We start from the raw sequence: 115,343 nt of genomic DNA on the forward strand, positions 1-115,343 counted from the left end.
GCACGGCAGGCACTGCGCGGCGTGGCTGCTCAGCTCCTGGATCTCCTCCTCCCGCAGCACGCCGGTGGCGGGCGTGAAGTCGCGGACGTACGTGCAGCCGTCGGCGGGCTCGGCCCCGTCCACCGGCCGCACCGGCACCCGCTGCCGCCGGGTGAACGCGGCCAGCATCTCGTCGATCAGGTCCGCCGCCTCGGCGTGCCCGGCCGCGTACGCCTCCGCGTACGCCTGCGCGGCCTCGGTGACCAGGTGGAACTCCTCGCGCTGGGCGCTGTAGGAGTCGCCGGGGGCGCGCTCGGCGCACCGGCCGGCGAGCAGGTCGAGCGCCCGGCCCAGCCGCAGCGCCGCGTCGGCGTGGTCGTTGCGCGCGGCGACCCGGTACCACCGGGCGGCCTCCTCCAGCCCGCCCTCCCGGTCGAGCCGCTCGGCCAGCTCGTACGCCGCCCGCTCCAGCTCCAGGGAGTCGAGGAACGCCGCGTACCGCGCCCTGGCCAGGTCGTCGCGGTGGCGCCTGCGGTAGGCCTCCTCCAGCTCCCGCAGGCCGACGGCGAACTCGGCCTCGGGCATCGCCGCGATCGCGGACGCCGCGTCGGCCAGCAGCCGGTCAAGATGCTCCTGCTCTCTCACGTCATCCCCTCCGCGTGCGGCGCCGCGGCGGGCCCGGCCGCCGGGCGCAGCAGTTCCGCGAGCCTCCGCCGGGCCCGGTGGACGTGGGTCTTGGCCGCCCCCTCGCTGATACCGAGGATCTGCGCCACCTCCGCCAGCGGAAACTCCAGCAGGCAGTGCAGGGCGACCGCCTCCCGCTGCCGCCGGGGCAGCGCCCGCACCGCGTTCATCAGGTCGACCCGTTCCTCGGCGCCCTCGCCCCCGTCCACGGCGACCGGCGCGGCACCGCGCGTCACCATGTCGTCGAGCGAGGTGCACTGCTCCCGCGCCCGCGCCTGCCACCGCCGCAACATGATCGTCGCGACCCGGAACAGCCAGGCGCCGGGCTTGTCGTAGGTCATCAGCTCGCCCCAGCGGGCGCGCGCGGCCAGCATGCTCTCCTGCGCCACGTCCTCCACCCACCGCGAGTCGGACGTCTGGGCCCGCAGATACCCGGTCAGCCTCGGCATCCAGTACCGGTAGAACTCCGCGTACGACCCCAGGGTCTCGCGCCCCGCTTGGTCGGGAGGCTCCTTCCCCTCCCGCGTCACCGCGCCGCCCCGACGACGACGCTTCCCTTCGGCTCCCTCCAGACGGCCACCCGGCCGCCCGTCCAGACGTACCGCGGACACCCGCCGAGGGGGACGGCGGGCGATGTCAGAAATCCATGCACGGGCTCTCCTCGGCTCCGGGGGGTGGCTTGAGACCGTGGACGGCCATTTCCACCTCATCAGTGTTACGCATATGACTGCCACCGGAGCCAGCAAAAGTTGACATCACCCCCAAATCATCCCCGCCACCTGCCACGTTCCTCAAAACGTGACCGAAATTCGCCGCCACCATCCCCTACAAACCCGACACTCCCCCAACAACCAGTCAGACCCCACAACCACTGACCACCAACCGCCAGTTCCCACCAATACCCCCCGAATCAAATTCACTTTCTGACCACCCGGTCAATAAGAAAAATGATCACTAGGCCGCCCCCAAATGACCAAGCACCCCTGACCGCTATCCCGTTCCCCCGCCCCCCGAAAACAATAATCAGAACCGACCCACCACCCCGTCACCCCATGCCCACCGCCCCCCAACACGGCTCCCCCCAACGTCCGGCCCTCCCCCCGCCAACAGCCCCTGGCAGCCGCCCACCTCCGCGTCCCAGCGACGACCTGCCTCGCCTCCACCACCAGACGCAAGCCCAACCACCCCCCTTGACCGGCAGCAGAGCCAAGCCCACCGGCGGCCACTCGGCCAAGCACCCACCCCAACCCGGATGTCGGCCATCTCGCCGCCAAGCGGCCGCCCCGCAAACACACAGGCACTGTTAAGCCACACCAGAGCCCGCCCCACATGGAGACCCCGGCGGTCTGCCCCCCCAACTCAGGCACCCAGCACGCAAGAACCCCAGCGCACCGCGACAAGCCATGCCAGCAGCGGCCGCGTACCGCCAGTGCCCGTGACCGACAGAGCGCACAACCCCCACAGACTCCAGACCAGGTTGATGACGGCGAGCACGGCAACCGCCCTCGCCCCAACTCCAGGGGGCTCCCCCGGCGCAACCACCATTCGAAAACCGACGTACCGTCCAACTCCATCAGCACGCAGGAGTCGATCACAGGAGTGACGGCGATCGACGACTTGATCACGCCGCCACCGTGCCGCTTAATGTACGGATGAAGTCGAGCGAGGAGCTGGCCATCGGCGAGCTGGCCGAACGCTTCGGTCTCCCGACGCACGTACTGCGGTACTGGGAGAGCAGGGGCCTGCTGGCACCCGCGCGGCGTGCGGGCGGTCAGCGCACCTACGAGCGGGCGGACCTGGAGCGCGTGGCGCTGATCCTGATGGGCAAGGAGGCCGGTTTCACGCTGGAAGAGCTTCGTACGCTGCTGTCCTCCCCCAGCCCGATGGACCATCGTGACCTGCTGCGCCGCCATGTCGAAGAGCTCGAACGGCGCATCTCCCGGGCACGTGCGGCCAAAGAGCTGGTCGAGCATGCGCTCGCCTGCCCGCACAGCTTCGCCGAATGCGAGCACGCTCGCCGGCGGATCGCGGCCCGTATCCCCCCTGCGCCCGGACAGAGTTCGGACACCGGTGCGACAGACAGCGTGTGTAGCGCCACGATCATCACCCACTGACGGTCGACCTGCAGAGCCGCGCTAGAGGACGCACGGCCCCCTATGCAACGACCTCCACGCCGAGCGATCCGCCAGCAGCGATCACCGCGTCCCCTGCCCCGGGTGTGATCGTCCCACCGCAGATGAGCCACACCTGCGCAGCCTCAGGCCCCTATGTGGCGGTGTTCGTCGATGCCTGGCGTACCGCCCCGCGCGCGGCGCCGGCGGTGGAACGGCTGGACGAGGTCGCCACCCGGCGGCTCCTCGACAGCGGTGGTCTCGGCCTCACCGCCGATCGGCCGGCCGACCCGGCGGGCCTGAGCGCCGCCCTGGAACCGATTCTGGGCGCCGTGCCGGCACTCGATCCCCGTGTGGAACACGTCCTCCGGAGCCTCACGCACGCCGGCGACTTCGACGACCTGGCAGCCGACCAGCCGATGCGCCCTTGCGCGCGGTGTGCTGCTGTGAGGCGCTGTTGCGTCCCCGCGCCATGCAGTCCGAGGTGATGGGGCGGCAGGGCCGGGCAGGCGTACTGAGGTCGAGTCCGCTGCGTGACCGTGATCACCCGCGCGGCCGGCGGCGCCCCCGCCAACGTTCATCCAGACCTGCGGCGCCCAGTCCTGTGCGCCGGCGGCGGGTCAGGATTCTGCGTGGCGCGGTGGCAACGGTGATCACGTGTCGCAGATATGGCCGCGCGCGACAACTAAGCCACCTGGTCGTTGATACCGGCCATACCGCGCCATGCCTGCTCCACCATCGAGCCGAGCCACATGAAACCTGCTCGCGCCGCGCCGCGCCGGACCGCGCCGCGTCGTGGCGCCGAGGGGGCCCGCGCCACCTTGGGTTACGTCGGGCCGGGGCGCGTCGGCAGCATCGGGGGTTCGGGCAGGTCGCGCCTTGTCGTGTCGAGTCAGGCCGCGAGGGGCCGCATCGGGCGTCGGGTCGGCCGCGCCGCACGGGCCGCTTGGGTTTGAGTGGTGTTGCATCGGCCCGCGCGCGTCGCTCGGATCACGTCGCGTCAGGCCGAGCCGTGCTGTGGCGGCTCGTCTTGCGCCTGGCCCTGTCGGGGGTGGTCACGCCGTGGCGAGGCGGATCGCCCAGGGCCGCGTCGGTTCGCTCCTGTCAGGCCGCGCCTAGGAACTCACCCGCTGCCGCAACGTCCCGCAGGCGGCCGCCGCCACCGTCCGCCGCACCCGGCCCGGTTGGGCTGTCTGGGCGCGCCGTGCGGGGCCGTGTCGGTCGGTTTCTCGGCGCTTCAGGCGACACCGTGGCGTGCCGCATCGGGGCGTGCCGCATCGGGGCGTGCCGCATCGGGGCGTGGCTCGACGCGGCCTGTGGCGTCGGGGCGGGGGGGCTTTTCTGGTGGGGGTTGGAGTTGCCGTTTGGGGTTTTGGGGGTGGGGGGATCAGCGGGTTGTGGTTCTGCTGGTGGGGATGGGGGCTGGAAGCCTGCTGACGCTGCAACGAACGGTGTGCGGAACCCCCTAGGCTTGACGATATGGCCGAGTACATCTACACGATGCAGCGTGTGCGTAAGGCACATGGCGACAAGGTCGTCCTGGACGACGTCACCCTGCACTTCCTGCCCGGCGCCAAGATCGGCGTGCTGGGGCCGAACGGGACCGGCAAGTCCACGCTGCTGCGGATGATGGCCGGTCTGGAACAGCCGTCCAACGGCGAGGCGCGGCTGATGCCCGGGTACACGGTCGGGATGCTGCAGCAGGAGCCGCCGCTGAACGAGGCGAAGACCGTCCTCGGCAACGTCGAGGAGGGCGTGGCCGAGACCAAGGCGATGCTCGACCGGTTCAACGAGATCGCCGAGAAGATGGCGACGGACTACTCCGACGAGCTGATGGAGGAGATGGGCAAGCTGCAGGAGCAGCTCGACCATCGCAACGCCTGGGACCTGGACAGCCAGCTCGAGCAGGCCATGGACGCGCTGCGCTGCCCGCCGCCGGACGCCGACGTGACCAAGCTGTCGGGTGGTGAGCGCCGCCGCGTCGCGCTGTGCAAGCTGCTGCTGGAGGCCCCCGACCTCCTGCTGCTGGACGAGCCCACCAACCACCTCGACGCCGAGAGCGTGCAGTGGCTGGAGGGGTACCTGGAGAAGTACGAGGGGACGGTCATGGCCGTCACCCACGACCGGTACTTCCTCGACAACGTGGCCACCTGGATCCTCGAGCTCGACCGCGGCCGCTGCTACCCCTACGAGGGCAACTACTCGACCTACCTGGAGAAGAAGGCCGAGCGCCTCAAGGTCGAGGGCAACAAGGACGCCAAGCGCAAGAAGCGCCTGCAGGAAGAACTGGAGTGGGTCCGCTCCAACCCCAAGGCGCGCCAGGCCAAGAGCAAGGCCCGTCTGCAGCGGTACGAGGAGATGGCCGCCGAGGCGTCCAAGACCCGCAAGCTGGACTTCGAGGAGATCCAGATTCCGCCGGGCCCGCGCCTGGGCAACACCGTGATCGTCGCGGACGGCCTGACCAAGGGGTTCGGCGACCGGCTGCTCATGGAGAACCTGTCGTTCAACCTGCCGCCCAACGGCATCGTCGGTGTGATCGGCCCGAACGGCGTCGGCAAGACCACGCTGTTCCGGATGATCGTCGGCGAGGAGCAGCCCGACTCCGGCGCCCTGCGGGTCGGCGAGACGGTCGAGGTGTCGTACGTGGACCAGAGCCGCGGCGGCATCGACCCGAACAAGACCGTCTGGCAGGTGGTCTCCGACGGCCTCGACCACATCAAGGTCGGCCAGGTGGAGATGCCCTCGCGGGCGTACGTGGCGGCGTTCGGCTTCAAGGGCCCGGACCAGCAGAAGCCCGCGGGCGTGCTGTCGGGCGGTGAGCGCAACCGGCTGAACCTGGCGCTCACCCTCAAGATCGGCGGCAACGTGCTGCTGCTGGACGAGCCGACCAACGACCTGGACACCGAGACGCTCAGCTCGCTGGAGAACGCGCTGCTGGAGTTCCCCGGCTGCGCCGTGATCACCTCGCACGACCGGTGGTTCCTGGACCGGATCGCGACCCACATCCTGGCCTGGGAAGAGGGTTCGAGCTGGTTCTGGTTCGAGGGCAACTTCGCCGACTACGAGAAGAACAAGATCGAGCGCCTGGGCGCCGAGGCGGCCCGCCCGCACCGCGTCACCCACCGCAAGCTCACCCGCGACTGATCGGCCGGATGTGCCCCGTCCGCCAGGCGGCGGACGGGGCACATTTGTGCCGCCCCCCGTCATCGCCCCAAGCCGTACTGCACGAGGGTTACGGCCATGACGACATGCGGCCGTGTGTGACGCCGGGGGCATGGCGGAGACCTGCGCCGACACGCGTCTGCCCCGGGGGCGGCGCCTGTGGGGTTTCTGGGGCTATCGACAGAGGCGTGTCCGCCCGCCGGGGTCAGGCTTCGGGAGCCTTGGGGCCGTCCACGGCTGGGAGGCACACGCGGTCGCGGCCGGACTGCTTGGCGCGGTACAGGGCGAGGTCCGCCGCCGCCAGGAGTTCGATCAGGTCCTCGCCGTGCATGCGGAACAGCGACACCCCTACCGAGATCGTCACGCCGACCGTGCCCTCCTCGGCGGGGACGGCCAGCCGGCGCACCCGTCCGCGCAGGCGTTCGGCGACCCGGCACGCCTCCACGGTGTCGGCGCCCGGCAACAGCACGACGAACTCCTCGCCGCCGAACCTGCCGACCACGTCGTAGTCGCGCAGCTGGTTGCACAGCGTGCTGGCGACGCCGATCAGTACCTGGTCGCCGACCAGATGACCATGGGTGTCGTTCACCCGCTTGAAGTAGTCGATGTCGATCAGCAGCAGCGCCAGCGGCTCGTGGGTGCGCTGGGCCCGGGACAGTTCGGTGTCGGCCTCACGCTGCCACGCCGCCGCGTTCAGCAGGCCCGTCTTGGCGTCGGTGCGGGCCGCGGCCTGCAACTGCTGGTGCATCAGGCTGCGCTGCAGGAGGACGACGGGCGGCAGGGCCAGCAACAGCAGCGACAGCGACAGGGCGCTGTTGATCGCCACGATCACGCCGACGCACAGTTCCACCACGTCCAGCAGCAGGTTCTCGCGGTTCCACAGCACCTCCCGCCAGCGGCTCTCGGGGTTGGCCGTGTACGCCGCGATCGCCACCAGCGCGATGTTGATCACTGTGAACAGCGCGGCGCACCCGATCGCCAGGGGGATGCCGGGATACCCGTCGATCACCCATGCGGCGCCGTGGACCAGCGGTTCGGGCACGACGAGATGGAACAGCACCGACGCGCACGCCCCCGCCAGCGCGAGCGCGGAGGTCACCATGACCCTGCGGTAGAGCAGGGTCCGCCGGACGCGGAAGTGCAACAGCAACTGCAACGGGATCGGGATCAGCAGCACGTACACCGGCGGCAGCAGCAGCGCGACCGGCAGCCACCACGCCGACAGCAGGTCCCGCCCCACCCCGGCGGGCATGCCGAGGCGGCGGGACGCCTCGATGCAGACCGCGCCGCAGACCAGCAGCGCCGTGAAGGTGACCAGATCGTAGAGGCGGAGGGGGGTGCTCAGCACTCCCGCCACGGCCAGCGCCAGGTGAAGGGTGACGACCCCCGACACGTAGACCGCCAGCAGGGACGGACGCCCCGACAGCGCTGCTCGTCGCGGCGTGGGCGCCAGTTCCCCACCACGATCCTCGGCGGACGACTGCACTGCCGTCATCCTTCCCCCCAATGCATCACGTTGTGTAACACGATAATTGCAACGTGTGCGGTGCGGGTTGGAAACCGGTACCTTCGGTTACGCGGAAGCGGCGAGACGATACGGCACCCGCGGTCGGAGCAGCGAACTCGCCCTCCCCGGCATCCTCAGGAGGGGGAAGGAATCATGCGCGGCGTTTCCTGGATCTGAGCCCGCCGCCCACACCGGCGGCATGGCACTGCCCGGCGCCCACGAGGCAGATCGACACCCCGCCGGCCCCGCGATCTGGCCCAAGACCCGCACCACTCCCCTGTCCCCGGCCCTCGGCGGTACCTTCCGCCGCTGGCGTTTCCCGAGCCGTCACGCCACCCCAAGAACGGCGTCGATGAAGGCGCCACAGAAACCCGGAACTCGTTACGGCCCAAGAATCTCGACCGCGCCTTCGCGGGTACATATTTGCCACTGCTCCCGAAGCCGCCACCTAGATCACACAATGGACCGTCATCGCCGGGCTACGGCAGGTGGAGAGCGGAATTCCTTCAAGCCCCGCCTTGACGCACGTCAAGGGGATCGAGCGGGCAGGGGCCCGGCTGTACCAGGAACGACAGGCTCCGCGGCCCCTTGCTGGGAGGCCGCGCCCGCGTCTCGGTCACTGCGGCGGGCGGAATCGCTGCGCTGCTGTGCGCCAACGCCGGGAGGTGTCCTGCTGCGGAGGGTGGGCGGGTCAGGTGGTGGTGGCGGTGGGGAGGACTGCTACGGCCTCCACCTCCACCAGTTGGTTGTCGTAGCCGAGGACGGCGACGCCCAGGAGGGTGCTGGGGGCGTCGTGGGAGCCCATGTAGTCGCGGTAGACGTTCCAGGCGGCGACCAGGTCGGCCTGGTTCGAGGAGGCCACGTAGACGGTGGTCTTGACGATGTCGGTCAGGGACGCCCCGGCGCCCTCCAGGGCGGTGATGAGGTTGCGCATGACCTGGTGGGTCCGGCCACGTCGCCCACCGCGACGGTCTCGCCGTCGGCGTCGAGCGGGCAGGCGCCCGCCACCCAGAGGGCGCGTACCGGGGCGTCGACGGCGGCGGCGTAGGCGTAGTCGACGGCGGCCAGGTCGTTGTTGCGGATCAGCCGGACGGCCGGGGGCATGGGGCTCCGATCATGGGGTCTGGCGGTGTCTGGATCAACGGTGGCCCAGCATGATCGTTCCATGGAGTGCCCGCCGGGCGCGGGAAGCAGCCCGTCGAAGCCCGTCCTATCGGCCGTCCCGGACTTCCCGCGGCGGCTTCCGCCATGCATGTCCGGGATATGCCGACGGCCCCGGCGCGGACGTGACCGGGACCATCGGAAAGCCGTCGGGAATCCGTCCCGACGGGTCAGGCGGCTTCGGCGGTGGGCTCGTCGGCGCCGCCCAGGGCCCACTGGTCGGCGACCTCCTGGGCCTCGCGGCGGTCGTCGTCGGTGAGGGCGCCGCCGCGGTGGACGGGGCGGAACTCGGCGGTGCCTCGGTTGAGGTCATGGCCGAGCGTGCTGGCCTCGATCTCGGCGGAGAAACGCCACTGGCCGTCCCGCTCGTACTGGCGTATGCGCAGGCGGCCGGTGACCACGATGGGCTGGCCGCGTCGCAGGTCCGAGCCGTTGACGTTGTCGGCGAGGTGCCGCCAGCAGTTGACCGTCAGGAACATGGTGTCAAGATCCTGCCACTGGCTGGTCTCGCGGTCGTAGCGGCGCGGCGTGCAGGCGACCCGTAACGACAGGAACGGGGTGCCGTTGGCGGTGACGGTGTAGTACGGGTCGGCGGCGACCCAGCCGATCACGGTGATGTGCGCCTCGTTCAACGTGGCCTCCTCTCGGGCTGTCACTCCAGCGTCGCGGAGCGCAGCCGGCGGGAGAAGGGCGTCGAGCGATTGTGGATAACTCAGCTCTGGACCGCGTCGACGTGGGCGCGGAACTCGGTGCACAGCTCCAGTTCGGCGGCCACCGGGGCCAGGACCTTGGACTCGGCGACCTTGGTGATGCGTTCGCGCATGTGCTCTTCCATGCGCTCGCCGTGCCGGGCGGACGACAGCGCCACCAGGTTCCGGCAGGCCGACGAGGTGAGCGCCCCCATGCCGAGGGTGCACACCACCAGGACGGCCACGTACGGGATCAGCCCCGCCTCGCCGACGAGCGGGTTGGACGACTCGCCCCCGGCCGCGCCGTACACCACCAGCAGGACGACCCAGGCCACGCCGAGCACGCTCACCAGCACCAGGAAGTACTGCCAGGTCTTGACCAGCCACCACCAGCGCGGCACCTGGTTGAAGGTGGGCAGCGCCTCGCGGACCGCGACGCCGAGCGCCTCGGGCAGCTCGCCGGCCTGGGAGCGGGCGGCGGCGCGCACGGAGCGGGCGAAGGGGTCGGGCAGGTCGGCGGTGACGCCGTCGGTGACGCCCTGCAGGGCGGTGTCGACGTCGCCCTGCTGGGCGCCGATCGGGCCGGTGAAGGCGCCGCGCAGTTCCTCGCGCAGCTCGGTGAGGCGCATGCGGCGCAGCGGGTCGCTGCGCAGCCGCGTCACCAGGGCCTGGACCGGCCAGCCCACGAAGTCGGCGGCGCGCAGCTCGTAGGCGCTCTCCATGGCCTCGGCGACGGCGGGCGCCCCGGCGGCGTCGGTGAGGGCCTGGACGAGCTCGTCGCGGCGGGCCGTGTCGACGCCGGACGGGATGTCGGCGGGCGGACGGTGGGCGGCGAACCGCTCGGCGAGCCGGTCGATGTCGGCGGCGAGGCGCTCGGTGCGGGCGCGGCGGGCGGCGACGGTGTCGACCAGGACGTCCCGGAAATCGCGCACGCCCTCCTCGCGCACCGCGGAGGTGGTGATGATGCGCGGGTCGGCCAGGCCCTCGGCCTCCAGCAGGCGGCGCAGGTCGGCCACGCAGTCGTCGACCTCGCCGGGCTGCAGCCGGTCGACCTGGTTGAGCACGATCAGGGTGACGCCCGCGTGCCGGGCGAACGGGACGATGTAGTCGCGGTGCAGGGCGGCGTCGGCGTACTTCTGCGGGTCGACGACCCACACCAGCAGGTCGGCGATGGTGACGAACCGGTCGACCTCGGCGCGGTGCACGGCCTGGATGGAGTCGTGGTCGGGCAGGTCGAGCAGCACCAGGCCCTGCAGGGAGCTGTCGGCGCGTTCCAGGTCGAGGGCGCTGGCGCGGGCGTAGCGGTGCCGCTTGTCGACGTCGAGCCAGTCGAGCAGCGGGCCGGCGCCGTCCAGGCCCCACACGCAGGCGTGCGCGCGCGACGTCATGGGGCGGCGCATGCCGGTGGGCGACAGCTCCAGCCCGCAGATGGCGTTGAACAGCGACGACTTGCCGCTGCCGGTGCCGCCGGCGAGGGTGACGACGGTGTGCTCGCCGGACAGCCGCAGCCGCTGGCCGGCGCGGTCGAGCAGGACCCGCGCCTCGTCCAGCAGCGGCTGGTCGAGCCGGCCGGTACCGAGACGCACGAGCGCGTCGAGGTGGTCGAGCCGTTCGGTCAGCGCGGGGGCCGCGGCCTGCTCCGGTTCGGCGGCGGAACCGGAGGCGGGCGGCGTCGCGCCGGAGCCCGGCGACGGGTTCACGGGGATCGCCGAGGTGGTCATCGGGCAACCTCAAGGTCGTAGGTGGCCTGGTAGAGCTGGACGGGGACGGTCTCGTCGGGGATGCCGGCCGCGTCGAGCGCCTGCCCGAAGCGGATGGCCTCCTCGTCGAACAGCATCCCGATGCGGCTGCGCAGGTCGGCGCGGGCCTTGGCGCCCATGCCGCGCAGCGACTCGGCCCCGAACAGCGCCTTGAGCAGCCGCTGCGGCACGGCGCTGGTGCCGCCCTCGACGGCGACGTCGGACGTGCCGTAGCCGAGCAGCCCGATCGTCAGCACCAGCGACAGGGCCTCGGTGTCGAACGAGACGAGCTTGGCGACCGAGCGTTTGGTGACGCCCTCGGTGCGGACCAGCTCGTGCACGTGGTCCTGCCAGGCGCTGACGGCGCGGGTGATGCGGCGCGACAGCTCGGGCGAGGCGTGCCCCATGTCGGCGGCGGGGCCGGCCAGCACGTGGCCGCCCGCGGGGTGTTCGCGCCAGCGGGCGATGACCTGCTCGGCGGCGTGCTCGGCCGACGACTGGATCAGCGACTCCAGCCCGGCGCGCAGGGCGCTCTTGAGGGCGCGCACGCGGGTGGGGTTGCCCTTGCGCCGCCGGTTGGAGCGCCGCGCGCCGCGGCCGCGCACGTGCAGGGAGCGCAGCAGGTCGCCGGTGCCCGCGAAGTCCTGCCAGCGGGCCAGCACCTCGCCGCGCAGCAGCGAGCCGTTGCGGGTGGCCTCGTCCAGTTCGGCGAGGGCGGTGGAGTACGCCGTCTCGACCAGCCGCGCCAGCTCGGCGCGCTGCTCGACCTGCGTCTCGACGTGCTTGGCCAGCTCGGGGACGCGGGTGCGGAAGCTGTCGAGGACGCCGGCGAGGGTGTCCTCGATGACGATGTGGCGGCCCTCGGCGTCCTCGGCCACGCCGACCAGCCATTCGCGCAGGTCCTCGATGGTCTCCTCGGGCAGCCGGGACTCCTCGACGCGGGTCTCGGGGATGGTGAAGCGGCGCGCGTCGCCGACGCCCTGCTCGGCGAGCATCTCGGCGAAGTGGTCGACGACCTCGGCGCCGGCGCCCTGCGGCACCCGCGACAGCACGACGCCGACGGTGGCGCCGTTGTCGCGGGCGCGCTGCAGCATCTGCCACACCATGGCGTCGGCGTAGCGGGCGGCGGTGGTGACGCACAGCCACACGTCGGCGGCCGCCATCAGCTTGGTGGCGAACTCGTAGTGGTCCTCGAAGACCGAGTCGAAGTCGGGGCTGTCGAGCAGGGCCAGGCCGGGCGGCAGCGCGTCGCTGGAGATGATGACGAGCTGGTCGCCGGCGATGGCGTCGGGCGCGGGTCCGGGGACGCGGCCCATGCCGGGCAGCAGCGGCCCCTCCAGGAACCACTGGGCGTGGTCGGGGTGGCATACCAGGATGGGGCTGCTGGTGGTGGGGCGCAGCACTCCGGTGGCGCTGACGCGGGACCCGACGAGCGTGTTGACGAGGGTGGACTTGCCCGCGCCGGTGGAGCCGCCGAGGACGACCAGCATGGGGGTGCCGGCGGCCTGGATGCGGGGCAGCACGTAGTCGTCGAGCTGGTTGCGGATGTCGAGCCGGGCCTCGCGGGCCTCCTCGACGCCGGGCACGTCCAGGACCAGTTCGAAGGCGCCGAGCTGGTCGCGCAGGGCGCGCAGGGCGCGTGTCAGCTCGCCCTGGCGCACCGCCCCGCGGCGCCGGGCGGGGGACGACGCCCCGCGGCCGGACAGCGCCTTGGTCTGGGAGAGGTCCACGGCGCCGGGCGGGAGGGGCTGCTCCTGCTCGGCGGAGGCGTCCTGGGGCTGCGGCGTGTCGCCGGTGGCGGGGGCGTCCTCCTTGTCACCGGACGTCGCGTCGCCCGGCTCCTTCGCGCCCGGTTCGGTGTCCGCGGGGGCGGCGGGCTCGGCCGAGGATGCGGTCTCCTCGGCGGCGACGTCCTCCCCGGAGCGCCGGCCGGGGACTCCCACCGCGCCGCTCACGTGGCACCCCGGCGGGGCGCCACGGCCCAGAGGCGGCCGACCGAATCTCCCGTCAAGTACCTGGTCACGGATCCCGCCCCATGTCCGTTCGAATCATGTCGATCTCTCGTGCCACGTTCACCACGTCGCCCACGACCACGATCGCCGGCGGCCGGATCCCGGCCGCGGCCATCTCGCCGGCCACCGTGCCCAGCGTGGCCGTCAGCGCCTTCTGCCCCGGAAGGGTGCCTTCCTGGATCACGGCGACGGGCGTGCCGGACGACCGACCATAGCGTATGAGGGTCTCGGCGATGAGCGTCATCCGCTCCACCGCCATGAGCAGCACCAGGGTGCCCGTCGCGCGGCCCAGCGCGGACCAGTCGACGGTGGACGCCGGGTCGTCCGGGGCCACGTGCGCCGACACCACGTGGAACTCCTGGGTGACGCCGCGGTGGGTGACCGGGATGCCCGCGGCCGACGGCACCGCCACGGCGCTGGTGATGCCGGGCACGACCGTGACCGGGATGCCGTGCCGGGCGCAGTGCAGCACCTCCTCGAAGCCGCGGCCGAACACGAACGGGTCGCCGCCCTTGAGCCGCACCACGAAGCGGCCCTGCCGGGCGTGCTCGACCAGGTAGTCGTTGATGCGCTCCTGGGTGACGGTCCGCCCGTAGGGGATCTTGGCGGCGTCGATCACCTCGGTGTCGGCGGGCAGCTCGTCCAGCAGCTCGCGGGGGGCCAGCCGGTCGGTGACCACCACGTCGGCCTGGGCGAGCAGCTGCCGCCCCCGCACGGTGATCAGGCCGGGGTCGCCGGGGCCGCCGCCGACCAGCGCCACCCCGACCGGCTTGCGGCGGTGGTGCCGCGCTTCGAGGGTGGCGTCGCGCAGCCCGTCGACGATCGCGTCGCGCACGCCCGCCGCGTGCCTCGGGTCGCCGCCCGCCAGCACGCCCACGGTGGTGTCGCCGACCTGCCCGGACGCCGGGGTCCAGGCGGCGGACGACTCGGCGTCGTCGGCGCGCACGCACCAGACGCGGGCCCGCTCGGCCTCGGCGGCGACGGCCGCGTTGACCTTGGCGTCGTCGGTGAGGGCCTGCACCAGCCAGGCGCCGGCGCAGTCGCCGTCGCGGTAGGGCCGCCGGTGCCAGACGATCCGGCCGGCGCCGTCCCCGCCCCTGGCGTCGATCAGGTCTTCGAGGGACGGCGTGACCTCGGGGGCGACCAGCTCCACCGCGGCGCCCGCGGCCAGCAGCGCGGGGACGCGGCGCTGCGCCACCCGGCCCCCGCCGACGACGAGGACCTTCCGTCCGCTCAGTCGCAGTCCTAGCAGGTAGGGGGGCACGTCGCTCTCTCGATCGGGGCTTGGCAGGCGTTCCGGGACGCCGGTGACGGACACGGGTGTTTGTGGACCAAAGGTACTCGGGTTGAGGTGCTCATGGAGAGTGCTCCCACCCAGTCACTCCTCGTCGCCGTCGTCACCGTGCGGGGACCTCGCCGCGCGCGGTGCGGCGTCCTTGCCGCTCACCCCCGCCGCGTCGAAGGTGGCGACCCGGTGCAGCACCCGGACCGCGCCCTGCACCAGCGGCAGGGCCAGCAGGGCGCCGGTGCCCTCACCCAGCCGCAGCTCCAGGTCCACCAGCGGACGAAGCCCCAGGTGAGCAACGGTAGCCGAATGTCCCGGCTCGGCAGAACGATGCCCCGCCACACACGCCGAGAGAGCGTCGGGACACATCGCCCCGGCGACCAGCGCGGCGGCCCCGGCGATCACCCCGTCCAGCACGACCGGGACGCGCAGGGCGGCCGCGCCCAGCAGGAACCCGGCCAGGGCGGCGTGCTCCAGGCCGCCGACGGCCGCCAGCGCCGCGAGGGGGTCGCGCGCGGCCGCGCCGTCGCCGGAGTCCAGGCCGTGGCGGGCGAGGGCGGCGCGCACGACGTCGATCTTGCGGGCGTGGGTGGCGTCGTCGATGCCGGTGCCGCGGCCGGTGACCCGTTCGGGCGGCAGGCCGGTGAACGCGGCGACCAGGGCGGCCGACGCCGTGGTGTTGGCGATGCCCATGTCGCCGGTCAGCAGGCAGCGCGCCCCCGCCGAGACCAGGTCGCGGGCGACCTCGATGCCGGTCTCGACGGCGCGGCGGGCCTGCTCGGCGGTCATCGCGGGACCGGTGGTCATGTCGGCGGTGCCGTGGGCGACCTTGCGGGGCAGCAGTCCGGGGGCGGGGTCCAGGTCGCGGGCCACGCCGACGTCGACCACGCTGACCTCGGCGCCGACCTGGGCGGCGAACGTGTTGACGACCGCGCCGCCGGCCAGGAAGTTGGCCACCATCTGCGCGGTGACCTCCTGGGGCCAGGGGGTGACGCCCTGGGCGTGGACGCCGTGGTCGGCGGCGAAGATCGCCACGGCGGCGGGTTCGGGGACCGGCGGGGGGCACGTCCCGGCCAGCCCGGCCAGCCGCACCGACACCTCTTCGAGCACGCCGAGGGACCCCGGCGGCTTGGTGAGCCGGGCCTGGTGGTCGCGGGCGTCGCGCATCGCGGCCTGGTCCAGGGGCCGGATGGCGGCGATGGTCTGCTCGATCAGGTCCATGGTGTCCTCTCCTGGCAGGGCGCGCCGCCCGTACCGCTCGTCGTGCACGGCCCAGGCGAGGGGGCGGCGACGGGCCCAGCCGGTCAGCGCGAGCTGGGGCGCGGGCGGGAACTCGGCCACGTGGCCGACGCACAGGTAGGCGACGACGTCCACGTGACCGGGGAGGCCGAGTTCGTCGGCCAGTTCTCGTTCGTCGAAGAAGCTGACCCAGCCGACGCCGAGCCCTTCCGCGCGCGCGGCCAGCCACAGGTTCTGTACGGCGCAGGCGACCGAGTAGTGGGCGGTGCGGGGCTGGGCGTGGCGGCCGAGCGGGTTGCGGCCGCCCCGGGTGGGATCGCACGTCACGGCGATGTTCACCGGCGCCTCGCGGATCGCCTCGACCTTGAGCCGGTCGAACGCGGCGGCGCGCGGGGCGGTCAGGGACTCGGCGTAGGCGGCGCGTTGCCGGTCGGCCAGGGCGCCGATGCGCGCGCGCCGCCGCGCGTCGCGGATGACGAGGAAGTCCCAGGGCTGGGTGAGCCCGACAGACGGGGCGCGGTGCGCGGCCTCCAGCACCCTGGTGAGGACGGCGTCGTCCACGGGGTCGGGCAGGAAACCGCCGCGCATGTCGCGCCGTTCGGCGATCGCCCGGTAGACGGCCTCTCGCACCGGCTCCGGGTAGGGGACGGCGGGCTCAGATGCCGAGTTCACCGAGCGTCTCCAGGAGGGCGTCGTTGGTGGCGCGGTCGCGGACGGCGACGCGCAGCCAGTCGGGGCCGAGCCCGGGGAAGGTGTCGCCGCGTCGTACGGCGTATCCGCGTTCGCGGAGCAGGGCACGGACGCCCAGGGCGTCGGGCACGTTCAGGCACAGGAACGACGCGCGCGCCCGGGGCACCACGTACAGTCCGCGTGCGCTCAGCTCCCCGGCCAGGCGGTCGCGTTCGACGGCCAGGTGCGCGGCCCACTGCTCCGCCTCGGCCAACGCGGACGGTTCGCAGCACGCCTGCATCGCGACCAGGGCCGGGGTGGACACCGCCCACAGGGGTTGCGCCTCGGCCAGCCGTTCGATGAGCGCGGGTTCGGCGAGCACGTATCCGGCGCGCAGGCCAGCGAGCCCCCACGTTTTGGTGAGGCTGCGGATGACGACGACCCCCAGAGGAAGTGTTCCGGCCAGGGTTTCGGGTTCGCCGGGCACGCAGTCCATGAACGCCTCGTCCACCACCACGGTGCGGCCGGGGCGGGCCAGGGCGGCGATGGTCTCGGCGGGGTGCAGCACGGAGGTCGGGTTGGTGGGGTTGCCGACGACGACGAGATCCGCGTCGCGGGGCACGGCGGCGGGGTCGAGCGTGAAGTCCTTGCCGAGGATCACGCGTTCCACGGCGTGCCCGGCGGCGCGCAGGGCGGCCTCGGGCTCGGTGAACTGGGGGTGGACGATCGCGGCGCGCCGTGGCCGCAGCACCCGGGCCAGCAGCACGAACGCCTCGGCGGCGCCGGAGGTGAGCAGGACCTCTTCCACGGCACGGCCGTGCCTGCGGGCCACCGCGCGCCGGGCCGGGCGGGGGTCGGGGTAGGCGGCGAGGTCGGCCACGGACGCGCGCAGCCGTTCGGCCAGCCATTCCGGAGGGGTCCCGGGGCGGACGTTCACCGCGAAGTCGACGAGCCCGGATCCGACCTCGGCGTCCCCGTGGTGGCGCAGGTCGACGTCGTCAGTGCGCACGGAGTCGGTGCGCATGGAGCCGGTGCGCGTCGAGTCAGTGCGCATGGACGTGCCCGTGTCCGTGCCCGTGGGCGGAGGGGTCGTCGGGGTGGTGGTGCGGGGTCTGGGGGGCGCCGACGCGGTCCTCGAAACCGGGCAGGGCGACGCGGTAGACGCAGGTGTCGCAGTTCATGCGCAGGTCTCCGGCGAGGGCCTCCTCGTAGCGTTCGGCCACCACGTCCGCCAGCCCGTCGCAGTCGCCGATGACGTCGGCGACGCGCACGTCCACATCCGTGTGCGCGGCCCCATAGGCGTGGGCCTCGTCGGCCACGCGGTCGGGAAGCACGCCCGGGAACAGGAAGTAGGGCAGCACGACGACGCGGCGTGCGCCCAGCCTCCGGCATCGCTCCAGCCCCTCGGTGACGCTGGGGCGTGCCAGGGAGATGAACGCCGGTTCCACGCACAGCAGCCCGTGACCCTGGTCGGGGCCGGAGGCGCCGCGTCCCTCCCAGAACAACCGGGCGACCTTGTGCACCTCGGCGTTGGCGTCGGGGTCGGTCGATCCTCGGCCGACCAGCAGCACCGCCGTGTCGGGCGTACGGTCCGCGTCGGGCAGCACCGCGTCCAGGCGTTCCTGCAGAAGGGCGAGCAGGGTCGGGTGCGGCCCCAGGGGGCGGCCGTAGCGGTACGACAGGCCGGGGTGACGCACCAGCTCGCGTGCCATGGCGCCTGGGATGTCGCCCTTACCGTGCCCGGCCGCCACCAGCACCAGCGGCACGGCGGCCAGGGAACGGTGGCCGTTGCCGTAGAGGTCGGCGACCGCCTCCGTCAGCGGCGGCGGTGACAGTTCGATGAACCCGCCCGCCACGTCCACCGTCATCCGGCGGCGCAGCCGTTCGACGAACCTGCCGAACTCCGCGACGCCCGCCTCGTCCCGCGTACCGTGCCCGACCACCAGCATGGGCGGTTTCACTGCGTTCCCCGATCTGCTCCGGCGCGCCCCGGGCGCGCGCTGCGATCCTGTTCCTGCGCTGTCATGAGATTTCCTGCGTTGTCACGGGGTGTCCTCCTCGTAGTAGAGGAGCGCGTTGGTGGCCGCCGCCGCGACCGCGGAGCCGCCCTTCTCCGAGACGTTGCTGAGCTGGGGCAGGCCGCTGGCGCGCAGCGCCTCCTTGGACTCGGCGGCGCCGACGAAACCGACCGGCAGCCCGACGACCAGCGCGGGCGCGACCTTGCGTTCGATGATCTCGAACAGGGCGGTGGGGGCGCACCCGACGACCCACACCGCGCCCGGGCCGACCTCGGCGTAGGCGAGGCGGACGGCGGCGGCCGAGCGGGTGATGCCGGCCGCGCGCGCCATCCGGGCGGCGGCCGGGTCGCCGATGTGGCACAGCGTCTCGCGTTCGGTGATGCCGGCGGCGACCATGCCCACGTCGGTGACGATCGGGGCGCCCGAGCGCAGCGCCGCCAGGCCGCGCTCCAGGTGCTCCTCCGTGGTGACCAGGTCGACCGCGTACTCCAGATCGGCGCTGGCGTGGATGACCCGCTCGGCCACGGCGCGCCACAGCGGCGGCATCGGCGACAGGTCGACGCGGGACCGCAGGATCTCGTAGGACCGCACCTCGATGGGGTGGGGCTGGCGCGCGCTCATGGGGACTCCTCGATGGCGTCGGCGGGGCAGACCTCGATGCACTCGCCACAGCCGGTGCACAGCGCGTCCAGCACCAGCAGCGGTTGCCCGTGCGGACGGATCGCGCGTTCGGGACAGGTGAGCAGGCACGCACCGCACCCCTGGCACCGGTCCGTGACGATCACGCCAAGCCTGTCACGGCGTGCGTCTTGGTGGCGTGCGCCTTCTAGGCCCATCGGTAGCCCCGGGGGGTGACGAACCGGCCCGCCATGTCCTGGCTCCGGCTGGAGCCGACCAGGACGACGGTGAACATGTCGGCCTGCGCGGGGTCCACGTCCGCGAGCGTGGTGAGGGTGACCGACTCGTCCGGCCGGGAGGCGTTGCGCACCAGCCCCACCGGGGTCTGCGGCGGGCGGTGTTCGGCCAGGATGCCCAGGGCCTTGGCCAGCTGCCAGTCGCGGGCGCGGCTGCGCGGGTTGTAGAAGCAGACGGTGAAGTCGCCCTCGGCGGCGGCGCGGACGCGGCGTTCGATGACCTCCCAGGGCGTGTGCAGGTCCGACAGCGACACGTAGGCGTGGTCGTGTCCCAGCGGCGCGCCGAGCAGGGCGGACGCGGCCACGGCGGCGGTGATGCCGGGGACGCCGTCGACGTCCACGGCGTGCGCGGCCCCTTCCGCGGCGAGCATCTCCAGCGCCGGGCTGGCCATCGCGTACACGCCGGCGTCGCCGGAGCCGATGAGCGCGACGGCGCGTCCGGCCGCGGCCTCCCGCACGGCGGTGCGCGCGCGTTCCTCCTCCTGGCCGAGCCCGCTGCCGAGCACGCGCGTGCCGGGACGCAGCAGGTCGCGGACCTGGTCGACGTACTGGTCCAGGCCCACCACGACCGACGAGCGCCGCAGCGTCCGGGCGGCGCGGGGGGTGAGCAGGTCGCGGGCGCCCGGACCCAGCCCGACGACGCTCAGCCGCCCGCGCGGCCGCAGCCGCGCGACGGCGGCGGTGGCGTTCGCCGACTTGGTCTTCTCGGTGACCAGTTCGGCGCCGCGGCCGAACGAGCGGGCCGCGTGCAGGGCCGCCGCCTCGGCGACGCTCGGCGTGCCGACCTCGGCCGCCACGACCGGCGAGGGGTTGGGCACCTCGACGCGGGCCAGCACCTCGGCCGGGTAGGTGACGACCTGCCAGCCGCGCCGCCGCGCCGCCTCCAGGATCCCCTCCTCGTCGGCCTTGAGGTCCACGGTCGCCACGCAGCGCACGGACTCCGGGGCCAGGCCCGCCGCGGCCAGCGCCCGGTCGATCAGCTCGCCGACCTCGGCGGCGCCGACGCCCCGCGCCGACCCGACCCCGACGACCAGCGACGGCGGCCGGTACACGAGCCGGTTGCCGAACCAGCCCTCGTGGCACATGCACGAGATCTCGGCGCCGTCGGTGACCAGGATCCCGGCGGACGGCTCCACGTCGTCGAACTCCGGGTGGACGTTGGGCGGCAGCGGAGGCAGCGGCCAGTCGCCGGCGCCTTCCAGCAGCACCGGCTCACCGGACAGGACGGCCGCGCCGACGTGCGCGAGCATGTCGGGGTTGTGCACGGTGAAACCGAGGTCGGCGCCGTAGGAGTCCAGGGGGGTGACGTTGGCCTGGTCGCTGGCGGTGGTGACGACGGGGGTGCAGCCGAGCACGCCGGTCAGCCGGTGGGCGAGCTCGTTGGCGCCGTGGTGGCCGCCGAGCACCGCGACGGCGAACTGCATGCTCTCGTCCACGCACACCACGGCCGGGTCGGTGGCCTTGCGTTCCAGCAGCGGCGCCAGCACGCGCACGGTCGCGCCCACGGCCAGGAAGCTGACGATGGCGTCGCACGTCCGCCACGCCTGGCGCAGCCCGTCGGTGGCCTTGACGTCGGTGAACAGGCGCACCTGGCCGGGCCAGGCGGCGGCGAGCGCGTCGGCGGCGGTGCGGCCGCCCGCGGTGGCCGCGACTATGCCGATCGTCACTGTGCGCTCCTCGTGTCGCTGTCGTCAGGCAGTTCGGCGATGGTCTGGGGGCGGCGCCCCGTTCGGTCGTCCCGGGCAGGGGGCACGGGGGACGGCTCACGGTCGCCCCACACCACGAACACCGGGTTGGTCGCGGCCAGGCGGTGCACGTCCCCGGGCAGGGGGGAGAACCGGTTGGCCTGGAGCTGGACGGCCTGGGCGGAGAGGCCCTCCGCGGTGAGCGCGTCCAGGGTCGGCCGTACGCGCTCCACGGCCGCCAGCGCGACGACGACGCTGCGCAACGCCCGTGACGCGCACGCGCGCACCACCTCCGGCCCGCCGCCCCCGACGAACACCGCGTCAGGGTCGGGGAGATGCTCCAGCACGTGCGGGGCCTCGCCCCTGGACACCGCGACCTTCACTCCGTGCGCGCGCACGTTGGCGCGGATGCGTTCGCACGACGCCGCGTCGCGTTCGACGGCCACCACGGCCGCCCCGAAACGGGCGCATTCGATCGCCACGGAACCGCTGCCGGCGCCCACGTCCCACACCATGTCGCCCACGCGCGGCCCTAGCCTGGCCAGTGCGAACGCCCGCACCTCCGCCTTGGTCACCATCGAGTCGCGGTGGTCGAACGCCTCCTCTGGGAGCGCCCAGGTCGCCGGGCCCGGGGGCGTCCCGGCGATCCATCCCTTGGCGCCGACCGAACGGAACGGGTCCAGCACCAGCACCACGTTGGGGTCGCGCCAGGGGCGCGTGGTGGCCTCGGCCGGACGCACGTGCACCACGCGTTCGTCGGGCTCGCCCAGGTTCTCGCACACCACGAACGTCCGGGGCGTCTGCGGGAACAGCTCGCGCGCCAGTTCCGCGGGCCCGAAGCCCGGCGCGGTCAACACGGCGACCTTGGGATGGGCACGGCACGCGTTCACGGCACGGCGCGACTCACGGCCGTGCGCGGACACCACCAGCGCGTCGTCCCAGGGCAGCCCGGCCCGCGCGAACGCCCGCGCCACCGACGACAACGCCGGAAGCACACGGGGCCGATGCCCCCGCTCCCGCAGCGCGCGCACGATGCCGAAGAACCCCGGGTCGCCGCTGGCCACCACCACGACGTTCGTCTCCGCCCCGGCGGCGTCGATCTCGTCCAGGGCGGCGGTGACGTCGCCCAGGACGACGCGGCGGGCCGCGTCGGGCACGGGCACGGCCGCCAGGTGCCGGGCGCCGCCCACGACGAGCGCGGCCTCCTCCAGGAGGGCACGGGCCTCGGCGGGCAGCGGCGACCCGTCGTACCCGATCACCGTGATCATGGCGTTCACCGCGGCCGCCGCGCCATCCGCCCGAACATGCCGACCATGCGCTCGCCGGTGAAGTCGACCAGCACCACCTGGGCGGCGATCGGGCTGTTGCCGTCGCCCGCGGCCTCGGCGGCGAAGCGCTCCAGCACCCCGGCGACGCGGCGGCACAGCTCCCGCCCGCACGGCCCCAGCAGCCCGGCCGCCTCCCACAGCTCGTAGGCGTGCCGCGCGGTGTTGGCGGCGGCGACCCGCTCGGCCAGCTCCGGCGGGCCGCCCATCGCGGTGGTGATCTCGCCGAGCAGCCCGGTGTCGACGCGCGAGCGCGTGTAGTGCGTCATCAGCACCCCGGAGGCGAGCTTGGTGAGCTTGCCCGCCATGCCGACGAACACCACCTGCGTCAGCCCGTGCTCGACCGCGCGCCGCAGCGCCGCCCCGGTGAAGTCGCCCACCTCCACGAAGCACACCTCCGGCAGGCGCGGCAGCAGCTTCATCGCGCCCTTCTCGGTGCGGCCGCCCGTGCACAGCACCAGCGTCGTCTCGCCCTGCGCCGCCATGACCGACACCGCCTGCTCGACGCTGGCCCGCCACGACGCGGTGGAGAACGGCCGGACGATCCCGGTCGTGCCCAGGATGGAGATGCCGCCGAGGATGCCCAGGCGCTTGTTGGTGGTCTTGCGCGCCATCCGCTCCCCGTCGGGGACCGAGATCACCACGCGGACGCCCCGCCCGGTGGCGGGGTCGGCGACCGCCCGCGGGTCGGGCGGGCCGTCCAGCGGCGCGTCGGCCAGCGCCTCCGCCACCGCCTGCGTGATCATCTTGCGCGGGACGGGATTGATCGCCGGACCGCCGAGCTCCAGGCCCAGGCCCGGCTTGGTGACCACGCCGACGCCCTCGCCGCCGTCCAGGTCGAGGCCCGGTTCGTCCCGCCACGACACGTCCGCGGTGATGTGCGCGCCGTGCGTGACGTCGGGGTCGTCGCCCGCGTCCTTGACCACCACCGCCCGCGCCCGGTCGCGCCCGGTGTCCACGCCGGTCTCCTCCACCCGGAACGTGACCCGGTTGCCGGACGGCAACGCGACCTCCACGTACCCGGGCAGTTCCTCGCCGCGCAGCAGCAGCGTCGCCGCCTTGGCCGCCGCCGACGCGCACGTGCCGGTCGTCCACCCCGTCCGCAACGCCTTCTGCCGCACCTTCATCGTGCGCGGCAGGTCCGGTTCCCTCAGCTCCCTGCTGTCGTCGCTCATGGCCGCCCTCCGCGAGTCATGGGCGTCGAGCCTCCCTGAGCCGGCGGCGGGCCGCGGGCTCGGCGCGCCGGAAACCGTGGAAATGACCGGGGTGATACAGGTGCGAGCGGGTGCCCTCGGCGGCCAGGGCGGGGCCGACCAGCACCAGCGTGTGCTTCCACAGTCTGTGCGCCTTGATGGTGGCGGCCAGCTCGCCCAGCGCGCAGCGGACGATCAGCTCGTCCGGCCAGGTGCACTGGTAGGCCACCACGCAGGGGGTGTCCTCGGGGTAGCCGCCCTCCAGCAGCTCGTCCTGCAGTTGCCCGGACCGGGCCGCCGACAGGAACAGCGCCATGGTCGCGCCGTGCCGGGCGAACTCGCGGACCTCCTCCCCCGGCGGCATCGGCGTCTTCCCGCCGCCCAGCCGGGTCAGGATCACCGACTGCGCCACCTCGGGGATGGTCAGCTCGCGCCGCACGGCCGCCGCGACCGCGCTGAAGCTGGAGACGCCCGGGACCACCTCGGTCTCCAGGCCCAGCTCGCGGCAGCGGTCGAGCTGCTCCTGCAGCGCGCCCCACAGCGCCGGGTCACCGGAGTGGATGCGGGCGACGGTGAGCCCCTCGGCGGCGGCGCGCTCGTAGTACGGCAGGACGCCCTCCATCGGCAGCGTCGCCGAGTCGACGATCTCCGCGTCCGGGCGGGCGTGCTCCAGCACGTCCGGATGCACCAGGCTGGCCGCCCAGATCACCACGTCGGCGGCGGCGATGGCGCGGGCCGCGCGGAACGTCAGCAGGTCGGCGGCGCCCGGCCCGGCGCCCACGAACAGCACCCGGCCGGTCACCCGTGGGCCCCTCATACGATCTTTCCTCCTCGGGTGGTGCGGCGGCCGGGCACGATCAGCGTGGACAGGTACGGGACGGGCCCGCCGACGTCGCGGGCGGGCCGCACGTCCTCGCCGGGCAGGCCGAGCCGCGCGCCGTAGACCGCGTCGTCCAGCCGTCCCGCGTCCTTGAGCGTGCCGATCACCTCGTCGGCGACCGAGCCGAACTTGTAGGCCACGACCGTGTCGCAGGCGTCCAGGGCGGCGCGGAACGCGGCCACGCCGCCGGTCAGCGGCACCAGACCCACCGACTCGGCGCCCTCGGCGAGCACGGTGCCCGAACGCGCCGCCAGGTCCTGCATGGCGGTGATGCCGGGGACGGTCTCCACGACCGTGTCCGGGCGCCGCTCGCGGACCGTCTGGGCGAGGTAGGTGAAGGTGGAGTAGACGTTGGGGTCGCCGATGGTGGCGAACGCGACCGTCCGCGCGCCGTCGGCGAAGGCGCGCAGGACGCGGTCGGCCGCCCCGTCCCAGGCCGCCGCCCGCCGCCCGGTGACGCCGCCACGGTCGTTCAACGCGAACACGACCCGTTCGGCCTTGCCGGTGTAGGTGCGGACGACCGATTCGGCGCGGCCCTCCTCGTCCAGTGCCATCACCGGAACCAGCACCACGTCGGCCTCGCCCAGGATCCGCACCGCCTTGGCGGTGACCAGCTCCGGGTCGCCCGGCCCGACGCCCAGCCCGACCAGACGCGGCGGGTCCTCACGCGGCGCGTCGTCCAGGTCGGGGCGGAGGAGGCCGAAGACGACCTGGTCGTGCGGCCGGCCGTCGGGTCCGCGTCCGGCGCCGCGCGCGACGCCCTCGCGCCGGAAGCCCGCCTTCTCGGCCACCCGCTGGCAGGCGTGGTCGGTGCCGGGGGCGCGCAGTTCGACCCGGTGCAGGCCGCACGCGCGCAGCGCCCACTGCGAGACCAGGGTCAACGCCTCGGTGGCGAAGCCGCGTCCGCGCCAGGACGGGCGTATGGCAAGGCCGACCTCGCAGGTCTGCCGCGACGGGTCCACGCGCGACAGGCCGATCGTCCCGGCGGGCGTCCCGCTGTCGCGGTCGGTCACGGCGAAGTGCGCGCCGGTGCCGTCCCGCTGAGGCAGGTGCCCCTCGGCCGGCGCGGCGTCGTCGTCCGCCGCCAAGGGGCGCAGCACCACCAGCTCCCCTTCGAGCGGGACGGGCTCGCTGAAGGCGCTCACGTGCCGCCTCCCACGGGTCGGGGCATCGGCCGGGTCATCGGCGGCGTCATCGGCAGGAGTCCACCATTCTCTGTGCGAAGTGCGGCATACCGGCCCAGTGCAGGTGAAGATAGGACGCGACGCACGCGCCCTGCACGAACCCCTCCGGCCCGGACGGCGACCACTGCCACGCCGCCGTGGAGCCGTGGCCGGGGTCGGTGACGGTGCGGTGGAACTCGTGCCCGCGCACCCGTTCGCCCGTGCGCGCCACCACCGAATCCGACACCGCGACCGCCGACCGGTAGCCCAGCGTCAGCCGCGGGGCCATCGTCGCGGTCACGTCGCCCAGCACCCCGCACATCGGCGCGCCGTCCAGCTCGCGCGCCAGATACAGCAGGCCCGCGCACTCGGCGTAGACGGGGCCGGTGAACGACGCCAGCTCGCGACGCAGCGGCTCGTTGGCCGACAGCTCCGCCGCGTACATCTCGGGGAACCCGCCGCCGATCACCACGCCCCGCGTGCCGGACGGCAGGTGCTCGTCGCGCAGCGGGTCGAACCGGACGACCTCGGCGCCCGCCGCCTCCAGCAGCTCCTCGTTCTCGGCGTAGCCGAACGTGAACGCCGGGCCGCCGGCGACCGCGATCCTTGGCCGCCGCCCCTGGACCTGCTCCGCGGCAGGGGGCTCCCAGGGGGCGGCGGGCAGAGGCGGGGCGGAACGTGCCACTGCCAGGACGGCGTCAAGGTCGCAGGATTCGGCGACCAGCTCCCCCATGCGCCGCACCGTGGCGACCGCGTCGGCGTCGCGTTCCGCCGCCGGGATGAGCCCCAGGTGCCGGGACGGGGTGGCGATGTCGTCGTGACGCCGTAGCGCGCCCAGCACGGGCAGGCCGACTTCGGCCAGGGCGTCGCGGCACATCCGCTCGTGCGCGTCCGACCCGATCCGGTTCAGGACGACCCCGCCGAACCGCACGTTCCCGAACGTACGGAAGCCGTGCACGGTGGCCGCCACGGAACGGCCCGACGCCGCCGCCGCGTCCACCACCAGGACGACGGGCGCGTCCAGCAGCGCGGCGACGTGGGCGGTGGACGCGAAGTCTCCCCCGGAGTCGTCCACGCCGGCGCCGGTGAACCCGTCGTACAGGCCCATGACGCCCTCGATGACCGCCACGTCCGCCCCTGCCGCGCCGTGCAGCAGCAGCGGCGCGACGAGCTCCTCGGACGTCAGCCAGGGGTCGAGGTTACGGCCGGGACGTCCGGTCGCCAACGCGTGGTACCCCGGGTCGATGTAGTCCGGCCCCACCTTGTGGGGGGACACCGCGAGGCCCCGTGCCGCGAACGCCGCCATCAGCCCCGTGGCAACGGTCGTCTTGCCGCTCCCAGAGGCGGGTGCCGCGACGACCAGACGAGGAACGCTCATGCCAGGCCCCCTGCGGGCACGCTCACCATTCGATGCCCTTCTGGCCCTTCTGGCCGCGGTCCATCGGGTGCTTGATCTTGCCCATCTCGGTGACCAGGTCGGCGAACTCCACCAGCCGCGGATCGGCGTCCCGCCCGGTGATCACCACGTGCTGCTGCCCCGGCCGCTCCCGGAGCGCGGTGATGACGTCGTCCACGTCCACCCATCCCCACTTCATCGGGTAGGTGAACTCGTCCAGCACGTACAGCCGGTAGGTCTCGGCGGCCAGGTCACGCTTGATCTGCTCCCAGCCCTCGCGCGCGTCGGCCTCGTGGTCGGCCTCGGTGCCGGGGCGGCGGATCCACGACCAGCCCTCGCCCATCTTGTGCCACGTGACCGGGCCGCCCTCGCCGCTGTCGCCGAGCACGCGCAGCGCCCGCTCCTCGCCGATGCGCCACTTGGCGGACTTGACGAACTGGAACACCCCGATCGGCCAGCCCTGGTTCCAGGCCCGCAGCGCCAGCCCGAACGCGGCGGTCGACTTGCCCTTGCCGGGCCCGGTGTGCACGATCACCAGCGGCCGGTTGCGGCGCTGCCGCGTCGTCAGCCCGTCGTCGGGCACCTGCTCCGGCTTCCCCTGCGGCATGCCTAGGCTCCCCTTCTCCAGGCGCTGCGGTCGGGCGCCGTCCTGGCGCCCCGGACGACTCCGGCGAGGGACCCGGCGGCCAGGTGCTCCAGCCGGACGACCTCCGCGCCCAGCCGCCCGCCCAGCTCGGCCGCCAGCCCCAGGCGCACCGGCCCCGACTCGCAGTCGACCACGACGGAGGCCACGTCGCCGAGCCGGGCCGCGGCGGCGGACGGGGCGGGGCCGTGGGTGGCGCGGCCGTCGGTCACCACGACCAGCAGCGGACGCCGGGACGGATCGCGCAGCCGCTCGACGCGCAGCACCTCGGCGGCGCGCAGCAGCCCGGCGGTCAGCGGAGTGCGGCCGCCGGTGGGCAGCCGCTCCAGGCGGCGCGCCCCCGCCTCGACCGACGAGGTGGGCGGCAGCACCAGCGTGGCGTCCCGTCCCCGGAAGGTGATCAGGCCCACCTTGTCGCGGCGCTGGTAGGCGTCCAGCAGCAGGCTGAGCACCGCGCCCTTCACCGCGCGCATCCGCTGCCGCGCGGCCATCGACCCGCTGGCGTCGACGACGAACAGCACGAGGTTGCCCTCGCGTCCGTCCCGCACCGCCTCGCGCAGATCCTCGGCCGCGACGACCAGGCCGGGTCCGGTACGGCCGCGGGCGCGCTGGTACGGGGCGGCGGCGCGCAGCGTGGCGGTCAGATGCAGGCCGCGCGAGCCGGGACGGGCGCCGGAGACGCGGCCGTGCGGGGTGCGGGCCTTGGAGCGGCGGCCGGGCGCGCCGGTGCCGGTGCCGGGGACGGTGAACAGGCGCGGCCTGTAGGCGGCGTCGGCGGGCGCGGGCTCGTCCTCGCGCCGCGGACCGGCGCCGCCCGAACCGCCCGCACCCGAACCGCCGTCGGCGCCGCCCGCCTCCGGGGTCTCCGGCGACGGGGCGTCGGGGGACGTGTCGGGCAGCCCGCCACCGCCGGGGCCTCCGGGCGGGGTCGGGCCGTCGCCGTCGGGGGGCTCGGGGGGCCGGTCGTCGTGCTCGTCGAGCACCTCGTCCAGCTTGCGCGTGTCGAGGCCGGGGGCGTCGAACGGGTCACGGCGGCGCCGGTGCGGCAGGGCCAGGCGCGCCGCCGTGCGCACGTCCTCGGTGCTCACCGCGGTACGGCCGTGCCAGGCGGCCAGCGCGATCGCGGCCCGCGCGGTCACCAGGTCGGCGCGCAGCCCGTCCACCTCGAACGCGGCGCACACGGCCGTGATCTGGCGCAGTGCCGCGTCGGTCAACTCCACCCCGGGCAGCCGGTCGCGGGCGGCGGCGATCCGGGCGGCCAGCGCGGCCTCCTCGTCGGCCCACGCGGCGGCGAAGGCGGCCGGGGACTCCTCGAAGCGCAGCCGGCGCCGCACCACCTCGGCGCGCTCGTCCGGGTCGCGGGTGGCGGCGACCTCGACGGTGAGCCCGAAGCGGTCCAGCAGCTGCGGGCGCAGCTCGCCCTCCTCCGGGTTCATGGTGCCGACCAGCAGGAACCGCGCCGCGTGCCGCACCGACACGCCCTCGCGCTCGACGTACGACTCGCCCATCGCGGCGGCGTCCAGCAACAGGTCGACCAGGTGGTCGTGCAGCAGGTTCACCTCGTCGACGTACAGCACCCCGCGGTGCGCGGCGGCGAGCAGGCCCGGCTCGAACGCCTTCACGCCCTCGGTGAGCGCCCGTTCGATGTCGAGCGAGCCGGTGAGCCGGTCCTCGGACGCGCCGACGGGCAGCTCCACCAGGCGGGCGGGCCGTCGCCGCGCGTCGTGCCCGGTGTGCGGGCCGTCGGGGCAGGCGGGGTCGGGGGCGTCGGGGTCGCAGGAGAACCGGCAGCCGTCCACCACCCGCACCGGCGGCAGCAGCCCGGCGAGCGCCCGCACGATCGTCGACTTGGCGGTGCCCTTCTCGCCGCGCACCAGCACCCCGCCCACACCCGGCGACACCGCGTTGACCAGCAGCGCGAGCTTGAGATCGGCCATCCCGACGACGGCGGAGAACGGATAGCGGGGAGTGTGGGGGGTCGTCCCCCCATCGGCGGCCGGGCGGCTCATCGGCCCATCAGACGGGGCATGCCTCATCATCCTTCCCCTCGGGTGTCCACGCCCGTGGCGGTCAGCTGCGACGGCCGGAGTCTCCTGGCTCCCGGATCGACGTTCCGGCACCGGTCCCGGTCAGGGACGGCACCGCTCCCCCGGCCTTCCAGCGTCGCCGCCGTGGCCTTGCGCGGGGGGAGAACTCCCCGGTCACAGTTGCGGGCACAGCCCCGGATTCACACCGGGTTCCTCCGCGTCCGTCGACTGCACAGCATGACATACCACCCGGAACCACCCAAGCGGCGACCACGTGAAATGCCCTACGTCCGGTCGCGGGACGGCCGGGGCGTCAGGGGGCTGGGGCGTCAGGCGACGCGGGTGGGCACGACGAACCACACCGCCTTGCCCGGCACGGGCGTCCCCAGACGCGACAGCGTGTGCAGCAGCCCCCAGCGGCCCCGCGACATCTCGGCGACGATGCTCAGGCCCCGGCCGCAGTCACCGGACGTCCACGAATAGCCGGGCAGCCGGGCGTCGACGAAGGCGTCGAACACCGCGCAGCGGACCTCCGCGGGGGGCCGCGCGTCGTCATCGACCGCCAGCCACAATTCATGCGGGCCGTAATCGGCGGCGTGCTGGTAGGCGTTGGTGGCCAGCTCGCTCACCATCAGCTTGGCGTCGGCGATCGGGTCACGGGGCACCCCCAGGTCGGCGAGCGCGTCGGCCAGGAGCGTCCTGGCATGGCGGGCGCACGCCGGGCCGCGCGGCAGGGACCAGGCCCAGCCCGCGCGGATGCCGGGCTCCTCGGTCGGCACCGCACGCGGCGGCGAGGTGTCATGGATGAGTTCTGACGAGCTGTGCACGGGCCCTCCCCGCGATCGAAAGGTCTCGGCCGACTACGCGGTCATCAATCGTCCCGTTACTGTGGGTCCCCCTGTGGTTACACTTCAATGAAGCCTCGCGTGAGAATCTCATTTGCGCAACACCGTTGGCGAGATTGCCCTTACCGGCTTCGGCAATCGCGTTGAGAGGTGCCGACCGAAACGACAGACTCTGCCCTCATGACATATCGGCCGACCGTACGAGGTCGTCGCCTGGCCCGGGAACTGCGCCGGCTGCGCGAGGAACTGGGCCTGACGTTGCAGGACGTGGCGGACCGGCTCGACTGGTCCCGGGCCACGGTGTCGCGGGTGGAGACGGGGCAGACCCGGCCGAAGGTCGGCGACGTCGCCCGGATGCTGGAGTTGTACGGGGTGCCCAGCCCCGACCGGGACGCCCTGATGACGCTGGCGCGCGAGGCGGGCCAGCGCGGCTGGTGGACCGCTTACGCCGACGTTTTCGCCGGAAGTTACGTCGCGCTGGAGGACGAGGCGTCCGACATCCGCACCTGGGACCCGCAGCTGGTGCACGGGCTGCTGCAGACCGAGGAGTACGCCCGCGCGGTGATCACCGCCGGGCGGATGCTGCCCGGGTCCACGGAGATCGAACGCCGCATCGTCGCGCGCAAGGTACGGCAAAAGTTGCTCGAACGGCCGAACGCGCCGCTGCTGCACGTGGTGCTGGACGAGGCGGTGCTGCACCGGCCGATCGGCGGGGCTCCGGTGATGAACGCCCAGCTCAGGGCACTGGCCGTGATGGCGGAACGACCCCGCGTGACGGTGCAGGTGCTGCCGTACGGCGCGGGCGAGCACGCGGGGCTCGACGGGCGGTTCACGATCCTTTCCTTTCCGGACCCGGCAGACCCCGATATCGCCTACGTCGAAGGCACCATGGGTGACGTTTACGTCGAAAGCGCAGAGGAAACAGGCGTACACAGGCGTCGCTTCGATCGCATCGTCGAGGCGGCGTTGTCCCCCGAGGATTCCGCGCACCTCATCGTCGAGGCAGCAGGGAGCAGCCCGTGAACAACCTGCAACGCGATCTCGCCCGCGCCCAGTGGCGCACGTCCTCATACAGCGGTAGCGGAGACCAGTGCGTCGAAGTGGCGGCGCTGCCGGACGGTCTGTGTGCGGTCCGCGACTCCAAGGACCCGTCCGGCCCAGCGCTGATCCTGTCCGCGGAGGGCTGGCGGGCCCTGCTCGGCACCGCACGCACCGCATAGTCCGCCCGGCGCGTCCGCCCGCCCTCCCTGCCCGGGTTCGCTGACGCGCCGCCGACCGGGGCCGTGGCCGCGAGGCCGCGGCCCCGATCCGTCTCCGCAGCCGCCTTCCCCACCAACTAGAACCTGTTCTAGTATCGCGGTGCGCAACGACCCCGGAGGGTGCCACAGTGACCGCGGACCTCAAGCTCGGCATCAACGTCGGCTACTGGCAGCGCGACCCCGACGACCAGACCGAGACGGTGCTGGCCGCCGAACGGCTCGGCTACCACGCGGTGTTCACCGCCGAGGCGTACGGCTCGGACGCCTTCACCCCGCTGACCTGGTACGCCGCCCGCACCAAGCGGATCCGACTGGGCACCGCCGTGGCGCAACTGTCGGCGCGCACCCCCGTCGCGACCGCCATGCAGGCCCTCACCCTCGACGCCCTGTCGGGCGGGCGGCTGATCCTGGGCGTGGGCGCCTCCGGGCCGCAGGTCGTGGAGGGCTGGTACGGGGTCCCGTTCCCCAAGCCGCTCGCGCGCACCCGCGAGTACATCGACATCATGCGCCAGGTCTGGCGCCGCGAGGCCCCCGTGACCAGCGCGGGCCCCCACTACCCGCTGCCCTACCCGGGGGGCACCGGGCTGGGCAAGCCGCTGAAGTCGATCGTGCACCCGGTGCGTCCCGAGATCCCCATCTACCTCGGCGCCGAAGGCCCGAAGAACATCGCGCTCGCCGCCGAGCTCACCCAGGGCTGGCTGCCGCTGTTCGTCGACCCGTCCAAGATCGAGCCGCTGTTCGGCGCGTCGCTGGCGGGCCGCCCGCCGGGCTTCGAGATCGCCGCCACCGTCACCACGATCGTCACCGACGACCTGGCCGCCGCGCTCGAGTTCGCCAAGATCCCGCTGGCGTTCTACATCGGCGGCATGGGCGCCCGCGACCGCAACTTCCACCTCGACCTGATCGGCCGGCTCGGCTACGCCGACCAGGCCGCCCGCGTCCAGGAGCTGTTCCTGGACGGCCGCCGCGACGAGGCGATCAAGGCCGTCCCCGACGAGCTGGCCGACGCGATCTCCCTGCTCGGCCCCATCGGCCGCGTCAAGGAACGCCTCCAGCTGTGGCGCGACAGCCCCGTCACCACCCTCCTGATCGCCGGCGTCCGCGACGAACCCACCCTCCGCACCCTCCGCGACCTCGTCCACTAGGGCGTGCTGTCGTCGAGGTCATAGGTGGGGGCGGAATGCGCGGGTCCGCCGGGGTGCTGCAGCGGGTGAGTGACGCAGCCCCACCGGGAAGGGTTCCACCATGTCCGCGCAGGCCGAGGCCGACGCAGCCCGATTGCTGGTCCGCACCCTGGAGGCCGAGGGCGTCGAGTACGTCTTCGGGATCCCGGGTGAGGAGAACATCCACTTCATCGACGCCCTTAAGGATTCCCCGATCCGCTACGTGCTGGTGCGGCACGAGCAGGGCGCGGCGTTCATGGCCGAGATCTACGGGCGGCTGACCGGACGCGCGGGCGTCGCCTCGGCCACCCTCGGCCCCGGCGCCATCAACCTGCAGCTCGGCGTGGCCGACGCGACCACCAACAGCACGCCCCTGGTGGCGATCTCCGCGCAGGTCGGCCTGGACCGCATCTACAAGGAGTCGCACCAGATCGTCGACCTGGTGTCGCTGTTCCGTCCCATCACCAAGTGGGCCGAGCTGGCGCCGACCGCGCAGGCCCTGCCGGAGATGGTGCGCAAGGCGTTCAAGACCGCGCAGACCGAACGGCCCGGCGCCGTCTACCTGGCGATCCCCGAGGACGTGGAGGCCGCCAAGGTGCCCGCCGACCTGGGTCCGCTGCCGGTGAACGTGGTGCGCCCCCAGGACGCGTCACCGGCGCAGATCGCCCGCGCCGCCGACGTGCTGGCGATGGCGCGGCGGCCGATCGTCCTGGCCGGGCACGGCGCCACCCGCTACCGGGCGAGCCAGGCCCTCGTGCACTTCGCCGAGACGCTCGGCCTGCCGGTGGCCACCACGTTCAACGGCAAGGGCGTCTTCCCCGACGACCATCCCAACGCTCTGGGCGCCTTCGGGTTCATGCGCCACGACTACGTGAACCATGGATTCGACGAGGCGGACGTGATCATCGCCGTGGGATACGAACTGCAGGAGTTCGACCCGGTGAAGATCAATCCGAACGGCGACAAGAAGATCATCCACATTCACGGGTTCCCCGCCGAGGTGGACGACCACTACGCCGTCGAGGTCGGCATCCAGGGCGACATCTCGCGCTCGCTGCACGCCCTCGCCGACGCGGTGCACCGGCGGTTCGACGTCAACGGCACCGGCCGCAGGATCCGCGAGCTGCTGCACGCCGAACTGGAGCAGGGCCGCGCCGAGGACGGCTTCCCGCTGTCGCCGCGCCGCGTCGTCGCCGACATCCGCGCGGCCATGGGCCGCCACGATGTCGTGCTGGCCGACACCGGCGCCGTGAAGATGTGGATGGCGCGCCTCTACCCCACCTACGAGCCGAACACCCTGCTGGTCTCCAACGGCCTGTCGTCCATGGGCTTCTCCGTGCCGGGCGCGATCGCCGCCAAGCTGGCCCACCCCGACCGCCGGGTGCTGGCCGCCACGGGCGACGGCGCGTTCCTGATGAACTCCCAGGAGCTGGAGACCGCCGTCCGCGAGAACGTCCCGATCACCGTGCTGATCTGGGAGGACGAGGCGTACGGGCTGATCGAGTGGAAGATGGACCTGGAGCTGGGGGCCAGCTCCCACATCAGGTTCCGCAATCCCGACTTCGTCGCCTACGCCGAGAGCTTCGGCGCCCGGGGCTACCGCGTCGGGTCGGCGGACGAGCTGCTGCCGACACTGCGCAAGGCCCTCAGCGACGACGGGGTCTCGGTCGTCACCGTCCCGGTCGACTACTCCCACAACCTGCAGCTCACCGACAAGCTGGGCGACCTCACCGGCCCGTTCTGACCTCGCCCCGCTCCGGGAGGGTGCGATTCACGCGGTTTGGCCGCGCGAGCCCCCGTCGCGGCGTAGCGTCGATGCGGAGAGCATCTCTCTGGTTACAGTCCGTTCTCCGAGGAGCTGCCATGGGAACCGGCGGGGACATGTGGAGCGATCCGCTCCAGCAGTACGAGGACGAGCTCGAACTGGCGGGCAGGCTCAGGCGGCGGCTCGACGCGGCCCTCACCGAGTGCCCCGCCTGCTACGCCACGGTGATGGCGATGTTCGACTGGTGGCAGGCGGCGGGCACGTCGGTTCCGGCCGACCGGCTCTATCCGCAGGCCGCGCGCCGCATGTCCGCGCTGCGGCCGCGTCCGGCGCTGACGCGCGAGGAGTTCGCCGAGGCGCTGGACGAGGCGTGCGCCGAACCGGCGTTGCTGCTCCCCGACGGCCCGGGCCGGTACGCGCTCGCCGACCAGGTCGGCCGGGTGCTGCTGCCCGCGCTGCCGACGGTGGACGAGGGCGCCGAGCGGCTGGCGCAGGTGACGCCGCTGGAGGCGGTGGCGATCGGCAAGGCGGCGTGGTTCGCCCGGCACGGCGACCCGGAGCTGGCGCGGCGGGCCTGGCGGCAGGCCGCCCGCGGCGACGACGCCGACGCGGCGGCCGTGGCCCGCTGGTACCTGGCCGAGGCGATCCTGGAGGACGGCGACGTGCCGGCGGGGCGCGCCGCGCTGGAGCGGATCCTGCGCGAGGACCACTTCGCGACCGCGCCGCGCGCGATGCTGGCGCTGGCCGGCCTGTGCCGCGACAACGCCCCCGACCAGGCCCGCGCCCTGCTGGAGAAGGCGGTCGCCGCGGGTCACCGCGAGGTGACGGCGCGGGCCGCGCACAAGCTGGCGGGGCTGCGTGAACGTCTCGGCGACGAGCCCGGCGTCATCGAGGCGATGCGGATCGCCTTCGAGTGGGGGGACGCGCTGAGCGCGCCCTACGACGGGCTGGCGCTGGTCGCGCTGCTCAGGCGCGCCGGTGAGACCGGCGAGGCGGAACGCGTGCTCAGACGGATCATCGCCTGGGACTCTCCGTTCCACACGGCGGACGCCGTGGTGGAGCTGTCGGTGCTGCTCGTGATGAAGGGCGAGCTGGACGAGTCCGAGCGGCTGCTGACCGAGGCGATCGAGCGCGAGTACCTGTTCGCGCCCCGGCTGAAGCTGCAGCTGGCCCGGGTGCGGCTGGCGCGGGGCGACGAGGAGACGGCCGTCGCACTGCTGGCCGAGGCCAGGCGGCATCCGGTCGGGCTGCAGCCCCAGGACGTGGCGCAGGCGCACGTCCTGGAGGCGCAGTTCGCGATCGCCCGCCGGGACGACGACCACGCCGCCCGCCTGTTCGCCGAGGTGCTGAACAGCGCCGACCCGGTGACCCGCCAGGCCGCCCACCTGATCGCCGTGGCGATCGGGGACGGGATGCGGCCGGGCGGGCCGTGGGCGATACCGGGCGTCGAACCGCTGATGCGGCATCTGATGGCCGAGGCCGCCAGCCCGACGCGCGAGTGGGCGGCCTACTGCGCCGGGCTGATCGCCGAGCACGCCGGCGAGCCGGAGGCGGCCGTGCCGGCCTACCTCGCCGCGCTGGCCGGGCGCGCGCCCCGCTACGCCGTGCTGGCGGCGACCAAGCTCGCGGCGCTCGCCGAGGACGCCGCCGAACGGCACCGGTTCGTGGACGCCTGCGTCGGGGTCTTCGAGGCCGATTCCGCCGCCGAGGTCACCGAGGAAGGGGTGGCCGAGGCCGTCGTGCCCGCGGCCCGGTTCCTGTGCCGGGCCGGACGGGACGATCTCGTCGAGCGGGTCCGCGACGCGTGCCTCGGCCACGTCCAGCGCGGCGGCGCCGAGGCGGCGCGGATCGCCTTCAACCTCGGTGTGCTCGACAGCGAGATCTGCGGCGACGGGCTGTCGGCCCTGGCGCTGTGGGAGCTGGCGGCCGAACTCGGTGACGCGGACGTGGCGTCGCGGGCCTGGTACGAGGTCGGCGTCGTCCATTCGCAGCGGTTCTCGGCGGTGTCGGCGGCGCGGGCCTTCCAGCGCGTCATCGATATCGGCCATCCCGAGCACGCGCCGCGCGCGGCGCTGGTGCTCGGCGGGCTGGCCGGGCGGTTCCTCGACATGCGCGCCGCCGTCGACGCCTACGAGGTGGCGCTCGGGTCGGACGATCCGGCGGTGGCGGTGGAGGCGGCGTTCCATCTCGGGTGCCTGGTCCAGCCGCCGGAGGACGCCGAGGACGCCCTGCACCGGGTCATCGCCTCCGACGCCGCGTCACCCGATATGGTCGGGTCCGCGTACGCGCATCTCGGCCGCGTCTACGCCTCGACCGGCAACCGCAGGCTCGCCCAGCGGTACTGGCGCAAGGGCAGGAACCATCCCGATCCGGCGGTGTCGGCGGCGTTCGCCGTGGCCCGCAAGGCGATCGGCCGGGTCATGACGCCGCGCCGCCGCCCGGCATGAACCGGTCAGCCGACGCGGCAGACGATCTCGCCGTGGGTGACGGCGAACCAGCCGTCCTCGGCGGCGGCCCACTCCTGCCAGCCCTGGTGGACGCGTCGCAGGTCGTCGCGGGTGGCATGGCCGTGTGAGACGGCGGTGTCGGCGACCGATGAGCGGACCATGCGCCCGCCCCACGACTCGCTCCACCACCGGCGTTCCTCGGGGGTCGCGAAGCACCAGCTGGACGCGGTGGCGGTGATGTCGGTGAGGCCCGCCTCCCGGGCCCAGGACACCAGGCGCCGCCCGGCGTCCGGCTCGCCGCCGTTGCCGCGCGCCACCCTGTAGTAGACGGGCAGCCAGGCGTCCATGCCGGGCGGCTCGGGGTACCAGGCCATGGTGCCGAAGTCGGCGTCGCGGGCGGCCACGACGCCGCCGGGCCGGCACACCCGCCGCATCTCGCGCAGCGCGCGCACCGGGTCGTCGAGGTGCTGCAGCACCTGGTGGGCGTGGACGACGTCGAACGTGTCGTCGGGGAAGGCGAGCGCGCAGACGTCGCCGGTCACGAAGGTCACGTTGCCGGCCCGGCGTTCCTCGGCGAACCGGCCGGCGTCCCGCAGTACCTGCTCGGCGGCGTCCAGCCCGGTGACGTGGCCGGGCGCCACCAGCTCGGCCATGCCGACGGTGATGGTGCCGGGGCCGCAGCCCACGTCCAGCACGCGGGATCCGGGACGAAGGTGCTCCACCAGGTAGGCGGCCGAGTTCTCGACCGTGCGCCACCGGTGGGAGCTCAGCACGGTCTGGTGGTGCCCATGCGTGTAGGTGCCTCGTGCGGACATGGAGCCTCCTGCGTCGTCGGAGGCCCCACCCTAGACCGCTTGCTCACATTATGAGAAATGTGTCTTGATATTTGAGAATCTGTCAGGCGGCCACGGGCTCCACCAGCGCGTACTCCTCGGGACGGAGCAGGCGGGTCGGGACGAGCACCCGCACGGTCTCGGGCTCGCTCGGCACCGGGACGACGACGGGCTCCTCCACCTCGTCGTAGGCGTTGAGCACCAGGCCGGACAACGTGGTCAGCCAGGGCTCGATCAGGGTTCGTTCGGCGGGGCCGTACAGCCACGGGTGGGTGAGATGGAACGTGCGGGCCGGTTCGCTCACTGCCACTTCCCCTTCCTGCTGCCCGGAGGGTCGAGCAAGCCACGCGCCAATGGGCGTCACAGGTGCATACGTACGTCGCAAGCCCAGAGGTTCGACGTGTATTCCCTGCTCACCCGGCTGACACACCTGAACCTACCGACCGCCGCCGACATTTCCCGAACGCACGTTCGAGCCGTGGACGCCCCGTCAGCGGATGATGGACAGGATGCGGCAGGCGGCGGCGCCGAGCCGCGTGTCGCCCTCCATCCGGGCACGCGCCACGGCCACGTCGGGCTGGACCATCCGCACGCACAGCCGCCACGCGGTGACCGGGTCCAGATGGACGACGGCGGCGGGAGCGGCCGACGGCGGCGGGGCCAGCGACCAGCCTTCGGCGATGGCGGTCGCCGTCCACGCGCCCAGGCCGTCGACGCGCACCTGGACCTGCGTGCCCTCGTCCGCCGCGACGTCCCGCAGCGTGTGCGGCAGCGCCCGCATGAAGGTGTCGAGCAGAGGCTCGGGCGGACGCTCGTCCTCCAGGCCCACCGCCAGCCGGATCTGCTGCCGGTGCGTCCAGTACTCGGTGTAGTCGCGGGCGCAGTCCAGCCACAGCGGGGCCGGGTCGGCTCCGGCCCAGCTCACCGCCCGGCTCGACCCGTGCGGGTCGGACCGCTGCCACAGGTCGGCGATCTGCCGTCCGGTCATCTCCAGCGTCTCGACGAGGGAGCGGGTGCTGAGCCGGTCGGCGGCGTCCACCCACTGCTGGTTGATCCGGTGGATGAACGCCTCGAACGTCTCGCTGGGCTCGGGCGCGGTCCGGTGACTCTGGTGGCCGTCGCGGTCGTGCGCCAGGCGGCCGTAGTCGTCGCCGAGCAGGTGCGCGGCGACGTCCTTGACCGTCCAGCCGGGCACGGCCTCGCGTGCCCAGCCGGCCGGGTCCAGATCCCGCAGCAGGGTCAGGAGGGCACGCCGTTCGGGCGCGAACAGGTGCCGTGCGTCGATGGGCCGTCCCAGCCAGGAGAAGTCGGTCACACGTCCGAGTCTTGCGGGTGCGGCACCGGCGACGCACGCGCATTTCCGGCCGTGTCAGTCGGGGCGAGGTGCCGGGTCGGTGGTGACCGAGCGCAGCAGGGGACGGCTCAGCGCGCTCGCGCCGAAGATCCCGGCGAAGCCGAGCGCCACGAACGCCAGCAGCGTCAGCGCACCGGCGGTCCCGACGCCCGCCGCGAACGGCAGCGCGAAGAACATGCCGGTCAGCAGGGAGCCGCCGCCCATGACGACGAGCGGGATGAGCGTCTCCTGGCGGCGCGCCCGGTCCAGCACCGGCAGCGGCGTGCCCGCCAGGCGCAGCATGGCGTAGGTCTGGCGGCGGTCCAGCACGGCGGACGCCCCGGTGATCCCGGCGCTGGTCATCGCGATGAGGAACGACACCGTCAGCACGACCAGCGCTCCGGTGCGCAGGTCGGCCAGCAGGTGGCGGGCGGGCGCGTCGTCGGCCGGAGTGGTGGCGGGCCTTCCGGGCACCACTCCGGTCAGCGCGGTGCGGGCGCGGTCGACGGCGGCCGCGCCGCCGGGCACCGTGGCGGCCACGACGTCGATGCGGGACGGCGCGGCGCTCCCCGCCGGCCCGTCGTTCCCGGAGGGTCCGTCGTTCCCGGAGGGCCCGTCGTTCCCGGGCAGCTCGGCGCTCCGCACGGTGACCTGCGCGGACGTCCCGGCGAGCCGGTCGCGCACCTGCGCGGCCACGGCCGCCGACCGTGCCTGCGGGACGACCAGTTCCAGCCGGTTCGGCGGTCCTTCGGCCAGGTCGGCCTGCGTCGGGTTGAGCAGGCACAGGAAGCCCGCGATGAAGCCGGTCAGCGCGACCCCGGCGACGGTGCGCCAGGTGGCGCGGGGATCGTCGACCAGGCGCCGTCCCGCCAGCAGCCGGGCGGGGCGGCGGGCGGTCGCGACGGTGAGGCGGCCGATCAGCGCCACCACCCACGGCCCCACCAGGTTGATCGCGAGGAAGGCCAGCGTCACGAACACCAGCAGCACGACCAGCCCGACGCGGCCCATGCCGGTGAGACTGCCGCTCACCGCGCCGAACCCGACGAGCACCACGACGAGCAGCAGGCCGCGCACCGCCCGCAGCGCCGGCGGGGTCTCGCGCCGGGCGACGCCGAGCGGGCTGACCACCACACGGCGCAGTCCCACGACGGCGCTGACCCCGACGAGCACGGGCACCGCCGCCAGCACCGCGCCCAGCCACGCCGCGTCCGGCCACAGGTCACCGGCGAACCAGTCTCCGCCGCCGATCGTGAGCCGGGTCAGCGCGGGGACGGACGCGGCGTACAGCAGTGTCCCGGCGACGGCCCCGGCCAGCGCCGTCAGCACCGCCTCGGCGACGGTGACGGCGACGACCTGCCCGGGAGTGGCGCCGACCAGGCGCAGCGCGGCCAGCCGCTGGTCGCGGCGCGCGACGGTGAGGCGGGCGGCGGCGCCGCCGAACACCAGCAGCGGCACGACCATCAGCACCGACGCGATGGCGACGAGCACCTGGTACACCTGCGGCACCGTCGACACCGCCCCGGAGGCGTAACGGTCGACGCGCTTCGGCGACGCGACGGTCTCCCTGCCGAACCGGTCGCCACGGTCGGCGGTCATCGCGGGGTCGCCGGGGGCGCGTCCGACCACGGCGACCAGTTCGTCAGGGTGGACGAGCGCGTCCCGGCCGAGGACACCGGACGGCGTCCGTCCCGGGAACCGGGCGGCGAGCTGGTCGGGCGGCATCCGTCTCATCAGGTCGGCCAGCGCCGGGGACGCCCACACCTCGCCGGGACGCGGGAAGCGCCGCATGCCGGGCGGCACGGGCGCGCGGTCGTTCAGCGCGGCCAGGTCGACGATGGTGACGGGCCGGTCGCGGACATAGTCGGTGGACAGCGCCTGCACGGCCGTCGCCTTCTGCGGGGACGTCTCGGCGGGGTGCCGCCAGGCGTCGGCGTCGGCGCGTTGCGCGAAGGCGTGGTTGGCGCCGACGGCGAACAGCAGCAGCCCGGTCGACACGGCCACGGCGGCGAGGGTGAGCAGGGCGCCGAGCATGCCCCGGCGGCCGCCGCCGCGCAGCAGCCGCCAGGCGAGTCCCAACGTCGCCGGCATCACACCGCTCCGGCGGTCAGCAGGCGGCCGTCGCGGACCTCCACGGTGCGGTCGCACCAGCGCGCCACGTTCGGGTCGTGGGTGACCAGGACGAGCGAGGCGTCGTTCTGCCGGGTGGCCTCCACCAGCAGCCGCATCGTCTCGTACCCGGTGCGCTGGTCGAGCGCCCCCGTCGGCTCGTCGGCGAACACGACGGCGGGGCGCGTCACCAGGGCGCGGGCGATCGCCACCCGCTGCGCCTGCCCGCCGGACAGCTCACCCGGGCGGCGGCCCTCCATCCCGGCCAGGCCGAGCGGGCCGAACCAGGCGCGGGACGCGGTCACCGCCTCCCGCCGGGGCGTGCCGCCGAGCATGAGCGGCAGCGCCACGTTCTCCACGGCGGGCAGCTCCGGCAGCAGTTGCCCGAACTGGAACACGAACCCGAACCGGGTGCGGCGCAGCTCGCTGCGGCGCCGCTCCCCGAGCGTGTCGACGCGCTGCCCGAGCAGCCGCACCTGCCCCGCGTCCGGTTTCATGATCCCGGCGAGGCAGTGCAGAAGGGTGGACTTGCCCGAGCCGCTCGGCCCCATGATCGCCACCGTCTCGGCCCGGCCGACCGCCAGGCCGACGCCGTCCAGCGCGACCGTGGGGCCGAAGCGTTTGACCAGGCCGTCCCCGACGAGGACCGGTTCGTTCACGCCACGGCCCTGCCGTCCCGGACGACGCCGGCGTCCTGCGGCCGGGTCTGGCGGCGGCGGTGGCGGACCGAGTCGGCGATCTCGCGGGCGGGCATGACGATGCCGCCGTAGACGACGAAGGCCCCGAACGACGCCGCCACCGGCAGGTAGATGAAGGTCATCGCGTTCATGCCTCCAGCGTGCGAGAAGGGAGCCGTTCGTCACATCGGACGCCGGTTCGGTCCTGTACGGGGCGGCATCGGCCGAATGGTCGATCCGTCCGTACCGCCGAGGTCGTAACCTGCGTGCCCATGAGGGAACCGGGGTCGCTGCTGGAGCGCGTGCACTGGGTCGGCGGCTGCCTGGCCCGCGTCATGGCCGGGAGCATGGCCGGGTTCTTCCTGCTGCTCTGCCTGGTCTCCACCCACCCGTCCTATCCCCTGATGGACCTGTGGACGATCGCCGTCGCCGCCGTCGTCATGTTCGCGACGCTGCCCACCCGGTTCACCACCGGCTGGACGGTGATCGCGGTGAGCCTGTCGGCGGCGACCACCGCGCTGCTGGCCGCCCATCCCGACGGCGTCCACCAGCCGAGCCTGCTCGTGGAGGCCTTCGCGCTGCTGGCGCTCACGGTCCGGGTGGTGTGGCGCACCCGGCGCGACCGGCTCGTCCCGGCGACCGCGCTGATGGCCGCGACGGTCATCGCCCGGGTGTCGGTGCTGAAGCTGGCGTCGCTGCCCACGCCGATCGCCCTGCTGGTGTCGGCCGCGCCGATGGCCGTGCTGGTGGCCGTCGCCATCGGCGCCGGGTTGTACCTGCGGGCGCTGGACGCCCGTCGGGCCCGGGCGGTGCTGGACGCGCGCCGTGACGAACGCCTCGAACTCGCCCGCGACCTGCACGACTTCGTCGCCCATCACATCACCGGGATCGTCGTGCAGGCGCAGGCCGCCCGGTTCGCGGCGCAGTCGGGGGCGGCGCAGACCCCCGGGCAGCTCGACGCCACCTTCGCCGGGATCGAGAAGGCCGGGACCGAGGCGCTGACGTCGATGCGCCGCATGGTGGGCCTGCTGCGGGACGCCCAGCACACCGGTCACGCGGCGCCGGACGCGGACGGCGCGTCGGCGGAGGCGGGCGCACCGGGCCTGGGCGGCTCGTTCAGCCGGAACCGGCCGTCCGCCGGACGGCCGGGGCGCGGCGGCTCGGCAACCCGCCCCATCGCGGACCTGACCCAGGTGGAGGAGCTGGTCGCGGGGTTCACCGACCTGCCCGCCGCGCTCAGCGTCGACCCCGGCCTGGGCGACCTGCCGCCCGAGATCGCCACGTCGGTGCACCGCATCGTCCAGGAGGCGCTGACCAACACCCGCAAGCACGCGGCGGACGCGACGGAGGTCAGGGTCGAGATCGTCCGGGTGCCGGACGGCATCGAGGTCAGCGTGCGCGACAACGGTCAGGGGCGCGGACGGCGCCTGCCGTCGAGCGGGTTCGGGCTGGTCGGCCTGTCCGAACGCGTCGAGACGCTGGGCGGCCGGATGCGCGCCGGACGCCGCCCCGAGGGCGGCTGGGAACTGGTGGCGGTCCTTCCGGACGCCCGGGTGCTGCGAGAATCGAGCGCGTGACCATCCGTGTACTGATCGCCGACGACCAGGAGATGGTCCGGACCGGATTCCGGATGATCATCGATTCGCAGCCCGACATGCAGGTGGTGGGCGAGGCGGCCGACGGCGCGGCGGCCGTGGCGCAGGCCCGGCGGCTGCGGCCCGACGTGTGCCTGTTCGACATCCGGATGCCCAGAATGGACGGGCTGGCGGCGACCCGCCTGCTGGCCGGACCGGACGTCGCCGAACCCCTGCGCGTGGTGATCGTCACGACGTTCGACATGGACGAGTACGTCTACGGGGCGCTGCGCGGCGGCGCGGTCGGGTTCCTGCTGAAGGACAGCGGCCCCGCCCTGCTGGTGGAGGCCGTGCGGGCCGCCGCCAACGGGGAGGCGCTGGTGTCGCCGTCGGTCACCGTCCGGCTGCTGGAGCACCTGGCCGTCCCGCCCGCCGAGCCGCGTCCCGTCCGCGACGGCCTCACCGAACGCGAACTGGACGTCGTCCGCCTGGTGGCGCGCGGCCGCACCAACGACGAGATCGCCCGGGAGCTGTTCGTGTCGCTGTCGACGGTGAAGACCCACCTGAGCAGCGTCCAGCGCAAGCTGGACGCCCGCAACCGCACCGAGATCGCCGTCTGGGCCTGGGAGTCCGGCCTGATGCGCTGAGGGGCGCACGACGCACGACCCGCACACGACGAGACGGCAGAGGAAGGGAACGACGCTGGGACCGGAGTCGCTGAACGGCGTACCGGACGTCGTCCTGGCGCTGTGGCTGGCCACCGCCGCCGGGTGGGCCGTGATCGCCGTGGGCCTGCGCCGCGGCCTGTCGGGCACGGCCCGCCGCGCCGCGCTGCTGGCGCACGGCCTGACCCTGCCGGGCCTGGTGCTGGGCGCCTCGATGGCCGGCTTCGGCGCTCTGCACGTCACCGTGGCGGCCGCCGCGCAGTGGTGGGCCCTGGCCGCGGTCACCGGGCTGCGGCCCGAACGGCTCACCCACCAGGGCGCCCTGCCCCGCCTGGCCGCCTGGCTCGCCCTCACGCTGGTCACCGCGCTCGCCGGGACGGCACTGGTCCTGCCGCCGTGACCGGCCGGGCACGGATGCGGTGAACCTTCACCGGGCGGCGTTTGTCAAACCTTCGTAGTATCCGTCCAGGAGAGCGCAAAGTCCACGGAGGTGGATCATGCCGTGTGCGCTGTGCGGCGACATCATCCCGACGGAGGTCCCCCGGTGCCCGGCCTGCGGCGCCTGGGCCCGGCGCCGCGACTTCCGCGCGATCGGCATGGCCGTGTTCATGCTGCTCGGCTTCAACGCGTTCGTCGCTCTCGGCTGCGGGCTGAGCCTGGTGCGGCTGGAGGATCCGCTGCGGATCGCCACGCACGACACCTACGACCCCGCCGCCACCGGACGGGCGCTGGCGCCCTACACCGACGTGTTCGTCGTCTGCGCGGTCCTGGCCGGGATCACCGGCCTGCTGTACCTGGCCTGGCTGTGGCGGGCGCACCGGCAGTCGGCGGGCCCGCACCGGTACCGCCGCGCCTGGGTGCTGTTCGGCTGGGTCACCCCCGTGGTCAACCTGTGGCTGCCGCCGCGGGTCGTGTACGACGTGTGGACGGGCAGCCGCCGCATGCGGCCCGCCGAACGGCACTCCGTCGCCCTGGTCGTGACGGCCTGGTGGGCGCTGGTGCTGTTCGGCGTCGGGCTGGCCCGCGTCTTCTCCGGCGGCAGCGTCCACACGCTGGCCGAGGCGCGCTTCTACGTGCACGTCGGCGTCGCCGCGGCCGCCTGCCAGGCCCTCGCCGCCGCCCTCTGCATGGCCACCGTCTTCCACATCACCCGGCTGCAGTTGGAAGCCAGCTGACCGGCACCCGTAACGGAGCGCAGCGGAGTGAAGGGATGCCGGTCAGCCGCGGGGGGTTGAAGGGGGGTCGTCCCCCCAGGGGAAAGACGCCACCCGTAACGGAGCGCAGCGGAGTGAAGGGATGCCGGTCAGCCGCGGGGGGTTGAAGGGGGTCGTCCCCCCTGGTCATAGCGTGGGGCCGGAGCTGCCGCCGCTGGCATGCCAGAGGCGGGCGGGGGGACGTTTGACGTCGCCGCCCGCGTGGCCGATGTCGGCGTACGGGGACAGGGCGAAGCCGTTGGCGTAGACGATGCGGCGGCCGACCGAGCGCGAGGAGGCGACGTCCCGTCCCTCGCGGGCCATGGCCGCGCGGACGGCGGCGGGGCCGCCGCGCTGCCACGCCTCGAACAGGCCGACCAGGTCCCAGCAGGCGTAGGCGGTCAGCGACGCCGGTTGCCGGCCGCCCTGGGCCCGGCGGACGCGGCCGCGCACCACCAGCAGCCACGAGCTGAACACGATCGCGGCGCAGCGGTCCTGCACGGACTCGAAGAAGGTGAGGTCGACGGGGCCGGTGGCGTCGTCGAGCGTGGCGAAGATGATCCGCTGGCCGGACCGCACGGCGGGCGTCTGCGTGGCCACCTTGACGCCGGCGACCAGCACGTCGTCGCCGTGCGGGCGGGCGGCCAGCTCGCGGGACCGGACGACGCCCAGCCCGTGCAGCATCTCGTCGTAGAAGCTCAGCACGTGCCGGCTCACGTCCATGCCGAGGATGTCCAGCTCGGCCTCGACCACCTCGGCGGGCGTCATGTCCGGCAGCTGCCCCACCGGGATGTGCTCGACGACGCCGAGCCCGCCCTCGGTCCGGTCGTGGCCGAGCGGCAGCTGCCCCTCGATCAGCCCGTCGGGGGGACGCGACGTCGCCCGGTCCAGCGCCCCGACGCGGCACAGCAGGTCCCGCCGGTTCAACGCGGCGGGGCGCCGCCCGGCCGGGGCGGGCCCGCCCAGCGCGCGGTCACCGGCCGGCATGAACACGGCCGCGCCGGCGACGGCCGACGCCCTCCCGCCGCCGCTTCCGTTGACGGCGGCCGCGGGCGCGGGCGCGGCGACGGGCGGGCGCAGGTCGTAGAGGGCGTCGAAGGCCCCGGCGAGGACGAGCCGTTCGGCGGTGGGACGGGACACCTTGGCGCGGCGCCAGAAGTCGCCGAGGGAGTCGTAGGGGCGGCGTTCGACGATGCGCGACACCTCGGCCGCGCTGATCCCCCTGACCTCGCTCAACGCGACGCGGATTCCGTAGCCGTCGTGCCGGCCGCCCTGGGAGACCGGTTCGACGTGCCAGTCGGCGGCCGAGCGGTTGACGTCCAGCGGCAGGATCGGGACGCCGAAGTGGCGGGCGTCGTCGAGGATGGCGCGCTTGGGATACATGCCGGGGTCGTGGGTGAGCACCCCGGCGTAGAACGCGGCCGTGTGGTGGCGTTTCAGCCAGGCCGACTGGTAGGTGGGCAGGGCGAACGAGGCGGCGTGCGCCTTGCAGAAGCCGAACGCGCCGAACGCGGTGAGCGTCCGCCAGACCCGTTCGACGGTCGTCTCGTCGTAGCCGCGGGCCAGGGCGGCCGCGCGGAACCACACCGCCGCCTCGCGCTGCCCCTCCTCGTCGCCGAGCGCGCGCCGTACCGCCTCGGCCTCCGACAGGCCGCACCCGGTCATGACGTCCAGCACGCGCAGCACCTGCTCGTGGAACACCACCACGCCCTGGCTCTCGCGCAGCGCGCCGGCCAGGTCGGGGTGCGGGTAGGACGGGGCGCGGCGGCCGTGCCGGGCCTCCAGGAACGGCGTGACCATGTCGGAGTTGACCGGGCCGGGCCGGAACAGCGAGATGTCGATGACCAGGTCGTCCAGGTTCCGCGGCTGCAGCTTGCCGAGCAGCTCGCGCTGGCCCGGCGACTCGATCTGGAAGCAGCCGAGCGTGCGGGAGGTGCGGATCAGCTCGTAGGTGGCGGGGTCGTCGCGCGGCACGGCCTCCAGGTCGATCTCGGCGCCCTCCACGCGGGCGATCTCGGCGACCGCGTGGGCCATCGCCGACTGCATGCGCACCCCGATGACGTCGAGCTTGAGCATCCCCATCTCCTCGACGTCCTCCTTGTCGAACTGGCTCATGGGGAAGCCGAGCATGCTGGTCTCGATGGGGCTGCGGTCGCGCAGCGTGCCGTTCGACAGCAGGACGCCGCAGGGGTGCATGGCGATGTGCCGGGGCAGCCCGTCGAGCCGTTCGGCGATCCGGAACAGCACCTCCAGGCGGCCCTGGGACAGGTTGCTCTGGCGCAGTTCGGGCAGGTCGTTCAGGGCGGCGCGGATCTGGCGGGCGCGGATGTGCGGGAACGCCTTGGCGATGGCGTCGATCTCCTGCGGGGGCAGGCCGACCGCGTTGCCCACGTCGCGGATGGCGCTGCGGGCCCGGTAGGTCTCCATCATCGACACGCACGCCACGTTGTCGCGGCCGAACCGGTCGAACAGCGCCTCGTAGGCCTCCAGGCGCCGCGCCGACTCCACGTCCAGGTCGATGTCGGGCAGGCCGGGGCGGCTGTCGGCCAGGAACCGCTCCATCAGCAGGTCGTGCCGCAGCGGGTCCAGGTCGCCGATGCCCAGCAGGTAGTTGACCAGGCTGCCGGCGCCCGAGCCGCGGATGGCGCAGCGGATGCCGCGGCCGCGGATGAGGGCAGCGGCGTCGGCGACGGTGAGGAAGTAGGCGGCCAGGCCCTTGCGGGCGATGACCCCGAGCTCGTCGGCCAGCCGGGCGGCGGCCCGCGCGGAGTGCTCCAGGCCGCGGCGGGCCAGGCCGTCATGGCACCGGGCGACCAGCATCGCGTGGGCGTCGCCGTCGACGTCGGGCAGGTGCAGGGCGCCCATGCCGAGGTCGGCGGGCGAGTCCAGGGCGCAGCGTTCGCCGAGCCGCAGCGTGGCGGCCATCAGCTCGTCGGCGGCGCCCGCGCCGCAGGCCAGCTCGGCGACGCGCCGCATCTCCGGGATCGGCTTGAGGTAGGACTGGCCGGTGGTGTCGTCGAGGTGGCGGCGGTGCAGCGGGACGAGCCGCCGCGCCGCGTCCAGCACCTGCGCGACGGGATGGTCGGCCTTGTCCAGGTAGCGGACGGCGTTGCCGAGCACCGCCGGGACCCCGGCCTCCCGGGCCAGGGCGAGCATCCGCGCGGCGCGGAACCCGTCGCCGGGCCCCTGGTGGTCGACGATCTCGATGACCGTCTCGGCCGTGGCGCGCCAGGCCGCCAGCCGGGCCGCGGCCAGGTCGTGGTCGCGTTCGGCGACGGCCTGTCCCACGTCGGAGGCGGGGCCGAGCAGCACGACCAGCCCGTCGGCGTGCTCGCCGACCATCTCCCGGGTGGCGACCGGTCTGGTGCGCTCGCCGCGGGCGTGGGCGGCGCTGACCAGGCGGCACAGCGACGCCCAGCCGCGGCGCCCGTCGGCCAGCACGACGACCCGGTGCGCGGGCTCGGCGGGACGGCGCGGGCGCCGGGCGTCCGGCGCGGGCCGCGCGCCGGACGCCCGGCCCTCCGGGGCGGTGACGGCGAGGTCGACGCCGAGCACCGGCCTGACGCCCGCGTCCCGGCAGGCCAGCACGTGCTTGACCGCGCCGTACAGGCCGTCGCGGTCGGTCAGGGCCAGGGTGCGCATGCCCAGGCCGGCCGCGCGGGCGGCCAGCGCCCGCGGCGGGGCCGTCCCGTACCGGAGGGAGTAGGCGGAGGCGACATGCAGGTGCACGGCGCGCCGCCTTCAGTCCCACACCCGGGACAGCATCCAGTCGCCGGCGGCCGCGTCGTAACGCAGCTCGTACACGCCGATCTCCCGGTCCGGGGTCGCCTCGACCCGCCAGAACTCCCGTTCGCCGGTCACCTCCGCCTCCGGCTGCTGCTCGCGCCACCAGTCCCGCGTCGTGACCCAGTGCTCCAGGATCCGCCGTACGGTGTAGAGCCGTCCCCGCCAGACGAACCGGACCGGGCGCCCGTCGGACACCCAGACCTCGACCGGGTCGCCGAATACCCGCGTCATTCCCCTCCCCCGCCTGTAGAAAAGCGATGACCGCACGGGGGAAGGCATGCGGCTTGTTCGAACACTTGTTCGTGACAAGTCTAGGGAAGCCGGGGACCGTCCGGCAAGGCGAAAGCGGGCGGCCGCCACCCGGCCGCCCGCACGAAAGTGCAGGTCAGAGCGTCAGACCAGCAGGCGCACCAGCTGGTCGGCGACCTCGGCGACCTGGCTCACGGGGGCGATGCCGCCGCCCGTCCACAGATAGGACCAGCCGTCTCCGGCGGGCGTGGCCACGACCATGGCGCGCTGCCGGGACACCGGGTTCAGCACGCACAGCACCGACTCCTCGGGCGCGGCCAGCCGCCAGCGCAGCCCGCGCGCCTCGACCTCGTACGCCAGTGCCGCGAGGTGATGCCGCCGCACCTCGGCGATCTTCTGCGCGTCGACAACGGACACCGCGATCAGCCGCCTCACCGTAAGAGTGACCGCCGTACGGCGACGCTGAGCGCCCGGACGGCGACCTTCGGTAACTACTCCCAGGATGTCCGGCGACGGAGATCAGCACCGGAGAACCGGGAAGTTCGGTCAACTTTTTCCTCCCCCGCCTCGGCGCCGACGGTACGGAACAGAAAGCCACCTCATCCTTACGGCGTGTGACCGTCCGCCCGGAGGGCCCCGCCCGGCGGATCCCGGTGGACGCGGCCCGTGATAGACCGCTGACAACACGACAGATCGGTCCGAAGGAGCCCGCCGATGGCCGCAGCCGACCCCGCCGGCGGCGACGTCACAGGCAGCAGCACGCAGCGTCCCGGCACCCCGCCGCCGGAGACGGCGGCGCCGCACAGCGCGCCGGCGCACGCGGGCCTGCGCGAGCGCAAGAAGCAGCGCACGCGCATGGCCCTGATCGACGCCGCGCTCGACCTGTTCCTCGCCCAGGGGTACGAGGAGACGACCATCGACGAGATCGCGGCGGCGGTGCAGGTGTCGCAGCGCACGTTCTTCCGCTACTTCGCCGCCAAGGAGGACGTGATCTTCGGCTACGTGACCGAGTACGACCGCCTCCTGGTGGAGGAGCTGGCGGCCCGTCCCGCCCGTGAGCGGCCGTTCACCGCGCTGTTCGAGGCGCTGCGCGGCCTGCTGCGCGCCATCGCCGAAGGCGATCCCGCCGACGCGGCGCGGTTCCGCCGGGTCCTGCGGGTCGTGGAGGCGACCCCCGCCCTCGCCGCGGCGCAGATGGCGCGGTTCACCGCCACCGAGGAGACCCTCGCCGCCGCGATCGCCCGCCGACAGGGCGTGGATCCGGCCCGCGACATCCGTCCCCGCCTGCTGGTCGCCTTCTTCACCGGGGCGACGCGCGTGGCGTTCGGCCAGTGCGCCCGGCAGGAGCTGTGGGACCCGGCCGCCGTCGCGGCGCGCGTGGACGAAATCGTCGCGGTCGCCCACGACGACCTGCGCGGCTGGATCTGACGCACGGCACCGGGCGGGGATGATCCCCATGTCCCGCCGTGTTGGGGACACACACAGGTGACTGGAGAGGACAACGACATGCGCGCGATCGTCGTCAACCGCAACGGCGGCCCGGAGGTGCTGGAGCCCGCCGAACGGGAGGACCCCGTGCCGGGCCCCGGCGAGGTGCTGATCGACCTGGCGGCCAGCGGCGTCAACTACATCGACGTGTACTTCCGGACGGGCGCCTACAAGCAGGCGACCCCGTTCGTCCCGGGGCAGGAGGGCGCGGGCACGGTCGCCGCGGTCGGTGAGGGCGTGACCGGCGTCGCCCCCGGCGACCGCGTGGCCTGGCAGGGCGTCCTCGGCTCCTACGCCCAGCGCGCCGTGGTCCCCGCCGACCAGACCGTCCCGGTGCCCGACGACCTGAGCCTGGAGGACGCGGCGGCGTCCCTGCTGCAGGGCATGACGGCGCACTACCTGACGCACTCCACCTACGCGGTGCGGCCGGGCGACACGGTGCTGGTGCACGCGGCCGCGGGCGGCATGGGGCTGCTGCTCACGCAGATCGCCAAGCTGCGCGGCGCCCGCGTGATCGGCACGGTGTCCACGCCGGAGAAGGAGCGGCTGGCGCGCGAGGCCGGCGCCGACGAGATCGTGGGCTACGACGGTTTCGCGTCCGAGGTGCGGCGCCTGACCGGCGGCGAGGGCGTCGCCGTGGTGTACGACGGTGTGGGCGCCGCCACGTTCGACGGCAGCCTGGAGAGCCTGCGCCCGCGCGGGACGCTGGCGCTGTACGGGGCGGCCAGCGGCAAGGTCCCGCCGTTCGACCCGCAGCGCCTCAACCCCGCCGGCTCGCTGTTCCTGACCCGGCCGACCCTGGCGCACTACACCCTCACCCGGGAGGAGCTGCTGGAACGCGCCTCGGCCGTCTACGGCTGGATCGCCAAGGGCGAGCTGCGCCTGCACGTCGGACAGCGCTACGACCTGGCCGACGCCCGCCGCGCCCACGAGGATCTGGAGGGACGCCGCACCACCGGCAAGCTCCTCCTGCTGCCCTGAGCGAGGCGTCCGTGTGCCCGCATCGCGGGGGCGGGTCCCACTAGGGTGGGATTCCGCCAGTTCACCTCGACCCCCCAGGACCACGATGACCACGCACGCGGGAGAGAACGCCGATTCCCTGCAGCCCGACGACCCCCGGGAGCTCGGCCCGTACCGGCTGCTCGCCCGGCTCGGCCGGGGCGGTATGGGAACCGTCTTCCTCGGCGAGGACTCCTCGGCGTCCGGCCCCGGCCGCCATGTCGCCGTCAAGGTGATCAACCGTGAGCTCGCCAGCGAGACGGCGTTCCGCGAGCGGTTCCGGCGCGAGGTGACCGCCGCCCGACAGGTGCGCCGCTTCTGCACCGCGCCGGTGCTGGACGCCGAGCTGGACCGCGACCCGCTGTACGTCGTCACCGAGTACATCGACGGTCCCAGCCTGGAGCGGGCGGTGGCCGAGCGCGGGCCGCTGCCCGGCTCCGACCTGGAGGGCCTGGCGGTCGGGGTGGCGACCGCGCTGGCCGCCATCCACGGCGCGGGCATCGTGCACCGCGACCTCAAGCCCGCGAACGTGCTGCTGTCGGCGACCGGCCCGCGTGTGATCGACTTCGGCATCGCCCGCGCGCTGGACGCGGCCGAGGGCCCGACCCGCACCGGGCAGTTCGTCGGCACGCCCAACTACCTGGCGCCCGAGCTGCTGCGCGGCGAGCCGGTCACGGCCGCCTCGGACGTGTTCTCCTGGGGCTGCGTGGTGGCGTTCGCGGGCACCGGACGCGCCCCGTTCGCGGGCAACACCGTCCCGGAGATCTTCTACCGGGTCGCGCACGAGGCGCCGCGGCTGGACGGGCTCGACCCCGCGCTGCGCGAGCTGGTGACCGCCACCCTCGACAAGGACCCGAACAACCGCCCGTCGGTCGGGGAGCTGCTCGGCCGCCTGGTCGGCCACGCCCAGCCCGACCCGGCGCGGCTGGCCGAGACCGTCCAGGCGAGCTGGCACGCCGGGCCCGGCCCGGATCCCGCGACGGCGTCGCCGGCCCGGCCCGGCGGCGAGGACACCCGCGAGGACGCCCCGTCCCAGCCGCACGCGTCCCCGCAGCCCCCGCCGCCGCCCGCGCCGCCCGCCGCCCCGGCGGGCACCGGCCTGCTCGACCGCCGCCCGTCCCGCCGCACGTCGCTCATCGGCGCGGGCGCCGGCGTGGCCGGCGTGGCGCTGCTGGCCGCCCTGCTCGTCGCCGTCTTCGGCGGCGACTCCCCGCCCGAGGACACCGCGCCGGTCTTCAGCGACGACTTCAGCAACACCCAGTCCGGCTGGGCCGGCGGCACCTACACCGGTGGCGCCGGCTACCAGGACGGCCACTACCGCATGGACACCGACGACTGGCTGAAGAAGCGGGCGCCGAAGGAGACCGACGTGCCGGTCCGCCTGCTGGCCGGCGTCACCTCGACGTCCGTGCAGGCGCAGCCGGACGCCCAGCTCGGCCTCTACTGCCGCGACGCCGGCAACGACACCAACAAGGAGACCGGCTACTGGTTCATGGTGCGCGCCGACGGCAAGGGCGCGCTGCTGCGCAAGGCGTCCCCCGACCAGGGCACCAAGGAGCTCATCGCCACCGAGTCGGCGCCCGGCTGGAAGTCCGGCGAGCGCAACCGGCTGCAGATCGCCTGCGAGGAGCAGGACAAGGGCAAGAAGGTCCACCTGCGGCTGTGGGCCAACGACGACCTGGTGCTGGAGTACACCGACGACGCGGCGCCGCTGCCCAACGGCGTCTCGGGGCTGGTCATCCGGCGCGGCGGCAACGCGGCCCAGAAGATCACCACCGACTGGGACGACTTCGACCTCGCCGAGATCCGGGGCTAGGGGCGCGTCCCGCTCGCCCCGCCCTCTCCGGCACCCGGCTCCAGCACGCGGCCGATGATCGACTCGCGGATCGTCTCCGTACACTGACGGCCATGGCATCCCGCATCAGTGAGCTGGTCCTCGACGCCGCCGACCCCGACCGGCTCGCCGCGTTCTGGAGCGAGGTCCTCGGCTACGTCGAGTTCCACCGGGAAGAGGACGGAAGCATCCACATCGGGCCGCCCGGCGTGGGCTTCGGCGGCCCGCAGCCCACGCTCGTGCTCAGCCCCAGCAGCGACCCGCGGCCCAGGAAGCTCCGCCTGCACATCGACGTCAACCCCACCGACCGCGACCAGGACGCCGAGCTGGAGCGGCTGCTGGCTCTCGGCGCCAGGCCCGCCGACGTCGGCCAGACCGGCACCGAGAGCTGGCACGTCCTGGCCGACCCGGAGGGCAACGAGTTCTGCCTCCTGCGCACCCGGCTCCAGCCGCTCTGACCGCGTGCGTCGAGCGGCCGCGCGGAACGCCCTACTCGCCTGCGGCGGGATCCGGCAGGTAGCCGGTGATCCAGCGGGACAGCTCGGTGAAGACCTGGTCGCGGACGGGCTTGGCGGACAGCACCAGGTCGTGCACGCCGCCGTCGATCCGCACGAGCGTGACGTGCCGTCCGAGGCGGGGCGCCCAGCGGGCCATGTGCTCGACGTCCAGGACGGCGTCGGCGCTGGACAGGTCGGCCACTCCCGGCTTGGGGCGGACGCTGCGGGTGGAGGTCATCACCAGGACGGGCACGTCGATGTCGAGGCCTCGGTGCAGCCGCAGCTGCCCGCGCCGGACGGCCGCCAGCCACGCGGCCCGCACCGGGAAGCCCTCCAGGGGCTTCCACGCCAGGTCGAAGTCCCACTCGCCGTCGTGGTCGGCGTGGATGCTGCGCGGGTACAGGTCGGAGACGCCGGCGGGCAGCTTGGCCTTGGGGAACCGCGCCCGCAGCGTCCGGGCGAGCCCGGCGCCGAGCTTGCGCAGCGGCAGCGGCTCGTTGATGTCCAGGAACGGGCTGTTGAGGAACAGGCCGTCGACCAGGCCCCGGCCGCGCACCCGGTCGGCCCACAGCGCGGCGACCAGCCCGCCGGTGGAGTGGCCGTTGAGCAGCACGACCCGGTGCTCGTCCTCGTCCCGGACGATCCGGACCGCCGCGTCGATCTCCGGGAAGTACTCGGTCAGGCTGTCGACGTAGTTGGGCGTCTGGTGGGGGCGCAGCGACCGGCCGTACTTGCGCAGGTCCAGGGCGTAGAAGTCGAACCCGCGCTCGACGTAGAAGTCGGCCAGGTGCCTCTGGAAGAAGTAGTCGACGAACCCGTGCACGTAGAGCACGGCGCGGCGGCACGGACGCTCGCCGCGGCGCCGGACCAGCGTGGCCACGACCTCGCCTTCGGCGTCGTGGCCCATGGGCAGTTCGATGGCCTCGTACTCCGGCCCCAGCACGTCCGTCGTCGCCTTCATGCGCCCCAGCGTACGGCCGACCCCACCGCCAACCGGAACACCCGTTTTAGCCTGACCGGAACATGCGGCTCCGGCCACTAGGGTATGGGCGTCCCGTTGCCGATCGATCGACAGGAACGACCAGGCATGCCCGAAACCCTGCGGACCGGCCTGCGCCGGCGCCACATGACCATGCTCGCGATCGGGGGCGCCGTGGGAGCGGGGCTCTTCGTGGGCAGCGGAGCGGTGATCAAGACGGCGGGCCCCGCCGCGGTCCTGTCGTACGCGGCGGCCGGGCTGCTGGTGCTGTGCGTGCTGCGCGCGCTGGGCGAGATGGTGGTGGCGCGCCCGGTCGCCGGCTCCCTGGCCGAGTACGCGCGGATGGCCCTCGGCCCCTGGGCGGGCTTCACCATCGGCTGGCTGTACTGGTACCTGTACGTGATCCTGGTCGGCGCCGAGGCGGTGGCGGGCGCGGCGATCCTCGGCGAGTGGATCCCGCTGCCGCAGTGGACGCTGGCCGCGGCGCTGCTGTTGGTGATGACGGCCGTCAACCTGGTGTCGGTCCGCTCGTTCGGGGAGTTCGAGTTCTGGTTCGCCTCCATCAAGGTGGCCGCGATCCTGGTGTTCCTCGTGCTGGGCGGCCTGTACGTGGCGGGGGCGTGGCCGGACGCGACCGGCGGCCTGGGCAACCTGACCGGCCACGGCGGGTTCCTGCCGAACGGCCCGGCCTCGGTGTTCGCGGCGATCGTGGCGGTGATGTTCGCGTTCGGCGGCACCGAGATCCCCACGATCGCCGCGGCGGAGAGCCGGGAGCCGGGACGCGCCGTCGCCCGCGCCACCGGCAACGTGCTGTACCGGGTGGCGCTGTTCTACGTGCTGTCGATCCTGCTGGTGGTGACGATCCTGCCGTGGAACGACGCCAGGGTGCTGACCAGCCCGTTCGTCAGCGCCCTGGACCGCGTCGGGGTGCCCGCGGCGGGCACGCTGATGCAGGCGGTGATCCTGACCGCGGTGCTGTCGGTGCTGAACTCGGCGATCTACGTCTCGTCCCGGATGCTGTACGTCCTGACGCGGAACGGCGACGCCCCGGCCGCCCTGGTGCGGCTCAACCGGCGCGGCGTGCCGGTGCGGGCGATCCTGCTCGGCACCGTGGCCGCGTGGGGCGCGGTGGTCGCCTCGTACGTCTCGCCGGACGCCGTCTTCAAGTTCCTGATGAACTCGATCGGGGTCATCCTGGCCTTCGTCTACCTGGCCGTCGCGTTCTCGCAGCTGCGCCTGCGCGCCCGGCTGGAGCGCGAGGACCCCGGCAGCCTCACCTACCGGATGTGGGGGTACCCGTACCTGACCTGGCTGGTCGTCGCCGCCCTGCTGGCGGTGCTGGTGTCGATGGCGTTCATGGCCGAGCAGCGTTCGCAGCTGCTCGCCTCCGCGCTCAGCCTCGCCGTCGCCGCCGCGGTGTACCCGCTGCGCCGCCGCTACGGCAGGACCCCGCCGGTGTCCGAGGTCCCCGTGCTCACCCACCGGCAGGATGAACCCTTTGCCGGAAACGTGTGAACGTGACGGGCGCCTCCCGCATCTCACAGTGTGGGAGGACACATGCCAACGACTCCGCTCCGGCCCGGTGATCCCGAGCGCCTCGGCCCCTATCGCGTCACCGGCAGGCTCGGGCGGGGCGGCATGGGCACCGTCTTCCTCGGCGTGGCCGGCGAGGACCGCCGCGTCGCCATCAAGGTCATCAACGCCGAGCTGTCCGACGACGCCGCGTTCCACGAGCGGTTCCGGCGCGAGGTGACCGCCGCGCGCCAGGTGCGCCGGTTCTGCACGGCCGCGGTGCTGGACGCCCGCCTGGACGGCGACCCGCTGTACGTGGTGACCGAGTACGTCGACGGGCCCACCCTCGAGCAGGCCGTCCGCGAGCAGGGCCCGCTCCGCGAGGGCGCCCTGGAGAGCCTGGCGGTCAACATCGCCACGGCGCTGGGCGCCATCCACGGCGCGGGGGTGGTGCACCGCGACCTCAAGCCGTCCAACGTGCTGCTGTCCTCCACCGGCCCCCGGGTCATCGACTTCGGCATCGCCCGCGCCCTGGACGCGCCGGAGGGCCCCACCCGCGCCGGCCAGTTCGTGGGCACGCCCGCGTACGTCGCGCCCGAGCTGATGCGGGGCGGCGCCCTGACCCCGGCCGCCGACGTCTTCTCCTGGGGCTGCGTGGTCGCCTACGCCGGCACCGGCCACGCCCCGTTCCCCGGCACCAACGTCCACGAGATCATGCACCGCGTCCTGACCGCCCCGCCCGCCGTGGACGCCCTGGACCCGGCCCTGCGCCCCCTGGTGACCCGCGCCCTGGCCAAGGACCCGGCCGACCGCCCCGACGCCGCGACCCTCCTGCGGGAACTGACCGGCCACCCGTCCCTCGTCCCCGGCCCGGCGGCGACTCCCCCTCCGGCGCCGCCTCCGCCTCCGCAGGCGGAGGCGCCGCCGACGCGACACACCCCCTCACCTGCCGAAGCGCCGCCCGCCGAAGCCGCCCCCGCGCCCGCCGGGCCAGGGCTCGCGGCCTCGGCGACCGCGCCCTCGGGGCCGTCCCCGCAGGACGAAAAGCGGCCTTCGCCGGAGGCCGCGGGTGAGGCGACGGCGGCCGGGGCGTCGGTTCACGGGGCACCGACGCAGGCGGTCGCCGAGGTCGGGCGCGACACGGGGACGCGGCGGCGCAACATGCTGGTGCGGGTGGGGGCGCTCGCGGTGATCGGCGCCGCGCTGGGCGTCCAGCAGCTGCTGCCCGACGACGGCACGTCCGAGGCGTCCGCCGACGATCCGCCCAGGTCGGCGGCGGTGCTGATGAAGGACGACTTCGACGACCCCGGCAGCGGCTGGACGGCCGGATCCGGCGGATGCGGCGCCTACCGGGACGACGGCTACGTGCTGGACATCACCCCGCGCGCCGGGGCCGCGCAGGCGTGCGCGGCGTCCACGGCGATGCCGTCGCCGCAGCACGGCATCGTCGACGTCAAGGTCAGGCTGGCGGCGGGCCCGAACGGCACCGCCTGGGCGGCGGGCGTGCACCTGCTGGCCGGGAAGGGCGGCGACGACCGGTACGACGTGGTGCTGCGCCCGGACGGCACGGCCGGGCTGAACAAGGTCGTCGGCGGGAAGGCGACGGAGCTGGCCTCCGGCCGCGTTCCCGACTTCGAGCTGGACGACCACAACCGGATGCAGGCCGAGCTGGACCTGCGCGGCGACGCCCCGCGCATCGCGCTGTGGGTCAACGGCGGCAGGGTCTTCGACCACACCGACACCCGCGACCCGCTGCGGCAGGGCACGACCGGGCTGGTGCTGTACGACGCCGGGACGAGCGAGCGGGTCACGGCCGCGTTCGACGACTTCACCCTGTGCCAGGCCGAGGACGCCTGACCCGCCCCTCCCGTCGGCCTACTGTTCGTCCTCGGCCTCCAGGTCGCCTTCCGTCTGGAGGTAGGCCCGGCGGAGCCGGTCCAGGGTCTCGGGGTCGGGGGCGGCCCAGAGCCCGCGGTCGGCGGCCTCCAGCAGGCGTTCGGTGATGCCGCGCAGCGCCCACGGGTTGGACTGCTCCATGAACGCGCGGGTCTCGGCGTCGAAGACGTACTCCTCGGCCAGGCTCTCGTACATCCAGTCGTCCACCACCCCGGCGGTCGCGTCGTAGCCGAACAGGTAGTCGACGGTGGCGGCGAGCTCGAACGCGCCCTTGTAGCCGTGCCGCCGCATCGCGGCGATCCAGCGGGGGTTGACGACGCGGGCGCGGAAGACGCGGTGGGTCTCCTCGGCCAGGGTGCGGGTCCTCACCTGGTCGGGCAGGGCCGAGTCGCCCACGTACGCGGCGGGGTCGCGGCCGGTCAGGGAGCGCACCATGGCGACCATGCCGCCGTGGTACTGGAAGTAGTCGTCGGAGTCGACGATGTCGTGCTCGCGGGTGTCCTGGTTCTTGGCGGCGACGGCGATGCGGCGGAACGAGGACTCCATGTCGGCGCGGGCCTCGCGGCCGTCCAGCCCCCGGCCGTAGGCGTAGCCGCCCCACACCGCGTACACCTCGGCCAGGTCGGAGTCGTCGCGCCAGTTGCGGGCGTCGATGAGCGGCAGCAGCCCCGCGCCGTACGCGCCGGGCTTGGAGCCGAAGATGCGGGTGGTGGCGCGGCGCCAGTCGCCGTGCACGGCCCGGTCCGCCACGGCGTGCCGCCGCACGAAGTTGCGGTCGGCGGGCTCGTCCAGCGCGGCGACGGCGCCGATGGCGTCGTCGAGCAGCGCGATGACGTGCGGGAACGCGTCGCGGAAGAACCCGGAGATGCGCAGCGTGACGTCGATGCGGGGGCGTCCCAGCTCCTCCAGCGGGACGATCTCGAAGCCGGTGACGCGGCGGGACGCGTCGTCCCACACCGGACGGCAGCCGATGAGCGCGAGCACCTCGGCGATGTCGTCGCCCTGGGTGCGCATGGCGCTGGTGCCCCACACGGTCAGGCCCACGCTCGCCGGGTAGTCGCCGGTGTCGTCCAGGTGCCGCCGGATCAGCGAGTCGGCCAGCGCGACGCCGACCTCCCAGGAGTTGCGGGACGGGATCGCCTTGGGGTCGACGGAGTAGAAGTTGCGGCCGGTCGGCAGCACGTTGACCAGCCCGCGGGTGGGCGACCCGGACGGCCCGGCGGGCACGTACCCGCCGGACAGGGCGTGCAGCACCGCGCCGATCTCGTCCCGGGTGGCCGACAGCCGCGGCACCACCTCCGCCGCGGCGAACTCCAGCAGCCGGACGACGGGCTCGATCTCCCGGTCGAGCGCGTCGCGGCACACGGCGGGGGCCTGCGCGGCGTCCCAGCCGCGTTCCTCCATGCCCTCGACCAGGCGGCGCGCCAGCGACTCCAGGACGTCGACGGCGTCGGAGGCGGTGCGCGCGTGCGTCCCGGCGATGTCGGCGTCCACCACCGCGCCGGGCTCGGCGAGCAGCGCCTTCTCGTCCAGGCCGTGTGCGGCGGCGAGCGCGGCGCGCAGGCCCGGCATGGCGCCGGCGACACCGCCCCACACCTGGGCGGCGCGCAGCACGGCCAGCACGAGGTTGACGCGGGTCGGGCCGAGCGGCTCCTGCCCGAGGACGTGCAGGCCGTCGCGGATCTGCACGTCCTTGATCTCGCACAGGTAGCCGTCGATGTGCAGGATGAAGTCGTCGAACTCGGCCTCGCCGGGCATCTCCTCCTGGTGCAGGTCGTGGTGCAGTTGCGCGGCCTGCACGAGCGTCCAGATCTGGGCGCGCACCGCCGGGAGCTTGGCCGGGTCCAGGTCGGCGACGGTGGCGTACTCGTCGAGCAGCTGCTCCAGCTTGGCCAGGTCGCCGTAGGTCTCGGCGCGCGCCATCGGCGGGACGAGGTGGTCCACGACGGTGGCGTGCCCGCGCCGCTTGGCCTGCGTGCCCTCGCCCGGGTCGTTGACGATGAACGGGTAGACCAGCGGCAGGTCGCCCAGCACGCCGTCGGGCGCGCACTCCGCCGACAGGCCGAGCCCCTTGCCGGGCAGCCATTCCAGCGTGCCGTGCTTGCCGAGGTGCACGACCGCGTCGGCGCCGAACTCCTCGTCCAGCCAGCGGTAGGCGGCCAGGTAGTGATGGGACGGCGGCAGGTCCGGGTCGTGGTAGATCGCCACCGGGTTCTCGCCGAAGCCCCGCGGCGGCTGGATCATCAGCACGACGTTCCCGAACCGCAGCGACGCCAGGACGATGTCGTCTCCGTCCACGTACAGGTCGCCGGGCGGCTCGCCCCAGTGCTCGCGGACGCGTTCGCGCAGCGGTTCCGGCAGCGCCTCGAACCAGCGGCGGTAGGCGTCGAGGGGCACCCGCGCCGGGGCGTTGCGCAGCTGCTCCTCGGTGAGCCACTCCACGTCGTGGCCGCCCGCCGCGATCAGCGCGTGGATGAGCGCGTCGCCGGTGTCGGGATCGCTCCAGTACGTTCCGTCGTCGCCCAGCCGGTAGCCCGCGGCGGCCATGTCGCGCAGCAGCCGCACGGCCGAGGTGGGCGTGTCGAGCCCGACGGCGTTGCCGACCCGCGAGTGCTTGGTGGGGTACGACGACAGCACGATCGCGACGCGTTTGCGTTCGTTCGGCACGTGCCGCAGCCGCGCGTGCCGCACGGCGATCCCGGCGACGCGCGCGGCCCGCTCCTCGTCGGCCACGTAGACCGGGATGCCGTCGGGGCCCTCCTCCTTGAAGGAGAACGGCACGGAGATCAGGCGCCCGTCGAACTCGGGGATGGCGACCTGCATGGCCGCGTCCATCGGCGACAGCGCCCCGTCCGACTCCTGCCAGGCGGCGCGGGGCGTGGTCAGGCACAGGCCCTGCACGACGGGCACGTCCAGGGTCGCCAGCGCGCCCGCGTCCCACGATTCCTCGTCGCCGCCCGCACTGGCCTGCGACGCGACCGTCCCGCCCGCCGCCAGCACGGTGGCGACCAGCGCGTCGGCCTGCTTCAGCAGGTCGAGCAGGCCGGCGTCGGCGCCGCGCAGCGACCCGCAGAACACCGGCAGCGCGTTGCCGCCCTTCTCCTCGATCTTCCGGCACAGCACGTCGACGAACGCGGTGTTGCCCGACAGCTCGTGCGCGCGGTAGAAGACGACGCCGACCGTGGGACGGGCCGGGTCGGTCCCGTACGACCCGTGCACCCCGTACGACGGCATCGCGGTCGGCGGCGCGAAGCCCTCCCCCGTCAGCAGCACGGTGTCCGACAGGAACCGCGCCAGCTCCCTGAGGTTGGCGACGCCGCCCTCGCGCAGGTAGCCCAGCGCCTCGGCCGCCACCCCGGCGGGGACGGTGGACAGGCCCATCAGCTCGGCGTCCGGATCGGCCTCGCCGCCGAGGAACACCACGGGCAGGCCGCCGCGGCGCAGCCGCTCGACGCCCTCCGGCCAGGTCTTGCGCCCGCCCAGCAGCCGCACGACGACGACGTCGGCGCCCTCGGCGAGCCGGTCGACCTCCTCGGCGGCGAGCCGCACCGGGTTGGCCGTCACGTAGCCCGCGTCGGCCGCGCGGGCGGCGAGCAGTTCGGTGTCGGCGGTGGACAGCAGCAGAACACGCATCGGCAGGGCCTCCTCCGGGGTCCGCGCCCCGGCTCGGTGACGAGGTCACGACGGCGCGGAGTCTCCTGGCTCCCGGATCGACGTCTCGGCCCCCGGCCTTCCAGCGCGTACGCCGTGGCCCTGTGCGGAGGCGGACTCCCCGGTCACAGTTGCGGGACAGCCCCGGATTCGCACCGGGTTCCTCCCCTACCGTCGGCCGCCATCGTAGCCGTGACTGAACCGGCGCCCCAGAGCCGCCGTACACAGGTTGGGCAGCGCGGACCGGCCTTCCCTGCGAGCCGGCATGCGCGACAGTGGTCAGCAGGCTGCGTATGGGAGGACCCCCTCGTGTCTCTCTTCACGCCTTCCCCCCGGGAGACGGCGACGGCGGACGGCGACGCGACGACGCCGGAAGGCGTCCCGTCCCGCGAGCGGGGGGCGTTCGCCGTGCTGCGCCGGCACCGCGTCTGGTCGCGGACGGTCACCGTCCTGGCGTTCCTGCTGGTCGCGTTCGCCCTGCTCACGCCGAACCACCTGAACAGGCTCACGCCCGGCGCGTTCGCGCGGGTGCCGATCGAGGGCGTCCTCGGCGTGGTCCTCGTCCTGGCCCTGCGCGGGCGGGCCCGGCGGATCGCGGCGGGGCTCGGCGGCGCCGCCCTCGGCGCGCTGCTCGTGGTGAAGATCGTCGACATGGGCTTCTACCAGGTGCTGGTCCGGCCGTGGGACCCGGTGCTGGACTGGGCGTTCGTCGACGCGGGCCTGGAGTTCTTCACCGGCGAGTACGGCGGGGCCGGCGGCGTCGCGGTGCTGGCCGGGGCGGTGGTGCTGGCCGTCGGCGTGATCGCCGTCATGGCGCTGGCGGCGGTGCGGCTGGCGGGCGTCGCGGCCCGGCACGACACCGGGGCGGCCCGCGCCGTCGTGGTGCTGTGGGCGGTGTGGACGGTGGGCGTCGTGTTCGGCGCGCAGCTCGTCCCGGGGGTGCCGGTCGCGTCCTCCGGCACCGCCAAGCTCGCCTACAACCGCGCGCTCAAGGTGCGCAGCGGCCTGCACGACAAGGAGGTGTTCGCCCGGCAGGCCGCCGTGGACGGCTTCCGCGCCACGCCGGGCGACCGGCTGCTGACCGGCCTGCGCGGCAAGGACGTGCTGGTCGCCTTCGTGGAGAGCTACGGACGCGACGCCGTCGAGGACCCGGAGTTCTCCGCCCAGGTCGGCGCGGTGCTCGACTCCGGCGGCGAGCGCCTGCGCGCGGCCGGGTTCGGGGCGCGCAGCGCCTGGCTCACCTCCTCCACGGTGGGCGGGGGAAGCTGGCTGGCCCACGCCACGCTGCTGTCCGGCCTGTGGATCGACAACCAGCAGCGGTACCGCAACCTCGTCGCCGGCGACCGGCTGACGCTCAACCGCGCCTTCGGCCGGGCCGGGTGGCGGACGGTCGGCCTCATGCCCGCCATCATCCGGGCCTGGCCGGAGGGCCGGTTCTTCGGCTACGACCAGGTCTACGACAACCGCACCCTGGGGTACCGGGGGCCGCGCTGGGCGTACGCCACCATGCCCGACCAGTACACCCTGTCGTTCTTCCAGCGCGTCGAACGCGAACGCAAGGACCGGGACACGCCCGTCATGGCCGAGACCGCGCTGGTGTCCAGCCACGCGCCCTGGGCCGCCGTCCCCCGCCTCGTCGACTGGAACCAGGTCGGCGACGGGTCGATCTTCAACGGCCAGGGCGGGATGAGCCTGAAGAAGGCCCAGTGGCCGCCCAACGACCGCATCCGGGGCGAGTACCGCAAGTCCATCGAGTACACGCTGAACACCCTCATCTCCTACGTGGAGACCTACGGCGACGACGATTTCGTGCTGGTCTTCCTCGGCGACCACCAGCCCGCCCCGCTGATCACCGGCGAGGGCGCGAGCCGGGACGTCCCGATCACCATCGTCGCCCGCGACCCCAAGGTGCTGGACCAGATCTCCGGCTGGGGCTGGCAGGACGGACTCAAACCCGCCCCGCGGTCCCCCGTCTGGCCGATGAACGAGTTCCGCGACCGCTTCCTGACCGCCTTCGGCTCCCAGCCCGCCGGCGCCCCGTCCCAGGCCCACCCCCGCTGATCGCCGGGGACGTCGGGACCTTCGGCATGTGCGCCCCGCGCGGCCGTGGGTAGTGCTTGCGGCAACACCGCGGACACGAGGACGGACGCACATGAACACGCAACCGATACCGAACACCGACCGGCCGGTCGTCGGGTCCTACACCACCTACGCGGAAGCCCAGCGGGCGGTCGACTTCCTGTCGGACGAGAAGTTCCCGGTGGAGCGGACGGCCATCATCGGCTCCGACCTGAAGATGGTCGAGACCGTCCTCGGCCGTCTCACCAAGGGCCGCGCCGCCCTGGCCGGAGCGGGCAGCGGCGCCTGGTTCGGCCTGCTCATGGGGCTGCTGCTGACACTGTTCACCAGGAACCACGGCGCCGTGCCGTCGCTGCTGGTCGGCGGCATCGTCATCGGCGCGGTGTTCGGGGCGGTCTTCGGCTTCATCGCCCACGCCGTCACCGGCGGCCGCCGCGACTTCGCCTCCCGCAGCCAGATCGTCGCCGCCCGCTACGACGTCGTCACCGATCCGGAGGTCGCCGAGGACGCCAAGAACCGGCTCATCAAGCTGTCCTGGCGGGAGGGCTGACCGGGCGTTCGCGTCCGACGGGCGGCGGCGGCCCCGGCCCGGCTCAGTCCTTGCGGCCGGTGGTGGCGATGGGGGCGGACGAACTACGCCCGGCTCCCGGGGGAAGCATCCGAATATCCGTTCGCACGGCAGGGCGGAAATGTCGGAACGGGCGGTTACCGTCGTGACGGACGCGTACGCCCTGGAGGACGGCGGCCCAGCATGACTTCCACGTTGATCGGACGGGAACATCCCGCGGCGGTGCTGCGCGGGGAGGTCGACCGCGCGGTGGCCAGCCACGGCGGGCTGGTGCTGGTCGCCGGGGAGGCCGGGATCGGCAAGACCACCCTGGTGACCGAGGCGATGCGGGAGGCCCGCGACAGGGGAGCGCTGGTGCTGGGCGGCTCGTGCTGGGACTCGGCCAGCGCGCCCGGCTACTGGCCGTGGACGCAGGTGGTGCGGGCGCTGCGGCGCGCCGTCGACGCGCGGGAGTGGGCGGCGGCCGAGGCCGCCGCGGGCGGCGGGCTGGCGGTGCTGCTCGGCGAGTCGCCCGGCGCCGACGCCGACGGCTTCCAGGTGTACGACGCGGTGACCAGCGCGCTGGTGGCGGTCTCGCAGCGGCGCCCGGTGGCCGTCGCGCTCGACGACCTGCACTGGGCGGACGCCGCGTCGGTGCGGCTGCTGGAGTTCGTGGCGCAGCACACCTGGTTCGAACGGCTGCTGCTCATCGGCACCTACCGCGACGTCGAGGTGGAGTGGGACGAGCACCCGCTGCGCTCCCTGCTGCCGTCGCTGGCGGCCAAGGCCACCGTCGTCACGCTGACCGGGCTCGGCCGCGCCGAGGTGGGCCGGCTGATGCACCGGACGGTCGGCGTGCAGCCGGACGACGCCCTGGTCGCCGAGGTGCACCGGCGCACGGGCGGCAACCCGTTCTTCGTCGAGCAGGCCGCCCGGCTGTGGCACGGCGGCGGCACCGTCAACGCGATCGCGCCGGGCGTCCAGGACGCGGTGCGGCGGCGGCTGTCGCTGCTGCCCGGCGCGGTGGCGCGGCTGCTGACCTCGGCGGCCGTGCTGGGACGCGAGTTCGACCGGGGCGTGCTGGCCGCGGCGATGGGCGAGCCCGTGCCGCGCGTGGAACGGCTGCTGGCGCGGGCGGTGGCGGCCCGGCTGGTCGTCGCGCGCGACAACGGCCGCTTCGCGTTCGCCCACGACCTGGTCAGGGAGACCCTGTACGGCACGCTCGGGGACGTCGAGGCGCGCCGCGCGCACGCCGCGGTGGTGCGGGCCATCGACGACGCCCCGGCGCTGGCCGGGCGCGTCATGCCCGCCGAGCTGGCCCGGCACGCCCACCTCGCCGGTGACGAGATCGACGCGACGCGCGCGGTGGAGCACCTGCGGGCCGCCGCCCGCGACGCCCGCCGGCGCAGCGCCGTGGAGGAGTCGATCGGGCACCTTCGGCGCGCGCTGGAACGCGCCCCCGCCGGGCACGGGCGCCTGCGCGTCCTGCTGTCGCTGGAACTCGGCCGCCAGCTGTCGCACGCCGGCGACGAGGACGCGGCGTGGCAGGTGTTCGAACGCGCCGTGGCCCTCAGCCGCGAGGTCGACGACACGGCGCTGCTGGCGCGGGCGGCGCTGACCCTCTACCCGTACGAGCCGCCCGGCCCGGCGCAGCGGCTGCGGGACGAGCTGCTGGTGGAGGCGCACCGCCGGATGGTCCTGGACGGCGCCGCCCCGCCGGTGCGGCGGCCGCTGATCCAGCTCGCGCAGGAGCTGTCGGCCGCCGTCGCGCGGCAGGCCCGCGGCGGCGACGACGAGACGCTGGTGTTCAGCCTGTGGGCCCGGCACGACGCCCTGCTGGGCGTGGGCACCGCCGCCGAGCGCCTCGCGCTCACCGAGGAGCTGTTCGGCCTGGCGCGGCGGACCGGCGACATGGAGACGGCCTACCTGGCGACGTCGTTCCGCTGGGTGGCGCTGCTGGAGCAGGGCGATCCGCGGTACCTGGAGTACTTCCACCGGTTCGTGACGATGGCGCGCGGCGCCGACGCCGACATATGGCACATGGGCGCGAGCGCCGACGAGTGCGTCATCGGCGCGCTGCACGGACGGTTCGCCGAGGCCGAGCGGCACGCCGACGCGCTGCTGACGGGCGAGACGTGCGGGGCCGGTTCCGGCCTGGCCTACATGGCGTTCCAGTTCCGGTGGATGATCCAGTTGCTGCAGGGCCGGTTCGAGGAGCTGGAGGCCACGCACCGCGCGCTGTACGAGCGCGACCACCCGTACGCCGAGCTGCTGGAGGCCGTCACCGCCGTGCAGCGCGGCGACACCGACCTGGCGCTGCGGCACCTGACCGCCATGCAGGACCGCGAGGAGCCCTATCCGCCGGTCGTGGCGTCGCTGTGGCTGCGGTTCCAGGCGCAGGCCGCGGCCGCCTCCGGCGATCCGCGGCGGTGCGAGCGGGCGCGGTCGGCGCTGCTGCCGTACGCGGGGCTGTGGGCGGTGGCGCTGCACGGCTGCGAGGTGAGCGGTCCGATGGACCTGTGGCTCGGCGAGCTCGACGCCGCCCAGGGACGCTGGGACGACGCCGTCCGCCGCTTCACCGCCGCCCGGGAGTCGGCCGACCGGCTGCTGGCCCGTCCCTGGTCGGTGGAGGCGCGGCTGCGGCTGGCCGAATCGCTGCTCGCCCGGGGCGCCGCCGGCGACGCGCAGGCCGCGCGCGGGCTGCTGGCCGAGGTCACCAGCGAGGCCGCCGACATGGACATGCGGCACATCCCCGCCCGGGCGGCCAGGGCCCTGTCCGCGGTCGACGCTCCGGAACGGATCGCCGGGCGCGCGGCGCCCGCGCCCGCGCCGTCCCGTGCGCGGGGGTCGACCGCCGCGCCGGCGACGGCGACGGCGAGCACACGGACCCTCGAGAGCGCGGTGGGCGGCGACGGGGGCGTGTTCCGGTTCGACGGGGCGGTCTGGACGCTGTCGTTCGCCTCCCGGACGGTGCACATGCCCGACGCCAAGGGCCTGCGCGACCTGCACGTGCTGCTCGGCAGCCCGGGCACGGAGATCCCGGCGGTGCGGCTGGCCAATCCCGCCGGGGGCCCGGTGGCGGAGGCCGCGCTGCGGGGCGGCGGCGATCCCGTGCTCGACGAGGAGGCCAAGGCGCGGTACCGGCGGCGCCTGCTGCGGCTGGACGAGGAGATCGACCGGGCGGCCGCGCTGGGCGACGACGGCAGGGCCGCCGAGTTCGACCGGGAGCGGGCGGCGCTGCTGGCCGAGCTGCGCGCCGCGGCCGGGCCGGCGGGCCGCGACCGCCGCCTGGGCGACCAGGCCGAACGGGCGCGCAAGGCGGTCACCGCGCGCATCCGCGACACCCTGCGCAGGCTCGACCGGCGCCATCCGGAACTGGCCCGGCATCTGCGCGCGACCGTCTCCACCGGCCTCACCTGCGCTTACCGACCCGACTCCGACGTCACCTGGCGCCTGTGAACCGGGCCCCGTGAGGGCCGCGGGCGCGCGCCCGCGGCCCCGCGCCGCCACCGGCCGGGCCGCGTTCACTTGCGGTTGTAGAGCCACATGGTGAGCGAGCCGAACACGACGATCAGCACGGCGCCCCAGGCGGTCACCCAGACCACCTCGCCGCCGTCCACCGACCCGGCCATGAATCCGCGTACCACGGCGACCAGGTGCGTGATGGGGTTGACGTCCACGAACACCTGGAGCCACCCGGGCATGGTCTCGGGCTTGACCAGGATGTTGCTGAGGAAGGTCAGCGGGAACAGCACGAGCATGCTGACGCCCATGACGGCCTTGTCGGTGCGCATCAGCAGGCCGACCATCGTCCACACCCAGGAGAAGGCGAACGAGAACGCCACCAGTGCGGCGACGCCCGCGACGACCCCGGCGGCGCCGCCGTCCGGGCGGAACCCCAGGATGAGCCCCAGCGCCAGGATGACGATGGACGCCATGGTGTAGCGGAACATGTCGCCGAGCAGGTAGCCGACCATCGGCGCGGGACGCCACATCGGGATGCTGCGGAACCGGTCGAACACGCCCTTGGCGATGTCGGTGTTGACCGACACGCCCGTGTACATGGTGGTCATCACCACGCTCATCACCATGATCCCCGGCAGCAGGAACTGCAGGTACTCCCGGGTCGACCCGGCCAGCGCCCCGCCGAACAGGTAGGTGAACATCAACGTCATCATGATCGGGAACGCGGTGACGTCGAACAGCTGCTCGGGCACGTGCTTGATCTTCAGCATGGCCCGCCAGCCGAACGTCAGCGAGGCCGACAGGGGGCCGGGACGCGGCGGCCGCGCGCTCGGCGCCAGCACGGCGGCGATGAGTTCGGCCGAGGGGGCGTGGCCGCCCGCCGCCTCGCGGGTGGAACTCTCGGTCGCGGTGGTCATGCCGCCTCCTGTCCGTCGTCGGCGGGGTGGCCGGTGAGGGTGAGGAACACCTCGTCCAGGCTGGGCTGGCCGAGGGAGAAGTCGTCGACGACGATCCCGGCGTCCGCCAGTTCGGCCAGCGCGCGGGAGGCCAGCCCGGCCGCGCCCAGGTCCGAGGACGCGCCGGTCAGCCGCGCGGTGAGCGCGACCGGCTCGGCGTCCGCGACGACCTCGGCGTCCAGGGCGCGGGTCAGCAGGTCGCGGGCCTGCTCGCGGCGCGCGGCGTCGCGCAGCCGCACGTGCACCGAGCCCGCGCCCACCGACGACTTCAGCTCGCCGGGGGTGCCCTCGGCGATGACGCGGCCGTGGTCGATGACCGCGATCCGGTCGGCGAGCCGGTCGGCCTCCTCCAGGTACTGGGTGGTGAGCAGCACCGTGGTGCCCTGCGCCACCACCAGCCGGACGATGTCCCACACGTGGCTGCGGCTGCGCGGGTCCAGGCCGGTGGTGGGCTCGTCGAGGAACAGCAGGTCGGGGGTGTTGAGGATGCTGGCGGCGATGTCGATGCGGCGGCGCATCCCGCCCGAGTAGTTCTTGACCTGCCGTCCGGCGGCCTCGCTCAGCCCGAACGCCTCCAGCAGCCGCGCGGCGCGTTCGCGGGCGGCGTGCCGGCCGTGGCCGAGCAGGCGGCCGAGCAGCACCAGGTTCTCGGTGCCGGTCAGGTCCTCGTCCAGCGAGGCGTACTGGCCGGTCAGGCTGACGCGGGTGCGCACCGTGTCGGCCTCGCGCCGCACGTCGTGGCCGAACACGCGGGCCTGGCCGCCGTCCGGGCGCAGCAGCGTGGACAGCACCCGCACGCAGGTGGTCTTGCCCGCCCCGTTGGGGCCGAGCACCCCGTAGACGGCGCCGCGCGGCACCGTGAGGTCGACGCCGTCCAGGGCGCGGACGTCACCGAACCGCTTGGTCAGTCCCGACGTCTCGATCGCCGGGTCGTCGTCGCTCATCAACGCGTCCTTTCGCATGAAGGTCTCACCTCTGAAGCGCCAGATGCCGTCCCGCGCCCGCCAGATCGAATCTGGCGGACGCGGGACGGCCGCGTTGACGAGGACGCGCCGGGTTCAGTGAACCTTGACGTGCGGACGCGGCGTCGCGGGGCCGGGGACGGGCACGGCGGCGCGGCGGTCCAGGGCACCGGACAGCAGGGCGACCGCCAGGCCCGCGAGGCCGAGGAGGGCGGCGACCCACAGCGGCGAGGTGTAGCCGAACCCGGCGCTGATGGCCAGGCCCGCCAGGAACGGGCCGACGGCGTTGCCGAGGTTGAACGCGGCGACGTTGGCGGCCGAGGCCAGCGCCTGGGCGTCGACGGCCTTGTCGAGGATGCGGGTCTGGAACGCCGGGATGGTGGCCGAGGCGACGACGCCGAACACGGTGAACGCGACCACGGCGGCGACCTTGTGGTGCGCGGCGCCCAGCAGCACGGCCGACACCAGGATGAGCGCGGCGAGCATCGCGTAGACGCTGGGCATCAGGGCGCGGTCGGCGTAGCGGCCGCCGAGCGGGCCGCCGACGACCATGCCGAGGCCGAGCAGCACCATGACCATGGGGACGGCGCCCGCGGAGAACCCGGTGACGTCGGTCAGCAGGGGCGCGACGTAGGTGACGACGGCCAGCACCGGCGCCCAGCCCAGGGCGGTCATGACCAGCGCGAGCCACACCTGGCGGTCGCGGAAGACGGCCAGTTCCCGGCGCAGGCCGGTGTCGGGGCGTGTGCCGCGCGGGATGAGCGCCGCGATCCCGGCGAAGGCCACCACGCCGACCCCGGTGATGATCCAGAAGGTGGCGCGCCAGCCGAGCTGCTGCCCGACGAACGTGCCGAACGGCACGCCCAGCACGTTGGACAGGCTCAGTCCCATGAACATCATGGCGATGGCGCTGGCCCGCTTCTCGGGCCGGACGAGGTCGGCGGCGACGACCGAGCCGACGCCCATGTACGCGCCGTGCGCGAAGGACGCGACGATCCGTCCGGCCATCAGCGCGCCGTAGCCGGGTGCGAGGGCCGACAGCACGTGCGCGGCGACGAACAGTCCCATGAGGCCGAGCAGCATGCCCTTGCGGGGCAGCCGGGCGCCGAGGGCGGTGACCAGCGGGGCGCCGACCACGACGCCGAAGGCGTAGCCGGACACCAGCAGCCCGGCGGTGGGGATCGAGGTGCCGAAGTCGGCGGCCAGGTCGGGCAGCAGACCGGCGATGACGAACTCGGTGGTGCCGATGCCGAAGGCGCCGAGTGCCAGCGCCAGCAGGGCCAGGGGCATGGCCGTACCCTCCGGTAGGATCTGTGGCATACGCGGGCAATAAGCACAAGCATTATTTGCATACGCCGGTTACTTGCAGACGCCTGCTATCCCACCACGCAAGTATCCCGGCCGCAATCGCGAGGAGGGTGAGCCGTGTCACGCCCCGACGACTCCCGAGCCCAGGGCTGGCGGACGCTCGCCGCGCTCAACGCCCGCATCGAGGACCGCATCGAGCGCGCGCTGCAGGACGCGCACGGGCTGAGCGTCAACGAGTTCTGCGCCCTGCACCACCTCGGCGAGAGCCAGGGCCGGCACGTGCGGATGCAGGAGCTGGCGGACAAGCTCGTCCTCAGCCAGAGCGCCACCACGCGCCTGGTGACCCGGCTGGAGAAGCGCGGCCTGATCACCCGCGTGCTGTCGGAGGAGGACCGGCGGGGCATCTGCGCCGAGGCCACCGACGCCGGGCGCGAACTGCACGACGAGGCGGTCCCCGTTCACAACAAGGCCCTGGACGAGGCGCTGCGCGAGGCCGCCGAGCTGCCCGAGCTGGCCCCGCTGGTGGACGCCCTGGAGACGCTGAACATCAAGGTGTAGGCGTCGGCCCCGGGCACCGCCGGCGGCGCGGGCCCGGCGCTCAGCCGCGCCGGGCGAGGGCGGCACGGCTGATCTTCCCCGCGGCGGTGCGCGGCAGTTCGGACATGAACGTCACCGAGCGCGGCACCTTGTGCGCGGGCAGGCGGCGCCTGGCCAGCGCCAGCAGCTCGTCGGCCAGGTCGTCCGGCGGCGCCGCGCCCTCGGCCGGGACGACGAACGCCTGCAACGCGCCCGTCCCGCCCGCCGCTCCGACGACGGCGACCTCGACGACCCCCGAGTGCTGCCCCAGCACCCGTTCGACCTCCAGCGGGGAGAACCGGTCGCCCGACACCGTCACCTGGTCCAGAACGCGCCCGTGGTGGTGCACGAAGCCGTCCGGGTCGACGTGCACCAGATCGCCGGTGCGCAGCCAGCCGTCCCCGTCCAGCACCTCGGCCGTGCGTTCCGGCTTGCCGAGGTACCCGGCCATCACCGACGGGCCGCGCACGTACAGCGTCCCCGCCCCCACCGAGGGGATGCGGCGGCCGCGCCGGTTGCCCGCGCCGCCGACCGGCTCCCCCACGGATTCGATCCTGCCGACCGGGCCGCCCCGCCCCGTTCCGGGGCCGCCCACGGTGCGCTCCACGCGCACGTCGATCTCGTACGGGTCGAGCACGACGCCGAGGGAACCCCGGCGCCGTCGCGTGACGGTGTTGGAGACGAACGTGTGCCCGACCTCGGTGCTGCCCAGCCCGTCCAGCACCGGACACCCGAGGAAGTCCTCGATGCGGTCGGCCAGCGTCGGCAGCAGCGGCTCCCCCGCCGAGGCGGCGGCGCGCAGCGCGCGGAACGCCGCCCGCACCGGCTGGGGGTCGGGGGCGTTCACCAGCCGCGCGTACCACGTCGGCACGGTGAACAGCAGGGTCGGGCGGTACAGCCGCGCCTGCTCGGCGGCGCCCTCCACGCTCGGCTGGTCGGGCCACAGCACCGACGAGGCGCCGCAGAACATGGGAAAGAAAACCGTGGCGCCCAGGCCGTACGGGTAGCACGCCTTGGCCAGGGAGAAGATGACGTCGTCGGCGGTCACGCCCAGCGCGCCGAGGCCCATCGCCCGGAAGTAGACCTCCGGATCGGCATGCCTGTGCACGGCGCCCTTGGGCGCGCCGGTGGTCCCGGAGGTGTACTGGACGTACGCGGCCGCACCGGGCGCCACCGGTACGGGATCGGGCACGAACGCGGGCTCGTCCGTCAGGTCCTCGGGGGTCAGGACGTGCACGGACGGGAAACGCGCGCCCAGGCCGGCCGCGCACACCACGGCACTGGGCTCGGCGTCGGACACGACGTAGGCGTGCTGCCGCTCGCTCTGCTTGGGCCCGGCCAAGACGGCGACCGCGCCGAGCCGCAGGACGCCGAGCAGGGCCGCGACGTACCCGGGCGAGTCGGGAAGCGCGATGAGCACCCGGTGGCCGGGTCGCACCCCGGCGGCGTGCAGGACGCCGGACGCGCGGGCGGCGGCGGCGTGCGCCTGGCCGTGGGTCACCGTGCCGTCGCCGGTACGGAACAGCGGACGGTCACACCAGCCGTAGGTCTCCGCCCGTAGGGCTAGCGCGGTGGCGACATTGCCATCCATAGCGGACCTCCGTAGTGCCTAGGGGTTGACACGCGGAGATTACGCCGGGTAGGCGCACGGACACGCGCCGTTCGCCACTTTTCGGTCTGCCAAACAGTCCCGGATCAGGGCATAACGCGTACCGCCAGAGGCGACGGGAACGCCCGTTCGGGCGGCTTCAGGCGACTTGAGGCCGATTCGGCCGCATTAGGCGGGGAGGATCTCCCAGGCGTCGCCGCGCCGCACCAGCAGGTCGCGCGACAGCATCTGCCCGGGCGGGACGTCCCACGCCGGGTCGCCGTCGTCGCCGCGCCCCTCGGCCCACACCTGCCCGACGGCCCAGCGCAGCTTGTCGACGCCGTCGGGGTGGCCGGTGCCGGACGCGACGAACACGTCCCGCGCGGGCGTGGCGACGACCAGGTCGCCCTCCACGTCCTGCGCCAGCTTCTCCAGGAAGCCGTCGTCCAGCAGCAGTCCCGCCTCCAGCCCCCCGAACCGCGACGAGGCGTCACCCGCGCCCGGCACCGCGCCGAGGGTGACCGTGACGGCCCGCACGTCCGGATACCAGCTCAGCGCCAGGTCGGGGCGCCGGTTGCGCAGGTTGACGACGGCGTGGCGGCGAAGGTCCTCCGGCGCGACGCCCAGTTCCGCGCAGTGCCGCCGCGCGATGTGCTCGTACCGCGGGCCGCCCGCGCCCGCCGCGCCGCCGGGCAGGGCCGCGCCGCCCGCGGCCTCGCCGGTCAGCTCCAGCGCGTAGGTGACGTACAGGTCCCCCGCGAGCGGGTCGCGGATCGGCTCCTCCTCGACGGGCAGCGGGAACTCCAACTGCACCTCCGCCGGCACCCGGGCCTTCATCAACGGGACGATGAGACTGGTCCGCGGCTCGGTCACGGGTCGTTCCTCCTTGGGCCTGCTCGGGCCTGGCGCGGGGGCGGCGCGGGTCCGCGCGGGGCCGCGGCGGCGGGCGCGCGCCCGCGCGCGTTCCGGAATGGATCACCATAGCGCCGCCCGGCGCCGCGGCCGAAACTCCTGACCGGCCGTGGAGGGTCCGTTGACCCCGCCGGGTGGCCGGCGGCTAGCTAGCCGCTCCAGGTCAGGCCGCCGCGCAGGACGGGCAGGCCGGGCGGGGCGCCGCCCTCGATGAGCCGCCACACCGCGTCGGTGTCGAGATGCTCCTCCACCAGGTCGCCCACCGCCTCGAACATGGCCTCGCGCTGCGCGGCGAACGACACGTCGGGCGCCGGGGTGAAGTCGCGGCCCGCGTGCCGGGCGACGTCGGCCAGGAACGCCCGCCGGAAACCGTCGTTCTCCATCGCGCCGTGCCAGGTCGTCCCCCACACCGCGCCCACGCGGCAGCCGTCCAGGAACGGCTCGCCGCCCTGCACCTCCACCTGCCCGTGGTGGATCTCGTAGGCGCGCACCGGATGCCCGTAGGCGGTGCCGGTGGGGCGGGCGAGCGTCTTGGCGGGGGCGAACACCACGCGCGCAGGCAGCAGGCCGAGGCCGTCGACGCGTCCGGCGCCCGACTCCACCTCGTCGTGGATCTCGCGGGCGAGCATCTGGTGGCCGCCGCAGACGCCGAGCACCGGCCGTCCCTCCCGCGCCCGCCGGACGATCTCGTCCGCCATCCCGCGCTCGCGCAGCCACGCCAGGTCCGAAACGGTCGCGCGGGACCCGGGCAGCACCACCAGGTCGGCGTCGGCCAGGTCGCCGGGGCTCGTCGCGTACCGCACCACCACGCCCGGTTCGCAGGCCAGCGCGTCCAGGTCGGTGAAGTTGGAGATGCGCGGGAAGCGCACCACGGCCACGCGCAGCGTCTGCCGTCCGTACGGGCCACGCGCGTCGGGACGGGGCGCGTCCAGCGCGAGACCGTCCTCGGGATCGATGTGCAGGCCCGGACGCCAGGGCAGCACGCCCAGCGTGGGCCGCCCGGTCAGCTCCGCCAGCCGCGCCAGCCCGGGTTCCAGCAGCTCGACCGCCCCGCGGAACTTGTTGACGACGAATCCGGCGATCAGCGCCTGGTCGGCGGGTTCCAGCAGCGCCACCGTCCCGTAGAGGGACGCGAACACCCCGCCCCGGTCGATGTCCCCCACGACGATCACCGGCATGCCGACGGCCCTGGCCAGGCCCATGTTGACGATGTCCCCGGCGCGCAGGTTGATCTCCGCGGGGCTGCCCGCCCCCTCGCAGACCACCACGTCGTGCGCGGCGCGCAGCTCGGCCAGGCTGTCGAGCACCACCTCGCGCAGCCGCTCCTTGTGCGCCCGGTACTCCAGCGCGTCCACCTCGGCGACGGGACGGCCCAGCACCACCACCTGGCTGCGCCGGTCGCTGCCCGGCTTGAGCAGCACCGGGTTCATCACCGCCCGCGGTTCGACGCCCGCGGCCTGCGCCTGCGCGTACTGCGCCCGGCCGATCTCCGCGCCGTCCGCCGTCACCATCGAGTTCAGCGACATGTTCTGCGCCTTGAACGGCGCGACCTTCACCCCGCGCCGGGCCAGCCAGCGGCACAGCCCCGTGGTGACCAGGCTCTTGCCCGCGTCCGACGTCGTGCCCGCCACCAGCAGCGTCCCGCCGCCCATCAGCCTCTCCTCCCGCTCGCGGCCACGGCCGCCCCCAGCGCCGCCGCTCCCACGGCCGCCACGGCGGCCGCCGCCAGGGTGACGGCCGTCGACAGCCGCACGGCCCGGCGGATGTCGCCCGTCTCGGGGACGCGCCCGTCGCCCAGTTCGGGACGCTCCTCGACCCGTCCCCCGTACACGTTGACACCGCCGAGCCGCACGCCCAACGCCCCGGCGAACGCCGCCTCGCACCGTCCCGCGTTGGGGCTCGGATGCGCCGCCCCGTCACGGCGCAGCGCCCGCCACGCCCGTCCCGCCCGGCCGCCCGGCGCGGCGCACGCGACGGCGAGCAGGCCGGTGAGCCGCGCGGGCGCCCAGTTGGCCGCGTCGTCCAGCCGCGCCGACGCCCACCCGAAGCGCAGGTAGCGCGGGTCGCGGTAGCCGACCATCGCGTCCAGCGTGTTGATCGCACGGTAGGCCAGCAGGCCCGGCACGCCCGCGACGGCGCCCCACACCAGCGGCGCGACGGCCGCGTCGGAGGTGTTCTCCGCCACCGACTCGACCGTGGCGCGCGCCAGCGCCTTCTCGTCCATCCCGTCGGGGTCGCGCGCGCACAGGTGCGACAGCCGCCGCCGTGCCGCGTCCAGGTCGCCGTTCTCCAGGAGGTGCGCCATCCGGCGGCCCTCCCGTCCCAGCGACGTGCCGCCCAGCACCGCCCACGTCGCCACCGCCGTCACCACGGCGCGGGCCGCACGGCCCCGCGCCGCCTTCTCGGCGACGACGCCCAGCCCCGCCGCGCCGCACACCAGAACCGCGCTGAACACGACGCCACGCGCACGCGAATCGGCGTAGACCCGCCGCTCCAACGCCGACGCCGCACGGCCGAACGCCGCCACCGGATGCCCACGCCGCGGATCGCCCAGCAGCGCGTCGAGCGCGACGCCCAGCAGCAGTCCCTCAGGCGAACCCCGGCCCACCCACTTCGATGTCATGGAGACATCTCTACGGCATGCCCCTAGCAGAGGTGCGCGTCGAGGTCGTCCCAGTTGCGTTCCAGCCAGTCCTGCGCGCGGCGGATGCGCGGCCCCGCGCCGCCCCGCCACATGCGGGCCCAGCCGCCGCCCAGGTGCTCGGCCCGGAAGCGCATCGCCTCGTACGAGCGTTCGAACCGCAGCCGCGCGGCGGGCAGCAGCCGCCGCCTGCTGTCACGGTCCAAGCCGTAGGCGTCGCAGAACAGCCGCAGCCGGGCGCCCACGTCCGCGCCGTACAGCCGCGCGTCCCGGTCGGCGGGATCGGCGATCGGCGCCCAGTGCCGCAGCGCGGTCACCACGTCGTACAGCCGGCTCGTCGGACGGGCCAGGTCGAAGTCGATGAGCGCGACGGGCTCGCCCGCGCGGAACACCACGTTCTCCGGCGTCACGTCGCAGTGCCCGATGATCTCGGGTTCGTCGTCCAGGCCGGAGACGGCCCGGTCGTCCCAGGGCGCCCCGGGCGGCGGCTCGTAGGAGGCGACGGCGTCGTGGTAGCGCCGCAGCAGCCGCGCGACCCCCGCCAGCGCCTCCCGGGTGGCCGCGTACCGGGGCAGCGGACGGCGCGGCGTCTCACCCCGCATCCACGTCAGGATCTCCCGGCCCCGGTCGTCGACGCCCAGCACGCGCGGCGCCCCGTCGAATCCCACGCTCTCCAGATGCCGCAGCAGCCCGTGCACCGCCGGGGTGTGCGGGCCCATGGGCCGGCGCACCGTGTCCCCCACCCGGACGACGCCCTCCGTGACGTCCCCGCCGGAGAGCGGCATCTCCACGTTCACAGCCACGGAGCAAGACCTTAGGCGCTCCGCCGGTTCGGATCAGCCGATCAACGAATCGTCCAACCGACCAGTCCCGCGCCGCCGCCATGATCACCGCGACGCCGCGTCCCCTCGCCGAATCGGCTCCGCCGGCCGGGAAACGACGCCGGGGGCGGTCCGGAGCGCCGGCCCCGTGGCCCATTCCGGCCGCGCGGGAAGGCGGTCCGCTCGCCGAGGGCCGCGGCGGCCGTGGAAAACGGCGGTCCGGGCGGCCCGGCACCGCCCGGACCTTGCCCGATGCGGGGAAATGCCTGTCGCACGCAGGTCAGGCTCAGTAGTACCCTCACCTCCGTAGCAGCAGGCCCCGGTAGCTCAGTTGGACAGAGCGGCTGCCTTCTAAGCAGTTGGTCGCGGGTTCGAATCCTGCCCGGGGCGCCAGAACGGCCGGGGGCGCCCATGGCGTTCCCTACACTCCGGGGGCATGGAGCTCACCGACGCCGTCCGCATGATCATGAGCGAGTCCGCCCCGCATCCCGAGCTGCTGCGGGTCGCGCGGACCTCCTACGACGACCTGTCGTCCGGACGCCCCGTCCACCACACCGCCCTCAGCGACCTGCTGCGCCAGGCCGCGCGCAAGAACGTGTACCCCGCGCTGCGCGCCCGGTACGGCGTCGAGGCGTTCGACGACATGGTCCTCGCGCTGGGGCGGGAGATCGACCGGCAGGCCCCGGTCGTCCGCCGCTGAACGCCCTCCGATGAAAAGGAGGCGGCCCCGCCGAACGTCGGCCGGTCCCGAGACGGCGCGGCACTAGGATGCCTGGCGTACCGAGACGAAGGGCCACCCAGGCGGCAGGTGCGCAGGATCCCGCACGTGACCGGCCCGGCATCACGAAGCGGCCGGTAGATTGCGACCCGGCCTCCTTTCCCGGCTTTTCACGCCGCCCTTAGGCCGGAGCTGGAAAGGTGGTCGTCTCGTGGTGTCGTCGAGCCCGGAGCGAGTGAGGAAACATGTCTGAGGATGACAAGCCCCGGGGGGAACCGGCGGTCAAGGCCAAGCTGCCGAACGCCAAGAACATCCGCAGCCCGGAGTTCACCCCGCACGGCATCAGCAGCGGGCGTGGCCGAGGGCCGCGTCCGTCCGCGCTGACCGCCGCGCAGGCCCGCAAGCGCCGCCGCCTGGGCATCGCGGGAACGGTGGTGGCGGTGCTGGCCATCGCGGGCGCCACGACGTGGTACGTCACCCGTCCCGGTCCGCAGATCGAGGTCACCGGCGCGTTCGGGCAGTCGCCCAAGGTCACCATCCCCAAGAAGCTCGTCCCCGAGAACGAGCTGAAGGTGAGCCAGAAGATCAAGGGCACCGGCACCAAGATCGCCAACGGTGACACCGCGCTGGTCAAGTTCGTCTTCTACCAGTGGGCCAAGGGCACCGGCGACAAGGCCGACGAGAGCACCAGCAAGGAGCTGCAGTCGTCCTACAAGCTGCCCGCCGGCCAGCAGGTCGTGCCGATGCCGATCGGCAAGACCGAGGTCAAGGGCCTGGACAAGGGCCTGGTCGGGCAGACCGCGGGCAGCCGCGTGGTGCTGCAGGTCCCGCCGAAGGAGGGCTTCGGCCAGGCCGGCCCGCAGATGGGGCTCGGCGAGAACGACGCGGTGCTCTTCGTGGTGGACGTCCTCGCCGTCTACCCCAAGAACGCCGAGGCCAAGGGCACCGCGAAGCCGCTGGACGACAAGGACCTGCCGTCCGTCGGCGCCATGGAGGCGGGCAAGGGACCCAAGCTCACCGTGCCCAAGGCCGACCCGCCCAAGGACATGCAGGTCAAGACCCTCATCGAGGGGACCGGCCCGAAGACCACCAAGGACGACACCGCGTTCGTCAACTACAAGGGCGTGATCTGGCGGGACGGCAAGGAGTTCGACAACAGCTGGAGCAAGGGCTCGCCCGCCATGTTCCCGCTCAACACCACCGAGGGCATGAAGGGCTTCTTCAAGGGGCTGCAGGGCCAGAAGGTCGGCAGCCGCGTCATGCTGATCCTTCCGCCCGACCAGGGGTACGGCAAGGAGGGCAACCCGCAGGCCGGGATCAAGGGCGACGACACCACGGTGTTCGTCGTCGACATCCTCGGCACGGTCCCCAAGTGACCCTCTGGTGAAACGACGCGCGACGGCATAGCGCGGCGAGCCGCACGACGCGGAAACGCGCGAACGGCGGGGCACCCTGGAGGGCGCCCCGCCGTTGTTTTGTCGTCGCCGGTGAAATGTGTCAAGAACCACGTCAGGCGGCACCGGACAACCCTCCGCGCCGCTTGATCGTCCCTGTAGTGAGAAAGCCAACGGGAGTGCACAGTGACCGGCCGTAATCCATCACTCCCCTCCGGTATCGTCTGTAACGAAATCATCACGGGGGGCTTGTGAGCGACACCGACAGGAGCCCTGGGGGCACCGAGCCCGCCGGGCCGAGCGAGGGCGACCTCGACGACGACCTCACGGCCGACAAGGCCGTTCCCGCGGACGGCGAAACGCCCCAGGCCGCGGCCGAGCGGGACACACGCGACGAAGGCAAGGCGCCGGCCGACGACGCGCCGGCCGACGACACCGCCGAGGCCGGGGACCCGGCCGCCACGCAGACGCTGTCCCTCGCCGACGACGAGGACGCGCGCGACGGCACCTCCCCCGCCGACCCGGCCGAGCCGTCCACGGACACCGCTCCCGTCGAGCCCCCTGCCGTGTCGGAGGACGCCTCACCCGACGCGCAGGCCGACGGCACGACGGACACGGCCACGCCCCAACCCCCCGCCACCGATGACGCAGGCGACCCCGCGTCCACCCCCGGCGCCCCGACGGACGAAGACGACACCGTGTCCGAGCCCGACGCCGCCGACGCGGGCACCACCGTGGACCTGAGCGACGACGCGGACACCGGCACCGCCAAGGACACCAGCGGCGCCGCGGACGCGAGCACCGACATGGCCGCGGGCACCACGGCGGACGCGGGCGGCGGCTCGGACGCCGGCAACGCGAGCGACGCCGAGCAGAGCGCGGGAGCGGCCGCGACGACACCCGACCTCACCGTCATCGACCCGCCCGAGCCCGCGGCTCCGTCCACCGCGACGGGCGCGGACGGCGAAGCCGGGGCGCCCGCTCACACCAACGCCACGTCTGGTTCCGGCGACGCTAAGGACAAGAACGAGACCGCGTCCGAGGGCGTCGGGGATGCTGGGGCGGACAAGACGGCCGCCGCACAGCAGGAGGTCGCGGCGGCGAAGCCTCCGGCGGACACGACGAAGAAGGCGCGGAAGGGGGGTATGGACGCGAAGAAGAAGCACAAGAAGCAGCGCGGCAAGGCGGCGCGCATCGGGCGGCGGGTGCTCTTCGTGGTGCTGGGCCTCGTCGGGCTGGCCGTGGCCGCGTTCGGTGTGGCGTACCTGCTGACGCCGGTGCCGTCCCCTCAGGAGGAGGCGGTCGCGCAGGGGCCGACGTTCCTGTACTCCGACGGCAAGACCCAGATCGCCAAGACCGGCGTGAACCGGGACGCGGTCCGGCTCGACACCATCCCGCGGGGCGTGCGCGACGCGGTGATCGCCGCCGAGAACCGCAGCTTCTACGACGACCCCGGGGTGTCGGTGCCGGGTACGCTGCGCGCCTTCTGGTCCACGGTCTCCGGCGAGCAGCTGCAGGGCGGGTCCACCATCACCCAGCAGATGGTCCGCAACTACTACGGCGGCATCGGCAAGGAACGCTCGATCACCCGCAAGCTCAAAGAGATCATGGTCTCGTTGAAGGTGGGCCGGGAGAAGTCCAAGGACTGGATCCTGGAGCAGTACCTCAACACCATCTACTTCGGCCGCGACGCCTACGGCGTGCAGGCCGCGGCCCAGGCGTACTACGGCAAGGACGTGGGGCAGCTCACCCCGGCCGAGGGCGCCTACCTGGCGGCGGCGATCCAGCAGCCCAGCAACTTCGCCGACCCGTCGGGCTCCACGCGCGCCTACGCCGAGAGCCGCTGGCGCGCCGTGGTGAACAACATGGTCCGCGACGGCGCCGTGACCTCGGCGGACGCGGCGCGCATGACGTTCCCGCAGCCGGTCAAGCAGAAGGTCACCAACATCCTCGGCGGCCAGAAGGGCTACATGGTCAACATCGCCAAGCGCGAGCTGACCGAGCGGCGCGGCTACACCGAGGACGAGATCAACCGCAGCGGCCTGAAGATCACCACGACCTTCGACAAGGAGCTGATGGACGCCGCGCAGCAGGCGGTCCGCGGCAACCTCCCGAAGCGGATGAGCACGCAGATCCGCACCGGGCTGGTCTCGGTCGACCCCGAGACCGGGCAGGTGCTGGCGTTCTACGGCGGACGCGGCTACCTGGAGGAGGCCCTCAGCAGCGCGTTCAGCGACTGGGCGCAGGCCGGGTCCGGGTTCAAGCCGATCGTGCTGGCCGCCGCGCTCGACAGCGGCATGAGCCTGAACACCTACGTGGACGGCAGCTCGCCGCAGTACTACAACGGCTCGCCGATCCACAACGACGGCAACCGCAGCTACGGCACGATCAACCTGGTCACGTCCACGCAGAACTCGGTCAACACCGCCTACGTCAACCTGGGGCAGAAGGTCGGCCTGGACAAGGTCACCAAGATGGCCGAGAAGATGGGCATCCCCAAGTCGCAGCTGACGGCCAACGGCGCCAACAAGTACCCGACGTTCCCGCTGGGCACGATCTCCGTGCATCCGGTGCAGCAAGCGGGGGTGTACGCGACGTTCGCCTCCGAGGGCGTGCACCACACCCCGTACGTGGTGAAGTCGGTCACCGACAACACCGGCAAGACCACCCGCTTCTCCGAGAAGGGCAAGCGGGTGTTCGACGAGCAGGTCGCGCGGGACGCCACGTACGCGATGCGGCGCGTGGTCGAGGCGGGCACCGGCCGCAACGCCCAGCTGCCCGACGGCCGTGACGTGGCGGGCAAGACCGGCACCACCGACGCGGGCCGGGCGATCTGGTTCAACGGGTTCATCCCGCAGCTGGCGACGTCGGTGGCGATGTTCCGCAGCGACGGCAAGCCGCTGGTCATCCCCGGGTACGGGGTGTACGGCGGGCAGTTGCCCGCACAGATCTGGCACTCCTACGTCAGCCGCGCGGTGAACGCCAAGGGCTACACGCCCAAGGAGTTCGGGTCGCCGTCGGTCTCCCCCGGCTCCTACGTGGGCGAGCCGGACGGGCGGCAGAACGACGCGCCGACGACGCGTGGGCCGGGGCTGCGGCCGTCCGTGCCGGAACGTCCGGGCCGGCCGTCCAGCAGGCCGCCGTCGGACATTCCGAGGGACCCGGTGCCGCCGCCCGGCGGCGGCACCGGCGACGGAGGCGACGGCGGCGGTGACGGCGGCACCGGTGGCGGTGACGGCGGAGGCGACGGCGGCGGAAGCGACGGCGGAAGCGGCGATGTCCCGCCCCGCCCGGAGGGTTAGCACCGACCGGCAGGCGGCCGCTGCCACAGTCGGCGTCCGCCCGGCGCGGCGCGGCCGGCACCGGCGCGACGTGAACACGAGAGGGGCCCGGCGAGCATCTCGCCGGGCCCCTCCGCCGTTCTCGGACCCCGTGTTCAGTCGCAGGCCGCCCCGATGCGGTTGGGGGCGTCGGTCATCACGGCGTTGAGCTGTGCCGCGTCACCGGTGCCCACGCCCGCGGCGGCGCCGCGCAGGCGGGTCGCCTCCGTCCTGAGCGCGTTCTTCAGCTTCTCGTCCTCGGCCTGGCGGGCCAGGCCGTCGACGCGTCCGGCGAACCGGTCGGTGGCCTGCTTCCACTGCGCCGGGTCGTTCGCCGGCACGGTCCGCACCTGGGAGACGTACTGCTGGAACGCCTTCTTGGTGTCGGCGCAGACCTGGCCGGTGTTGCCGCCGGACAGCCCGCAGCCCGTCAGCGTCCCCGCCGCGACGAGCAGCACCAGCCCCTGGGCCAGCCTCCCGGCCGTCCCGTACCGCATCGCACCCTCCCGTGTGATCACCGTCGACATCCGCCTATACTTCCGCACAAGGTCATGAGCGCCAGCGCCAAGCCCCGGCTTGCTGGCCGGCAACCCTTCGTCCGCGATGGGGTGCCCCGGGTGAGGACCCGGCCGGACGTCGCACACCGCGTCCGGCAAGCGCGGATCCCGCGGACGCCTCCCGGGATCCCTGGATCCCGCAGGAGGTCACGCGTATGTCCGCTGTCACGACGTTCACCCGCCCCTTCCCTCTCTCCTCTTGGACGCAGCAAACCGCGTCCACGCCGACTCGACTTCCGCGGATCGTCGGTGCGGACGCGCCGGTGCCGCTGGAGGACGGGCGCCACGTCCCGTACGCCAACTTCGACTACGCCGCCAGCGCGCCGTGTCTTGAGGCGGTGCACGACGCCGTCACACAGGCGCTGCCGTACTACAGCAGCGTGCATCGCGGCGCCGGGTATGCCTCCCAGGTCACCACGGACGCCTACGAGCGCGCGCGGGAGACCGTGCGGTCCTTCATCGGCGCCTGGGACCGGGCATCGGTCGTGTTCACCCGCAACACCACCGACGCGATGAACCTGCTGGCGCACGCCCTGCCGCCCCGCACCACCGTCGTGGTGTTCGAGACCGAGCACCACGCCACGCTGCTGCCGTGGCGGCGGGCGGTGCGGCTGCCCGCGCCCGCGACCCCGGCCGAGGCGATCGCCGCGGCCGACCGGGCGCTGGCCGCCGCGCCGCAGGGCCCGCGGCTGCTGGTGGTCACGGCGGCGTCCAACGTCACCGGCGAGCTGTGGCCGGTCGCCGAGCTGGCGGAGGTGGCGCGGCGGCGCGGCGCCCGCATCGCCGTGGACGCCGCCCAGCTCGTCCCGCACCGGCCGCTGGACATGTCCGCGCTCGGCCTGGACTACGTCGCGTTCTCCGGGCACAAGCTGTACGCGCCGTTCGGGGCGGGCGTGCTGGCGGGACGGTCCGACTGGCTGCGCGCCGCCGAGCCGTACCTCAAGGGCGGGGGCGCCACCGCGTCCGTGGGCGAGCGCACCCGTTGGGCCGCCGACCCGCAGCAGCGTCACGAGGCGGGCACCCCGAACGTGCTGGGCGTGGTCGCGCTGGCCGCCGCGTGCGAGACGCTGGCCGCCGCCGGATGGGACGCGCTCGTCGCCGAGGAGGAGCGGCTGCTGGCCCGGCTGCGCCGGGGGCTCGCCGGCGTTCCCGCGGTGCGGGAGCTGAACCTGTGGGGGGAGCGTCACCCGAGGGTGGGAATCGTGTCCTTCACCGTCGACGGCTGGAACGCGCGCGACGTGGCGCTTAGGCTGTCCGGGGAGTACGGCATCGGCGTCCGGGACGGGAAGTTCTGCGCTCATCCATTCGTACGGCACCTGCTGGCCGGCCGGCCGGACGACCGGCCCGACACCCCGCGCGCGGCCGGCGACGGCGGCTGCGCGGACGCCTCCGCCCCGGCCTCGGCGGTGCGCGCCAGCCTGGGCCTCGGGACGACCGACGAACACGTCGACCGTCTGGTGAAGGCGCTGAGCGTCATCGGTGCCGTGTCCTGAACCGCGGACGATGATGCGCTTTCGCCCTGTTCGCCCATGTAGCGTAGGCAGGTCCGTACCCGGACCCGTGACGGCGCCGGATACAGCAGGGACAGCGCGGCATGAAACAGGGGGAGGCGACCGTGGCCGACGCGTGGCGACCCACGTCGGAACTGGAGCGCCGACTGCACGAGACGGTGCGGGCCGGGGACCACGAGGGGTACTTCCGCCTGCTCGCCGACAGCGAGCTGGTGATCCCCGTGCCCCCCGACCTCATCGACGACGTGCTCGCCAACCAGGCGCAGCCGACGTGGCCGACCCAGGAGGAGGAGGGCCGCACCCACGTGCTGGCCTACACCTCGCCCGCCGCGATGCGCGCCTGCCTCGGCCCGGCCTACCAGCACTTCCTGCGGTTGACGTTCGCCGAGCTGGCGCAGAACTGGCCGCACCCGCGCTGGTGGCTGGCGGTCGACGCGCCCGCGCGCGACGCGCTGGACGTGGCGCTGCCGATCGAGGGCCGGCTGCCCGCCTGGTTCATCCGGCAGATCGCCGAGGGTGACCCGCGGCCCCCGATGGCCGGACGTCGCGTCCCTTCCTCCACGGTGGGCGTGCCACCCGTGGACGTCCCGCCCGTCGACGTCCCGCCCGTGGACGTTCCGTCGGCCGAGGCGACCGGCGCGCACGCGCTGCCCGCCGAGCCGCGCCCCGAACCGGGTGCCGAGCCCGAGGGGGCGGCTCCGCACGGGTACGCGGACCGTCCCGCGACACCCGCCGCGCCGCTCGGGGACGCCCCGGCGGCACCCCCCATGGCGCCCACGCCCGCGGTACCGGACGCCCCGCAGGGCCCGCCCGCGCCGCCCGCCGCGCCGATCGCCGAACCGGCGGCCGCCCATCCGGTGGAGCCGCCCGCGCCGATCCCGAACGTCCCGCCCGCGCCGGGACCGGCCGACGCCCCGCCGCCCGCGCCGCGCGACCCGGTCGCCGGGGAGGTCCCCGCCGCGACGGCGGAGCAGCCCTCGCCGGGCGAGGCGGAGCCCCCCGCGAACCTGCCCGCCCCCGGCGACCGGCTCGTCGCCCGCGCTCCGGCGCGCCCGCCGTCGCCCGACGACACGCTCGTGGACGTGCCCGCGATCGTCGACGACCCGCAGGCCGCGGCCGCCGCCGAGTCGGCCGCCGAGTCCGCGCCCTGGGAGGAGCTGCAGGACCAGCACCGCGACCTGCCGCCGTCCCAGGAGCGCCGCCCCGAGTTCCGTCCCGCCAACGACGTCGAGCGGGAACTCCTGCGCGCCGCCGCCGGCAACGACCACGACCTGTTCCTGCAGACGCTGGCCGACGCCGAACTGCTGATGCCCGTCCCGGACGACATCGACTACACGCTGCGTCCCGGGCGGCCCGGCTTCCCATGGCTGGTGCGGGAGATCGACGGCGCCCCGGTCGTCCCGGTGTTCACCTCCCCCGAACGGCTGATGGAGGCCACCGAGGCGCTCGGGTTCGGACGGGAGTTCATCCGGCTGCCGTTCACCGCGCTGCTGCGGTACTGGCCCGACCACGGCCACGCACTGGCGGTCAACTCGGGATCCCCGGCAGGCGGCACCGTCGTCGCCCAGCAGCTTCCCGGGCTGGCGCGGTGGGCCGACCAGCGCGCGGCCCGCCGCCTGTCGGAGGACTTCGAGCCGCAGAACGACGTGGAGCGCAAGCTGTTCGAGGCCGCGACCCGGCGCGACACCGACGCGTTCTTCAAGATCCTGCTGGGCGCGCAGGTGCTGGTGCCCGCCGAGCCGGACACGCCGTGGGGCATCACGCCGGACGACCCCGAGTTCCCGTGGGGCCCGGTACGGGTGCACGGCACCGTGTCCGTGCAGGTCTTCACCTCGCTGAAGTGGATGAACGAGGCCCTCGGCTCGTCGCGCTTCGTGATGCCGAGCTTCCTGGAGATGGTGTCGGCGTGGCCGGACGCCGAGTGGACCCTCGTGCTCAACCCGGGCACGCCCATCGACGCCACCCTGCCGGGCGAGCAGGTCCGCGCCCTCAGGGGCTCGGCCGGCGCCGCCCCGTCTCCGGCCGAGGCCCCCGCCTCCCCGGCCGAGGCCCCCGCCTCCCCGGCCGAGGCCCCCGCCTCTCCGGCCGAGGCCCCCGCCTCCCCGGCCGAGGCCCCCGCCTCCCCGGCCGCGCCGCCGCAGCCGTCCGCGCCGCCGGAGACGCCCACGGCCCCGGCCTCCCCGCTGGCGGGCGACCCGACGGTCACCACCCCGGACCTCGGCGACCTCGCCGACCTCGTCTCCGCCGAGCCTCGCCAGGCCGCGGAGCCCGCGCCGCTGCCGCACGCGGAGGAACAGCCTCCGTTCGGCGAGCCGCCGCGCCCCGCCGAGCCGCCGCTCGCGGCCGACCTTCCGCACCCGCCCGAGCCGCCGCGCGCCGAGGAGGCCGCGCCCGTCCCGGAACAGCCGCGTGCGGCTGACCCCTCGCCGACGCCCGAACCGCCGCGTGCCGCCGAGCCGTCGCCGTTCGGCGAACCCGCGCGCCCCGCGGAACTCCCGCGCACGCCGGAGCAACCGCTCGCCCCCGAGCAACCGCTCGCGGCCGACCCCTCGCGCACGGCGGAGCAGCCGCTCCCGCCCGAACCGCCGCACAGCCCCGAACCGCCGCACGGCCCTGAGCAGCCGCTCGTCCCCGAACCGCCGCTCGCCTCCGAGCAGCCGCTGGTGTCCGAGCCGCACGCCGCCGATCCGGCGCAGGGCGCGGTGCCGCGTCCGGCGGAGCCTCCGCAGGTGCCCGGGGCCGCGCCGGTCACCTCCCCGATGGGCCTGCCGCCCGCGCCGGAGCCGCCGCACCAGCCGGGCCCGCGGCCCGTCGAGCCGGTTTCCGCCGCCGCGCCGCCCGGCCCCGAGCCGGCGCCCGAACGCCGCCCGCGGCACCCCGCCGACGAACCGGAGTTCGAGCCGGGCAACCGCATCGACCAGGAGCTGTACGAGGCGGTGCAGAGCGGCGACTCCGACGCGTTCCTGCGCGTGCTGCTGGCGGCCAACGTCCTGGTGCCGATTCCGCAGGACGCGCCGCTGGAGGTCACGCCCGTACAGCGGGACTTCCGCTGGGAGGCGGCGCTGCACGGGCCGTCCGCCGTGCAGGTGTTCACCTCGCTGGTGCGGCTGCGGGAGGTGCTGCCGGAGTCGCGGTTCGTGTACGCCGACTTCCGCGAGCTCATCGCCGCCTGGCCGCGTGACGACTGGGCCATGCTGCTCAACCCGGGCACCCGGATCGGCGCTTCGCTGAGCGGCGACCAGGTGCGGTCGCTCAGCGAGTGGGCCGTGCGCGTCGGGCTCGTCCAGCCGCGTCCCGAGCCCCCGGCGCCGTCCGCCGCCGACCCGCTCGACACGGCGCCGCAGTCCTTCGCCTCGCCCCCCGACGCGCCACCGCAGCCGCAGCAGCCGGAGGCCGTCGCCGAACCGGAACCCGAACCGCGGTCGCAGCCCTACGTGCAGGCGGCCCGTCCGTCGGTGCCCGAACCGGACCCCGAACGGACCGCGCAGCCCGTCATCATGCAGAAGGTCGTCCCGCACGGCCACGTCGGCTGGTACCTGGAGCAGGGATACGACCGGGTGGGCGGCTTCGTGCACCCCACCGTGGACGTCGCCGAACTGCAGACGCCGATGCAGCTGTACGAGGCGCTGGGCCTGCTGTACGAGGGGTCGCCGTTCACGCCCGGGGACGACGGCGTGTACGTCATCCGCTGGCCCGCCTACTGCCCCGACCTCTACCGCGTCCCGTTCGGCGGGCAGACGGAGGAGGAACTGGCCGCCTGGGGTGACTCCGGCTGGGTCATCGAACGGGCGCCGTTCCACGGCGGCGGGTTCGCGCCGGGCAGCGCGGGCTCGATCCGCGAGTACAAGGTCGACAGCGTGCGCCTCCCCTACGGCGCGGAGATGTACTACCTGGGCATGGACAGGTCCGAGCGGTTCGTCGCCATGTACGACCCGGACCAGTTGGCATGGCTGCGGCCCGAGACCCCGCCGGGCGACGGACCCGGCGCCGGGCCGGACGGCCGGGGCGGTGACCGGACGGAGGCACCTCGATGATCCGGGACGGGTACGTCGCCCGCTGGCTGGGCCGCGAGTTCGAGGCGGTGCCGGGCGCCGACGGGGACGTCCGGCTCTACACGCCCGACCCCACCGACGGTTTCGAGGAGCTGCGGCCGGGCCGGTACCGGCGCGTGGTGCCCGCCTCCGAGATCGAGGACCTGCGGTACGTGCGCACCGTGTGCACGTGGCGCGGCGAGCCGTTCATCGTGGTCGGCGAGCACGAGACGTGGCTGCGCGTGGAGTACGCGGGCGGCCGCGCGCCGGTCGCCGAACGGCTCGGCCTGGACCGCGTCGACCACGGCGTGTGGCAGGCGTGGGCGCCGCGCAACGAGGTCCTCGACGTGCGCGAGGAACTCATCTGACCGCACGGGAGTTCCAGTAGGAGACGTCCTGCGCCGCGCCGAGGTGCTACGGAGCGATGAAAACACGGGCATCAGGGTTGATTTGGATCGTCGATCCGTGTTCGCATGATGCGGAATGCGCGCCCGGGGTGACCGCTGCCCCGGCGTCACGGCGGTCAACGACGACGAACCGACGGAGGTGCGGGAGCGGTGCTCTCCCGATCGGCAGGTAGTCCGCTCGTCCTGGGGCTCGGCACCGCGGCCATCCTCGCCGCGGGCACCGCCCCGGTCCTCGCCGCCGACGACGCCCCAGCCCCGGAACTCACCGTGAAGGTCATCGCGTCGGAGACGACAGCGGAGGCGGGCGAGTTCATCACGCTCAGCGTGACCGTGAAGGCGGCGGACGAGGAGGCGAAGGACCTCAAGGACGTCACGGTCTCGTCCATCACCCGCACACCGGAAAACAACACGATCCTCGAAGACAAGTGCCGCCCGCCGGACTGCACGATCAAGGTCGGGGAGGAGAAGCCGACCACGGTCGCCACGGTGACGGCCAAGAAGAGCATCACCAAGAACACCAAGGTCGACGTGGTGGTGCAGGTCGACTACCCGGACGCCGGGCAGGAGGCTGACGCGAAAGGCACGCAGACACTGACCTTCACTCGGCTCACACCGTCGAAGCCGTCGCCGAGTCCTACTCCTACGACGTCGCCGACTCTGTCGCCGGGTAAGGGGAAGGGGCCCTCCGATGGCAAGGAGGGCAAGGAGAAGGACGACGACGACAACGACAGCGACAACGACAGCTCCGGGTCCGGCTCCAGTTCCGGGGGGAGCAACGGGAGCGGCTCGTCCGGGTCCAGCTACACGCCGCCGTCGCCCAACGCGTCGTTCACGCCGCCCGCGACCCCGGGGGTGTCGCTGCCGTCGATCGCGCCGCCGAACCCGTCGGTCGCACCCGGGCAGTTGACGCCGACCCCGGAGAGCAGGCTGCGCAACAACAAGGCGCCCGTCGCCCAGGACCTCACGTTCGAGCAGATGGCGAGCACGCAGGTGGCGTGGCTGGCGGCGCTGCTGGCGGCGTTCTCCCTGCTGCTGACGCAGCTGCGGCTGGGACGGCGCCGTGCCGCCCCCGGCACGGCGGCCGCCGTCAAGGGGTCCGCGGCGCCGAAGCGTTCGAAGGGCGCCCACCGCCGGCCCCGCCGCGGCGTCTTCGGCAAGTGACGACGTCCCCATGGCGCGGGCTGCCGGCCCGCCGTCGTTCAGCGCATGAGGGCGTGGCAGGCGATGGCCGCGGCGGCGACCACGTTGAGCGAGTCGACGCCGTTGTCCATGGCGGCGGCGCTCATGGGGATGCAGACGGGCTGGTCGGCCTCGTCCAGCCAGCGTGACGACAGTCCGTCGCCCTCCGAGCCGAGCATGAGCGCGACACGGTCGGCCCGGTGCTCCGGACCGGTGGCCAGCGCCTTGTCGAGGGGGACGGCCGACTGGTCGGGGGTGAGCGCGAGCAGGGTGAAGCCCGCCGCGCGAAGCACCGACAGGCCGTCGTGCCAGGACGTCATGCGGGCGTAGGGGATGGCGAACACCGCCCCCATCGACACCTTGACGGATCGCCGGTAGAGCGGGTCGGCGCAGCGCGGCGACAGCACCACGGCGTCCACGCCGAGCGCGGCGGCGCAGCGGAAGATGGACCCGACGTTGGCGTGGTCGACCAGGTCCTCCAGCACCAGGACGCGGCGGGCGCCGGTCAGCAGGTCGTCCACGGCGGGCAGGGGCAGCCGCCGCATCGAGGCCAGGGCGCCGCGGTGGACGGGGAAGCCCGCGATGGCCTCGACGGTGGCGTCGTCCGCCACGTACACGGGCGCGTCGGTGCGTTCCAGCACGTCGGCGAGCGGTTCCACCCAGCGCCGGGCCATCAGGAACGAGCGCGCCGGGTATCCGGTGCCCAGGGCCCGGCGGATGACCTTCTCCCCCTCGGCGACGAACAGCCCGTGCTCGGCCTCCAGGCTCTTGCGCAGGTTGACGTCGCGCAGCCGCACGTAGTCGGCCAGCCGTGGGTCGGCGGGATCGGAGACGGTGACGAACCGGGCCATGCCCCAATTCTGCCGCCTCCACGCGACGGCGCCGTCACGCACCGCTCCCGCGCCGCCGGCACCCAAACCGGATCGGCTGGCCGGATACGGCCATTCCGCCGCGTTCGAGTGGCCGGTTCAGGTCACGGCCCCCGGTATCCGCGGCATTCAGAGGGGATCCAGATCCCATTCAGCAACCGGTCGGAATCCGTCCAGCAAGGACGTACGAGGCCTAGGGAAGCCGGATTTCGGCGTAGACGGACCGGTGGTCGCTGCCGGGCAGGTCGTGCACGGTGACCCGGCGGACGGCGCACCGCTCGTCCACCAGCACGTGGTCGATGGCCAGCGGTGGACGCGCCGATCGGAGCCCCCAGGTCGGGACGAGCCCGGCGCCCGCCCGATCCGCGGCGTCGGCATAGCCGCGTTCGATGAGGTGGCGCAGAGTGGCGTGGTCGAGCGTGGCGTTGAAATCGCCCGCGAGGATCCGCACCGGCGCGGAGGCGTCGTCCGGACCCGTCCCGCCGGACTGCGCCGCGGTTGCGGCGGCGGGCAGTCCGGCGAGGTCGCGGCGCCACTGGCGGAACTCCTCAGCCGACAGGGGCGGAACCGGATGCACGGCCGTGACCGCGACGCGGCGACCTCCGGGAAGGGTTACCTCGGCCTGCGGGGACGCCATCGACATGCCCGGAGGCGACGGCAGTGCTCGCAGCGGATGGCGCGAGTAGATGCCGGAACCCGCGGCGCCCCAGCGGGCGTCCACCACTTTGCGAGGCAGCAGGCGTGCCAGCCCGGCCCGCTCCAGACGGTCGCGTGCTTCGGGCGTGAGTTCCTGAAGGCTGAGCCCGTCGACGCCGTAGCGGCGGACGAGGTCGACGATCCGAGCGGGATCGGCCTGGCCCAACAGCAGGTTGGCGGTCAGCACCCGGACGACCGGGCCCCGGGCGGCGGGGCCGCCGCCGGCCACGGCGCGCGGCAGCACGGCCGCCGTCAGGGCGGCCGCGATCGCGGTCGCCGCGACCGCCGCCCACCAGCGGCGCAACACCAGCGCGACCAGCACCGGCAGCGGCGCGGCCGCCGCCGCGTACGGCGTGAAGGCCAGCAGCGGGGCGGACGGCGCGCCCAGGCCGGGCAGCCGGTCGGCGCCGGCGAGCCGGAGCCCGGCCCACAGCCCCCACGCGGCGACGCCCGCCCAGACGACGCCCGCCCAGACGACGACGGCGCCCACACGACCGACGGTGTTCGACGGCGACGCCGGTCGCCGCATGCTCGACTCGCCCAACGATCCCCCCGATGACCGTCCCGGCTCACAGTGCCCCTGCACTAGTGACGATCCTGAGTGCCCATCGGGTTGCCCGGTGTCCGGTATCGGGCAGGACGCGCATGGTGACCGCGGCCTGCGGGACGCCCGCACGTGGTCCTACGCTCATGACCTGCGAAAGTATCGATATTGAGTCTTTTGTAACCTCTAGTTCGTACTACTACAGTGCCGGGGAACATCGGTGGGTTTCTGGTGAAACGAGGACAGCCGTGAGCGGACGTCATCACAATGATCTCCCCGAGGGGGCTCGGGGTGACGATGGGATCGACCCGTCCAGGCCGGTCTTCGGTCCGGCGAACGACGGTTCCCCCGACTGGTTCGCTCCGCGTCCGCAGCAGGCCCCGCAGCAGACACCGCAGCCCGGACCGGGCGCGCCGCCCGGCGACCCGGCCGCCGGTGCGGCGCCGGGAGCCCCCGCGGGCGGTGCGACGCCCCCGCCGATTCCGGGCGAGCCTCCGGCCGCGAGCGGCCCGCAGACCGCGAGCGGTGCGGAGACCCCCGACTGGTTCACGCCGCGGCAGTCCGGTGAGGAGCCGGTGTTCGGCGCGGGCGGCTTCAGCGGCGCGTCCGACGCGGGCGGTTACGGGCTCGGGCGGTCGGCGACGTCCTCCAACATGTACGGTCCCGCGGAGTCGGAGCCGCATCCGGCACCCACCGGCGCGCAGCCTCCCGCCGCGGCCTCGGGGTACGGCCAGTACGAGTCCCTCCGCGGTTCGGACGGCGGCCCGGACGGCTACCCGGGCGGCGGTTCCGGCTCCGGTGACTCCGGCGGCTACGGAAGCGGCGGTTCGGGCGGCTACGGAGGCAGCGGCTCCGGCGGCTTCGGAAGCGGCGGCCCGAGCGGCCCCGGCGGTGGGTCCGGCGGTTACGGCGGCGGCGAGTACGACGGCAGGCGGCGCAGGAGGCGGCGCAGCGCGGGCGCGCTGATCGGGCCGATGGCCGGGGCGGTCGGGCTGGCGCTGCTGCTCGGCGTGGGCGTGTACGCGTTCGCGGAGGTCAGCGGCAGTTGCGGTGACGACAACAAGCTGGTGCTGGACGTGGCGGTGTCCGCCGACATCCAGCCCGCCGTGGTGAAGGCCGCGCAGCGCTTCAACGACGCCCGGCACAAGGTGGACGGCAAGTGCGCGCAGGCCAGGGTCGCCAAGGCCGAGCCCTCGTCGGTCGCTCCGCTGCTGTCGGGCCAGGCGGTGCCGACGGCCTCCAACCGGCGTCCCGACGTGTGGATTCCCGACACCTCGCTGTGGACGTCGCTGGTCCGCTCGTCCGACAAGGGCAAGAACGCCGTCCCGGCGACGCCGGGGACGTCGCTGGCGAGCAGCCCGGTCGTGGTGGGCATGCCGCGCACGCTGGCGACGAAGCTGCGCCGGCAGGGCATCACGGCCAACCCGTCGTGGGACAACCTGCTGAACGCCGCGGGCGGCACGCCCGGCGGCGCGGTGACCAAGAACCAGGTGATCCCGGCCGGCTCGGTGCGGCTGCTGGTGCCGGACCCGGCGCGCAACGGCGCCGGGATGGGCGCCCTGATGGTGACCAGCACCCTGCTGACCAACGACCCCAACCGCGACTCGATCTTCACCGGGATCGTCCGCACGGTGCGCGAGAGCATGGTCCCGACCGTGCAGGGGCAGTTCACCCGGTTCCGCAAGGGCCGCACCGGCCGGCAGCCGATCTCGCTGTCGTCCGAGCAGGCGCTGTACGCGTTCAACCGGACCGGCCCGGCCGAGCCCGCGGTGGCGCTGTACCCGGTCGAGGGCACGCTGTCGCTGGACTACCCGTTCACCGTCACCACCGGCGACGGCGCCGAGCGCAAGGCCGCGCGGCTGCTCGAACGGGAGCTTACCGGCGACAAGTCCCGGCAGGAGATGCAGGAGCTGGGCTTCCGCACACCGGACGGCAAGGCGCCCGCCGGATTCGGCGAGCGGGTCGGGATGAGCGCGGCGCGTCCCCGCAAGCTGCCCTCGCCGAAGGACGCGGACGTGGCGCGGGTCATGCAGGCGTGGTCGAAGCTGACGCTGGGCCTGCGCATCCTCACCGTCATCGACGTGTCGGGCTCGATGGCCGAGAAGGTCGGCGCCAACACCACGCGGCTGCAGGCCGTCGCGCAGTTGTCGCAGGGCGGGCTCAGCATGATGTCCGACGACACCGAGCTCGGCACGTGGGTGTTCTCCACCCGGCTGCAGGGCGCCCAGGACTGGCGGGAGATCGTGTCGCTCGGCCCGCTCGGCGAGCGGGTCGGGTCCAGCACCCGCCGCAACCTGGTGCTGTCGAACCTGGGGCGGATCCAGCCGCGCGGCGACACCGGCCTGTACGACACGGTGCTGGCCGCGTACAAGATGATGAACGACACCTACAAGCCCGAGTTCGGCAACTCGATCCTGCTGCTGACCGACGGCAAGAACGACGACACCGACGGGCCCACGCTCCAGCAGACCCTGTCCCGGCTGAAGGCGATGGTCGACCCGAACAAGCCGATCCAGGTCAACATGATCGGCTTCGGTTCGGGCACCGACCGCAACGAGCTGGAGCAGATCGCCTCGCTCACCAACGGCGACGTCCAGGTGGCGCAGACCCCGCGGGAGATCTCCAAGATCTTCTTGAAGATGCTGTCGCGCCGCATCGCCGACTGAGCCGGGAGGCGCCGCGCGGAACGCCCGGCGAACGGACGGGGTCCGTTCGCCGGGCGTTCGGCTTCTCTCCGGCCCTCGCTCCGGAGGCCTTCTCCAGGGCGCAGAAGAGGCGTCACCGCACGTCAGGGGACGGCCGGAGCGGCTGGGACGGGGGCGCGGCCCCGAGCCGGAAGAGACCGGACGGATTTTTCGAGATTTGTTCGTCAGAGGTGTCAACCGGGTGCGGGGGTCGGCCGTCATCTATACGGAGGCCCGACGGGGAGCGGGGCCGTCGGGCCTCCAACCTTCCTTCCCCCCGTGTCCCGTGGCGGGGCCGGACCCACGAGGTTCCGGAGGAGAGCACGGCACGGCTCGCAAGGAGAGCAGTCGCGGCCCGTACGGCGGTCGCGGTGCCGACGTCTCAGTTCGCGGGAGGATCCGTGTCCCCTTGGCCCAGTCTCGATCGCGGGGACGATCTCAGGCTCGCCCGGTTTCTGGCCGCCGCCGACGACGGCGCCGCCGCGGGGGACGGCCCCCGCCCCCTTGAGCCGATCGAAGCCCTCGCGCAGGTGGTCGACCGCTACGCGGCACGCCTCTACGACTACGCCCACGCGCTGCTGCGCGACCAGGAGACGGCCGCGTGGGCGCTGCACGACGCCTTCCTGCAGGCGTACGCGCACGCCGGGGTGCTGCGCGAGCCGGTCAGGTTCCGGTCCTGGCTGTACGCCCTGGTCCGCAACGAGTGCCTGCGCCGCCGCGCCGAACCGGACTTCCCCGTCGAGCGCCGCGAGGCGCCCGAGGTGGAGGACGTGTTCCTGGACGCGCCGGAGCGGGCGCAGCGCATCGAGAGCCGCCGGCTCGTGCACGGCGCGATGGCGAGCCTGCGCGGCGCCGAACGCGAGGCCCTCGACCTGCTGCTGCGGCACGGCCTGGAAACGGCGGAGGTCGGCGCGGTGCTGGGCATGGACGCCCGGCAGGCCGCCGATCTGACCGCCGCGGCGCGGCAGCGGCTGGACGACGGGCTGGCCGTCGCCCTGGTGGCCCGCGACGGGCGGGCCGCGTGCCCGCAGGCGGCGGAGCTGACCGGGGACTCCGACCCGGCGCGGCCGCCGACGCCCGCCCTCGCCCGCCGGCTGCTGAAGCACATCTCGCACTGCGCGACGTGCACCGAGCTGCGCTACCGGCGGGTGTCGACGGTGCGGTTGCTGCAGGTGCTGCCGGTGGCGCTGCTGCCGTCGGAGCTTCCGTCCCGGATCATGGCGACCGCGACCGCGCCCCGGCTGTCCGACGACCTGGCCGCGGCGGTGGGGCGCGCCGAGCCGTTCGACACCCGGGGCTGGCCGGTGCCGGTGGCGCGGCTGCAGCGACGCGCCGCCCGCGGCCGCCGTCCGGTGCCCAGGCTGCTGCCGATCGCGGCCGCGGCGGCGGGGCTGCTGCTGATCGTGACGGGCGCGTTCGTCCTCGTGCCGCTCGGGTCCGGCCAGCACACCGGGGCGGTCCCCAAGAGCACCCGCGCGGCGCCTGACCCGTCCGCGTCCGACGCGTCCGCCGATCCGTCGCCCGAGCCGTCGGACGAGCCGTCGCCGAGCGGGTCGCCGTCGCCCGAGCCGTCCGCGACGCCCAGCACGCCCACGCCCAGCCCGTCGCTGTCGTCGACGACGCCGACGCCGCGCGCGTCGGCGCGGCCGTCGCGCCGCACGCCCCCGCCCAGCCGCGCCCCGGCCGGGCGCCTGGCGGTCGGCGGCTGCGCGATCCCCGAGGGGCAGTCGTCGTGCGCGGTGCCGGTGCGGGCGGTGGGCGGGCCCGTCACCTGGTCGGTCACCGGCACGTCGGGAGGCGTGAGCGCCTCCGGCGGCGGGCGGCTGTCCGGCGGCGGCACGGCGGGCGTGACGGCGTCGCGTCCGTCCGACTGCCCGCCCGGAAGCCACTCGGGCAGCGTGCGCTTCGCTCCCTCGGGCACGGCCACCGTGACCTGGACCTGCCCGGAGGCTCCGGACGGCGGCGACCCGCAGGCCGGCGATCCCGCCGTGGAGGGCTGAGGGCGCGCTCTCCGGCGGCCGGATGCGGTCGGGGCGACCGCCCGCGCCGCGACGAGACTCAGATCACAACTTTTCCGTAACCGCCCGTCCACGTGGCGAAACGACCACGGAGCGTGCCGCCCTGCGTCCCTTCGATCCCTAATGGCTCTGAAATCTCCCGAATTTGATGGCAGGATCTGGCACCCAGAGTCGGCCGACCGACGTCGGGGCTCGTTGCGGGGATGTTCAGATCATCGAGCACGGGAGGATCGTCGTGGCCGCTGGGCCAGAACAGGGCCGTTTCGATGACCCCCGGCTGGCGGAATCACTGCGGGTCGGGGACGTCATCGCGCTGTCGGAGGTGTACGACACCTACGCGCCCTTCCTGTACGACTACTGCCACGGTCTGCTGCGGGACCGCGTCGAGGCGGCCGGGGCGCTGCGCAACGTCATGGTCGCGGCGCGCGAGCACGTCGGCGGGCTGCAGACGCCCGAGCGGCTGCGCGGCTGGTTGTACGCGCTGGCCCGCAAGGAGTCGCTGCGCCGCCGCGACAGCCCGACCCGGCACGTCGGGCAGGAGGCGGCCGAGGTCGACGACGGGGAGCTGAGCGAGGAGCAGTTCGCCCGCCGCGAGGAGCGGCGGATGCTGGCGCTCAGCGCGCTGGCCGCGCTCAGCGGACGCCAGCGCGAGGCGATCGACCTGGCGGCGCGGCACGAGCTGGACGCGGTGGACCTGGCGGGCGTGTTCGGCGAGTCCGCCGAGGAGACGGCCGTGCTGCTGGGCGAGGCCGAGGCCACGCTGGAGGCGGCCGTGCGCGCCGCGCTGGTGGCCCGCAACCACTGGGAGGACTGCCCCAGCCTGTCGGCGCTGACCGAGACCTGGCCGCTGTCGAAGCAGGCGGCCCGCTCGGTGATGCGGCACGTGTCCAGCTGCCCCACCTGCGGCGAGCGGAACACGCCGCGGCTGCCCGCCGACCGGCTGCTGGCCGTGCTGCCGATCGCGGCGCTGCCCGCCGACCTGCGGCTGGACGTGCTGGGCGCGGCGACCGACCCGGAACGGGCCGACAACAGGCGCGCCATCGCCGCCTGGGCCGAGCCGTTCGACGAGTGGGGCTGGCCGCTGCCCTACCAGCCCGTCGTCTCCCGTGCCCGCGAACGCGAGTCGTCGCGGCGCAAGGGACCGGTCGTCGCCGCGGTCGCGGCGGTGGTCGCGGCCGTGGTGCTGATCGGCGGCTCGGTCGCGGCGTTCACCGGCGGCGAGTCCGGCTCGCCGGACGCCGCGAGCGCCCTGCCGAGCGGCGGCTCCTCGTCCCCGGCCGGAGGGGACCCGTCGCAGTCGCCGGGGGACCCCTCCGCCGAGCCCAGCGCGTCGGCCACGAGCGCGTCGCCGTCGCCGACGAGGAGCAGCCGCAGCCCCTCGCCGTCCAAGTCGCCGTCGAAGTCGCCGTCGGCGTCGCCCAGCCGGACCAGGACCCCCTCGTCCCGGCCCACCCAGCCCGAGCACCCCCGGCCGCCCCAGCCGGGACGGCTGGCGGCCTCCGGGTGCGACATGGACCGGGAGGACGCGTGCACGGTCACCGTCACGGCGGTCGGCGGGCCGGTGAACTGGGCGGTCACCGGCACGTCCGGCGAGCTGTCGGCGAGCGGCTCCGGCCGCCTGGACACCGGCGAGTCGGCGCGCGTGCGGGTGTCGCGGACCAACGGGTGGTGCTGGGGCGAGGAGACGGGCTCGGTGTCGTTCTCCCCGCACGCCAGCGCCTCGGTCTCGTACTGCTGACGCCTACCAGGGGGAGCCGGAGTCCAGGATGCGGTGGGCGCGGGAGACCAGGATCGGCACGGCGTCGCCGATCTGGTCGAACCCCTCCCCCACGGTGGCGTTCTGCAGGAAGCGGGCGTGGATGCCCTCCAGGATGACCGCGAGCTTGAAGCACGCGAACGCCACGTAGAAGTCGATGTCGGCCAGGTCGAACCCGGTCAGCGCGGCGTACCGCTCGGTGAACTCGCGGCGCGTGAAGAACCCGGGCGCCGTGGTGACGGACGCGCCGACCGGCAGCCGTTCGGCGTCCGGGTCGTCGGCCTGCGCCCAGTAGACGAGCGTGAGCCCCAGGTCGGACAGCGGATCGCCCAGCGTCGACATCTCCCAGTCGACGACGGCCGCGATCCGCGGGGCCGGCTCCAGCCGCACCAGCGCGTTGTCCAGCCGGAAGTCGCCGTGCACCAGGGCGGCGCGCCCGCCGGCCGGCAGCCGCTCGGCCAGCCGCGCGGCCAGGCGGTCGTACTCGGGGACGTCGTGGACGGCTCCGGCGGCGCGGATGGCCTCCTGCGAGGCGTCCCACTGCTTGCCCCAGCGCCGCAGCTGCCGTGCCATGTACCCCTCGGGACGGCCGAAGTCGCCCAGGCCCACCGCGTCCACGTCGACCAGGTGGATCGCGGCCAGCGCCTCGGCGAGCCGTTCGCTGAGCCCCGCGGCCTGCTCGGGGGTGAGCCCGGCGGCGTCCTCGACCTCGCGCAGCACCCGTCCCGTCACGTGGTCCATCAGGTAGAACGGGGCGCCGATGACGCTCTCGTCGTCGCAGAAGGCCAGCGTCGTCGGCACCGGCACGGCGGTGCGCGGCCCGAGCGCCGACAGCACGCGGTACTCGCGGCCCATGTCGTGCGCGGTCGGCAGGACGTGGCCGAGGGGCGGCCTGCGCAGCACGACGTGCCGCCCGGCGTCCGGGCCGCCGCGTCCCCCGTCGTCCAGGACGATCCGGTAGGTGAGGTTGGACCTCCCGCCGGAGATCAGGTCGACGGCGGTGATCCGCCCGCTGCCGGGGAGCGCGTGCGCCAGCCAGCCGGCCAGGCGGGGAACGTCGATGCCGGGGACCCCGGCCGGAAGTTCAGCGTCAACGGTCATGAGGCCCTATTAGAACGCGGCTCGGTACGCGGTGTGAACCCCACCCCCGCCCAAGCGGGTGCCACGTTCCAAGTGCGCTCCCGGCGCCACATCATGCCCCACGGAAGGTAACTCTCCGGCCACTTCCGGCCGTTTCCGCGGAAGAAATTCTCATACCCTGGGAACGCCGGTTTGCTCCTTGGTGACCACCTCGTCACCGGGACCCGCTCCGCACCGGTATGCACGAAACCGTAACAGGAGGTGGATATGAAGGTGCGGAAGGGTACTGATCCCGATCAATAACATCGGATCTCGGCGATCCGGATCCGCGCCGCCGAAGCAGCCCATGGCGGCAGGCCGGGCTTCCGCCGCCCGGTCCGGGCTACAGGTACAGGGACTAGACCAATCGTGGGCCATTCCGCCCGATTGGGGGGGACGCACCGTGGCAGACGCATGGCTGCCAGGAGCCGGACGCATGCCGGCACGACACGACGGCGGCGCGCTGGGGGGAGGTGCTCCCCGCGTGGTATGGCTCACCAGCGAGTCCGACCCGCGTCTGGTGTCGGCCAGGTCGGTGGCGGCCGACCTGGCCCGCGAGGCGCGGCCCGCGCACCTGGTGTGGAACCCCGGCTCCGGCGAGGTGGTGCAGCAGGTCCCCATCGTCCGGGCCGCCCGGGCGCTCACCGGCCGCGCCGGCCGCGAGGGACGGATCTGCGCGCAGATCATGGTGGTCGGCCAGGCCCGGGAACCGTTCACCACGGGCCTGCTCACCGGGCTCGAGGAGATCATGCGCTGGCTGGACGCCTGGGGCGTGCCCCGCCGGTGGCCCGCCGGCCCGCCGCTGCCGTCCCCGCAGTCGTACCACTCCGGCCGCTCGCGCCGCGACTGGGCCCGCGGCGGCCACTACGGCGGCTCCCAGGTGCCCGACACCTCCCGCCCCGACCCGGGCGCCATCGACATCCACCGCGTCACCGGGCCGGACGCCCTGATCGCCGCCGTCCCGCACCCGCGTCCCGTGCCCGGCCCCGAGACGGCCCCGGGCCTGCCCCCGGTGAGCACCCGCATCGCCGCGCGCCGCCCTGGCGAACCCGTGCCCGCCCCCCTGCACGCGGCCGAGCCCCTGCGTTCGGCCGAGGCGCTGCGCGGATCCGATCCGGCGAGGACGCCCGACCCCCTGCACAGGTCGGGCCACACCCGTACGGACCCCGAATCCCTGCCCGCGATGGTCGCGCACGTCGCCATGGTCGCCTCGGCCGAGGCCGCGGCCGGGACGGTCGGACGCGTCCCCGGCCCGGCGGGCTGCGACGACGTGCCCGCTACGCCGACGCCCGCGCCCGCCGCCGCGCCGCTGCCCGGCCCGGGGCGCTCGTCGCCGGCGGCCGTCCCGTCAGCTCCCGAACCAGCGAGCATGCGGTCCTGAGCTCGGCCGCGGACGCCGCGGCGCCGTAGCCGATCACCAGCCCGGACACGCGGAGCGGCCCGGCGTGGTGGCGGTCGAGCGTGTCCAGCAGCACGCCCCGGCGCGCCGCCTCGGCCACCACCCGCGCCGTCTCGTCCTCGGGCAGCTCCACCACCAGGTGCAGCCCGGCGGTGTCGCCGCGCAGCCGCAGCCCGTCCAGCGCCTCGGCGACCACCGCGCGGCGGCGGGCGTACTCGGCGCGCATCCGCCGCACGTGCCGGTCCAGGTCACCGCGTTCCAGCAGCAGGCGCATCGCCTCCTGCGGGACGACGGCGGTGCGGTCGTTCAGCCAGTCGCGGCGCGCGGCGATCGCCTCCACCAGCTCGGGACGCGCCACCAGCCAGCCGACCCCCACGTCCGCGGTCAGCATCTTGGTGGCGGTGCCGAGGTAGACGACCACGTCGGGATCCAGCCCGTACAGGGCGGGCAGCGGCGCCACGTCGTAGCGGAACTCGCCGTCGTAGTCGTCCTCGGCCACGAGCGCGCCCGTCCGCCGTGCCCAGGCCAGCAGCGCCTGCCGACGCGGCACCGGCAGAACCCCGCCCAGGGGGTACTGGTGCGACGGCGTGGTGTAGACGAGGCGCAGGTCGTCGGGGAGCCCGTCGACGACCAGCCCGTGCTCGTCCACCGGGCACGGCACCGGCTCGGCCCCGCGCCCCGCCAGCACCCTCCGCGCCTTGACGTACCCCGGCTCCTCCACGCCGACGCGGTCGCCGGGGCGCAGGACCGTGGCGGCCAGCAGGTCCAGCCCGTTGGTGGCGCCCCGCGTGACCAGCAGGCGGCTCGGCGGGCAGGCCACGCCCCTGCTGCGGCGGATGTAGTCGGCCAGCGCGGCGCGCAGCCCCGGCAGCCCGCGCGGGTCAGGACGCATCGCGGGCGGCACGCTCGCCGCCAGCCGCCACGCGCGCCGCCAGCCGGGGGTGTCCAGCGCGCCGACCCACGGCACCCCGGGCCGCAGGTCCATCACGCCGGTTTCGGTGCGCTCCCAGCTCTCGTCACCGCCGGTCTCGAACGGCACAGGCGCCGCCTCGCCCTTCGGCGGGGCGATCTCGGTGACGTAGGTCCCGGAGCCGTGCCGCCCCTCCAGCCACCCTTCGGCGTACAGCTGCTCGTAGGCTTCCGTCACCACCGTCCGGCTGACACCCAGCTCCGCCGCGAGCGCGCGCGTGGACGGCAGCCGTTCCCCAGGCGCCACCCGTCCCTCGGTCATCGCCGACCGCAGTTGCCCCGCCAGCTGGACGCTCATCGGCTCGGCCGCGGAACGGTCCACCGTCAACGGCAGGGTCGGTCGGGTCGGCAAAGTGGCCTCCGGCGATCGCAATCAAGTGGCTCTACAGGCCAGGCCACTTCCTTCCTACCGTACAAACCATGAGCACAACGCCCCTGTCCCCTACCGACCGCACCACCCTCCACCGCAACCGCACGCGGGCCCGCACCGAACGCTCCGCGCTGTACGAGATCCTGGACGACGGCCTCATCTGCCACCTCGGCGTCGTGGTGGACGGCTCCCCCCGCGTGATCCCCACCGGGTACGGGCGCATCGACGACACCCTGTACGTCCACGGCTCCACGGGTGCCGCCAGCCTGCGCGCCGCCCCGTCCCAGGAGATCTGCGTCACCGTCACCCACCTGGACGGCATCGTGCTGGCCCGCTCCCTGTTCCACCACTCGGTGAACTACCGCAGCGCCGTCGTCTACGGCGTGCCACGGACCGTCACCGACCCCGACGAGAAGCTCGCGGGGCTCCGGGCCGTCACCGAGCGACTCGCCCCCGGCCAGTGGAAGACCGCCCGCCGGCCCACCCCCAAGGAGATGGCCGCCACGTCGGTGCTCGCCCTCTCCCTGGAGGAGGCCTCGGTCAAGATGCGTCAGGGCGGCCCGCTGGACGACGACGAGGACTACGCCCTGGACGTGTGGGCCGGAGTGCTGCCCGTCCACCGCACGTTCGGAGAACCCGTACCGGACCCCCGGCTGCGCCCAGGAATCCCCGTGCCGCCCCACATCGCCGACCGGACGTAAGAAGTCGCCGCCGCCCACCGGGGGCGCGTTGATCACTGCCCATGGTCGTGAACCGCCACCGAGCGTCATACCCTGGCTGCGTGTACGTGTTGGTGAAGCCCGGAACTGCGGCCGGCGACGGCGCGTCCGGCGGGCTCCGCGGGCCCGGCCGGCCCGGCGCCCGCCCGCCGGAGTGGACTCACCACAGAGTCATCGCAGGTGAGAGGGCATGAAGTGAACGAGCGTCTCGTCTGGATCGATTGCGAGATGACAGGTCTCGACCTGCGCAACGACGCGCTGATCGAGATAGCCGCGCTGGTGACCGACAGCGAGCTCACGATCCTCGACGAGGGGATCGACGTGGTGATCAAGCCTCCGGAGGAGGCGCTCACCCGGATGTCGAAGGTGGTGCGCGACATGCACACCACGTCCGGGCTGCTGGACCTGCTGCCCGGCGGCGTCACCCTCGCCGAGGCCGAGGACGCCGTGCTGCGCTACATCCGCAGGCACGTCCGCGACGCCAAGAAGGCCCCGCTGTGCGGCAACTCCATCGCCACCGACCGCTCGTTCCTCGCCCGCGACATGCCCGCCCTGGACGCCCACCTGCACTACCGCATGGTGGACGTCTCCAGCATCAAGGAACTGACGCGCCGCTGGTACCCGCGCGTCTACTTCGCCAGCCCGGAGAAGAAGGGCGGCCACCGCGCCCTGGCCGACATCACCGAGAGCATCCAGGAGCTGCGGTACTACCGCTCCACCGTCTTCGTGCCCCAGCCCGGCCCCGACTCCGACACGGCCAGGGCCCTGGCGGCCGAGATCGTCGCCCCCTCCACGTCCGGCTGAGAAACCCTGTGGCCAACCACCCGTCCGGAACCGCTACACTTTCTTCAGCCGGGATCCGCTCCCGGCCGCGGTGGGTGTAGCTCAGTCGGCAGAGCACCAGGTTGTGGTCCTGGGTGTCGGGGGTTCAAGTCCCCTCACTCACCCCACGAGAGGGCCCGACCGCCTCGGCGGTCGGGCCCTTCCTGTTACCTCCGAACCGACCGCCACTTGACCAGGCTCGTTGGCTCCTGATGATCGGCCGGTTATGCTCCGACCTTATAAATGACAATGACACCCCAAGGGCGACCGCCGGAGACGGGATGAGTGTCGACGAAACGGCCCCCCTGCGCGTGCTGGTGGTGGACGGCAGTCCCCACGACCGCGCGGAGGTGGTCGCGCTGCTGTCCGACAGCGAGGAACTCCAGGTCATCGCGGAGGCCGCGGACGGCGGCGACGCCGCCCGCCTGGCCGAGGAACTGCGCCCCGACCTCATCCTCCTGGACGCGTCCGCCGCCCGCCAGGCGGCCCCCCTCAGCCGCTCCTCCCGCGTCTTCGTGCTGGCCGCACCGGACGACCAGGGCGCGGTGGAGGCCGCCATCCGCAACGGCGCCTCCGGCCACCTGGTCCGCGGCTCCTTCACCGTCCGCGACGTGATCCGCGGCGTCCGCGACGCCAACCGCGTCAGCCTGGGCCTGTCCGCCCGCGAGGCCGAGGTCATGGACCTCATCGCCAGCGGCCGCTCCAACGGCGAGATCGCCCGCCAGCTCTTCCTCAGCGAGAAGACCGTCAAGAACCACGTCAACCGCATCTACTCCAAGCTCGGCGTCAGCTCCCGCGCCACCGCCATCGCCCTGTGGCGCGGCATCGTGAGCGTCCTGCCGGCCAAGGAGTAATCGATTCGCACTGGTCCGCCGGTCCTGCTAACCTTCTGGGTGTCGCAAGGGGGACACCCCCCACAACGACAAGCGCCGTTAGCTCAATTGGCAGAGCAGCGGACTCTTAATCCGCGGGTTCGGGGTTCAAGTCCCTGACGGCGCACCCGCTCCACCATGGGCATTCGCGAAAATGTCGCGAATGCCCATGGCCGTTTATGGGGTGTTTCATCACCGTGGGCGCTCGGTGGGCGCTCGGCGTCCACGATGGGGCCATGTCACCCCGGATTTCCCACGCCGCACGGGCCCCAATCGGCACATGCAACAGCGCACGGCGGCCGCGTCACGCGGCCCTGTCGGCATGCGTCGGCCCGCCCCGCACACGTGCACACGGGACGGGCCGACGGGTGGGACACCGGGGCGTCAGGCCGGTTGCAGCGTCCGTTCGCCGGTGGTGTCAGCGTTGAGGATCACGGCGGCGGCGTCCTCGGCCGACTGCTTGGCCAGCTGCGGCAGCAGGCTGGTGTAGATGTCGGCGGCGATCGATATCGACGACAGCCGCAGCGTCTCCTGGACGACTTTCATGTCGTACCCAGCGGCCAGCAGGATCGCGCAGTCCCGCCGCCTCCCCGCGACGCAGCCCGCGCAGCGCGATCAGGTGGAAGACCGCGTACAGACGGTGGTCGCGGATGGCGTGCAGGAACTCAGCGGTCTGCGCGGCGGTCCACACCGCCACCGGCGGCTGCTCGCCGGTCCGCTGCCAGTGCTCGACCCGTGCCGAGGTCCATACGACGGCGCGGGGACGCCGTGCCGCTGGGAGTTCGGCGCGGGAGGCGGGGTTGTCGGTGATCAGCCCCTGGCGGATCGCCGCGTTCAGGGCCGCCCGCACGGTGGCCCGGATCCGGTTGAGCGTCGCCGGAGTCACCGGCTTGCCCTCGACTTCGTGTTGGCGGGCGATCGCGGTGAACATCGCCTGCACGTGCGAGGCCGACAATTCAGCCAAGAGGATCGTGCCCAGGTACGGGTCCAGGTAGAGCCGGACGTGGCTGGCGTACCCGCGGACCGTGGACGACGCACGAGTGCGCGTGGCCAGCCAATGAGTCAGCCACTCCCCCACCGTGACCAGCCCCGAACCCGCATCCTCCGGGCCGGGCGCCCGCAGTTGGGCCAGCACCTCCACGGCCGCCTTGCGCGTCGGGAAACCACCGCGCCGGACCCGCCGACGACGACCGTCCGGGCCGGGCGGCAATTCCAGCCGGATGTACCAGCTACCGTGCCGGCCACCGCGAGACAGCTTCGGACACGCACTCCCCCAGGGGCTTCCTGTCTGCGGGTTGATACAGCCGCATCGCCGGTACACACCACCGGCACTCTTCGTGAACGTCATCGACGATCTGGGCGTACTCATTGATCAGGCTGCCGAGAATCGCGCGTCGTTCGACGCGGGCCGTGGTCAGATCTGCCGTTGAGGCGTTGGATCGGATGGTCTTTTTCACGTCCCCGCCGACCGCTGGTTGGTGGGGAGCCAGGTCACCCGGCCCGACATGACTCAAGCCCCCTGTCGCAAGCATGATCCGAGGGGTGTTGTCACCGGACCTGGATGGCGTCGGTGGACCGCTCATAGGGAGCAGGCAATCTTCTGTGACGAAGTCATCGTCTCGCCGTAACGTGGATTCCGGCAGCCGCCGCCAGACCTTTGTGACCAGGCCAAACAGCTCATCGACTCCCCGAGTGAGGTAGGGCATTGGGCCCCGAGTACGCGGTGTTCCTGGGGCTGGACGTCGGCAAGGGCGAGCACCACGTCTGTGCCCTGGATCCGTCCGGCAAGAAACTGCACGACAAGCCGCTCCCGAATGACGAGCAGCGTCTGCGTGCCCTGCTCGCCCAGCTCGGCCGGCGTGGCCGGGTGCTGGTGGCCGTCGACCAGCCCGCCTCGATCGGCGCGCTGCCGGTCGCGGTCGCCCGGGACGAGGGCTGCCAGGTCGCCTACCTGCCCGGGCTGACCATGCGGCGCCTGGCCGACGTCCATCCAGGCGGCGCAGCAGCTCACGCTTTTCGCAGCCGAACGCTACGACAGCGGTGAACGCTGCGACATGGGCGGAGGCCGGCATGGCCAAGCTGTTCGCCTCCGAGACCGCCATGGAGATCGCCCTCAACGCCGTGCGCGTCCACGGCGGATACGGCTAGTCCACCGAGTTCGACGTCGAGCGCTACTTCCGGGACGCCCCGCTGATGATCGTCGGCGAGGGCACCAACGAGATCCAGCGCAACGTCATCGTCGGCCGGCTCGTCAAGCGTGGCGGGCTGGACTGAGCTGTGGGGGCGTGGCCGACGACGCGGAGCTACCCGTTCTGGGTGGAGTGCCGCCCCCGGAGGAGGCTGGTCACATCGGCGAGGGAGCCGGTGTAACCGCCGACAATCGCGAGGGTGGCGGCGCGGTGCTTCTGGCGAAAGGCGATGTTGAAGGGTTGCGGTGTTCCCACACCGAGGCCTACATGAAGGCGTCGGTCGGCGCGGTTCCTTGGTGCAAGCGAGATCGGTTGCTGTGGAGCTGATGTCCGGTGCCGGTCGACATCTCTTCCCGTCGGCGAGGGCGGGTGCCCTCAGCCCCGGGTTGGGTTGAGGGCACCCGACGTGGGGTCAGAGGTTCTGGAGTTGGGTGATGACCATGGCGATGGCGAAGAAGCCGTAGAAGCAGATCGCGATGACCATGGTCGCCAGGCGTACGCCGCGGATCCGGACGGCGCGGGGCAGGTCCTTGGTGTTGAGGCGGATCAGCAGGATCGAGTAGAGCAGGGTGACGACCGAGGCGGCGCAGGTGGAGACGACGAGGAGTCCGATGGGCTGGTCGAATCCGGACAGCAGGATGATCGAGCCCAGAACGATCTCGGTCCACACGACGGCCAGGTAGAGGCGGGCCTCGGTCCAGCGGGTGGAGCTCATCAGGTAGTTGCGGCGCAGGAAGTCCGAGGCGACGCGGCCGATGACGTCGAGCAGGCCCATGGCCGCCGCCCACAGCGAGACCGCGGCGATGGCAAAGAAGAGGATCTTGAGCCATTCGCCGACCTCGGCGGCGAAGATGTCCCCTTGGATGCGCAGGAACGAGGGGTCGGATTCCAGGTCGTCGCGGCCGAACAGCGTCTCGTAGGCCAGCAGGCACATGACGCCGATGGTGACGATGCACACCAGGACGAAGGTGGTGAGGTGCTCGATGTTGGCGCGCCTCCACCAGATCCGCCAGCGGGCTAGGTTGTCCTCGGTGTCGGGGAAGCTGTAGCGGTCGCCGCCGGAGGCCTCTTCCTGGCCGGTGATGGGGGAGATCAGCCGGGGGACGTGAGCGCCCATGCCATAGCGCTTATCGCGGATCCAGTTGCTCAGGACGAGGTTGTGCACGCCGCCGGCGCCGGCCGCGCCCAGAGCGCTGAGGATCATGGTGAAGGTGATGCCGTCGGGGATCTGCCCGAAGCCGGTGACGGCCTTCTCGGCACCCTCGCCCCAGGTGGACAGGGAGATCACGAACACCACGGCGATGGCCAGGAAGAAGAGGGTCAGGGCGACCTTGACACTCTCGACGCGTTCCACGGTCTTGTAAATGACCTTGGAGAAGGTCAGCAGGACACCGATGGCGACCAGGACGATGACCGAGATCCAGACCGGGTCGCCGCCGCCGACCAGGTAGGTGAACACGGTCGAGCCGCTGGTGGCCCAGCCGGGCCAGACGTACTGGAACGCCCCGGCCAGGCAGATCAGGATGCCCCAGCCCCTCCACCAGCGGGAGAACCCGGCCACTGCCGTCTGCCCGGTGGCCAGGGTGTAGCGCTCGATCTCCATGTTGATGACGAACTGGATGGCCAGGGTGACCAGGGCCAGCCACAGCAGCCCGAGCCCGCCGATCGAGGTGAGGTAGGGCCACAGGATGATCTCGCCGGCGGCCAGGCCGATCCCGACGGCCACGATGCCGGGGCCGACCATGCGGCGCAGCGGCATGGGCTCGGGAAGGTTCCGGACGAGGCCGGTCTGCGCGGCGGGGCCTGGTGGCTTGGTGTGCTGGCTCATGTGATTCTCCGGGGGGTGGCGGGGAGTGGGCCAGGGGCGGCCAGAAGGTGGGCGATGTGCCGGAGGGCCAGGACGTATCCGTGCGTCCCGGCTCCGAGGATCACCGCGTCGGCGACCGCGGAGATGTAGGAGTGGTGCCGGAAGTGCTCGCGGCGATGGGTGTTGGTGATGTGCACTTCGACGGTGGTGAGGCGGACGGCTGCGATCGCGTCCCTTAGCGCCACGGAGGTGTGCGTGAGCCCGCCGGGGTTGATGACGATCGCCTGGCATTCGGTGCCTGCGAGGTGGATCTGGTCGATGAGGGTGCCCTCGTGGTTGCTTTGGGTGAATCTGACGGCCAGGCCGTGCTCGTCGGCGGCCTCGCGCACCTCTTTCTCGATTTCGGCCAGCGTCGTGGTGCCGTACTTGTCGGGTTCGCGGGTGCCGAGCAGGTTGAGGTTGGGGCCGTTGAGGAACAGCACCGGCTTCAGGCCGGGCATCGGCGGTCTCCCTCGATCCGGCCGTGCCGCTGCGCGAGGAGGCTCCGCAGGTGCCCGAGCATGCGGCCGGTGTCGGGCGGCAGTCCGGTGATCAGCTCGAAGGCGGCGGCCGCTTGGAACACGCACATGCCCGCGCCGCCGATCGTCCGCAGACCGCGGGAGCGCGCCGCCTGCAGCAGCGGCGTGTCCAGCGGCATGTAGACGATGTCGACCAGCCAGAGCCCGGGACGCAGTAGATCGACGGGCATCGGTGTGCCGGGGTGGGCGCGCATGCCGACCGGGCTGGCGTTGACCACGCCGTCGGCGGATGCGAGCGCCTCACCCAGGTCGTCGGGGGAGATGCCGGTGATCCGGTCAGCGCCGAACCTGGCGGCGAAGGCCCGTACCAGCTCGGTGCGCCTGGCGGCGTCCGGGTCGGCGACGGTCAGCCGCCCCGTTCCGGCCGAGAGCTGGGCGTAGGCGCAGGCGGCTCCGGCGCCGCCGGCGCCGAGTTGGACGACATGGCGGGTCGGCGCGCCGGGCAGCCCCTGCCGGAACGACTCGGCGAACCCCAGGGCGTCGGTGTTGTGCCCGATCCTGCGCCCGCCGTCGAACACGACCGTGTTCACCGCTCCGATGTCGGCGGCCTGCGGCGAGAGCCGATCCAGATGAGGGATGACCTCCTGCTTGAACGGGTGGGTGATGTTGAGGCCGGCGAAGCCCGAGCTCTCGGCGTCACCCAGCAGCCGGCCCAGATCGGCCGGAGTGCCGGGGTCCTCGACGTCGATCAGGTCATAGGACAGGTCGAGCCCGTGATGGGCGCCCTCGGCCTCGTGCAGCGGCGGCGACAGCGACGCCGCGATGCCCGAACCGATCAGCCCGTACCGGCAGGGCCGCATGGTCCGCACCTCGGCTGCCGGGTGCTCGCTCATACGGGTCCTCCGGTGTGGGTGGTTGTGACTTGACTCACCTGGCATAATGTACGAACTAGTACGAACGAACACAAGACCTGGCCTTATATCGGTCCGGGAAGGCGGAGCACATGATCGAAGATGCGGCCCCGGCCGGCTGGACGGTCGAGCGCGCGGTCACCGAGCTGCTGGATCGCGAGACCGGCCGCCGGGCCGGAGGCCGCCTCACCGACCAGTGGACCGAGCTGGATCTGCCCACCGCCTACCGGGTGCAGGACGCGCTGGCGCGGCGCAAGGTCGAGTCCGGCGAGACGATCGTCGGGATCAAGCTCGGCCTCACCTCACGGGCCAAGCAGGAACGGATGGGCATCGCCTCACCGCTGACCGCATGGCTGACCAACGCGATGGTGCTGCCTGAGGGCGAACCGATCCCACTGGGCTCACTCATCCATCCCCGGGTGGAGCCGGAGATCGTCTTCGTCCTCGGTGAACGGCTGGCGGGACCGGGGGTGACCGCCGCGAGTGCGCTGTCCGCGGTGGCGGCCGTGCATGCCGGCTTCGAGGTGATCGACAGCCGCTACACCGACTTCAGCTTCGCGCTGCCGGACGTCGTGGCCGACAACGCCTCCTCCTCCCGTTTCCTGGTCAGCGCCTCCGGCCTGCCACCCGAACGTCTGGACCTCGCCGCGGAGGAATGCCGGCTCTCCATCGACGGCAAGGTCGTCGACTGGGCGACCGGCGCCGCCGTCCAGGGGCACCCGGCCGAGGCGCTCGCGCTGGCGGCCAACGCCCTGAGCGAGCGCGGCATCGCCCTGGAAGCCGGCTGGACCGTCCTGACCGGCGGGCTCACCGACGCGGTGTTCGCCGAACCCGGGCGCCATATCTCCGCGACTTTCACCCACCTGGGCTCCCTGACCGTGACCGGAGCCTGATGCCCCACCACAACGATCCGCACGCCAACGATCCGCACGACGACAGGAGCCACATGGACCAGCGGCCCGAGACCATCGAGGAGTACCGCGCGACCTACGAGGAACTGGTGGGGTTCGTCCCGCCAAGGGTGCAGGCCCGGTTCGCGGCGTCGTCGGAGGCCAACCCCGAGGTTCTCCTGGCGCAGGAACGGCTGCGCAATCTGATCATGTATCCCGAGGCGCTGGACCAGAAGACCGTCCAGCTCGTGCTGTTCGGCATCCTGCACGCCAAGCTCAGCGACGCCGCCAAGCTGCACGGGCTGGCCGCGCGGCGCGCCGGGGCGAGTTGGGAGGAGTTGCGCGCTGTCATCGACCTGGCGTTCCTGTTCACTGGATTTTCGGCCGCCAACCGCGGGCCGCAGCTGCTCGCCGAGATCGCGCAGATGGAGACCGGCACCCATGAGTGAAACCGCCGAACCGATGTACGAGCTTGCCCATCTCGGGCACGCCGAACTGCTGACCCCGGTGTACGAGCAGAGCCTGGAGTTCTTCGTCGAGGTTTACGGGATGGACCTGGTCCAGGAGTCCGGCGGCAGCGCCTACCTGCGCGCTTGGGGCGACCACGACCTGACCACGCTGAAGCTGACCGCCTCCGACCAGGCCGGGCTGGGCCACGTCGGCTGGCGGACGATCAGCCCGCAGGCCCTGGACCGGCGCGTCGCGGCCCTGGAAGCGCGCGGCGTCACCGGCGAGTGGATCGACGGCGATGTCGGGCACGGCAAGGCGTACTCTTTCCGCACCCCCAGCGGGCAGCGCAACGAGATCTACTACGAGACCGAGAAGTACCAGGCACCGCAGGGCAAGAAGTCCTACCTGCCCAACCAGCCGCAGTCCTCGGTCACCCGCGGAGCGGCCGTCTCACGCATCGACCACATCAACGTCCTGGCGCGCGACATCCCGGCCGCGCGCGAGTTCATGTGCCAGACGCTCGGCTTCAAGCTGCGCGAGCATCTGATCCCGCCGGACCAGCCCGAGGCGGGTGCCTGGCTGAGCCTCATGAACAAGGCTCACGACCTGGCCATCACCCGTGAACCCGCCGACACCACCGGCCGGCTCCACCACCTGGCGTACGCGGTAGAGAACCGGGAGGACGTACTGCGCGCCGCCGATGTCTTCTGCGAACTCGGCACCTTCATCGAGTTCGGCCCCGCCAAGCACTCGCGGACTCAGGGTTTCTTCCTGTACGTCTACGAACCCGGCGGCAACCGGATCGAAGTGTTCGCCGGCGGCTTCCACATCTTCGCCCCCGACTGGGAACCGGTCACCTGGACCACCGAAGGGCGAGGCCGTTCCACCGCCTGGGGCCTGGACGTACCCGCCAGCTTCCACACCCACGCCACCCCCGTACTGCGATGACACCGGCACTGACCGCCAGCTTCGTGACGCTCTCGGGAGCCGGCTTCGCACAACCGGCCCGGGTCCCGTTCGCCGAACGATGCCGCGCCGCCGCCGCAGCGGGCTTCACCGGCATCGGGCTGCACGCCGACGACTACCAAAGCATGCGCATCGAAGGCATGGGCGACAACGACCTACGTGCGCTGCTCGACTCCCACTCCCTGGCGCTCACAGAGGTGGAGTTCCTCAACGGCTGGGCCCACTCCGCCGACGACTCCACCGCTGTCGACGGCACCGGCGTCTTCAGGGAACTCGGCGCGGCGTTCACCCCCCACCACGTCACCACCGGCGAGTTCGGCCCGGACGCCCTCGACGTCCGGGCCGCCGCGGCCAGGCTGCGCGCGGTCTGCGCGCACGTCGCCGATCTGGGCCTGCGGGTCGCGGTGGAAGCCTTCCCCTGGTCGGGCCTGAAGGACGTGGCCACGGCACGCGCCATCGTGCAAGCCTCAGGTGCCCCCAACGCAGGACTCATGATCGACGTCTGGCACTTCTACAACTCCCGCTCCACCCTGGCCGACCTCCAGGGCCTGCCGCCCGACCAGATCGTGGCCGTCCAGCTCAACGACGGCCGCATCGTCGACGACGACTTCCTCACCGAGGCACGGCGCGGACGCCTGCTCCCCGGTGAAGGCGAACTCGACCTGCCCGGACTACTGACCGGGCTACACGAACTGGGCTTCCGCGGCCCCTACTGCGTCGAGGTCAACTACCCCGAGTTTCGGGAGCTTCCCGTGGAGGAAATGGCGGTCCGAGCCTTCACCTCAGCCACCACGGCACTGCAGACCCTCCCCCAGGACTCCGGCTGATCATCTGATCCGTTGTCACTGAGGGACGGGCAGGGACGCAGCTCCAGCGCTACGGTGCCGCCCAGCGGCTCACCAGCCGACCCAGCTGACCACGACCGGCGCAGCCACCCCGACACGGCGCGCCATCCGGCAAGCACAGGCCATTCAGCAAGGAAGGGCCTCACACGCACCATAAAATGGATCGTTCGCCGGTCAGCCGTTCCATGGAGCCACATGCCACCCGAGCCCCTCACCCCCGCCACACAGGCACGCCAGCGCAACGCCGAGCGCACCCGGGCCGAGATCCTGGAGGTCGCCCAGCGCGAATTCGCCAGGCACGGGTACACCGGGGCCAGAGTGGACGACATGGCCAAGCTCATGCGCGCCACCAAACGAATGATCTACTACTACTTCGGCGGCAAGGAACAGCTCTACATCGCCGTCCTGGAAAGGGCCTACAACCAGATCAGGGCCGCCGAGGCCACCATCGACGTACAGCACCTCGCCCCCATCGAGGCCATCCGCACACTGGCCCAGCTGACCTTCGACCACCACGACGCCCACCAGGACTTCATCAAGCTCGTCGGCATCGAGAACATCCACCACGCCGAACACCTGCGTAAGTCAGACCTTCTGACCAACCTCGGCACGCCCGCGACCGGCCTCATCTCCCAGATCCTGGACGCCGGACGCGCCAGCGGCGACTTCGTCACCGACGCCGACGCCATCGACGTGCACATGATGATCAGCGCGTTCAGTAACTTC

Annotated in this window: 89 protein-coding genes, 3 tRNA genes, 3 pseudogenes and 3 riboswitches (2 of these 98 only partly in view); of the genes and pseudogenes, 45 read left to right on the forward strand and 50 right to left on the reverse strand. The window is 73.6% G+C overall.

The window, feature by feature from the left end; genetic code table 11:
- On the reverse strand, nucleotides 1–624 hold the 5' portion of the coding sequence (locus ABZ801_RS27345; protein ID WP_344952684.1) for a hypothetical protein. It extends 87 nt beyond the left edge of the window; only the first 624 of its 711 coding nucleotides appear in the window; it begins with the start codon at nucleotides 622–624; the stop codon falls past the left edge of the window.
- Entirely contained in the window at nucleotides 621–1,193 is a 573-nt protein-coding gene (locus ABZ801_RS27350; RefSeq protein ID WP_360702888.1) for a sigma-70 family RNA polymerase sigma factor, read from the reverse strand. Before ABZ801_RS27350 ends, ABZ801_RS27345 begins: the two co-directional genes overlap by 4 nt.
- Before the next feature lie 1,122 nt (nucleotides 1,194–2,315).
- On the opposite strand from ABZ801_RS27350, the gene ABZ801_RS27355 reads away from it, so the two are divergent.
- Both ABZ801_RS27355 and ettA read left to right on the forward strand, forming a co-directional pair.
- The gene (locus ABZ801_RS27355) at nucleotides 2,316–2,777 is read left to right on the forward strand and encodes a MerR family transcriptional regulator (protein ID WP_360702891.1); all 462 of its coding nucleotides are present in this window, start codon (nucleotides 2,316–2,318) and stop codon (nucleotides 2,775–2,777) included.
- 1,476 nt (nucleotides 2,778–4,253) lie between these two features.
- Complete coding sequence (ettA, locus tag ABZ801_RS27360; RefSeq protein WP_360702894.1) at nucleotides 4,254–5,918, forward strand: energy-dependent translational throttle protein EttA; 1,665 nt, start codon at nucleotides 4,254–4,256, stop codon at nucleotides 5,916–5,918.
- A gap of 223 nt (nucleotides 5,919–6,141) precedes the next feature.
- On the opposite strand, the gene ABZ801_RS27365 is transcribed toward ettA, so the two are convergent.
- The 20 genes and pseudogenes from ABZ801_RS27365 to ABZ801_RS27460 all read right to left on the reverse strand — a co-directional run bounded on the left by ABZ801_RS27365 (nucleotide 6,142) and on the right by ABZ801_RS27460 (nucleotide 30,308).
- Entirely contained in the window at nucleotides 6,142–7,431 is a 1,290-nt protein-coding gene (locus tag ABZ801_RS27365; RefSeq protein WP_360702897.1) for a GGDEF domain-containing protein, read from the reverse strand.
- Between the two features lie 703 nt (nucleotides 7,432–8,134).
- A pseudogene (locus ABZ801_RS27370) lies at nucleotides 8,135–8,547 on the reverse strand (RidA family protein).
- Nucleotides 8,548–8,774: 227 nt separating this feature from the next.
- A complete protein-coding gene (locus tag ABZ801_RS27375; protein WP_344952694.1) occupies nucleotides 8,775–9,236 on the reverse strand; it encodes a single-stranded DNA-binding protein in 462 nt (153 codons plus the stop codon).
- An 80-nt stretch (nucleotides 9,237–9,316) separates the two neighbouring features.
- Nucleotides 9,317–11,014, reverse strand: coding sequence for an ABC transporter (locus ABZ801_RS27380; protein ID WP_360702901.1), 1,698 nt, complete (start codon nucleotides 11,012–11,014; stop codon nucleotides 9,317–9,319).
- The gene (locus tag ABZ801_RS27385) at nucleotides 11,011–12,987 is read right to left on the reverse strand and encodes an AAA family ATPase (RefSeq protein ID WP_360702904.1); all 1,977 of its coding nucleotides are present in this window, start codon (nucleotides 12,985–12,987) and stop codon (nucleotides 11,011–11,013) included. Before ABZ801_RS27385 ends, ABZ801_RS27380 begins: the two co-directional genes overlap by 4 nt.
- Before the next feature lie 64 nt (nucleotides 12,988–13,051).
- The gene (cobA, locus tag ABZ801_RS27390) at nucleotides 13,052–14,308 is read right to left on the reverse strand and encodes a uroporphyrinogen-III C-methyltransferase (RefSeq protein ID WP_360702907.1); all 1,257 of its coding nucleotides are present in this window, start codon (nucleotides 14,306–14,308) and stop codon (nucleotides 13,052–13,054) included.
- A gap of 114 nt (nucleotides 14,309–14,422) precedes the next feature.
- Nucleotides 14,423–16,240, reverse strand: a complete 1,818-nt coding sequence (gene cobT / locus ABZ801_RS27395; protein WP_360702910.1) for a nicotinate-nucleotide--dimethylbenzimidazole phosphoribosyltransferase — start codon at nucleotides 16,238–16,240, stop codon at nucleotides 14,423–14,425.
- Nucleotides 16,224–17,261, reverse strand: a complete 1,038-nt coding sequence (cobC, locus tag ABZ801_RS27400) for an Rv2231c family pyridoxal phosphate-dependent protein CobC (protein WP_360703122.1) — start codon at nucleotides 17,259–17,261, stop codon at nucleotides 16,224–16,226. Before cobC ends, cobT begins: the two co-directional genes overlap by 17 nt.
- Before the next feature lie 19 nt (nucleotides 17,262–17,280).
- Entirely contained in the window at nucleotides 17,281–18,198 is a 918-nt protein-coding gene (locus ABZ801_RS27405; RefSeq protein WP_360702913.1) for a sirohydrochlorin chelatase, read from the reverse strand.
- 81 nt (nucleotides 18,199–18,279) lie between these two features.
- The gene (locus tag ABZ801_RS27410; protein ID WP_360702916.1) at nucleotides 18,280–18,876 is read right to left on the reverse strand and encodes a precorrin-8X methylmutase; all 597 of its coding nucleotides are present in this window, start codon (nucleotides 18,874–18,876) and stop codon (nucleotides 18,280–18,282) included.
- Nucleotides 18,873–19,040, reverse strand: a complete 168-nt coding sequence (locus ABZ801_RS27415; RefSeq protein ID WP_344952708.1) for a 4Fe-4S binding protein — start codon at nucleotides 19,038–19,040, stop codon at nucleotides 18,873–18,875. Before ABZ801_RS27415 ends, ABZ801_RS27410 begins: the two co-directional genes overlap by 4 nt.
- 41 nt (nucleotides 19,041–19,081) lie before the next feature.
- Nucleotides 19,082–20,836 carry a precorrin-3B C(17)-methyltransferase gene (cobJ, locus tag ABZ801_RS27420; RefSeq protein ID WP_360702920.1) on the reverse strand — a complete coding sequence of 585 codons (1,755 nt, stop codon included), beginning with the start codon at nucleotides 20,834–20,836 and terminating at the stop codon, nucleotides 19,082–19,084.
- Entirely contained in the window at nucleotides 20,833–22,122 is a 1,290-nt protein-coding gene (cbiE, locus tag ABZ801_RS27425) for a precorrin-6y C5,15-methyltransferase (decarboxylating) subunit CbiE (protein ID WP_360702923.1), read from the reverse strand. Before cbiE ends, cobJ begins: the two co-directional genes overlap by 4 nt.
- Before the next feature lie 5 nt (nucleotides 22,123–22,127).
- Nucleotides 22,128–23,354, reverse strand: coding sequence for a cobalt-precorrin-5B (C(1))-methyltransferase (locus tag ABZ801_RS27430; protein ID WP_360702926.1), 1,227 nt, complete (start codon nucleotides 23,352–23,354; stop codon nucleotides 22,128–22,130).
- Between the two features lie 16 nt (nucleotides 23,355–23,370).
- Nucleotides 23,371–24,189 carry a precorrin-4 C(11)-methyltransferase gene (gene cobM / locus ABZ801_RS27435; RefSeq protein ID WP_360702928.1) on the reverse strand — a complete coding sequence of 273 codons (819 nt, stop codon included), beginning with the start codon at nucleotides 24,187–24,189 and terminating at the stop codon, nucleotides 23,371–23,373.
- Nucleotides 24,186–25,397, reverse strand: coding sequence for a precorrin-2 C(20)-methyltransferase (gene cobI, locus ABZ801_RS27440; RefSeq protein WP_360702931.1), 1,212 nt, complete (start codon nucleotides 25,395–25,397; stop codon nucleotides 24,186–24,188). The genes cobM and cobI overlap by 4 nt, the downstream gene beginning before the upstream one ends.
- A gap of 46 nt (nucleotides 25,398–25,443) precedes the next feature.
- Entirely contained in the window at nucleotides 25,444–26,793 is a 1,350-nt protein-coding gene (locus ABZ801_RS27445; protein ID WP_360702934.1) for a cobyrinate a,c-diamide synthase, read from the reverse strand.
- 22 nt (nucleotides 26,794–26,815) lie between these two features.
- Nucleotides 26,816–27,418 (reverse strand): cob(I)yrinic acid a,c-diamide adenosyltransferase, encoded by a 603-nt coding sequence (gene cobO / locus ABZ801_RS27450; protein ID WP_360702937.1) that lies wholly within the window; start codon nucleotides 27,416–27,418, stop codon nucleotides 26,816–26,818.
- Nucleotides 27,419–27,420: 2 nt separating this feature from the next.
- Nucleotides 27,421–29,463, reverse strand: a complete 2,043-nt coding sequence (locus ABZ801_RS27455) for a putative cobaltochelatase (RefSeq protein ID WP_360702940.1) — start codon at nucleotides 29,461–29,463, stop codon at nucleotides 27,421–27,423.
- A gap of 77 nt (nucleotides 29,464–29,540) precedes the next feature.
- Nucleotides 29,541–29,697: riboswitch (cobalamin riboswitch) on the reverse strand.
- Between the two features lie 113 nt (nucleotides 29,698–29,810).
- Nucleotides 29,811–30,308, reverse strand: a complete 498-nt coding sequence (locus ABZ801_RS27460) for an ATP-binding protein (RefSeq protein ID WP_360702943.1) — start codon at nucleotides 30,306–30,308, stop codon at nucleotides 29,811–29,813.
- A gap of 198 nt (nucleotides 30,309–30,506) precedes the next feature.
- On the opposite strand from ABZ801_RS27460, the gene ABZ801_RS27465 reads away from it, so the two are divergent.
- The 5 genes from ABZ801_RS27465 to ABZ801_RS27485 all read left to right on the forward strand — a co-directional run bounded on the left by ABZ801_RS27465 (nucleotide 30,507) and on the right by ABZ801_RS27485 (nucleotide 36,960).
- Nucleotides 30,507–31,349 (forward strand): helix-turn-helix transcriptional regulator, encoded by an 843-nt coding sequence (locus tag ABZ801_RS27465; protein WP_360702945.1) that lies wholly within the window; start codon nucleotides 30,507–30,509, stop codon nucleotides 31,347–31,349.
- The gene (locus ABZ801_RS27470) at nucleotides 31,346–31,546 is read left to right on the forward strand and encodes a DUF397 domain-containing protein (RefSeq protein ID WP_344952730.1); all 201 of its coding nucleotides are present in this window, start codon (nucleotides 31,346–31,348) and stop codon (nucleotides 31,544–31,546) included. The genes ABZ801_RS27465 and ABZ801_RS27470 overlap by 4 nt, the downstream gene beginning before the upstream one ends.
- A gap of 167 nt (nucleotides 31,547–31,713) precedes the next feature.
- Nucleotides 31,714–32,730, forward strand: coding sequence for an LLM class F420-dependent oxidoreductase (locus ABZ801_RS27475; protein WP_360702950.1), 1,017 nt, complete (start codon nucleotides 31,714–31,716; stop codon nucleotides 32,728–32,730).
- A 100-nt stretch (nucleotides 32,731–32,830) separates the two neighbouring features.
- On the forward strand, nucleotides 32,831–34,492 hold the full coding sequence (locus ABZ801_RS27480; protein ID WP_360702953.1) for an acetolactate synthase large subunit: 1,662 nt from the start codon (nucleotides 32,831–32,833) through the stop codon (nucleotides 34,490–34,492).
- 119 nt (nucleotides 34,493–34,611) lie between these two features.
- Entirely contained in the window at nucleotides 34,612–36,960 is a 2,349-nt protein-coding gene (locus ABZ801_RS27485; protein WP_360702956.1) for a hypothetical protein, read from the forward strand.
- Nucleotides 36,961–36,965: 5 nt separating this feature from the next.
- Here the strand turns inward: ABZ801_RS27485 and ABZ801_RS27490 are convergent, their stop codons facing one another.
- The 6 genes from ABZ801_RS27490 to ABZ801_RS27515 form a co-directional block, all read right to left on the reverse strand.
- Nucleotides 36,966–37,775, reverse strand: coding sequence for a methyltransferase domain-containing protein (locus ABZ801_RS27490; protein ID WP_360702959.1), 810 nt, complete (start codon nucleotides 37,773–37,775; stop codon nucleotides 36,966–36,968).
- A gap of 82 nt (nucleotides 37,776–37,857) precedes the next feature.
- Entirely contained in the window at nucleotides 37,858–38,097 is a 240-nt protein-coding gene (locus ABZ801_RS27495; RefSeq protein ID WP_360702962.1) for a hypothetical protein, read from the reverse strand.
- 186 nt (nucleotides 38,098–38,283) lie between these two features.
- Nucleotides 38,284–39,108: a maleylpyruvate isomerase family mycothiol-dependent enzyme gene (locus ABZ801_RS27500; protein WP_360702964.1), complete on the reverse strand. Its 825-nt coding sequence runs from the start codon at nucleotides 39,106–39,108 to the stop codon at nucleotides 38,284–38,286.
- 54 nt (nucleotides 39,109–39,162) lie between these two features.
- Nucleotides 39,163–41,214 carry an FtsX-like permease family protein gene (locus ABZ801_RS27505; protein WP_360702967.1) on the reverse strand — a complete coding sequence of 684 codons (2,052 nt, stop codon included), beginning with the start codon at nucleotides 41,212–41,214 and terminating at the stop codon, nucleotides 39,163–39,165.
- Nucleotides 41,214–41,891, reverse strand: a complete 678-nt coding sequence (locus ABZ801_RS27510; RefSeq protein WP_344952746.1) for an ABC transporter ATP-binding protein — start codon at nucleotides 41,889–41,891, stop codon at nucleotides 41,214–41,216. Before ABZ801_RS27510 ends, ABZ801_RS27505 begins: the two co-directional genes overlap by 1 nt.
- The gene (locus ABZ801_RS27515; RefSeq protein WP_344952748.1) at nucleotides 41,888–42,061 is read right to left on the reverse strand and encodes a hypothetical protein; all 174 of its coding nucleotides are present in this window, start codon (nucleotides 42,059–42,061) and stop codon (nucleotides 41,888–41,890) included. Before ABZ801_RS27515 ends, ABZ801_RS27510 begins: the two co-directional genes overlap by 4 nt.
- A gap of 120 nt (nucleotides 42,062–42,181) precedes the next feature.
- On the opposite strand from ABZ801_RS27515, the gene ABZ801_RS27520 reads away from it, so the two are divergent.
- The 4 genes from ABZ801_RS27520 to ABZ801_RS27535 all read left to right on the forward strand — a co-directional run bounded on the left by ABZ801_RS27520 (nucleotide 42,182) and on the right by ABZ801_RS27535 (nucleotide 45,323).
- Nucleotides 42,182–43,486 carry a histidine kinase gene (locus ABZ801_RS27520; protein WP_360702972.1) on the forward strand — a complete coding sequence of 435 codons (1,305 nt, stop codon included), beginning with the start codon at nucleotides 42,182–42,184 and terminating at the stop codon, nucleotides 43,484–43,486.
- The gene (locus ABZ801_RS27525) at nucleotides 43,483–44,130 is read left to right on the forward strand and encodes a response regulator transcription factor (RefSeq protein WP_344952751.1); all 648 of its coding nucleotides are present in this window, start codon (nucleotides 43,483–43,485) and stop codon (nucleotides 44,128–44,130) included. Before ABZ801_RS27520 ends, ABZ801_RS27525 begins: the two co-directional genes overlap by 4 nt.
- A gap of 130 nt (nucleotides 44,131–44,260) precedes the next feature.
- Nucleotides 44,261–44,548, forward strand: coding sequence for a hypothetical protein (locus tag ABZ801_RS27530; protein ID WP_344952753.1), 288 nt, complete (start codon nucleotides 44,261–44,263; stop codon nucleotides 44,546–44,548).
- Between the two features lie 97 nt (nucleotides 44,549–44,645).
- Complete coding sequence (locus tag ABZ801_RS27535) at nucleotides 44,646–45,323, forward strand: DUF4328 domain-containing protein (RefSeq protein WP_344952755.1); 678 nt, start codon at nucleotides 44,646–44,648, stop codon at nucleotides 45,321–45,323.
- A 165-nt stretch (nucleotides 45,324–45,488) separates the two neighbouring features.
- Here ABZ801_RS27535 and dnaE read toward each other — a convergent pair whose 3' ends face one another.
- The 3 genes from dnaE to ABZ801_RS27550 all read right to left on the reverse strand — a co-directional run bounded on the left by dnaE (nucleotide 45,489) and on the right by ABZ801_RS27550 (nucleotide 49,811).
- Nucleotides 45,489–49,070 (reverse strand): DNA polymerase III subunit alpha, encoded by a 3,582-nt coding sequence (gene dnaE, locus ABZ801_RS27540; RefSeq protein WP_360702975.1) that lies wholly within the window; start codon nucleotides 49,068–49,070, stop codon nucleotides 45,489–45,491.
- Nucleotides 49,071–49,082: 12 nt separating this feature from the next.
- Complete coding sequence (locus tag ABZ801_RS27545; RefSeq protein WP_344952759.1) at nucleotides 49,083–49,358, reverse strand: DUF6504 family protein; 276 nt, start codon at nucleotides 49,356–49,358, stop codon at nucleotides 49,083–49,085.
- A gap of 162 nt (nucleotides 49,359–49,520) precedes the next feature.
- A complete protein-coding gene (locus ABZ801_RS27550; RefSeq protein WP_360702979.1) occupies nucleotides 49,521–49,811 on the reverse strand; it encodes a hypothetical protein in 291 nt (96 codons plus the stop codon).
- Between the two features lie 279 nt (nucleotides 49,812–50,090).
- Here ABZ801_RS27550 and ABZ801_RS27555 point away from each other — a divergent pair, with 279 nt between their 5' ends.
- From ABZ801_RS27555 to ABZ801_RS27570, 4 genes are all read left to right on the forward strand, one after another.
- Nucleotides 50,091–50,804 (forward strand): TetR family transcriptional regulator, encoded by a 714-nt coding sequence (locus ABZ801_RS27555; RefSeq protein WP_360702982.1) that lies wholly within the window; start codon nucleotides 50,091–50,093, stop codon nucleotides 50,802–50,804.
- A gap of 78 nt (nucleotides 50,805–50,882) precedes the next feature.
- Nucleotides 50,883–51,845 carry a quinone oxidoreductase gene (locus ABZ801_RS27560; protein ID WP_344952764.1) on the forward strand — a complete coding sequence of 321 codons (963 nt, stop codon included), beginning with the start codon at nucleotides 50,883–50,885 and terminating at the stop codon, nucleotides 51,843–51,845.
- Nucleotides 51,846–51,930: 85 nt separating this feature from the next.
- Nucleotides 51,931–53,679 carry a serine/threonine-protein kinase gene (locus ABZ801_RS27565; RefSeq protein WP_360702985.1) on the forward strand — a complete coding sequence of 583 codons (1,749 nt, stop codon included), beginning with the start codon at nucleotides 51,931–51,933 and terminating at the stop codon, nucleotides 53,677–53,679.
- Between the two features lie 92 nt (nucleotides 53,680–53,771).
- Complete coding sequence (locus ABZ801_RS27570; protein WP_360702987.1) at nucleotides 53,772–54,155, forward strand: VOC family protein; 384 nt, start codon at nucleotides 53,772–53,774, stop codon at nucleotides 54,153–54,155.
- 31 nt (nucleotides 54,156–54,186) lie between these two features.
- Here the strand turns inward: ABZ801_RS27570 and ABZ801_RS27575 are convergent, their stop codons facing one another.
- The gene (locus tag ABZ801_RS27575; RefSeq protein ID WP_360702990.1) at nucleotides 54,187–55,155 is read right to left on the reverse strand and encodes an alpha/beta hydrolase; all 969 of its coding nucleotides are present in this window, start codon (nucleotides 55,153–55,155) and stop codon (nucleotides 54,187–54,189) included.
- Between the two features lie 126 nt (nucleotides 55,156–55,281).
- On the opposite strand from ABZ801_RS27575, the gene ABZ801_RS27580 reads away from it, so the two are divergent.
- Complete coding sequence (locus ABZ801_RS27580) at nucleotides 55,282–56,688, forward strand: amino acid permease (protein WP_360702994.1); 1,407 nt, start codon at nucleotides 55,282–55,284, stop codon at nucleotides 56,686–56,688.
- Nucleotides 56,689–56,730: 42 nt separating this feature from the next.
- Nucleotides 56,731–58,542 carry a serine/threonine-protein kinase gene (locus ABZ801_RS27585; protein ID WP_360702997.1) on the forward strand — a complete coding sequence of 604 codons (1,812 nt, stop codon included), beginning with the start codon at nucleotides 56,731–56,733 and terminating at the stop codon, nucleotides 58,540–58,542.
- An 18-nt stretch (nucleotides 58,543–58,560) separates the two neighbouring features.
- Here the strand turns inward: ABZ801_RS27585 and cobN are convergent, their stop codons facing one another.
- Nucleotides 58,561–62,214, reverse strand: a complete 3,654-nt coding sequence (cobN, locus tag ABZ801_RS27590; protein ID WP_360702999.1) for a cobaltochelatase subunit CobN — start codon at nucleotides 62,212–62,214, stop codon at nucleotides 58,561–58,563.
- A 58-nt stretch (nucleotides 62,215–62,272) separates the two neighbouring features.
- Nucleotides 62,273–62,398, reverse strand: a riboswitch (cobalamin riboswitch).
- A gap of 143 nt (nucleotides 62,399–62,541) precedes the next feature.
- On the opposite strand from cobN, the gene ABZ801_RS27595 reads away from it, so the two are divergent.
- The 3 genes from ABZ801_RS27595 to ABZ801_RS27605 all read left to right on the forward strand — a co-directional run bounded on the left by ABZ801_RS27595 (nucleotide 62,542) and on the right by ABZ801_RS27605 (nucleotide 68,317).
- Nucleotides 62,542–64,293: a sulfatase gene (locus ABZ801_RS27595; protein ID WP_360703001.1), complete on the forward strand. Its 1,752-nt coding sequence runs from the start codon at nucleotides 62,542–62,544 to the stop codon at nucleotides 64,291–64,293.
- Nucleotides 64,294–64,384: 91 nt separating this feature from the next.
- Nucleotides 64,385–64,861, forward strand: coding sequence for a general stress protein (locus tag ABZ801_RS27600; protein ID WP_360703004.1), 477 nt, complete (start codon nucleotides 64,385–64,387; stop codon nucleotides 64,859–64,861).
- A 201-nt stretch (nucleotides 64,862–65,062) separates the two neighbouring features.
- Nucleotides 65,063–68,317 (forward strand): AAA family ATPase, encoded by a 3,255-nt coding sequence (locus ABZ801_RS27605; RefSeq protein ID WP_360703006.1) that lies wholly within the window; start codon nucleotides 65,063–65,065, stop codon nucleotides 68,315–68,317.
- A gap of 65 nt (nucleotides 68,318–68,382) precedes the next feature.
- On the opposite strand, the gene ABZ801_RS27610 is transcribed toward ABZ801_RS27605, so the two are convergent.
- The 3 genes from ABZ801_RS27610 to ABZ801_RS27620 form a co-directional block, all read right to left on the reverse strand.
- Nucleotides 68,383–69,240 carry an ABC transporter permease gene (locus tag ABZ801_RS27610; RefSeq protein ID WP_344952170.1) on the reverse strand — a complete coding sequence of 286 codons (858 nt, stop codon included), beginning with the start codon at nucleotides 69,238–69,240 and terminating at the stop codon, nucleotides 68,383–68,385.
- Nucleotides 69,237–70,223 (reverse strand): ATP-binding cassette domain-containing protein, encoded by a 987-nt coding sequence (locus ABZ801_RS27615; protein ID WP_360703009.1) that lies wholly within the window; start codon nucleotides 70,221–70,223, stop codon nucleotides 69,237–69,239. Before ABZ801_RS27615 ends, ABZ801_RS27610 begins: the two co-directional genes overlap by 4 nt.
- Nucleotides 70,224–70,337: 114 nt before the next feature.
- Nucleotides 70,338–71,531 carry an MFS transporter gene (locus ABZ801_RS27620; protein ID WP_360703011.1) on the reverse strand — a complete coding sequence of 398 codons (1,194 nt, stop codon included), beginning with the start codon at nucleotides 71,529–71,531 and terminating at the stop codon, nucleotides 70,338–70,340.
- A gap of 135 nt (nucleotides 71,532–71,666) precedes the next feature.
- On the opposite strand from ABZ801_RS27620, the gene ABZ801_RS27625 reads away from it, so the two are divergent.
- Entirely contained in the window at nucleotides 71,667–72,107 is a 441-nt protein-coding gene (locus ABZ801_RS27625) for a MarR family transcriptional regulator (protein ID WP_344952178.1), read from the forward strand.
- Between the two features lie 40 nt (nucleotides 72,108–72,147).
- Here ABZ801_RS27625 and ABZ801_RS27630 read toward each other — a convergent pair whose 3' ends face one another.
- The 5 genes from ABZ801_RS27630 to ABZ801_RS27650 form a co-directional block, all read right to left on the reverse strand.
- Nucleotides 72,148–73,716 (reverse strand): AMP-binding protein, encoded by a 1,569-nt coding sequence (locus ABZ801_RS27630; protein WP_360703015.1) that lies wholly within the window; start codon nucleotides 73,714–73,716, stop codon nucleotides 72,148–72,150.
- Between the two features lie 186 nt (nucleotides 73,717–73,902).
- Nucleotides 73,903–74,586, reverse strand: a complete 684-nt coding sequence (locus tag ABZ801_RS27635; protein ID WP_344952184.1) for a DUF1444 domain-containing protein — start codon at nucleotides 74,584–74,586, stop codon at nucleotides 73,903–73,905.
- Nucleotides 74,587–74,774: 188 nt separating this feature from the next.
- The gene (locus ABZ801_RS27640) at nucleotides 74,775–76,277 is read right to left on the reverse strand and encodes a cobyric acid synthase (protein ID WP_360703019.1); all 1,503 of its coding nucleotides are present in this window, start codon (nucleotides 76,275–76,277) and stop codon (nucleotides 74,775–74,777) included.
- Complete coding sequence (locus ABZ801_RS27645) at nucleotides 76,277–77,248, reverse strand: cobalamin biosynthesis protein (RefSeq protein WP_360703022.1); 972 nt, start codon at nucleotides 77,246–77,248, stop codon at nucleotides 76,277–76,279. The genes ABZ801_RS27640 and ABZ801_RS27645 overlap by 1 nt, the downstream gene beginning before the upstream one ends.
- Nucleotides 77,249–77,271: 23 nt before the next feature.
- On the reverse strand, nucleotides 77,272–78,069 hold the full coding sequence (locus ABZ801_RS27650; RefSeq protein ID WP_344952192.1) for an aminoglycoside phosphotransferase family protein: 798 nt from the start codon (nucleotides 78,067–78,069) through the stop codon (nucleotides 77,272–77,274).
- Nucleotides 78,070–78,403: 334 nt separating this feature from the next.
- Between ABZ801_RS27650 and ABZ801_RS27655 the strand changes: the two genes are divergently transcribed.
- The 4 genes from ABZ801_RS27655 (at nucleotide 78,404) to ABZ801_RS27670 (ending at nucleotide 83,501) form a co-directional block, all read left to right on the forward strand.
- Nucleotides 78,404–78,480, forward strand: a tRNA-Arg gene (locus tag ABZ801_RS27655).
- 43 nt (nucleotides 78,481–78,523) lie between these two features.
- Nucleotides 78,524–78,787 carry a hypothetical protein gene (locus ABZ801_RS27660; RefSeq protein WP_360703025.1) on the forward strand — a complete coding sequence of 88 codons (264 nt, stop codon included), beginning with the start codon at nucleotides 78,524–78,526 and terminating at the stop codon, nucleotides 78,785–78,787.
- 263 nt (nucleotides 78,788–79,050) lie between these two features.
- Complete coding sequence (locus ABZ801_RS27665; RefSeq protein WP_360703027.1) at nucleotides 79,051–80,181, forward strand: FKBP-type peptidyl-prolyl cis-trans isomerase; 1,131 nt, start codon at nucleotides 79,051–79,053, stop codon at nucleotides 80,179–80,181.
- Between the two features lie 269 nt (nucleotides 80,182–80,450).
- A complete protein-coding gene (locus tag ABZ801_RS27670; protein ID WP_360703030.1) occupies nucleotides 80,451–83,501 on the forward strand; it encodes a transglycosylase domain-containing protein in 3,051 nt (1,016 codons plus the stop codon).
- A 134-nt stretch (nucleotides 83,502–83,635) separates the two neighbouring features.
- Here ABZ801_RS27670 and ABZ801_RS27675 read toward each other — a convergent pair whose 3' ends face one another.
- The gene (locus ABZ801_RS27675; protein ID WP_360703033.1) at nucleotides 83,636–84,046 is read right to left on the reverse strand and encodes a hypothetical protein; all 411 of its coding nucleotides are present in this window, start codon (nucleotides 84,044–84,046) and stop codon (nucleotides 83,636–83,638) included.
- Between the two features lie 20 nt (nucleotides 84,047–84,066).
- Nucleotides 84,067–84,184, forward strand: a riboswitch (SAM riboswitch).
- Nucleotides 84,185–84,231: 47 nt separating this feature from the next.
- Between ABZ801_RS27675 and ABZ801_RS27680 the strand changes: the two genes are divergently transcribed.
- The 4 genes from ABZ801_RS27680 (at nucleotide 84,232) to ABZ801_RS27695 (ending at nucleotide 91,186) form a co-directional block, all read left to right on the forward strand.
- The gene (locus ABZ801_RS27680) at nucleotides 84,232–85,569 is read left to right on the forward strand and encodes an aminotransferase class V-fold PLP-dependent enzyme (protein ID WP_360703036.1); all 1,338 of its coding nucleotides are present in this window, start codon (nucleotides 84,232–84,234) and stop codon (nucleotides 85,567–85,569) included.
- Nucleotides 85,570–85,670: 101 nt separating this feature from the next.
- Nucleotides 85,671–89,621: an SseB family protein gene (locus tag ABZ801_RS27685; RefSeq protein ID WP_360703038.1), complete on the forward strand. Its 3,951-nt coding sequence runs from the start codon at nucleotides 85,671–85,673 to the stop codon at nucleotides 89,619–89,621.
- On the forward strand, nucleotides 89,618–89,986 hold the full coding sequence (locus ABZ801_RS27690) for a hypothetical protein (RefSeq protein WP_344952209.1): 369 nt from the start codon (nucleotides 89,618–89,620) through the stop codon (nucleotides 89,984–89,986). The genes ABZ801_RS27685 and ABZ801_RS27690 overlap by 4 nt, the downstream gene beginning before the upstream one ends.
- A gap of 189 nt (nucleotides 89,987–90,175) precedes the next feature.
- Nucleotides 90,176–91,186 carry a hypothetical protein gene (locus ABZ801_RS27695; protein ID WP_360703041.1) on the forward strand — a complete coding sequence of 337 codons (1,011 nt, stop codon included), beginning with the start codon at nucleotides 90,176–90,178 and terminating at the stop codon, nucleotides 91,184–91,186.
- A 38-nt stretch (nucleotides 91,187–91,224) separates the two neighbouring features.
- Here the strand turns inward: ABZ801_RS27695 and ABZ801_RS27700 are convergent, their stop codons facing one another.
- Nucleotides 91,225–92,055 (reverse strand): RNA methyltransferase, encoded by an 831-nt coding sequence (locus ABZ801_RS27700; RefSeq protein ID WP_360703044.1) that lies wholly within the window; start codon nucleotides 92,053–92,055, stop codon nucleotides 91,225–91,227.
- A gap of 211 nt (nucleotides 92,056–92,266) precedes the next feature.
- Nucleotides 92,267–93,259, reverse strand: coding sequence for an endonuclease/exonuclease/phosphatase family protein (locus ABZ801_RS27705; RefSeq protein ID WP_360703047.1), 993 nt, complete (start codon nucleotides 93,257–93,259; stop codon nucleotides 92,267–92,269).
- Between the two features lie 302 nt (nucleotides 93,260–93,561).
- Here ABZ801_RS27705 and ABZ801_RS27710 point away from each other — a divergent pair, with 302 nt between their 5' ends.
- From ABZ801_RS27710 to ABZ801_RS27720, 3 genes are all read left to right on the forward strand, one after another.
- Entirely contained in the window at nucleotides 93,562–95,979 is a 2,418-nt protein-coding gene (locus ABZ801_RS27710; RefSeq protein ID WP_360703050.1) for a substrate-binding domain-containing protein, read from the forward strand.
- 419 nt (nucleotides 95,980–96,398) lie between these two features.
- Nucleotides 96,399–97,997, forward strand: a complete 1,599-nt coding sequence (locus tag ABZ801_RS27715; RefSeq protein WP_360703052.1) for a sigma-70 family RNA polymerase sigma factor — start codon at nucleotides 96,399–96,401, stop codon at nucleotides 97,995–97,997.
- Between the two features lie 253 nt (nucleotides 97,998–98,250).
- Nucleotides 98,251–99,753 carry a sigma-70 family RNA polymerase sigma factor gene (locus ABZ801_RS27720; RefSeq protein WP_360703055.1) on the forward strand — a complete coding sequence of 501 codons (1,503 nt, stop codon included), beginning with the start codon at nucleotides 98,251–98,253 and terminating at the stop codon, nucleotides 99,751–99,753.
- A 3-nt stretch (nucleotides 99,754–99,756) separates the two neighbouring features.
- Here ABZ801_RS27720 and ABZ801_RS27725 read toward each other — a convergent pair whose 3' ends face one another.
- Nucleotides 99,757–100,872 (reverse strand): phosphotransferase family protein, encoded by a 1,116-nt coding sequence (locus tag ABZ801_RS27725; RefSeq protein WP_360703058.1) that lies wholly within the window; start codon nucleotides 100,870–100,872, stop codon nucleotides 99,757–99,759.
- A gap of 454 nt (nucleotides 100,873–101,326) precedes the next feature.
- Here ABZ801_RS27725 and ABZ801_RS27730 point away from each other — a divergent pair, with 454 nt between their 5' ends.
- Nucleotides 101,327–102,271, forward strand: a complete 945-nt coding sequence (locus tag ABZ801_RS27730; RefSeq protein ID WP_360703061.1) for a hypothetical protein — start codon at nucleotides 101,327–101,329, stop codon at nucleotides 102,269–102,271.
- On the opposite strand, the gene ABZ801_RS27735 is transcribed toward ABZ801_RS27730, so the two are convergent.
- Complete coding sequence (locus ABZ801_RS27735; RefSeq protein WP_360703124.1) at nucleotides 102,168–103,556, reverse strand: PLP-dependent aminotransferase family protein; 1,389 nt, start codon at nucleotides 103,554–103,556, stop codon at nucleotides 102,168–102,170. The two genes, ABZ801_RS27730 and ABZ801_RS27735, sit on opposite strands and share 104 nt — an antisense overlap.
- A 122-nt stretch (nucleotides 103,557–103,678) precedes the next feature.
- On the opposite strand from ABZ801_RS27735, the gene ABZ801_RS27740 reads away from it, so the two are divergent.
- From ABZ801_RS27740 to ABZ801_RS27760, 5 genes are all read left to right on the forward strand, one after another.
- A complete protein-coding gene (locus tag ABZ801_RS27740) occupies nucleotides 103,679–104,329 on the forward strand; it encodes a pyridoxamine 5'-phosphate oxidase family protein (RefSeq protein WP_360703064.1) in 651 nt (216 codons plus the stop codon).
- A gap of 213 nt (nucleotides 104,330–104,542) precedes the next feature.
- Nucleotides 104,543–105,151, forward strand: a complete 609-nt coding sequence (orn, locus tag ABZ801_RS27745; RefSeq protein WP_344952238.1) for an oligoribonuclease — start codon at nucleotides 104,543–104,545, stop codon at nucleotides 105,149–105,151.
- Nucleotides 105,152–105,221: 70 nt separating this feature from the next.
- Nucleotides 105,222–105,297, forward strand: a tRNA-His gene (locus ABZ801_RS27750).
- 153 nt (nucleotides 105,298–105,450) lie between these two features.
- The gene (locus ABZ801_RS27755; RefSeq protein ID WP_344952240.1) at nucleotides 105,451–106,023 is read left to right on the forward strand and encodes a response regulator transcription factor; all 573 of its coding nucleotides are present in this window, start codon (nucleotides 105,451–105,453) and stop codon (nucleotides 106,021–106,023) included.
- Between the two features lie 72 nt (nucleotides 106,024–106,095).
- Nucleotides 106,096–106,168 (forward strand) — tRNA-Lys (locus tag ABZ801_RS27760).
- Nucleotides 106,169–106,459: 291 nt separating this feature from the next.
- On the opposite strand, the gene ABZ801_RS27765 is transcribed toward ABZ801_RS27760, so the two are convergent.
- Nucleotides 106,460–107,182, reverse strand: coding sequence for a hypothetical protein (locus ABZ801_RS27765; RefSeq protein ID WP_360703067.1), 723 nt, complete (start codon nucleotides 107,180–107,182; stop codon nucleotides 106,460–106,462).
- A 564-nt stretch (nucleotides 107,183–107,746) separates the two neighbouring features.
- Between ABZ801_RS27765 and ABZ801_RS27770 the strand changes: the two are divergent.
- Together ABZ801_RS27770 and ABZ801_RS27775 are read left to right on the forward strand one after the other, a co-directional pair.
- A pseudogene (locus tag ABZ801_RS27770) lies at nucleotides 107,747–108,043 on the forward strand (IS110 family transposase); the annotation flags it as partial.
- A pseudogene (locus ABZ801_RS27775) lies at nucleotides 108,024–108,315 on the forward strand (acyl-CoA dehydrogenase family protein); the annotation flags it as partial. The pseudogenes ABZ801_RS27770 and ABZ801_RS27775, both read left to right, overlap by 20 nt.
- Before the next feature lie 327 nt (nucleotides 108,316–108,642).
- On the opposite strand, the gene ABZ801_RS27780 reads toward ABZ801_RS27775, so the two are convergent.
- The 3 genes from ABZ801_RS27780 to ABZ801_RS27790 are packed head-to-tail and all read right to left on the reverse strand — an operon-like array spanning nucleotide 108,643 to nucleotide 111,448.
- Entirely contained in the window at nucleotides 108,643–110,058 is a 1,416-nt protein-coding gene (locus tag ABZ801_RS27780; RefSeq protein ID WP_360703069.1) for an Nramp family divalent metal transporter, read from the reverse strand.
- Nucleotides 110,055–110,528 carry a type II 3-dehydroquinate dehydratase gene (gene aroQ, locus ABZ801_RS27785; RefSeq protein ID WP_360703126.1) on the reverse strand — a complete coding sequence of 158 codons (474 nt, stop codon included), beginning with the start codon at nucleotides 110,526–110,528 and terminating at the stop codon, nucleotides 110,055–110,057. The genes ABZ801_RS27780 and aroQ overlap by 4 nt, the downstream gene beginning before the upstream one ends.
- Complete coding sequence (locus ABZ801_RS27790; protein WP_360703072.1) at nucleotides 110,525–111,448, reverse strand: shikimate dehydrogenase; 924 nt, start codon at nucleotides 111,446–111,448, stop codon at nucleotides 110,525–110,527. Before ABZ801_RS27790 ends, aroQ begins: the two co-directional genes overlap by 4 nt.
- Before the next feature lie 110 nt (nucleotides 111,449–111,558).
- On the opposite strand from ABZ801_RS27790, the gene ABZ801_RS27795 reads away from it, so the two are divergent.
- From ABZ801_RS27795 to ABZ801_RS27815, 5 genes are all read left to right on the forward strand, one after another.
- The gene (locus ABZ801_RS27795) at nucleotides 111,559–112,359 is read left to right on the forward strand and encodes a fumarylacetoacetate hydrolase family protein (protein ID WP_360703075.1); all 801 of its coding nucleotides are present in this window, start codon (nucleotides 111,559–111,561) and stop codon (nucleotides 112,357–112,359) included.
- Nucleotides 112,359–112,805, forward strand: a complete 447-nt coding sequence (locus tag ABZ801_RS27800; protein ID WP_360703078.1) for a carboxymuconolactone decarboxylase family protein — start codon at nucleotides 112,359–112,361, stop codon at nucleotides 112,803–112,805. The genes ABZ801_RS27795 and ABZ801_RS27800 overlap by 1 nt, the downstream gene beginning before the upstream one ends.
- A complete protein-coding gene (locus tag ABZ801_RS27805) occupies nucleotides 112,798–113,754 on the forward strand; it encodes a VOC family protein (protein ID WP_360703080.1) in 957 nt (318 codons plus the stop codon). The genes ABZ801_RS27800 and ABZ801_RS27805 overlap by 8 nt, the downstream gene beginning before the upstream one ends.
- The gene (locus ABZ801_RS27810) at nucleotides 113,751–114,599 is read left to right on the forward strand and encodes a sugar phosphate isomerase/epimerase (protein WP_360703083.1); all 849 of its coding nucleotides are present in this window, start codon (nucleotides 113,751–113,753) and stop codon (nucleotides 114,597–114,599) included. The genes ABZ801_RS27805 and ABZ801_RS27810 overlap by 4 nt, the downstream gene beginning before the upstream one ends.
- Before the next feature lie 213 nt (nucleotides 114,600–114,812).
- On the forward strand, nucleotides 114,813–115,343 hold the 5' portion of the coding sequence (locus tag ABZ801_RS27815; protein WP_360703085.1) for a TetR/AcrR family transcriptional regulator. It continues 144 nt past the right edge of the window; 531 of the gene's 675 nt are visible here — the first part of the coding sequence; the start codon lies at nucleotides 114,813–114,815; the stop codon falls past the right edge of the window.

The sequence above is a fragment of the Actinomadura sp. NPDC047616 genome (assembly GCF_040642915.1).
GTDB classification, from domain to species: Bacteria; Actinomycetota; Actinomycetes; order Streptosporangiales; family Streptosporangiaceae; genus Spirillospora; species Spirillospora miaoliensis.

Excerpts from the sequence above, each read along its gene's own strand:
- ABZ801_RS27355 (WP_360702891.1), top strand. The coding sequence starts at position 2,316 with ATGAAGTCGAGCGAGGAGCTGGCCATCGGCGAGCTGGCCGAACGCTTC.
- ettA (WP_360702894.1), top strand. The coding sequence starts at position 4,254 with ATGGCCGAGTACATCTACACGATGCAGCGTGTGCGTAAGGCACATGGC.
- ABZ801_RS27365 (WP_360702897.1), bottom strand. The coding sequence starts at position 7,431 with ATGACGGCAGTGCAGTCGTCCGCCGAGGATCGTGGTGGGGAACTGGCG.
- ABZ801_RS27380 (WP_360702901.1), bottom strand. The coding sequence starts at position 11,014 with ATGACCACCTCGGCGATCCCCGTGAACCCGTCGCCGGGCTCCGGCGCG.
- cobC (WP_360703122.1), bottom strand. The coding sequence starts at position 17,261 with ATGCGCACCGACTCCGTGCGCACTGACGACGTCGACCTGCGCCACCAC.
- ABZ801_RS27410 (WP_360702916.1), bottom strand. The coding sequence starts at position 18,876 with ATGAGCGCGCGCCAGCCCCACCCCATCGAGGTGCGGTCCTACGAGATC.
- cbiE (WP_360702923.1), bottom strand. The coding sequence starts at position 22,122 with ATGATCACGGTGATCGGGTACGACGGGTCGCCGCTGCCCGCCGAGGCC.
- ABZ801_RS27430 (WP_360702926.1), bottom strand. The coding sequence starts at position 23,354 with ATGAGCGACGACAGCAGGGAGCTGAGGGAACCGGACCTGCCGCGCACG.
- cobM (WP_360702928.1), bottom strand. The coding sequence starts at position 24,189 with ATGAGGGGCCCACGGGTGACCGGCCGGGTGCTGTTCGTGGGCGCCGGG.
- ABZ801_RS27445 (WP_360702934.1), bottom strand. The coding sequence starts at position 26,793 with ATGAGCGTTCCTCGTCTGGTCGTCGCGGCACCCGCCTCTGGGAGCGGC.
- cobO (WP_360702937.1), bottom strand. The coding sequence starts at position 27,418 with ATGCCGCAGGGGAAGCCGGAGCAGGTGCCCGACGACGGGCTGACGACG.
- ABZ801_RS27455 (WP_360702940.1), bottom strand. The coding sequence starts at position 29,463 with ATGAGCCGCCCGGCCGCCGATGGGGGGACGACCCCCCACACTCCCCGC.
- ABZ801_RS27465 (WP_360702945.1), top strand. The coding sequence starts at position 30,507 with ATGACATATCGGCCGACCGTACGAGGTCGTCGCCTGGCCCGGGAACTG.
- ABZ801_RS27480 (WP_360702953.1), top strand. The coding sequence starts at position 32,831 with ATGTCCGCGCAGGCCGAGGCCGACGCAGCCCGATTGCTGGTCCGCACC.
- ABZ801_RS27485 (WP_360702956.1), top strand. The coding sequence starts at position 34,612 with ATGGGAACCGGCGGGGACATGTGGAGCGATCCGCTCCAGCAGTACGAG.
- ABZ801_RS27490 (WP_360702959.1), bottom strand. The coding sequence starts at position 37,775 with ATGTCCGCACGAGGCACCTACACGCATGGGCACCACCAGACCGTGCTG.
- ABZ801_RS27505 (WP_360702967.1), bottom strand. The coding sequence starts at position 41,214 with ATGCCGGCGACGTTGGGACTCGCCTGGCGGCTGCTGCGCGGCGGCGGC.
- ABZ801_RS27515 (WP_344952748.1), bottom strand. The coding sequence starts at position 42,061 with ATGAACGCGATGACCTTCATCTACCTGCCGGTGGCGGCGTCGTTCGGG.
- ABZ801_RS27520 (WP_360702972.1), top strand. The coding sequence starts at position 42,182 with ATGAGGGAACCGGGGTCGCTGCTGGAGCGCGTGCACTGGGTCGGCGGC.
- ABZ801_RS27535 (WP_344952755.1), top strand. The coding sequence starts at position 44,646 with ATGCCGTGTGCGCTGTGCGGCGACATCATCCCGACGGAGGTCCCCCGG.
- ABZ801_RS27545 (WP_344952759.1), bottom strand. The coding sequence starts at position 49,358 with ATGACGCGGGTATTCGGCGACCCGGTCGAGGTCTGGGTGTCCGACGGG.
- ABZ801_RS27555 (WP_360702982.1), top strand. The coding sequence starts at position 50,091 with ATGGCCGCAGCCGACCCCGCCGGCGGCGACGTCACAGGCAGCAGCACG.
- ABZ801_RS27560 (WP_344952764.1), top strand. The coding sequence starts at position 50,883 with ATGCGCGCGATCGTCGTCAACCGCAACGGCGGCCCGGAGGTGCTGGAG.
- ABZ801_RS27565 (WP_360702985.1), top strand. The coding sequence starts at position 51,931 with ATGACCACGCACGCGGGAGAGAACGCCGATTCCCTGCAGCCCGACGAC.
- ABZ801_RS27570 (WP_360702987.1), top strand. The coding sequence starts at position 53,772 with ATGGCATCCCGCATCAGTGAGCTGGTCCTCGACGCCGCCGACCCCGAC.
- ABZ801_RS27575 (WP_360702990.1), bottom strand. The coding sequence starts at position 55,155 with ATGAAGGCGACGACGGACGTGCTGGGGCCGGAGTACGAGGCCATCGAA.
- ABZ801_RS27580 (WP_360702994.1), top strand. The coding sequence starts at position 55,282 with ATGCCCGAAACCCTGCGGACCGGCCTGCGCCGGCGCCACATGACCATG.
- ABZ801_RS27585 (WP_360702997.1), top strand. The coding sequence starts at position 56,731 with ATGCCAACGACTCCGCTCCGGCCCGGTGATCCCGAGCGCCTCGGCCCC.
- cobN (WP_360702999.1), bottom strand. The coding sequence starts at position 62,214 with ATGCGTGTTCTGCTGCTGTCCACCGCCGACACCGAACTGCTCGCCGCC.
- ABZ801_RS27600 (WP_360703004.1), top strand. The coding sequence starts at position 64,385 with ATGAACACGCAACCGATACCGAACACCGACCGGCCGGTCGTCGGGTCC.
- ABZ801_RS27605 (WP_360703006.1), top strand. The coding sequence starts at position 65,063 with ATGACTTCCACGTTGATCGGACGGGAACATCCCGCGGCGGTGCTGCGC.
- ABZ801_RS27610 (WP_344952170.1), bottom strand. The coding sequence starts at position 69,240 with ATGACCACCGCGACCGAGAGTTCCACCCGCGAGGCGGCGGGCGGCCAC.
- ABZ801_RS27615 (WP_360703009.1), bottom strand. The coding sequence starts at position 70,223 with ATGAGCGACGACGACCCGGCGATCGAGACGTCGGGACTGACCAAGCGG.
- ABZ801_RS27620 (WP_360703011.1), bottom strand. The coding sequence starts at position 71,531 with ATGCCCCTGGCCCTGCTGGCGCTGGCACTCGGCGCCTTCGGCATCGGC.
- ABZ801_RS27630 (WP_360703015.1), bottom strand. The coding sequence starts at position 73,716 with ATGGATGGCAATGTCGCCACCGCGCTAGCCCTACGGGCGGAGACCTAC.
- ABZ801_RS27640 (WP_360703019.1), bottom strand. The coding sequence starts at position 76,277 with ATGGGCGGCGGGACGCTGCTGGTGGCGGGCACGACGTCGGACGCGGGC.
- ABZ801_RS27645 (WP_360703022.1), bottom strand. The coding sequence starts at position 77,248 with ATGACATCGAAGTGGGTGGGCCGGGGTTCGCCTGAGGGACTGCTGCTG.
- ABZ801_RS27660 (WP_360703025.1), top strand. The coding sequence starts at position 78,524 with ATGGAGCTCACCGACGCCGTCCGCATGATCATGAGCGAGTCCGCCCCG.
- ABZ801_RS27665 (WP_360703027.1), top strand. The coding sequence starts at position 79,051 with ATGTCTGAGGATGACAAGCCCCGGGGGGAACCGGCGGTCAAGGCCAAG.
- ABZ801_RS27675 (WP_360703033.1), bottom strand. The coding sequence starts at position 84,046 with ATGTCGACGGTGATCACACGGGAGGGTGCGATGCGGTACGGGACGGCC.
- ABZ801_RS27680 (WP_360703036.1), top strand. The coding sequence starts at position 84,232 with ATGTCCGCTGTCACGACGTTCACCCGCCCCTTCCCTCTCTCCTCTTGG.
- ABZ801_RS27685 (WP_360703038.1), top strand. The coding sequence starts at position 85,671 with ATGAAACAGGGGGAGGCGACCGTGGCCGACGCGTGGCGACCCACGTCG.
- ABZ801_RS27690 (WP_344952209.1), top strand. The coding sequence starts at position 89,618 with ATGATCCGGGACGGGTACGTCGCCCGCTGGCTGGGCCGCGAGTTCGAG.
- ABZ801_RS27700 (WP_360703044.1), bottom strand. The coding sequence starts at position 92,055 with ATGGCCCGGTTCGTCACCGTCTCCGATCCCGCCGACCCACGGCTGGCC.
- ABZ801_RS27725 (WP_360703058.1), bottom strand. The coding sequence starts at position 100,872 with ATGACCGTTGACGCTGAACTTCCGGCCGGGGTCCCCGGCATCGACGTT.
- ABZ801_RS27730 (WP_360703061.1), top strand. The coding sequence starts at position 101,327 with ATGCCGGCACGACACGACGGCGGCGCGCTGGGGGGAGGTGCTCCCCGC.
- ABZ801_RS27735 (WP_360703124.1), bottom strand. The coding sequence starts at position 103,556 with ATGAGCGTCCAGCTGGCGGGGCAACTGCGGTCGGCGATGACCGAGGGA.
- ABZ801_RS27740 (WP_360703064.1), top strand. The coding sequence starts at position 103,679 with ATGAGCACAACGCCCCTGTCCCCTACCGACCGCACCACCCTCCACCGC.
- ABZ801_RS27755 (WP_344952240.1), top strand. The coding sequence starts at position 105,451 with ATGAGTGTCGACGAAACGGCCCCCCTGCGCGTGCTGGTGGTGGACGGC.
- ABZ801_RS27780 (WP_360703069.1), bottom strand. The coding sequence starts at position 110,058 with ATGAGCCAGCACACCAAGCCACCAGGCCCCGCCGCGCAGACCGGCCTC.
- ABZ801_RS27790 (WP_360703072.1), bottom strand. The coding sequence starts at position 111,448 with ATGAGCGAGCACCCGGCAGCCGAGGTGCGGACCATGCGGCCCTGCCGG.
- ABZ801_RS27795 (WP_360703075.1), top strand. The coding sequence starts at position 111,559 with ATGATCGAAGATGCGGCCCCGGCCGGCTGGACGGTCGAGCGCGCGGTC.
- ABZ801_RS27800 (WP_360703078.1), top strand. The coding sequence starts at position 112,359 with ATGCCCCACCACAACGATCCGCACGCCAACGATCCGCACGACGACAGG.
- ABZ801_RS27805 (WP_360703080.1), top strand. The coding sequence starts at position 112,798 with ATGAGTGAAACCGCCGAACCGATGTACGAGCTTGCCCATCTCGGGCAC.
- ABZ801_RS27810 (WP_360703083.1), top strand. The coding sequence starts at position 113,751 with ATGACACCGGCACTGACCGCCAGCTTCGTGACGCTCTCGGGAGCCGGC.